Below are 111,543 nucleotides of genomic sequence, written 5' to 3' on the forward strand. Positions count from 1 at the left end.
ATCGGCAGTCACTTCACGGGAGGCGATGGTGCTGTTGTAGATCGCAACAATGGTTGGCAAATCGTCGAGCGTGGCGAGGCGATGGCGAAACTTCGGCATGCGTTAAAGCGTATGGGTGGCACGGGACGAGCGCAGCGCAGCGCCCAGGATTTCTTCGATACGCAGGCGGGTGCGGGTGCCGGTCTCGTCGTCCGGGAAGTGCACGCCGATACCCTGGGTCTTGTTGTTGGCCGCGCCGGGCGGCGTAATCCAGACCACCTTGCCGGCGATCGCGTACTTGTTCGGATCGTCCATCAGCGTCAACAGAAGGTAAATCTCGTCGCCAATCTTGTACGGCTTCTGGGTCGGCACGAACATGCCGCCATGCTTCAGAAAAGGCATGTAGGCCGCATACAGGGCCGCCTTTTCCTTGATTGCGAGGGACAACACCGTTGGCCGGTTGATGGCCGCGGTGGCTGGATCGTTAGGGCTTGCGCTCATTTTTTCCTTTCTTCAGCTACAGCAAGCAGTGTAGTCAAGAAGCATATCTTCAATAAACAATTTCGGCGACAGCGGATGGTCGGACGTGGCACGCCTTTCATTGGCGCCCTTGATCGCGCCCATCAGGCGGCTGATGTTCACCTTGTCCGCCAGTCCGGCCAGCTCGCGCTGGTACCGGGGATAATAACGGATGTTCCCTGCAAGTTTGTACGAAAACAGATCGTAAAGCCAGCGTTGTTGCCACGAAACCAAGGCAGTCAGTGGAATTTTTTGCAATCTATCGGCAGTTTTCAGCGCACCTTCGACGCTTGGACGAGCCAGGTACTGCAGCAAAGCGTCCAATTCCTCGCGATTGCCTGTTTCGGAGGCAGCCGCGGCGGCCAGCGGCGAACCGCCCTGTTCACGTAACCAGCTATCGGCGTCCGGCACGCCCTGTTGCTTGAGCCAGGCCAGCGCTTCATCGTGCGACGGCATCGGCATGGCAAATTTCCGGCAGCGCGACAGGATGGTCGGCAGCACGCGGTCCAGGCCGTTGGACGACAGCAGGAAGACCGTACCTGGCGGCGGCTCTTCCAGCGTTTTCAGCAAGGCATTCGAGGCCGGCATGTTGAGCGCCTCGGCCGGGTACAGCACCACCACCCGCAAGCCCTGGCGGTGGGTCGAGATGTTCATGAAGTCGGCCAGGGCGCGGATCTGCTCGATCTTGATCTCTTTGGACGGCGCTTTCTTAGCGGCTTTCTTGTCTTCGCCCTCCTCGCCTTCACCCTGCTCGTCTTCGAACATCTCCGGCCGCACGCGGCGGTAGTCCGGATGGCTGTGCTGCTGGAACCAGCCGCAGCTTGGGCATTCGCCGCAGGCATGGCCGTCCGGGCGGGCATTCTCGCACAACAGCGCCTGCGCGAACTGTTCAATGAAGTCGGCCTTGCCGATGCCGTTAGCGCCGTGGAACAGGATGGCATGCGGCATGCGCTGGCGCAGCTGCTGCAACTGCTGCCAGGCGCCCTGCTGCCATGGATAGACTTGCCCGCTCAAGCAAGCGCTCCCACGATCTGGGTCAGTTCCGCCTGGATGTCGGCAATGCTGCGGGTGGAATCGATCACACGGAAGCGCTGCGGAGCCTCGGCGGCGCGGCGCAGGTACTCGGCGCGGGTGGCCATGAAGAAGTCGGCTTTCTCGCGTTCGAAACGGTCCAGGTCGCGGGTGGCGTCCAGGCGAGCGCGTGCCACTTCCAGCGGCACGTCGAACAGGATGGTCAGGTCCGGCTCCAGGTTCGGATGCACCCAGTGCGCCAGGATTTCCAGTTTTTCGCGGCTCAGGCCGCGGCCGCCGCCCTGGTAGGCAAAGCTGGCATCCGTGAAGCGGTCGGAAATGACCCAGGCGCCACGCGCCAGGCCCGGTTCGATGACTTGCGCCAGGTGTTCGCGGCGGCTGGCGAAGACCAGCAGGGTTTCGGTTTCGACATGCATGGCTTCGTGCAGCCACAGTTCGCGCAGCTTTTCGCCCAGCGGGGTGCCGCCCGGTTCACGGGAACTGACGAGCTCCAAGCCGCGTGCCTTGACCAGTTCGCCAACGAACTGGATGTGGGTCGACTTGCCGGCGCCGTCGATGCCTTCGAAAGTGATGAATTTACCGCGTGTTGTCATTTATTGTTTTTGGTACTGGTTGACCGCCCGGTTGTGGTCGGTCAGGTTATCGGAGAACTGGCTGGTGCCATTGCCGCGCGCCACAAAGTACAGCGCAGCGGATTTGGCCGGCGCCAGCGCCGCCGTCAGCGAGCCGACGCCCGGCAGGGAAATCGGGGTCGGCGGCAGGCCGACCCGGGTATAGGTATTGTAGGGGGTGTCGGTTTCCAGGTCCTTCTTGCGGATATTGCCGTCAAACTTGGCGCCGATGCCGTAGATCACGGTCGGGTCGGTCTGCAGCAGCATGCCCAGCTTGAGGCGGTTCACGAACACCGCGGCAATCATATTGCGTTCCGACTTCTGGCCGGTTTCCTTTTCCACGATCGAGGCCATGGTCAGCGCCTCGTAAGGAGTCTTGTACGGCAGGCCGGGATCGCGCTTTTCCCAGGCGTCGCCCAGGCGCTTCATCAGCATGCTGTGCGCCTGGCGGAAAATCGCCAGCTCGCTGGAATTCTTGGCAAAAAGGTAAGTATCTGGAAAGAACAGGCCTTCCGGGTCCTTGAAATCGGGATTGATGCGCGCCATCAGTTCACGGTCGCTGAGCTCGGCGGTGTCGTGCTTCAGGCCGGTATGCGCCGCGATGGCCTGGCGCATCTGGCGGAAGGTCCAGCCTTCGATAATGGTCAGCGATTCCTGGGCGAACTCGCCGCGCACCAGTTGACCGATCAGTCGCATAGGCGTCGTGCCAGGTTTCAGTTCATACGTGCCAGCTTTGAGCTGGCCGCTCTTGCCGGTGACGCGTGCCAGCAGGTTGAACATCAGCGGCTGGATCGGCACGCCGGCATCGGCCATTTGCTGGCCGGCAGCGCTGGCGCCACTGCCTTTGCTGATCGTGAATTCAATGGCAGGTTCCTGGCCAATGACAGGCTGCCCTGCCCACCAGGCAAACCCGCCCACGGCTCCGGCTGCGGCCAATAAACCCAGTGCGATCGACTTCTTGATAAACGCCATTTCCAAATGCCCGTTCGGTAACTCAATCTTGACCCAGTTTCAGCCTGGACGACAGCGTTTTCCAAGCCCCCGGCGCAATTTGCGCGGGATCACTATAATGAAGGCCGTAATGATAATGCTTTCATCGCCAGAATATGGGAATTTATGAATAACTGGAATCAACTTTTGACTCAGGAACAAGAAACACTGAGCACGAGCCAGCTCGCGACCGGATTTGTCGCCGTGCTGACCGACCAGGGCCTGATCGCCTTCAGCGGCGAAGAATCGGCCAGTTTCCTGCATAAGCAGTTGACCAACGACGTCGAGCACCTGGGGCTGGGCGAGGTGCGCCTGGCCGGCTATTGCTCGCCCAAGGGCCGCATGCTGGCGTCCTTCCTGATGTGGCGGACCGAGGAGTCGATCTTCCTGCAATTGCCGCGCGCGATCCAGCCGGCGGTGCAGAAACGCTTGCAGATGTTCATCCTGCGCAGCAAGACCAAGCCGGCCGACGTGACCGAGCAGTATGTCACCCTGGCCGTCGGCGGCGGCGATGCCGAAGCCGTGCTGCAGACCTGGTTCGATGTGCTGCCGGCCAAGCCGTTCAGCAAGATCGACCACCCGCTGGGCAGCGTGCTGCGGGTGGCCGATGCCTTCGGTGCGCCGCGCTACCTGTGGCTGGCTTCGGCCGAGACCGCGACGATGGCAGCTTCCATGCTGAAGGACCGCTTGCTGGTCGGCGGAAACGAGGCCTGGCGCCTGTCCGAAATCCATGCCGGCGTGCCGCAGGTCGGTCCCGGCACCCAGGAACAGTTCGTGCCGCAGATGGTCAATTTCGAGCTGCTGGGCGGCGTGAACTTCAAGAAAGGCTGCTATCCCGGCCAGGAAATCGTGGCGCGCAGCCAATACCTGGGCAAGCTGAAACGTCGTACCGCACTGGCGTCCATCAGCGACGCGGCGGCAGCACCGGGCGCCGAAGTGTTCTCGCCGGCCGATCCGGAGCAACCATGCGGCATGGTGGTCAACACGGCGCGCAATGGCGCCGGCGGTGTCGACGCACTGGTGGAAATGAAGCTGGAAGCCCTGGAAATGGGCGAGGTGCGCTTCGGCTCGGCCAGCGGCCCGGCTTTGCAGTTCAAGCCCCTGCCCTACGCGCTGGATAAGCTCGACGTCTGATCATGGACCTCTACGTGTATTACAAGGTGCAGGCCGCCCATGCGGCTGGCCTGCAGGGGGCGGTTATCGCCATGCAGTCGGCGTTGTCGGCGGCGCATGGCGTGGTTGCGCAGCTCAAACGGCGCCCGGAGACTGCCGGTGGGGTGCAGACCTGGATGGAGGTGTATCCGGCGCTGGCCGGCGACGCATTTGTGGCCGAACTCGATGCCGCAGTGGCACAGGCCGGCCTGGCGCGCTGGATCAGCGGCCCGCGCCACGTTGAAGTCTTTGAGGATTTGCCGCCATGTGCCTGATTGTCTTTGCCTGGCAGGTCGTGCCCGGCGTGCCGCTGATTGCAGCCGCCAACCGCGATGAATTCTACGATCGCGACACCACGCCGGCTGCGCCGTGGCCGGATGCGCCGCATATTTACGCGGGACGCGACCTCAAGGCTGGCGGCAGCTGGATGGGCATCACTCGTCCCGCCGAGGATGGGGACGCAGCGCCGCAGCCGATGCCGCGTGCCGAATGCGGCGGCGCGCACGCGCCGCCAACCGGTGGCGCGGCGGCTGGCGCCGCTGCCGGCGGGCCGTCGCGTTTTGCCGCGATCACCAATGTACGCAACCCGCAGGAGCACAATCCGCTGGCGCCATCGCGCGGCCAGCTGGTGGCCGGCTTCCTGGCCGGCGTCATGACGGCACAGGAATATGTGGCGCAGATTGCCGCGGGCGCAGGAGCATATAACGGCTTCAACCTGGTCCTGTGCGACGGCAAGGAGCTGGTCTGGTACTCGAACAAGGGCAATGACGACCCGCGCAACGGCATGCCGCTGGAGCCGGGGATCTATGGATTGTCGAACGCCCTGCTCGACTCGGCGTGGCCGAAGGTCCTGAAGACCAAGGCGCAATTTGCCAGCCTGCTGTGCCTGGGCGCGCCGGAAGACGCCTACTTTGAAATGCTGTCCGACACCACCCGTGCGCCGGACCTGCGTTTGCCGGAAACCGGCGTGCCGCTGGAACTGGAGCGGCTGCTGTCGGCCGTGAAGATCGAGTCGCCGAACTACGGCACGCGCAGCTCTACCGTGGTCAAATTGTATTCAGACGCGCCGGCGCAACTGCACGAAGTGCAGATCCGTTAAGGAAGCTGCTCGCGCACGCAGGACGGTTTTTCCTTGCCCTGGCGGCTGCAGGAGATCAGGGTGCGGGTGCCGGTGTCGATAGCATAGAAATGGGTCGGGCCGTTGGCCGTGGCTGGCGCCGCGGCGGCGGCCGGCCAAGGCGTGCCGGCACCGCCGACCTGCGCCTGCGCGACCTGGATCGGGCTGATGGAACCGGCCAGGAAGCCCGCGCCAAACACTGCGCAAACGCCAAGCGCGATGATCGAACGTTTCATTGTCAACTCCTAAAATTCGTAGTGCATTTCGATGTGGGGAATGCCTGCTTCGTAGAAGACATCGCCGGCCATGGCGAAACCATGGGCCAGGTAGAACTCCGCCGCGTGGGTCTGGGCGCTGAGCACCACCTTCTGGTCGCCGCGCCCGCGGGCCTTCTCCATCAGGCCTTTCAGGATGGCGCCGCCGATACCCGCGCCGCGCGCGCTGCGCAGCACCGCCATGCGGCCGATATGGCCATCAGGCAGCAGGCGCCCGGTGCCCAGCGGCTTGCCGCCGGCATCGTAAGCCACGGCGTGCAGGCAGGCGGCATCCCTGTCGTCCATTTCCAGGTCGGCGGGAACGTTCTGTTCCTGCACGAAGACTTCCATGCGGATCGGTTTCGCGTCGGCCTGCATGGCGGCCCAATCGCCAAAGCGGAGTGTTGTCGTCATGCCGCGCATTCTCTCACAACATTGCGCGCAAGGCCTCACGCACCTGCGGCGTGGCCGCGTAAGGGTCGGCCGGATTGTCCTGGGCCACCATGTCGCGTGCCCGCTGCGCCACGCCGTCCAGCGCCTGCGGGTGGGTGAAGATGTAGAATTTGTTGCCGGCAATGGCGGCGAAGGTCAGTTCCGCCACGTCGCGCGCCGACACCTTGCCGGAGGTAACCGCCTTGCTCACCATGGCCTGCGCGGCCATCTGGCTGGCGGTCGGCTTGCCTTCCATCGGCGTGTCGCCTGGCCGGTTGCGGTGCGACTGGTGGATGCCGGTCGGGACGAAAAATGGGCACAGGACGGAGGCGCCGACCGGGGCGCCGACCAGCGACAGGTCGTGGTACAGGCTTTCGCTCAGTGCCACCACCGCATGCTTGGACACGTTGTAGACGCCCATCACCGGCGGGCAAAGCACGCCCGCCATGGACGAAGTATTCACGATGTGGCCCTCGTAATCCGGATCGCGCCTGGCGCATTCCAGCATCAGCGGAGTGAAGATGCGCACGCCGTGGATCACGCCCGACACGTTCACGCCCATCACCCAGTCCCAGTCAGCTTCGGTCGCTTCCCACAGCAGGCCGCCGAAACCGACGCCTGCATTATTGAAGACCAGGTGCACCGCGCCGAACTCGCGCATCGCCGCATCGGCCAGCGCCTGCACTTCGGCCGCTTTGCGCACGTCGCAGCGCAGTGCCAGGACCTGGGCGCCCTGGCCGCGCAATTCGGCGGCGGTGGCGTCGAGCGCGTCCTGCTGCACGTCCGCCAGTACCAGTTTCATGCCCAGCGCGTGGGCTTTGAGCGCGAATTCGCGGCCGAAGCCGCTCGCGCCACCGGTGATTACTGCAACTTTGCCCTGGAAGTTTTTCATGGAGTCAGTTTCACAAGTTGTTTGCCGAAGTTGTGGCCCTGCAGCAGGCCGATAAGGGCTTCCGGCGCCGACGCCAGGCCCTGGGAAATCGTTTCGCGGTATTTCAGCTTGCCCGCTGCGACCAGCCTGCCCATCTCGGACAAGCCTTGCGGCCACATATCCATATGCTCGGTGACGATGAAGCCGCGCAGCGTGATGCGGCTCAGCAGCAGCTTCTTGGCATTGCGGATCGGGATCTCGGCGCCGGTATAGCCGGCCAGCAGGCCGCACAGCGCGACGCGCGCAAAGGCATTGGTTCGGCCCAGCGCCGCGTCGAACACTTCGCCGCCCACGTTTTCGAAGATGGCGTCGATGCCGCCCGGCGTGGCGGCGGCCAGGTCGGCCTTCAGGTTGCCGGCCTTGTAATCGACGCAGGCATCGAACCCCAGCTCATTGACCACGTAGTCGCATTTCGCCTTGCCGCCGGCAATGCCGACCGCACGGCAGCCCGCCAGCTTGGCCAGTTGGCCGACGGCGCTGCCGACGGCGCCGCTGGCGGCGGACACCACCACGGTTTCACCCAGCTTGGGACGCAGGATTTCATGCATGCCATACCAGGCGGTCATGCCGGGCATGCCGACCGCGCCAAGGTGGGCGGAGGCCGGAATGGCGCCGGTGTCGACCTTGCGCAGGCCGCTGCCGTCGGAGACGCCCATTTCGGCCCAGCCGAACATGCCGGCCACGAATTCGCCCACCGCGAAGCCGGCGTTGCGCGACGCGATCACCTCGCCCACGGTGCCGCCGATCATGGTCTGCTCCAGCGGCTGCGGCGCGGCATAGCTTTTCGCCTCGCTCATGCGGCCGCGCATATACGGGTCCAGCGACAGGTAATGGTTGCGCACCAGGAGCTGGCCTTCCGCCAGCGTCGGCACGGCGACTTCCTCAAGCCGGAAATTTTCCGGCACGACAGCGCCGCGCGGGCGCGAGGCCAGCACGATGCGATGATACTTAGTCATTCAAACTCCTTAGACCGCCGAGACCCCGCCATCCACTGCCAGGACCTGGCCGGTAATGTGCCGGCCGGCGTCGGAGGCGAACAGCGCAACTGCGCCTTTCAGGTCCTCGTCGCCGCCCAGGCGCTGCAGCGGCGCGGCCGCCGCCAGCTTGTCCTCACCCATGGCCTTGATCACGCCTGCGCTCAGCTTCGACGGGAAGAAGCCCGGCGCCAGCGCATTGACGTTGATGCCGTACTCGCCCCACTCGCCGGCGAGGGTACGGGTGAAGTTGATCAAGGCCGCCTTGGACGTATTGTAAGCGACGGTCTTCATGGTGCCGGGGCCATTGCCGGCCAGGCCGGCAATCGATGCGATATTGATAATGCGCCCGCTGCGGCGCGGGATCATGGAGCGCTTGCCGACCGCTTGCGACAGCAGGAAGATGCTGCGCACGTTCAGGTTCATCACCTTGTCCCAGGCCTCCAGCGGATAGTCTTCGGCAGGCGCGCCCCAGGTGGCGCCGGCGTTGTTGACCAGGATGTCGATGTGGCCGCCCAGCGCCGCCAGCGCGGCATCGACCAGCGGGTCGACCGCAGCTTCCTTGCCCAGGTCGGCGGCAATGGCAAAGGCCTGCACGCCGTTTTGCGTCAGTAGCGCAACCGCTTCGTCCAGGTCGGCCTGCTTGCGCGAAGTGAGCACCACCCTGGCGCCCAGTTCGCCCAGCGCCAGGGCCATTTGCAGGCCCAGGCCGCGCGAGCCGCCGGTGACCAAAGCGGTTTTGCCTGTGAGGTCGAAGAGTTGCTGGGTAGTTCGCATGATCGAGTCCTTATATTGTGTAGTCCATGCACTGGCGCGCGTCGCGCACAGCGCTGAAGAATGGTTTAAGTGCCTGGTGCTGCGGGTGCGACTGGTAAGCGTCAAGCGCTTCTTTGCTGTCGAATTCGGAATACAGCACGACGTCGTAAGTGGCTTCCAGGCCGGGCGCGGCGAGTCCCACTTCCAGTTTCAGGATGCCTGGCACGATGCCGGCGCAGGCCAGCAGCTGTTGCTTCATCCTGGCGGCATTGGTGGCGCGGTCGGCGCCTTCAGCGTGCTCTTTCAGCTTCCACATGACGATGTGCTTGATCATTCGCTAGTCCTCAGAACCACGCGTCCTGCATGTCGAGCGTGGTGGTGTCGAGCGCGGCCAGCAAGTCCAGTTGCGGCTGGACCCTGGGCAGCTCCCATTGATAGAAATAGCGGCAGGCTTGCAGTTTGCCGCGCCGGAAGCTGTCCTCTTCCGGCAAGCTGGCCACGGCTACCATGGCTTGCTGCAGCCAGATCCAGGCAAGCACCACATGCCCCACCGCTTCCAGGTAGACCGTGGCGTTGGCCAGGGTCTGGTTCAGGTCGGGGGCAGCATACAGTGCCTGCGTGACTTCTTCAACCCGGCGCCAGGCCGCGTCCAGCGCATCGGCGTGGGCGGCGAGCTGGCGGGCATCGGCACTGCGGCCCGCGCTGCGCGCGCTGTGCACGGTGGCGCGGATTTCTTCGGCCATGGTCTTCAGCAGCGCACCGTCGTGAATGCTGGCCTTGCGGCCCAGCAGGTCCAGGCCGTGGATGCCGTGGGTGCCTTCGTGAATCTGGTTCAGGCGGTTATCGCGGTAGAACTGCTCGACGTTGTACTCGCGCGTGTAGCCGTAGCCGCCATGCACCTGGATCGCCAGGTTGTTCGCTTCCAGGCCCCATTGCGAAGGCCAGGATTTGGTGATCGGCGTCAGGAATTCCAGCAGGCGGCCGGCGCGCTGGCGCAATTCCGGCGTCTCGCCGGTGTGCTCGTCATCGACCAGGCGGGCACTGTACAGGCACAGGCCAAGCGCGCCTTCCACGTAGGCTTTTTGCGCCAGCAGCATGCGCCGCACGTCGGTATGGGCGATGATCGGCAATTGCGGCGAAGACGGGTCCTTGGCCGCTGGATGGCGGCCTTGCGGGCGTTCGCGCGCATAGTCCAGCGCGTGCAGGTAGCCGGTGTAGCCCAGCACCGCCGCTGCCAGGCCGACGCCGATGCGGGCCTCGTTCATCATATGGAACATATTGAACAGGCCCTGGCCTTCGCGTCCCACCAGGTAGCCAATGGCGCCGCTGCGCCCGCCCGGTTGCTGGCGCCCTTCGCCGAAATTGAGCAGACAGTTGGTGGTGCCGCGGTTGCCCATCTTGTGGTTCAGGCCCGCCAGCGCGATGTCGTTGCGCTCCCCACCGTCGAGGAACTTGGGGACGATGAACAGCGAAATGCCCTTCACGCCCGGCACCAGCTTGCCGTCCGGGCCGGGAATCTTGGCCAGCACCAGGTGGATGATGTTTTCGGCCAGTTCGTGCTCGCCGCCCGAGATCCACATCTTGTTGCCGGTCAGGCGGTACTGCGCGGCACTCTCGGGGTCGGGCTCGGCACGCGTCGTAATGTCGGACAGGCTGGAGCCGGCCTGCGGCTCGCTCAGGCACATGGTGCCGAACCAGCGCCCTTCCAGCATGGGCCGCACATAGTGTTCGACTTGCGCACTGGAGGCGCACTTGAGCAGCGTATTGGCATTGCCGATGGTGAGGAAGGCGTAGCTGGAAGTCGCCATATTGGCAGCCGTGAAGTAGGCGGTGACCGCCTTCTCCACTGTCAGCGGCAATTGCATCCCGCCCAGCGCGTAATCGTGGCCGGCAGCCATCAGGCCGGCGGCCGAGAACGCATCGAGCGCGCGCTTGACTTCAGGGATCACGCTGACGCGTTCGCCGTCGAACCGCGGCTCGTGCTGGTCGCTCAGTTTGTTGTGCGGGGCGAACAGCTCGCTTGCCATCCGTTCCGCCGTGTCGAGGGCGGCCGTGAAGGTCTCGCGGTTATGGTCGGCGAAGCGCGGGCGCCTGGCCAGCCCTTCTACGTCCAGCCAGTCGTACAGCATGAATTCGACATCGCGGCGATTCAGCAGCCGGGACGCCATCACACCACCTCGAACAGGCCTGCCGCACCCTGGCCGCCACCGATGCACATGGTGACCACCACATATTTCACACCGCGGCGCCTGCCTTCGATCAGCGCGTGGCCGACCATGCGCGCGCCGGAGACGCCGTAAGGATGGCCGACCGCAATGGCGCCGCCGTTGACGTTCAAGCGCTCCATCGGGATGCCCAGCTTGTCGGCGCAATACAGCACCTGCACCGCGAAAGCTTCATTCAATTCCCACAGGCCGATGTCTTCCACCTTCATGCCGGCGCGCGCCAGCAACTTTGGCACAGCGAACACCGGACCGATGCCCATTTCATCCGGTTCGCAACCTGCGACGGCAAAGCCGCGGAAAATGCCGAGCGGCTGCAAGCCTTTGGCGGCTGCCATGCGGTCGCTCATCACGATGGCGCAGGAAGCACCGTCGGAGAACTGGCTGGCATTGCCGGCGCTGATCACCCCGCCCGGAATCGCGGTGCGGATGCCGCGCACGGCTTCGATCGTCGTGTCGGCGCGAATGCCTTCGTCTGCCGCGACAGTCACTTCACGCGTGCCAAGCATGCCTGTCGATCTATCGGCCACACCCATGGTCACGGTCATCGGCACAATCTCGGCGTCGAAGCACCCTGCGGCCTGCGCGGCGGCAGCGCGTTGCTGGCTCTGCACGCCATATTCATCCTGCCGCTCTTTCGGGACGCCGTAACGCCTGGCCACGATTTCCGCGGTCTGCAGCATCGGCAGGTAGATCGCTGGCTTGTGCTCATTCAGCCACACGTCCTGGTACATGTGCAGGTTCATCTCCTGCTGCACGCAGGAGATCGATTCCACGCCGCCGGCGGCAAAGATCTCGCCTTCGCCCGCCAGCACGCGCTGAGCGGCGCTGGCGATGGTCTGCAGGCCGGAGGAGCAGAAACGGTTGACGGTCATGCCTGGCACGCTGACCGGGGCCCCGCCACGCAGGGCGATCTGGCGCGCGATATTGCCGCCGGTCGCGCCTTCGGGATTGGCACAGCCCATGATCACGTCTTCCAGCTCGCCCGCTTCGATGCCGGCGCGCTCCAGCGCCGCCTGCAGCACGTGGCCGCCCAGCGTGGCGCCATGGGTCATGTTGAAGGCGCCCTTCCATGACTTGGCCAAGCCGGTGCGGGCGGTTGAAACGATGACTGCGTCGGTCATGAAGGTCTCCTGAGTGATTTGTTTCGAACCAGCATAGCACAGCTTTAGCACGGTCGTTCGCTAAATTGTTTGCCGTGTAAGTTTTGTGTAAGTTTCAAGCAAGCATGACGTAAGGAACCGGGTCCAGACTCCATCCTGCCGTTGAAGCATTTGAAATACACACTACACAACTGGAGACAAGCAAAATGGCAATTAGTTCTAGCACCGCCGACGGGCGGAGCATCGGCAGCGGCAAATCCGCGCCGATGACCAAGGAAGAGAAGAAGGTCATCTTCGCCTCTTCGCTCGGTACCGTGTTTGAATGGTACGACTTTTATCTTTACGGTTCGCTGGCATCGATCATCGCCAAGCAGTTCTTCGTCGGCGACCCGACCACCTCCTTCATTTTCGCGCTGCTGGCCTTCGCTGCCGGCTTCATTGTGCGCCCCTTCGGCGCCATCGTGTTCGGCCGCCTGGGCGACATGATCGGCCGTAAATACACCTTCCTGGTCACCATCCTGATCATGGGTATGTCCACCTTCATCGTCGGCTTGCTGCCCAATTACGCCAGCATCGGCGTGGCGGCGCCGATCATCCTGGTGACGCTGCGCCTGCTGCAAGGCCTGGCGCTGGGCGGCGAGTACGGCGGTGCGGCAACCTATGTGGCCGAACATGCGCCGCACGGCAAGCGCGGCCTGTTCACCGCCTGGATCCAGACCACGGCAACGCTGGGCTTCTTCCTGTCGCTGCTGGTGATCCTGGCCTGCCGCAATTCGATGCCGCTGGAAGAGTTCGAATCCTGGGGCTGGCGCATTCCATTCCTGGTGTCGGTGGCACTGCTGGGCATCTCGGTGTGGATCCGCCTGTCGATGAACGAGTCCCCTGCTTTTGCCAAGATGAAGGCGGAAGGCAAGACTTCCAAGGCACCGCTGAGCGAAGCGTTCGGCCAGTGGAAAAACCTGAAGATCGTGATCTTCGCGCTGATCGGCCTGACCATGGGCCAGGCGGTGGTGTGGTACACCGGCCAGTTCTACGCGCTGTTCTTCATGATCCAGACGCTGAAGATGGACATCGCTACCGCCAACATCCTGATCGCCATTGCGCTGATCCTGGCGACGCCGTTCTTCATCTTCTTCGGCAGCCTGTCCGACAAGATCGGCCGCAAATGGATCATCCTGGGCGGCTGCCTGATTGCAGCGGCCACCTATTTCCCGCTGTTTGGCGCCCTGACCCACTACGGCAACCCGCAACTGGAAGCGGCCATCAAGAATTCGCCGGTGGTGGTGGTGGCTGATCCTGCGTCCTGCCACTTCCAGTTCAATGCCACCGGTGAGAAGAAATTCCCATCGTCCTGCGATATCGCCACGTCCATGCTGTCCAAGGCATCGGTGGCCTACACCCGCCAGGATGCGCCTGCCGGCAGCGTGGCCGTGATCAAGGTCGGCGACAAGGAAGTGCAGTCGTTCAACGCCACCATGACTGCCGATGGACTGAACTTCGACGCGGCCTCGAAAGACAAGGAAAAAGCCCTGAAGAAGGATGTTGGCGATACCGTCAAGGCGGCCGGCTATCCGGCCAAGGCCGACCCGGCGCAGATCAACAAGCCGATGATGGTGCTGATCCTGTGGGTGCTGGTGCTTTACGTGACCATGGTGTACGGCCCGATCGCGGCCATGCTGGTGGAACTGTTCCCGACCCGCATCCGCTACACCTCGATGTCGCTGCCATACCATATCGGTAACGGCTGGTTCGGCGGCCTGCTGCCAACCACCGCCTTCGCCCTGGTGGCGTTCAAGGGCGACATCTACTACGGCCTGTGGTATCCGATCGTGATCGCCCTGGCGACCCTGGTGATCGGCGCCCTGTTCATCCGCGAAACCAAGGATAACAACATCTACGCGCAAGACTAGGCGGCCCTGGCGCTGACAAAAGCCGCCCTGCCCGGGCGGCTTTTTTTCATTCAGCGCCGCTTGGCTGTGTGCTCCAGCGCGTAGGTGGCAGTGCGGTCGATGATGGTACCGCCCAATTCAGCGATCTGGCCGGCAAACGCTTCGTTGCCAATCGCTTCGCTCAGCGCGACAAACGCCAGGCCGCCGGCCATGGGCAGCGTGTAGTCCTCCAGTTCATCGGGGCGTGGCGGGCGCGGCGGGCGGGGGCCGTGGCCGGGCCAGTTCAGCGGCGGGCGCGGCACGGTGCCGCACCAGTCGTCGAGGATGGCTTTCAGGAAGCCTTTGGTGTCGCCGCCTTGCGTCAGGATGGTGGCGGCGGCATCGACCTGGCGCTGGGCCAGGCTGACTGCGGCCAATTGCGCCGCTTCCAGCCACGGTGCGGGTTCGGGTTCGGCAAACTGCGCTGCGTGCTGGTACTTCTTGCCGAGCGGACCGCCGCCGATGACTTCCCAGATTTTGGGGTTGATGCGGGCAATGATCTTGGCCAGCGTGGTACTGATGTGCAAAAGTTCTGACATGGCGTCTCCTCCAGAACAGTTGGGGGTATTGGAGACGCCGGAGCGGCGGCTCCAGCGAAAACTTTACGCTGAAAACCGCCTTGGATACTCACACTTTGTCACCGCGACATGCGCTCAGCGTGGCTTAGCCGATGATACGCAGGGAGAAATCGGTGGCCTTGATGTCTTTGGTCAGGGCGCCGATGGAGATGCGGTGCACGCCGGTTTCGGCGATGGCGCGCACGGTGTCGAAGTTGACGCCGCCGGACGCTTCCAGCAGCGCGCGGCCGCCATTCAGCTGCACGGCAGCGCGCATCATGTCGAGGTTGAAGTTGTCGAGCAGGATGGACACCGCGCCGGCGCTCAAGGCTTCCTCCAGCTGCTCCAGCGTTTCAACTTCGACCTGGATGCTGACCTTGGCGTCCAGGTGCTTGGCGGCAGCCAGTGCGGCCGTGATGCCGCCGGCGGCGGCGATATGGTTTTCCTTGATCAGGATGCCGTCGTACAGCGCCAGGCGCTGGTTCTGGCCGCCGCCCACGCGCACCGCGTACTTCTGCGCCAGGCGCATGCCAGGAATCGTCTTGCGGGTGTCCAGGATGGCAGCCGTGGTGCCGGCTACCACGTCGACGTAGCGGCGGGTGGCGGTGGCCACGCCGGACAGCAGCTGCATGAAGTTCAATGCCGAGCGCTCGGCGGTGAGGATGGCGCGGGCCGGGCCGACGATGGTACAGACCGGGGTGTCGGCGGCCATCAGATCGCCTTCCGCGTAATGCCAGTCGATGCCGATGGCGGCGTCCAGCGCCACCATGACGCCTTCAAACCACTGCGCGCCGCACAGCACGGCTTCTTCGCGCACGATCACGCGCGCGGTGGCGCGGCCGTCTTCGGGCACCAGCTTGCCGGTCAGGTCGCCAGTGCCGATATCTTCCATCAGGGCCGCCAGCAGGTTGCGCTCATAGGCGCCCGCCAGCGCATCGTCGAACGGTGCGAATTTATTTTTCAGGGTGCTCATGCAGGACCGATACCTTGGAACAGTTGCGCTTCTTGCGCCAGGTCCGCACCTGGAGCGACTTTGGCTTTCTTGGCGGCCGCGAAATCAAGCATGCGGTTGATCGAACGCTGGGCCAGCTTGCCGATTTCAGGATCAACGTGGATTTCGTTGTTCATGTTTTCCAGCACGTCGGCCAGGTTGCGCAAGCCGTTCATCGCCATCCACGGGCAGTGCGCGCAGCTCTTGCAGGTGGCGCTGTTGCCGGCGGTTGGGGCTTCGATGAAGGTCTTGCCCGGGGCAGCCATGCGCATCTTGTGCAGGATGCCATTGTCGGTGGCGACGATGAATTCGGTGTTGGGCAGGCTGACGGCGGCGGCGATCAGCTGCGAGGTCGAGCCGACCACGTCGGCCTGCTCGACCACGCCGGCCGGCGATTCCGGGTGCACCAGCACTTTGGCGTTCGGGTGCTCGGCCTTCAGCAGATCCAGCTCGACGCCCTTGAATTCGTCGTGCACCAGGCAGGAGCCCTGCCACAGCAGCATGTCGGCGCCGGTCTGCTTCTGAATGTAGCCGCCCAGGTGCTTGTCGGGCGCCCACAGGATTTTCTTGCCCTGCTCATGCAGGTGCTTGACGATGTCGAGGCCGATCGAAGACGTTACCATCCAGTCGGCGCGCGCTTTCACCGCGGCGGAAGTATTCGCGTAGACCACCACGGTGCGGTCCGGGTGCTGGTCGCAGAAGGCGATGAAGTCTTCCGGAGGACAGCCCAGGTCGAGCGAACAGGTGGCATCCAGGTCCGGCATCAGGACGGTCTTTTCCGGGCTCAGGATCTTGGACGTTTCGCCCATGAACTTGACGCCGGCCACCACCAGGGTCTTGGCCGGATGGTCGCGCCCGAAGCGCGCCATTTCCAGCGAATCGGAGACGCAGCCGCCAGTTTCCTCGGCCAGGTCCTGCAGGTCGGCGTCCACGTAGTAGTGCGCCACCAGCACGGCGTTACGCTCGCGCAGCAGGGTCTTGATGCGTTCCTTCAGCAGGATCTTCTCGTTGGCCGGCACCGGTGCCGGGGTGCGCGCCCACGCATGGGCCACGCAACTGCCGCCTTCGACTGGCTTCTCGAATTCGACAGTCTTGATGGGAGTTTCAATCATTACTCGATGCCTTGGCTCTTCAAGTATTCTTCATAGCCGCCGCGGAAGTCCACGACTTCGTTTTCCTTGATCTCGATGATGCGGGTGGCCAGCGAGGAAACGAACTCACGGTCGTGCGACACGAAGATCAGGGTGCCGGCGTACTTTTCCAGGGCGATGTTGAGCGACTCGATCGATTCCATGTCCATGTGGTTGGTCGGTTCGTCCAGCAGCAGGACATTGTGGCGGCCCAGCATCAGCTTGCCATACATCATACGGCCTTTTTCGCCACCCGACAGGACCTTGACCGATTTCTTGACTTCGTCGCCGCCGAACAGCAGGCGGCCCAGCGAGGAGCGCACGGCCTGGTCGTCGTCGCCTTCCTTGGTCCACTGGCCCATCCAGTCGGTCAGGTTGAGGTCGGTGGCGAATTCCTCGGTCGGATCTTGCGGCATGTAGCCGACGTTGGCGTTTTCCGCCCATTTCACCAGGCCGGTGTCACTGTCCAGGCCAGCGATCTCCTTGCCGCCGATGCAGCGCAGCATGGTGGTCTTGCCGGCGCCGTTGGCGCCGATGATGGCAATGCGCTCGCCCGCTTCGACCATCAGGTCGACGTTCTTGAACAGCGTGCGGTCGTAGGTCTTCGAGATGCCCTGGGTCTCCACGGCCAGGCGGTGCAGCTTCTTTTCGCCTTCGAAGCGCACGAACGGATAGGCACGCGACGATGGCTTGATGTCTTCGATCTTGATCTTGTCGATCTGCTTGGCGCGCGAGGTGGCCTGGCGTGCCTTGGATTTGTTGGCCGAGAAGCGGCGCACGAAGTCCTGCAGTTCGGCGACCTTTTCCTTGGCCTTGGCGTTGTTGGCCAGCTGCTGGTTGCGGGCCTGGGTCGAGGCCAGCATGTATTCGTCGTAGTTGCCTGGATAGATCTTCAGCGTGCCGTAGTCCATGTCGGCCACGTGGGTGCAGACCTGGTTCAGGAAGTGGCGATCGTGGGAGATGATGATCATCGTCGAATCGCGCTGGTTCAGCGTGTCTTCCAGCCAGCGGATGGTGTTGATGTCCAGGTTGTTGGTCGGTTCGTCCAGCAGCAGGATGTGCGGGTTGGAGAACAGGGCCTGCGCCAGCAGCACGCGCAGCTTCCAGCCTGGCGCCACGGCGCTCATCGGGCCCTGGTGCAGGCTGATGTCGATGCCGGCGCCCATCAGCAGTTCGCCGGCACGCGCTTCAGCGGTGTAGCCGTCGTATTCGGCGACCTTGCCTTCCAGTTCGGCCGCTTCCATGTAGTCGTCGTCGGTCGCTTCCGGATTGGCGTAGATGGCGTCGCGCTTGCTCATCGCTTCCCACATCTCGGTGTGGCCCATCATGACCACGTCCAGCACGCGCATTTCTTCGTAGGCGAACTGGTCCTGGCGCAGCTTGCCGAGGCGCTCGTTGGCATCCAGGCTCACGTTGCCGGCGGACGGTTCCAGGTCGCCACCCAGGATCTTCATGAAGGTCGACTTGCCGCAGCCGTTCGCTCCGATCAGGCCGTAGCGGTTACCGTCGCCAAACTTGACGGAAATGTTCTCGAACAGCGGCTTGGCGCCGAACTGCATGGTAATGTTAGCGGTAGAAAGCATGCTGGAATAAATGTGGGAAAAAGCGAATCGGGCATTATACCTCGCCGGCCGTGAGCCCGCCTAGCAGCCGCCAGAGGGAAACGGGCAGGAAAGTTATGAATATTGCCATAGCCATCGCCATCAATACGCTGCCCATGCTGGCATTGGTGCTGCTGGCCATGCTGGTCGAGCGGCGGCGCCCGGTCGATCCACCGCAATTTGCCGCCGCCCGGCTCAACCTGCCGTATTTGTTCGTTTTTTCCGCCAGCGGTCCGCTGACCTCCCTGGCGCTTGGCACGTTTACCGTTGCTGCCGTCAACGCTGCGGGCGGCGGGCTGATCCGGCTTTCGGCGTCGGGCTGGTGGTTGCTGCCCTCTTTCCTGGCTTACCTGTTCGTCCTCGACCTGCTCGAATACCTGTTTCATCGCGCCCAGCACCGCTTCGCCTGGATGTGGGCCATGCATTCATTGCATCACAGTGACCCGGCCATGAATGCTTCTACCGTCGAGCGGCATTTCTGGCTCGAACCGGCGCTCAAGGCGGTGAGCATTTACCTGCTTGCGGGTTTATTGTTTGCTACGCCTAATGTCATTCTCGGGATGTATGCGGTGCTTGGCTTCTATCATGTCGTCCCGCACATGAACTTGCGCCTTGGGTTCGGGCGCGGTTGGTGGCTGCTGAATTCTCCGCAATTCCATCGCATCCACCATTCGGCGCTGCCGCGGCATTACAACTGCAACTTTGCGTCGCTGTTTCCGGTGTATGACCTGCTCTTCCACACCTACCACGTCCCTCAACCCGGCGAATTTCCGCCCACGGGACTCGACCAGCAACCCACATCCTTGTGGCAAGCCCTGACCTGGCCGCTCCGCTATCGTCAACCCCGTGCGCAGTCGAAGACCCTTTCCGATTTGACCCAAAACTCTTAAACGCTCTTAATCGCACTTATTCTCTCTTATTCACTCTTGTTTTCTCTTATTTCGCCTAGATTTCGTGCGCAACGTCACTGCACGTTTCCATTCAACCTCGTTGGGCAAACGAATCCAAATAGTTTCCCATGCATTACGAAAAGATCCGCTGATTTGATTTACGAACTGAGCAGGCGAAACAGCTTTTCCTTCAAACAGCAACTCGCGCCCTCTTACATAAGCGAGGTAGCTGGTGCGTTTGTAAACGTTTCGAAGGATGGCGCCGTCTGGCAAAAAGACGTCCTTCCACTGATAGCCATCGAGCGTTGCCGGCGAGCGATTTGACTTCGCGTCCAGAAAGGCTGCCATCCAGGCTGCAATCGCCTCATCAACAATCTCATGCATTTCCTGCTTCAGACCTTGGGTGAACATGAAATTCCCTAACCCTTGGTAAGTTTCAAATGAAGCAGGCAAACTGAAAAGCATGTGGTCCATGACATCCCCCTCTTTCCAAAAGGCATGCCAACTTAGACTCGAATAAGAGTAAAAAAGTTCAAATAAGAGAAAACAAGAGTGAATAAGAGCGTTTAAGAGTTTTCGCGAAAATCGCGAACACCCCTCTATTGGCGCATCCAGTCCCGCAATTCGTAGTACCAATAGGTCAGTTGCGCTGCCAGCAGGCCGGCGGGGCCGCCGGTGGTGGGCAGCCCCCACGCCGCAAACTGGTCGACCTGACTGAGTTCGCCCATCAGCGCCGCCGACAGCACGTCGCCCGCCAACGAAGTGGGGCCGACGCCGTGGCCGCCGAATCCCATGCCGTACCAGACGCCGTTGGGCAAGCGCCCCAGTTGCGGCATCTTGTGGCGGCCATAGCTCATCAATCCGCTCCAGGCATAGTCAACCTTGGTGCCGGCGAGTTGCGGATAGACCTTCAGCATGTCGTCGTACAGCAAGCGCGCGACGTCTTCCGGGCTGCGCGACCGAATCGAGATGCGCCCGCCCCATAACAGCCGGCTGTCCTGCAATGGCCGATAGTAATCGAACGCGAAGCGCGTGTCGTAGATGGCAGCGTCGGTGGCCAGCGCCTGCGGCATGCGGCCGTCCAATGGCTCGGTTACCATCACATAGGTCGCGATGGGCAGGATGGCGCCGGCCAGCGCCGGGTACAGGCGCTCGATATAGCCGCCACAGCAGATCACCACCTCATCGCACAGCACTTCGCCGTCAGCCGTCGCGACACGCCACCTCGCGCTGCCGCCCCGCAACGTATCGCCGGACCGCTCGATCGACGCCGCGCGGCTGCCTTCATGGACCCGGACCCCGCCTGCTTGCAGTGCACTCGCCAATCCCTGGGCATATTTCAGCGGATGGAAGTGGAAAGCATTTTCCTCATACAGCGCTCCGAAATAGCGCTCGCTGCGAGCACGCTCGGCAAAATCGGCGGGCGAAATGCGCTCCCACTCCACGCCCAGGTGATCGCGCATGAACTGCTGCCGCTCATCCAGCACGCCCGGCTCATCGAACCAGTTGGCGAGATAAATGCCGCCATGGGTCGCATCGCAATCGATGCCGTAGCGCGCAATGCGGCGGCGGATCTGCTCCACCGCTCCAAGGGTAAGCTGGTACAGCCGCCGGCCCTGCTCCGCCCCTACGGTGGCCAGCAGCGCTTGTTCGTCCAGCGAATAGCCGCCAAAGACAAAGCCGCCGTTGCGGCCGGAGGCGCCGTGGCCGACCTGCTCGGCCTCCAGCACCACCACGTCGCGCTCACCGTGCTCCATCAGCGACATGGCAGTAGCAAGGCCTGCAAAGCCGGCGCCGATGACGCAAACGCGTGCCTCCTGGCGTCCAGCCAGGGCGGGAAAATTCACGCCGGGCGCGGTAGCGCGGTAATAATTCTCCGCGCCGTTCATGGCAAGGTGGGATAAGCGCTTACGGTAAGGTTGAAGCCCTCGGCATCGGAAACCAGCTGCGCCTGCGCGCCAAACGGCAAGGTGCAGCGCTCTTTCACGTGACCGAACGGCAGCCCGGTCAGCACCGGCACCGGCAGCGTCTCGCGGATGAACGCCAGCATCGTGTCGAAATCATAGCCGTTATCGTGGGCACCCAGCCGGTAGCCGGAAAAGTCCCCCAGCACGATGGCGCGCTGGCGCTCCAGCACCCCGGCGTAGTGCAGTTGCAGCAGCATGCGCTCAACGCGATACGGATGCTCCGCGATATCTTCCAGGAACAGGATGCCGCCATCGATCTGCGGCCAGAACCGGGTGCCGATCAGATGATTCACCATCGCCAGGTTGCCGCCCCACAGCGTGCCCTGCACGTCCACCAGCGGATTGCCGGCCGCCGTCCCGCGCACAGCATGGGTCGGCCCGCGCAAGCAATCCCAGAATTGTCGCAGCGTGTACTCGACCGGCTCCTCGCGGATAAAGTCGTCGCACATCATCGGCCCGGCAAAACTGATGCGGCCCGTGGCCTGGTACAAGCCCATATGGAAGGCCGTGATATCGCTATAGCCGCTGAACAGCTTCCCGCTGTCGGCCATTTTGCGAAAATCGATGCGCGGCATGATGCGGCTGATGCCATACTGCCCGCGCAGCATGATCACCACCTGGCAAGCAGGATCGGCTGCAGCGGCATCGAGCTGCGCCAGGCGGCCATCGTCGGTCCCTGCAAAGCGCAGGAATTTGCGTTCGGATTGGTAGTAGTTGTGGACGATGCAGCCCTGCGCTTCAAGGCGGGCAATTCCGCGTGCCAGCGCGGTGTCATCCAGGGCGTAGCCGCCGGGTGCGGCAATGGCAATTCCGATATTTTTCACCCGGCCATATTACCCCGCAGATGTTGTTCTAGCAAGGCGAGCAAGCGCCCCACCAGGGCCGGCGGCATATCGTGCCCCATGCCCTCGATCAGCTCCAGCCGCGCGCCCGGGATCTGGCGCGCGGTATCGATGCCGCAAGCGCAAGGCAGCAGCGGATCGGCATCACCGTGGATCACCAGCGCCGGGCAGCGGATCTTGTGCAGCAGCGCGCTGCGGTCGCCGCAGGCGGCAATGGCCAGCAGTTGCCGCGCCACGCCGTCGCCGTTGACGTTGCGCGCCACCGCCGCGCCGGCCATCTGGCGCAGCACCTCTTCCGGCATCGGAAAGCCCGGACTGCCGATGGTGCGGAAAGTGTCGACCATCTGCTCCACCACGCGCGCCCGGTGGTGGGCGCTGGGCGAGCGCCGCAGCAGGATGCGCCGCGCTGCCGGGGTCGGCCCCGGCAAGCCGGGCCGTCCGCTGCTCGACATGATCGATGTCAGGCTCAGGGTACGCGCCGGATAGTGCGCCGCCATGATCTGCGCCACCATGCCGCCCATCGATACCCCGACAATATGCGCGGCCGCCACGCCCAATGCATCGAGCAGGCCGACCGCGTCGCCAGCCATGTCGTGCAGGGTGTAGGGCGCGCGCTGGCGCCAGCCGCACAGGTGGCGCAGGTAGGCCAGCCACAGGTTCGGCGCGCCCAGGTGGTCGAAATGGGAAGACAGGCCGGCATCGCGGTTGTCGTAGCGGATCACGCGGTAGCCGCGCTGCACCAGCCCTTCCACGAACTCGCCAGGCCAGGAAATCAGTTGCAGGGCCAGCCCCATGTTCAACAGCACGGCCGCTCCGGCCAGGTCGCCGCTGGACTCGTAGGTAATCGTAATACCGTTTATATCAACGCTGGCCATGGCTCAGCATAGCACCGCGGCAGCAGCGCGTGGCGCGCGCTCAGGCGGCGTTGTTTTTGCGCAGCGCGCGGCGTTCGGCGAAGAAATCCTTCAGCATCTGGCCGCAGTCGTCAGCCAGCAGGCCGCCTGCCACCTCGGCGTGGTGGTTCAGTTGTTCGCTCTGGAAAACATTGACAACCGAGCCACAGGCGCCGGTCTTGGGGTCGCTGGCGCCATAGACAATGCGCGCCAGGCGGGCGTGCATCATGGCGCCGGAACACATCACGCAGGGCTCCAGCGTGACGTACAGCTCGCAGCCGGGCAAGCGGTAATTGCCCAGCGCCTCGGCGGCGGCGCGCAGGGCCATGATTTCGGCGTGGGCGGTCGGGTCGTGGCGGCCGATCGGCTGGTTGTAGCCGCGGCCGATCACCACGCCATCCTTGACCACCACGGCGCCTACCGGCACCTCGCCTTCGGCCCAGGCGCGACGCGCTTCCAGCAGCGCCTCGCGCATGTAGCGCTCATTCGACAATTTCAGCCCAGCAGTTCGGGGTTTCGTGCAGCACCAGCTTGTGCAGGTGCAGGCCGGTGCCGTAACGGTCCTTGAAGGCGGCCTTCAGGATGTCCCAGGCCACCGCCGCCAGGTTTTCCACCGTCGGGATGCGGTCGATCACCACCGTCTTGTGGTTCGGCAGTGAAGCGAGGAAATCCTTGACCGCCGCATCTTTCTCGTACACTAGGAAGGCGTGGTCCCAGACGTCGACCAGGTGTTCCCTGGCGATGGTCTTGACGTCGGAAAAGTCCATGATCATGCCGTTGTCGGAATTGCCTTCGGCGTCGATCACCTTGCCGGTCAGGGTGATTTCCAGGGTGTAGCGGTGGCCGTGCAGGTTGCGGCACTGGCTCTTGTGGTCCGGAATGCGATGGCCGGCATCGAATTCCAGCTTGCGGGTAATCGTTAACATCGGGTCAGCAGTACTTAAGGTATGTTCAACAGTTTATGGGTTTGCAGGCTCAGTTTCCATTTCGGATTGCGCTTGCAGGTCTCGATCGCCAGCGTGGTATTGAAGGCCGCCAGCGGGCCATCCATCGGCTGCACGAAGAAATTCTCGAAATCCAGGCCTTCGTAGGCGGCCAGGTCCTGGTCCTTCTGCGGGATCACGACCTTGATTTCATGGCCCTTGGCCACCACCAGCTGCGCCCCCATTTTCGGGCTGACGCAGATCCAGTCCACGCCGGCCGGCACCGCGATGGTGCCATTGGTTTCGATGGCAATGGTAAAGCCCAGCGCGTGCATCGCTGCGATCAGCGGCGCATCGAGTTGCAACAGCGGTTCGCCGCCGGTAAACACCACGTACTTGTGGCCATGGCCGGCCGGCCACAGACCGTCGATTTCCCCTGCCAGCGCCTGTGGCGTGGCGAATTTGCCACCGCGCTCGCCGTCGCTGCCGACAAAGTCGGTATCGCAGAACTGGCATACGGCGCTGGCGCGGTCCTGCTCGCGGCCGCTCCACAGGTTGCAGCCGGAAAATCGGCAAAACACGGCAGGCCGCCCGGCATGGGCGCCTTCGCCCTGCAGGGTGTAGAAAATTTCCTTGATGCTATAAGTCACGGGGACATCCGGTGGTCGGCAACCCTACATTATAGCGCGTTTCACGAAACGAAACGGCTTTGCGCTTCGTCAACATTTGCCTCTTGCGGCAGCGGCACAATCAAATTCCCGACGCAGTGAACAACAAACAGGGCCGCCGCCAAATGAATAGTCTGCTCAAGATCTCCCACCTGATGGAAGCACCCTCCCCCGACCAGCCGCAGGGTTTTGCGCTGAAGCTGATGGAGCTGCTGGTCATTCCCACTTTCGTGCTCGACGCCCAGGGCCGGGTCATCATCTGGAACCGCGCCTGCGAACGCCTGACCGGCGTGCCGGGGCACGAGCTGCTCGGCACCAGCGGGCACTGGTGCGCCTTCTATGCCAACCAGCGCCCGACCTTGGCCGACCTGGTGATCGCCGGCCGCACCGGCGAGATCCTCGACCTGTACGACGGCCAGTCGCGCGGCCCGGCCGGCAGCCAGGACAATCTGTGCGCGGAAAACTGGTGCGAAATGCCGCGCACCGCCGGCCGCCGCTACCTGGCCGCCGACGCCAGCCCGATCTACGACAGCGACGGCCAGCTGGTGGCCGTGGTGGAAACCCTGCGCGACCTGACCGAGGAAAAGCAGGCCCAGATCGCGCTCGAGCAGCTGGCCACGCGCGACGGCCTGACCGGGCTGGCCAACCGGCGCTGCTTCGACCACACCCTGCTGGCCGAATGGCAGCGCGCCCTGCGCCAGGCGCAACCGCTGTCGCTGCTGATGGTCGACGTCGACAACTTCAAGCAATACAACGACGCCTACGGCCACGTCGGCGGCGACGATTGCCTGAAGCGCATTGCCGCAGCCGTGGCCGGCGAGATGCGTGCCAATGACCTGGTGGCGCGCTATGGCGGCGAGGAATTTGCCGTGATCCTGCCCAACCAGTCGCTGAAAGGGGCCGCCATCGTGGCCGAACGGATCCGCTGCCGGGTCGAGGCGCTGCGCCTGCCCACTAGCGGCGCGGCCCAGCACTACGTCACGGTCAGCATCGGCGCCGCCACGGCCATCGCCTCCCACGAGCACCAGCCGGCGCAGCTGGTGGCCACGGCCGATGCGGCGCTGTACCGCGCCAAGCACATGGGGCGCAACCGGATCAGCCTGCCCGGCACCTAGCGCCGGCCGCGCCGCCCAGCGTGGCGCGGTTGCGCCCGCCGCGCTTGGCTTCGTACAGCGCCTTGTCGGCCGCCTCCAGCAACCTGGCCGGGCTGTCGTCGCTGTCCGGCGCCAGCGAGCACAGGCCGACGCTGATGGTGACCTGCGGCGCCACCGGCGAGGCGGCATGCGGCAGCCCCAGCCCCGCCACGTGCTCGCAGATCCAGCCGCCGTAGCGCTGCACGTCGTCTTCGCAGCTATTCGGCAGCAGCACCACGAATTCCTCGCCGCCGTAGCGCGCCACCAGTTCGCCCGGCCGGCGCGTGCACTGCGCCAGCGCCTGCGCCACTGCGCGCAGGCATTCGTCGCCCACCTGGTGGCCATAGTGGTCGTTATACAGCTTGAAGTGGTCGACATCGACCAGCGCCACCCCCAGCGCCGCACCCTGGCGCCGGTGCCGCGCCACTTCGAGCGCGAACCGCTCGTCGAAATAGCGCCGGTTGTGCAGGCCGGTCAGGCCATCCTGGTGCGCCAGCGTGTCCAGGCTGGCCAGCGCCGCCTGCAGGCGCAAATGGGTGCGCACGCGGGCCTGCACCACCGGCCCGCTCAAGGGCTTGGTGATGAAGTCCACCGCGCCGGCATCGAGGCAGGCGATCTCGCTTTCCACGCCGCTGCTGGCGGTCACGAAAATCACCGGGCAATGCCGCAGGTCGGGGTCGGCCATGATGCGTTCGCACACCGCAAAGCCGTCCATGCTCTTCATCTGCAGGTCGAGCAGGATCAGTTGCGGGCGCTGGGCGCGCGCGATTTCCAGCCCCGCCATGCCATTGGTGGCAAACAGCACCCGCGCCTGCTCGCGCAGCATCGCGCTCATCAGGCGGATGGTGTCGGGGTTGTCGTCGATGATCAGGATGGTGCTTTCCATGCTTCCTCACTCAAGACGTCGAGCGCGGTACCGAAGTCCAGCGCTTCGATGGCAGTTTCCAATTGGGCCGTGGCATCGTCGCCGCGCTGGCTGGCCAGTTGCGGGCGCAGCTGGCGGAACTGCACCAGGGCGTCCAGGTCCTGCCGCCGCAGCATGTCGGCCAGGGTCTGCATGGCCGCCTGCAAATCCTGCTGCACGCCGGCCGCCGGTGCCGGCTGTTCCAGCTGCAGCCAGCGCGCCGCGGCCTGCAGCGTGGCCGACAGCGCGTCTTGCACCAGCGCGAATTGTTGCTTGACGGCCGCGCCGTCGCCGCTGCGCAAGGCTTGCTCGGCCGCCAGCGTGGCTTCGGCAAAGTTGCGCGCACCCAGGCTGCCGACGCCGCCGCGCAAGGCGTGCAGCGCCGCCGCCGCGCCGCTGGCGTCGCCGTCCTGCCAGCGCGCCTGCGCCGCATCGAATTCCGCCTGCGACTGGCGCACCACGCGCGCCACCAGCGCCACGATGTTCTGGCGCTGCGGTCCCTGGCCGATCACCGCCAGCAGCTTGCGGATAGCGAACACGCCCGGCTGCAGGTCTGCCGCCCCGCCCGCCGCCGGCTGCGGCCGCGCGGCCGCGCCCAGGTGGGCCGCGATGCTGGCCAGCATTTGCGTATAGTCGACCGGCTTGGGGATGAAGCCATCCATCCCGCATTCCCGGCAGCGGGCCTGCTCGGTATCGAGCACGCCCGCGCTCATGGCCAGGATCGGCAGCCGCAGGCCCATTTGCTGGCGCAGGATGCGGGTCGCTTCAAAACCGTCCATCACCGGCATCTGCACGTCCATCAGCACCAGGTCATAGTCAGCCGGGCCGTCGCGCAGCAAGTCCACCGCCTGCCGGCCATGCTCGGCCACCGTCACCTGGGCCCCGGCCGGCTCCAGCACGCCGCGCGCCACCACCTGGTTGGTCGGGTTGTCTTCCACCAGCAGGATGCGCGCGCCGCGCAGCACGCTGGCGTAGGCCGCCTGCGCGGCCTCCGGCGCCAGCGCCAAGCTGCCCTGCTGGCGCAAGCCTTGCAGCAGCAGGCGCATGGCACCAGGCAGTACCGGCTTGGCCAGCGCCGCCGCTTCGCCCGGCAGCGAATGGCGGTCCAGGCTGCGGTTCAGCGCGACCAGGCGCAAGCCCTCGAATGCGGCCGTGCCCTGGGCGTCCAGCAGCACCGAATCGACCAGGGCGACGTCCCAGCTGGCGGCGTCCACGGCCGGCGCCGCCGCGTGCGCTTCCACCACGCAGCCCCAGCCCCGCAACTGCGCTTCCAGGTAGTGCAGCGTCGGCACATGGTCGTCGACCAGCAGCACGCGCATGCCGGCCAGCGCAGCGCTGTCGGCCTCGTCGCCGCGCTGGCGCCGCGCCACTTGCAGCGGCAGCGACACCACGAACTCGCTGCCGCGCCCCGCTTCGCTGCTGACCGTGATGGTGCCGCCCATCAGTTGCACCAGTTGCTGGGAAATCGACAGTCCGAGCCCGGTGCCGCCAAAGCGCCGCGAGGTCGAGGTGTCAGCCTGCTCGAAAGGATTGAACAGGCGCCCCAACTGCTCGCCGCTCATGCCGATGCCGCTGTCGCTCACCACCAGCTGCAGGATTTCCATCGAACTGCCCGGCGCGCTGCTGCCGATATGCACTCGCACCTCGCCTTCTGCGGTGAACTTGATGGCGTTGCCAACCAGGTTGAGCGCCACCTGGCGCAGACGCTGCAAATCGCCCACCAGGCTGGGCGGCATTTGCGGGTCCTGCGTGAGCAGCAGGTCGAGGCGCTTGCCGACGCTGGCCGACTGCATGGCAGCGGCCACCGCCTCGGCCAGCTCGTCGACCTGGAACGGTGCCGCTACCACGGTCAGCTTGCCCGCCTCGATCTTGGACAGGTCGAGAATGTCGTTGACCAGGGCCAGCAGCGCACTGCCGGAGGCGCGGATCAGGCGCACGTATTCCTGCTGTTCGGCGCTGAGCGGGGTGCGCTCCAGCAGTTGCCCGATGCCCAGCACCGCATTCATCGGGGTGCGGATCTCATGGCTCATATTGGCCAGGAAGGCGCTCTTGGCGCGACTGGCTTCCTGCTGCTGCAGCTCGGCCTTCTTGCGTGCCGTGATGTCCAGCGCCACGATGTGGAAGCCGCACACCTCGCCCTGCACATCGGTGTCGGGGATGTAATCGGTCATGAAGTGGCGCTGCCAGCCGGCGCGCTCGGTATCGGTCTCGAAGTGCACCCGTTCGCCGCGCAGCGCCGCCGCCACCTGCGGCGCGAGCTGGCGGTACAGTACCTCGCCCAGCACGTCCTGCATGCTGCGCCCGATCATGCCGGCCGGGTCGATGCCGAGCAGGGTCTGGTAGCTGCGGTTGGCAAAGCGGAATATCTCATCCTGGTCGACATAGCCGATGGCGGCCGGGTTATGGTCCGCCACCGTGCGCAGGAAGCGTTCCTTGTCGGCCAGCTCGAGCTGGACACTGGCCAGCGCCGAGAGCTGTTCTGCCGCCGCCTCTTCGCTGCGCCGGTTGTGCGTGGCATCGGTGACAAATACCACGTAGGCCTGCGCCCCGTCGAGCGCATGGCGCGCCAGCGTCAGCTCCGCGTCGAAGCGCGCACCGTCGCGGCGCCAGCCGGTCAGCGCCACCGGCTGCCCCACGCTGCCGTCGCCCAGGCTGGCCAGCAGGCCCGCACTGGCCTGCAGGAATTGCTCGACCGGCTTGCCCAGCACGTCGGCGCGCTGCCAGCCGAAGATGGCGCCGGCCCGTTCATTCCAGTCGCTGACCATGCCATCGCTGGTCAGGCCGATAAACGCTTCCTGGGTCGCCTCGAGCATGGCGCGCAGGCGCGCGGCATCGGCGTGCCCGGCCTCCAGCACCCGCGCCAGCTCGGCATCGCGCTCCTCAAGCTGCAGCAGCAACTGCCCTTTGTCGGCCGCCAGTTGCCGGGCCGCGCCCTGCTGGCGCTGCAGCACCGCGTTGCAGGCTTCGCGCAGGCTTTCCAGTTCGCTGAAGCCGCCCGCCAGCGGCGGCACCTCGCGCGCCTCGCCCTGCTCCACGGCGCGTAGCGCGGCCTGCGCCTGCTGCAACGGCTGCAGCAAGGCGCGCGCCGTGCGCCAGCCAAGCAAGGCAAACAGCACGGCCAGCGCCATGCCGACCAGCGCCACCCCGGCCTGCAGCCGGCGCACCGGCGCCAGCGCGCTGGCGGCATCCTGCCTGACCAGCACGGTCCAGCCCAGCCCCGGATAGCCGTCATACCCGCGGGTGCGGCCGTAGCCCACCAGGTAGTCGCGCCCATCGGCCCAGCGTTCTTCCACATAACCGGCATGCTGCAGCCGCGCCTGCGCCAGCGCTGCGCTTGGCAAGGGCTGTTCCAGCAAGCCGTCAGGACCAGCCAGCACCTTGCCGCCGCGCGACACCACCAGCACGTTTTCAGCCAGTAGTTCGCGCGCCCAGTTCCAGTGCAGCTGCACGCCCAGTACCCCGGCCGGGCGGCTGGCGCCGTCGTAATACGGGAACGCCAGGTCGATCACACGCAAGGCGCGGCTGCCGTTGGACGGCAGCAGGTGCCCCAGCAGCGGATCGGCATGCACGTCGTGCACGTAGACCCCGCTTGGCGCTTCGGCCCACCACGGCTGTTGCGCAACATTGGCACCTTCCAGCACGCCGCCGGTGGCGATGGTGACCTTGCCGGCCGCATCGGCCAGCCCGATCCAGGCATACAGGGGATAGGTGCGCTGCAGGTCGTCCAGCAGGTGGCGTCGTTGCGCCACAGTGTGCTCGGCACCGGATGCCCCGGCGCGGCGCGCCAGCAGCTGGACTTCGCGATAGCGCTCGAACATGGCAGCGTCGAGCTGGTCGGCGCTGTCGCCGGCCCGCTGGGCCAGTCCCTGGCCGATGCTGCGCTTCAGTTCCGCCGCAGTGCGCCAGCCCAGCAAGCCGGCGGCCAGCAGGGTCAGCAGCAAAACTGCCGTTACCAGCAGCCCGGCCAGCACCGTCCCCAGGCCCGCCGGGCCGATCCTGTGTCGCAGGGAAGCACGTTCGGGCAAGGCGTGGTCTGGCATGGCAGCTCCGGTTCTCCGAAGCCCCGAGTATAACCGACTCTCCAGCGAAAAGTTGCCAGAAAGTCTTGTTCAAACTGCCTTGCTTAATGCACTTTACGCCCCGAGCGCGACTTCTGGGCCTTGGTTTCGCCGTGTTCGCGGCGCTGCTTGTTCACGATGCGCGCCGCGACTTCTTCTTCGCGGCCGGGATAGCGGTGCTCCTGCTTGAACTCCTGCTTGAGTTCCTTGTACTCGCGTTCCCGTTTCTGGCTGGCTCCTCTTGGCATGACAGGCCTCCTTGTTTCAAATCCTGCCTACATGCTAGCCAAGGTTGGGCAGGCACAGCGCACGTAAAGCGCGCCCACTTTCACTACTTTATCGACATGCAAGTATTTATTCCAGGCAATAGGTATTTTCAAAATGACTGGAGAGGCTCCCATGCACGATCATTACAGCAAGGCCCACAAGCTGCTCATCCCAGTCTTGTGGCCACCACGCGGTGGGCATGATCGAACTGCATTTCGGCATTTTCGTGCTGCTGGCACTGCTGAAGGTCTACCAAGACTGGCGCGTGATCGTGGCAGCGGCCGCCTTTGCCGCGGTGCACCACCTGTCCTTCAATTTCCTGCAGCAGGCCGGCTTCGGCACCATTTCGCAGTCAGCTTCACGCGCCAGCGCATACAGACCGAGGCCGACCGCCGCACCCTGCAAGCCAGCTTCAACCGCATGCACCCGCACGCTTACCGAAGCCCACGCCGGGCTCGACGCCATCAGCGATGCGGCGCACGCCATCGCCAGCGGCAACCAGGAGCCGTCGGCGCGCATCGAACAACAAGCGGCCAAACTGCTGCGCACTGTGGGCACCGTACAACAACTGGCGCAGGCGGTGCGCCAGACGGCCGACGATGCGCACGCCGCCACTGAACTGGTGAGCCGCGCCTCGCAGGACGCGGTCCAGGGTGGCCCAGCGCAGCGCCACGGCCGCGCAGGAAATCCGGCAGATGATCGGCGATTCGGTCGCAAAAGCCGGACACGGCAACCAGCTGGCCGGCGCTACTGGGCAAGTGATGGAGCAACTGGTGGAATCGGTGCAGCAGGTGGCGGGACTGATGCAAGGCATCACGGCTGGCAGCCGGGCCCAGGCGGCCGGCATTGAACTGGTGACCAGCGCCGTCGGCGCAATGGACCAGGTGACGCAGCAGAACGCCGAACTGGTACAGCAGGCGGCCGGCGCCTCGGCCACCATGCTGGAACATGCGCGCCGCCTGGCTCAGCTCATGGGCAGCCAGGCCGACGGACAGCAGCAGCGCACGCTGGCGCTGCGCTGATCAGAACTGCTCGACCCAGGCCGCCAGCTGCGACGGGGTCAGCGCCGCGTCGGCCTGCACCAGGCGGCATTCGACGCCCAGCACATTGCTGGCCATTTGCAGTGATGCGCCGCGCTTGCCCATCCACAGCAGGCAGGCCAGCCAGAACGCGTGCTGCGACGATACCGGGGCGCTGGTTGGCGTTTCCAGGAATTCGGTGAGCTGGGACGCCTTCAGGAACAGGCCGTGGCTGGCGTCCACCGCGCGGAAGGTCGGTCCGAACGCTTCCGCCAGCAGCGCGAAGGCATGGGCCGGGTTGGCATCGGGATAGCGCTGCTCGAGGTCTTGCAGGTGGTCGCGCACGGCGCAGCCGAAGGCGGCGCTGCGGAAAGCCTCCGAGCTGATCAGGTCCGAGTGGTCCAGCATCAGCCAGTCCGGTTCCGGTGGCGTCATGCCGGCGCTCAGGGCACCGGCCAGGTAGCTTTCCACCGGCACGAACGAGGGCCCGGCCGACAGGCTGGCGGCCAGCGTGTACAGGGTACCGATGCGGCTGGCCACGGCCTGCTTCTGGCGTACCAGCAGCTTTTCGCGCAGCAGCTGCGAGTGCTCCTTTTGCAGCTTGGCCAGGGCCAGCGCCTGCTTCAGCTCCATGCGCAGCGCGGCGATATCCCAGGGCTTCTGAATGTAGCGGTGGATCTGGCCCTGGTTGACCGCGTCGACCGTGTGTTCCAGTTCCGAATAGGCGGTGGTCAGGATGCGCACGATATGCGGGTAGCGGTCCCACGCGTAGAACAGCAGCTCATTGCCGTAGGCCCCGGGCATGCGCTGGTCCGATACCAGCACCGCGATGTCGTCGGCGTGCTCGTCGAGCATGCGCTTGCCCTCCTCCACCGACTCGGCCACATAGACCGGCGCCAGCGAGCCCAGGGCGCGCTGGAAATATTTGAGGGCGGTCGCCTCGTCGTCGACGTAGAGGATCGCCGGCGCGGGTCGTGCCGATTCTTTTTCTATCATGCTGGTTCCTTCTCTAACTGCGGGAAATTCATGGTGACGGTGGTGCGGCAACCCTGTTCCGACTGCACCCGCAAGTGGCCGCCGAAAGATTGCATCACACGGTTGCAGAAGATCAGCCCCCAGCCGCTGCCGCCTTCGTCGCCATGCATGGACACCGGGTCCAGCAACAGGCGGTTCAGCAGCGCCGGCGCAATGCCGGGGCCATTGTCTTCCACGACAATATACGGGCGCTGTGCCACGCCCACGGTGATCCTGACGGCCGGATCGGGCTGACCTTGCAGCGCGCGCAGCGCATTGCTGAGCAGCGAAGACAGCACCAGCGCCACGCAGTTTGGCGAGGCGCGCACATTGAAGTCGGCCTGCACATCCACTTCGATCATCTCGCGCTGGCCGGGCGCCAGCGGATACACGCCCAGCAAGGCCGTGACCATCTGCTGCGCGCTGCCGCTGGCCAGGCGCGCGGCCGGCACCACGCTGGCGCGCTTGACCGATTCGACAAACGAAGCCAGCACCGACAGGCAGTAACGCGCGTTGTCGTTCATGTGCGCCGCGGCGTTGCCGATATCGGCGCGCAGCGGCAAGCCATTGTCTTCCACCTGGCCGTTGATGCGGCGCTGGATATTGCGCGCGAAATTGGCAATGGTGGCCAGTGGCGTATTCAGTTCGTGCGCCAGGAAAGCCACCGTTTCTTCGATGGCCAGCAGGCTTTGGCGGCGCATCGCGCGTTCACGCGCGCTTTCGCTGGCCAGGCGCAGCGCATCGCGCACGGTATGGGTATCCAGCGGCTTTTCCAGGATGCGGAAGATGTCGCCGCCGTTGATGGTCTCCAGCAGCACTTCCTTGTCGGCATAAGCCGTCACCAGGATGCGCACCAGATGCGGGTAATCGCGCTCGACCTGGCGCAGCAGCTCGCCGCCGACGCGGCCCGGCATGCGGTAATCGGTGACCAGCACGTCGATATCGCTGTCAGGCTTGGCCAGGATTTCCAGCGCCTCGTCCACGCTCGGGGCGGTCAATACGGTGAAATCGTTTTCCACCGCGCGCGCAAAATACTTGCGCGCCAGCTCCTCGTCGTCCACATACAGCACCGTCGGGGCCTGGCTGCGTTGGTTCATTTCTCACCTCCGGTCACGCGCGGCAAGTCAAACGTGAACCTGGTCCATTCGCCCGGCACGCTTTCCGCGGCCAGCAGACCGCCGTGGCGCTGGATCACGCTGTAGCAGATCGACAGGCCCAGCCCCAGGCCCTGCCCGACTTCGCGGGTGGTGAAGAATGGTTCGAAGACGCGCCCGATATTCTCCGGCGCGATGCCGGGGCCGTTGTCGCGCACCGTGATCTGCAGGCGGTCGCCGCGCGCTTCCGCGTAGATATCGATGCTTGGCCCCTGGGTGGCGCCTTTGCGCATGGCCAGCGCCGCATTACTCAACAGGTTGATCAGCACGCCGATGATGGCCGCCTCGTCGCCCCGCACCAGGGTGTCCGGCTGCAGGTGGCGATTGACCTTGATGCCCTTGATTTCGTGGCCTACCAGGCGCACCGACGATTCCAGTGCGCGCTCGAACAGGAATTGCGCGCTTTCATGGTCGCTGCCGGACTTGCGGTAGGCGAAAGTCTTCAGGTCCGATACGATGTACTGCACCCGCTGCATGCCCGATTTGGCATCGGTCAGGCATTCCAACAGCACTTCGCTGCTCTTGGCGCCCGGCTCCTCCATCGCGATGTCGATCGCCATCATGCAGAAGTTGACCGGGTTGTTCACCTCGTGCAGCAGGCCGGCCGCCAGGGTGCCCAGGGCTGCCATCTTTTCCTGCTGCAGCATCTGGCCCTTGATTTCAGCCAGGCTGCGGTTGTTCGCCTCGAGCTGGGCATTCTTGTCGGCCAGCTCCGCCTTGAGCTGGAACAGGTTGAAGCGGGCCTGTTCGTTGTAATAGGTGCAGACCGCGCTGGCGATGGCGCTGAAGGCCAGCAGCAGCGAATTGACGGCAAACGCGCCGCCCACCGGCGCCTGGCCGTCGTACACCCAGCAGGCCGCCGCGTACAGCAGGTAGGTCAACAGTCCAAGCGTCAGGTTCTGCCACATGCGGAAGGCAAACGCGATGGCCGAGGCGAACACGCCAAGGTTGAGGCCCGCGTAATAGATCGAGGACGCGCCTTCTGTCACGGCAATCATCCAGGCAATCATCACCTGCGGCAGCATCAGCCAGGTAAAGCTCATCGCCTCTACATGGCGCGCGCCCCAGGGCTGGCGCATCAGGCCGATAATGCCCAGGATGGCCAGCGACACCAGCACACGCGCCAGCGTAAATTCCCACAGGTGGTCGGGATACAGGCTGAAATCCAGGCCGATCCCCAGCAACACCAGGCCGATCGCCGTCCACGCGCCGCCGCGGCTGAAGCGCAGGCGGTAGGCGCGCAAGTCGGATTCATAGGCCGAATGCAGGTGCAGGTTCACGTAGGGCGCCGGTCCGGTCATGGCAGCGACGCTTCGGCAAACACATTGACGCCGGTCGCATCGACATAGGTGCTGCGTTCGCGCGACTGGTGCGGCAGCAGCTGCTCCATCTTGGCTTCGTCGCGGTAGATCAGGTACCACTCCAGCAGGTGTTCCATGCCGGGGCGTTCCGGGTTGCTGGAATGGACATTGGTCACCAGCAGGCGCCCGCCGCTCTTCATGCAGGAGGCAAAATAACTCAGCAGGCGGCTGCACACCTTGTCCGACAGGTAGTCGAACAGGCCGGCGCAATACACCACGTCGAAATCGGCGCCCACTTGCGGCCCGTCGATGCGGCGCTTCAGCAGGTTGTGCACGGAATCCTGCACGAAGCGGATGTCCGGCTGGCGCGCCAGGCCGGCGCTGATGCCGCTCAACTGTCCGCGCGTCCAGGCCAGCGTTTCCTCGCTGAAGTCGACCAGTTCAAACGACAGCCAGTGCGGCTCGTCGTATTCGCGCAGGAAGCGCTGGATTTCCTGCGCCGGGCCGCAGCCCACGTTCAGCACGCGGAACGGGCGCCCGACACGGCGCGCAGCGTCGGCATGGCGCTTCAGGAAGTCGACCAGGATGTCGATGCGGTTGCGGTGCGCCACCGCCACCGCGGTTTGCAGGAAGGCCGCATTGACGATCTGGAAGTAGGTGCTCGGCCCCTGGCGCGGGTCGCCCAGGATCTGGTTCACCATCTCATAGTCGCCGGCATAACCGAGCGGCTTGCTGAAGGTGCGGAATACGAAAGGCGCGCGCAGGATCAGCGGGTGCAGCGCACCCTGGGCAAAGGCGCGGTGGGCGGCGGCGGCATCCGGCTCGACCAGCCCCGCTTCCTTGTTCAAATCATCGAAATAGCGGCGCACCCGCATGATCAGGGGCCCGGCCAGCTCGGCAAACACATCGGCGCGCAGGCGGCCGCCTTCTTTCGGCAGCGAATCGGACAGGTCGACCTGCTCCACCCAGCGCGCCACTTCAGCCAGGTAGGCACGCGATTCGTTGACGGCAATCTGGTAGTCGCGGCGGATGCGGAAACGTTCATCCCAGTCCAGCACGAACTTGCTCGCTTCGCGGCCCACGGCGCCTGGCAGCATGACCACCTCGCTCAGCTCGCGCCATTCGTCGATCAGCGTCACCGACACCACGGCGGTCAGGCCCGTGTTGACCATGCTGATCACGACAGCCTTGCCGATATAGGCACTGGCAGTGCCCATGCGCACCGTCAGCTCGCTGAGTACTTCGCTGACCTGCACGATGGAATACGGGTTATACACTTCCATCACCAGCGACTTGCGCTGGAGCGTCACGATGGTGCCGCGGACCGCTTCACCTTGCGTGTTCAGGAAACTGACGACCGGATCGATTTGCGCCTGTGAATACACTTTTATTCGGAACTTAAATGGTTGCCGTGAATTAAATTGAGTGTACTGACTTGTAGCCCAAATCGCAACGTTTCCCTAGGAAGAATTGCCCGTCAAACAGTAGGGATTAATTAAATGACAAGCAAGCCCGGCGACCAAAAGTACGCTGCCGCACAGACGCGACCATTGCCCGATGCCAAACTGGCTGCAAGCCTTGGAGATCACGATGAAGCAGTCACGCAAGCAGAATCCCGCTGAACTGGAGCGGGCCGCTTTCCACGAACGATTTGCCCGCAGTTTCAGCGATCCGCGTTTCGACGGATTGCGCGAAGCGGTGGCGGCCCTGGAGGAGCTGGCCTGGCGCCAGTACTGCGAACGGCAGCGGCAGCCTTCGGCCCATTAGCCGTTCGACACCAGCAACTCCAGGCGGGCCGCCAGCCGGTCCGCCATCTGCGCCGGGGTAAAGCCGGCATAGCGGTTGGCCACCCCGCGCGCCGCCATCAGGGTGCGGCCATCCATCAGCAGGCTGCGCACCACGCTGCGCCAATCCACCGTGCCCGGCAGGCGGCCGCCGTTGACTGCCACGCCTGCCTGTTCCAGCCTGGCCGCCAGCAGGTAGCGCTCGAGCTGGGTCGGCAGCAGCAGCATCGGCACCGCCGCCAGCAGCGAATGCGCGATGGTGCCCTCGCCCGCCTGGCTGACGCAGATGCGCGATTCGGCCAGCGCCGCTGCCAGGTTGACCGGGCCGCGCGCATAGGCCAGGCTGGTGGCATGTACCGGCGGCACCGCACCGGCAGCTACTTCCGGTTGGTAGCACAGCACCCGGCAGCCTTCCATCACCAGGGCGTGCAGCACGGCGACATGGGCCGGATGCTCCTGCCGCAAGTAGACGAACACCTTATGCCCATGGCCCGGCGGCCATTGCGGCGCTTCGCCGGCCGCTGCCACGAACGCCGGGCCAAACCACTGCTCGCGTTCGGGCGGACGGCCGTAATGGTCGAGTTCGGGCCAGGCGCACAGGAAGTGCTGGCGCCCCAGCAGCGCGTCGGCCGCCTGGACATAAGGCACGCCGCCGTGGTGCACCAGCACCGTGTTCATTACTTTCAGGGTGTGCATTTCGGCGGCAGCCAGACGTTGCAGGTCCATCGCTTCCCAAGGGCGGAAGTTGGGCAGCGGCTGGCCGGACGGCGGCAAGGTAAAGCCGGCCCCGATCGCTGCCGCGGGGATGTCCAGCGTGCGCGCCGCCAGCAAGGCCGTGGGAGCGAACTCGGCCACGACCACGTCCGGCTTCAGCAACTGCAACGCGGAGCGCCAGCCGCGCACCAGCCCGTCCAGTCCCTGCGCCTCGCGGTAGCCGGAGGCGAGCATGATCTCGGCCAGGCTGGCCGCATGCTGGGCAGCCCCGTGCAGCCACAGCGGCGCCTGCAGCATCGTCACGTCGAGCCCGCCCAGCAGGCGGCGCGCCTGCGCCAGGTCGCGTACCGACAGGCTGACGGCATGGCGCCGTGCCAGCAGGGCTTGCGCAATGACCCGCAAGCGTCCTGCATGGGCGGGATCCCCGCCTAATTCCCAAGCCAGGTGGAAGTGAGCCATTATCGGTTCACCCAGCCAAGTGTCATTGCATTTTTCACATTATTTCCAAGAAAGGCCGTGCATTGGATTTTAGAACACACTCGCAAACAGGTGTGCAATACTAAGCCATGGCCCTCTCCCGATTGTTACCACAGAGCTTGCGCGCGCGCATGACTTGCGTGGTCATCTTGTTCGTGCTTGCGGCTACTACCATCGTGACCTGGCTGGCGCTGTCGATGTCCGAACGGGATATGAAAAGCGTGATCGGCCAGCAACAGTTCAGCCTGTTATCGGTGGCCGCCGCCCATATCGACGAGCAATTGGCCAGCAAGCGCCTGCTGCTGGCCTCCATCGCCGACGCCATTCCGTCCACCCAGCGCACGCCATCGGCAATCCGGGCCGCCATTGAGCGCCACGCTTCCGCTTCCGGCGAATTCGCCAACGTGGCGGCATTCGACAGCAACGGCAAATTCCTGGCCAGCCTGCGCGCGCCGCAGCAGGACAATCCCAGTGTGGCGGACCGCGCCTACTTCGAACAGACCCTGGCCCAAAAGCGCGCCATCATATCACCGCCCCTGCGCGGGCGCGTGTCCAGTTTGCCGGTAGTCGTGCTGACCCATCCCATTATCGATAGCGGCGGCGACGTGCAGGTGGTACTGGTGGGCAGCATCGACTTGCTGAACTCCGACTTCTTCCATCATTTCAACACCATGAAGCCGGGGAAGACAGGCTTCATGTTCATCATGACCACCGAGGGCCTGCTGGTCAACCACCCCAACAAGGCGAGGCTGCTGGAACACATCAACGCGCGGCCCGGCCTCAATCTTGGCACCCAGCGCGCCCTCGATGGTTTCGAAGGCTGGATGGAAGCCACCAACAAGGAAGGGGTGGAAGGCATCTATTCTTATAAGCGCTTGAATGCCACCAACTGGATCGTGGCCGCCCGCTATCCGACTGCCGAAGCGTTTGCGCCCATGATCAGCATGCGCCAGCAAGCCGTGCTGGCAGCCACCCTGTTTGCCGCGGTGGCCGGCGCATTGAGCTGGCTGATGATCAATCTGCTGCTGTCGCCGCTGCAAAAACTGCGCGCCAACCTGCATGCCATCCGCAACCGTGGCGGCGATATCAGCCTGCTGCGCAGCGGCAGCAAGGACGAAATCGGTGAACTCAGCGACGCCCTGTATGAGCTGACTGCCGAACGCGAGGCCGCGCGCGAGCGCCTGGCCGAAAGCGAAAAGCGGGCGCGCGTCATCGCCGACAACATCCCGGCGCTGGTGGCCTATATCGACCGCGACCTGCGCTACCGCTTCACCAACGAGCATTACCAGTTCCTGCTCGGCATCGACCCGCGCGCCATGGTCGGCCGGCGCTTTGACGAAGTGTTCGGCGCGGACGCCTTCGAACGCTGGAAGGATTGCTTCGACATCGTGCTGGCCGGGCGCCGCATCCACGTCGAACGCCCCGGCGAGGAACTGGAGCGCCACCTGCACCTGATGGCCGAACTGGTGCCGGACCTGGCGCCAGACGGCAGTGTGCTCGGCTTCTATATGATGTGCACCGACATCACCGAGCGCAAAACCGCGGAACTGGCGCAGGCCGCCAGCGAGAAGCGCCTGCGCCTGATTGCCGACCATTTGCCGGTCATGATCAGCGCCATCGACCGCGAGCATGTCCTGCAATTCGGCAATGCCACCTACCGCCGCTGGCTCGACACCGATCCGGACACGCTGCCTGGCCGCCCGATGTCCAGCGTGAGCGGCGAAGCCGCCTACCAGGAAGCCCGTCCCTGGCTGGACCGCGCCTTCGGCGGCGAAGTGACCGAATACGAATCGACCGCGCGCCTGCACGGCGAACCGCGCGTGCTGGAGACCATCTTCGTGCCGGACGTGCGCAAGGATGGCAGCGTGCCTTTTGTCTATGCGCTGACCACCGATGTCACGCGCAGCCGCGAGGTGGAAGCGGAGCTGCTGCGCCAGGCCAGGCGCGACCCGCTGACCGGCATCCCCAACCGGCGCCAGTTCGAGGATGTGCTGGACCAGGCGATCGAGCGCGTGCGCCGCCAGGACAGCCAGATGGCGCTGGCCTACCTCGACATCGATAATTTCAAGCACATCAACGACAGCCTGGGCCACGCCGGCGGCGACGAGGTGTTGAAGGAGTTTGCCTTGCGCCTGTCGGGCAGCGTGCGCACCACCGATACCGTGGCACGCCTGGCCGGCGACGAATTCGTGATCGTGTTCGAAAACATCCGGCATGCGGAAGAGGTGCGGCTGTTGGCGGAGAAGGTCATGGCTTCGGTCGCGCCCGACTTTACGGTGCTGGATGCGCCGCTGCGCGTGACCACCAGCATCGGCATTGCCCTCTACGCCGGCGGCACCGAGACGGCGGGCGGCCTGATCGGGCGGGCCGACATGGCGCTGTACGACACCAAACGGCGCGGCCGCAACGGCTTCACTATCGACAATGGCCGCGGCCTGCCGGAACCGGCGGCCACGCCGCCCTAAACTTCGCGCAGCAGTTCGATGAAGCGGCGGCCCGCCGGGCCTGGCGGCGTATCCTTGCGCCAGCTCGCATACATCGAGAAGGCGACGCCCAGGATGGGGCTGGCCTCCAGGGCCAACTCGACCAGCGTGCCGCGCGCCAGTTCCTCCTCCACCATATGGCGCGGCATGCCGCCCCAGCCCAAGCCCGCGCGCAGGAACGCATGCTTGGCGCCGAGGTCCGCCAGGCGCCAGCCCTGCTGGTTGACCACGCCGAACTGGCGCCCTGCGGTCAGGGTCGAGCGGTCGCTCAGGATCAATTGCACGTGGCGCGCCGCCTCGCTGCGCGCTATCGGCGCCGGCAGGGCCGCCAAAGGATGGCCAGCGGCGGCCACGGCCACCACCGGCACCTCAAACAGGAAATCGGTGTCGCACTCCGGCGGCACGTCGGGATAGGATCCCACCACAGCCAGCCGGCAGCGCCGCTCCAACAAGGGCTGCACCACGGCGCCCAACGCTTCGACGTCGAGCCGCAGCGGCGTGCCGGGGAATTCGTGGTGGAAGGCGCGTACCGCTTCCGTCAGGCGGGCGATCGGGAACATCACGTCGACCGCGACCGACAATTCGGCCTCCAGCCCTTCCGCCAGGGTGCGTGCCTTGGCCTTGAAGCCGTCCATGCTGCGGGCGGCGGCGCGCGCCGAATCGAGCAAGGCGCGGCCTTGTTCGGTCAGGCGCGGGTAGCGGCCACTGCGGTCGAACAGCGGAAAGCCGACTTGCATTTCGAGATTGGCGAGGGTCTGGCTGACCACCGATTGCGCGCGCCGCAGCTTGCGGCCCGCCGCCGAAAAGCTGCCCTCTTCCGCCGCCGCGATGAAAGTACGGAGCTGGTCCATCGACATTGCGTCGAGCATGTGCGATCCTGTGTTGTACCAATGGCGGCCGATTTTACACGACGGTGTAAGACTGGTCTGACACAGTGGCGCGCTTCCCTCTGCTTGGAAACACTGCCTTGCTTTTGGATACTGGTTGACATGATGACCACACTTCCACTCAGCCGTAGCCCTCAGGCCGCCGCCAGCGGCCCCTCGCAACAGCTGTATATGCTGCTGCGCGAGGCGCCTGATCGCGCCGCTGCCACCGCCTACCTGCAGCGGCGCCTGGCGGAAGCGGCGGCCCTGCCTTCCGCCTGGAGCGACGGGGTGCAGGGGCTGGAACAATGGCTGGAACTGCGCAGCCGCAACCGCGCGGAAGAATTCCGGCAATACCAGCAAGGGCGCCAGGAAGGCGCCCCGCGCCGCCACTTTGCCACACTGGCACAAGCCCGGCGCTTCCTGTCGGTACAGGCGCCAGTTTTGCTGGTCGAAGGCGCCTGGCTGCACTCAGTGCTCGATTATTGGCGCCATGCGGCCTATATGCCGCTGGTCAAGCTCTACCTTGATTACCTTGGTAAAGGCATCCCGGCGGCCAATCATGTTGCGCAGGTGCGACAGGTTCTTGCGGTGCAAGCCTGCAGCACCTGGCAAGACCTGGAAGACAGTGGCTTTGTGCAAGGCGCGATCCGCCTGGCCCTGGCCAGCACCGGCGAACGCTATTTGGCAGAAATACTTGGCTACCAGCTTGCCGTTGCCGACCAGCCGGCCGCACAACCCTCGCTCCTGCTTGAACTGGCCGAACTGGGCATCGCACTGCCGCCACCGCCGCCATCCGACACCGTCATCCTGAATGTGTTGCGCGCCCTGCTCGGCGACGCACCGGAAAACGCAGCGCAGTTCCTCCAGCAGGTGGAGCTGGGCTACGCCCTCGGCCGCATCGGCCTGCAAACCTTGCCCGCAACGCCCGAGGACGGCGCGCCGCAAGACCCGCCGGTGGCCAACGGGTCCGCCAACGCCGCCATTTTCGCGCCGCCCGTAACCATCGATGACAAAACGGCAGGCGCGCCGCCCGAACCGGAACAAGCGCGTCCCATCTTGCGCCACCGTTTCGACGGCGACGAACATGCCTGGGAAACCATTACCAGCGATCTCGGCTTGCTGGAAGCCCAGATCGCGGCATGCGGCGGAAAGGCGGAGGCGATGACCATGCTGGCCCGCCATATGGGGCCGTCCGTGCACCACCAGCCGCTTGGCCTGATGGCGGCACGCGTCTATTCCCAATTGTTCGCACTGGCCTGAGTTCGATCGGCTCGACTTCACGTTGTGGGCCGATTTCAGCACTCCATTGCGGATCAAGGCCAGGACCGCGCCTGGTGCTGCAATCCACCGAAGCTCTCCATAAAATGCGGGCAAATCGAATCGATGGGCGGCCCGCGGTCGCAGCGCGGGCCGCAAGCCAGTGCACGGCGCGCAGAACTTCAAGTCTGTTTCATGGGAGGATAGCGCGAGCGCATTAGGCTTGCTGTAGTGGTATGCTCCCCGGTAGTTCAAACCGGGGAGCAGTCGTGTCGATCGTAGAAAAATTATTCAAACTCAAGGAAGCCGGCAGCGATGTACGCACGGAGGTAGTGGCGGGTATCACCACCTTCCTGACCATGGCCTACATTATCTTCGTTAACCCCGCCATCCTTGGCGATGCCGGTTTGCCGAAAGAAGCAGTCTTCGTCGCCACCTGCCTCGCCGCTGCACTGGGCACGGCCATCATGGCCTTGTATGCCAACTACCCGATCGGCATGGCGCCAGGCATGGGCTTGAATGCCTACTTCGCCTACGCCGTAGTGCTTGGCATGGGCATCAAATGGCCGGTCGCGCTGGGTGCGGTCTTCATTTCCGGCTGCCTGTTCCTGCTTGTCAGCCTGCTTGGGCTGCGGGAAGCCATTGTCAACGGCATCCCGCGCTCGCTGCGTATCGCGATCACCGTCGGCCTTGGCCTGTTCCTCGGCCTGATCGCACTGAAAAGTGCCGGCATTGTCATGGCCAACCCAAACACCATGGTAACCGTAGGAGACCTGCATAAACCGCCTGCATTGCTTGCCGTCGTTGGCTTCCTGTTGATCGTTACGCTGGACCGCCTGAAAGTCAAAGGCGCAATCCTGATCGGCATCATGGCCGTGACCGTACTGAGCTTCTTCTTCGCCGGGAATCAATTCCATGGCGTGTTCTCCGCGCCGCCATCGCTGGACGCGACGCTCCTCAAGCTGGATGTGCCGGGCGCGCTGGGCGTAGGCGTGCTGAATGTGGTGCTGGTGTTCTTCCTGGTCGAACTGTTCGACGCCACTGGCACCCTGATGGGCGTCGCCAGCCGGGCCGGCCTGCTGGTGAGCGGCAAGATGGAGCGCCTGAACAAGGCCCTGCTGGCCGACAGCACCGCCATCGTGGCCGGTTCCATGCTTGGCACCTCAAGCACCACTGCCTACCTGGAAAGCGCTTCGGGCGTACAGGCCGGCGGGCGCACCGGCCTCACCGCGCTGGTGGTGGCGATTCTGTTCCTGGCCGCCCTTTTCATCGCGCCTTTGGCTGGCGTGGTGCCGCCATACGCCACGGCGCCAGCGCTGCTGTTCGTCGCCTGCCTGATGCTGCGCGACCTCGGCGACTTCGACTGGAATGAAACCACCGAATGCATTCCGGCCGCGATCACCGCCCTGCTGATTCCCTTCACTTACTCCATCGCACACGGCATCGCCTTTGGCTTCATCACCTACGCGGCGCTCAAGCTGCTGACCGGCCGTTTTCGCGAAGTGAAACCGATCGTCTGGGTGATCGCCATCGTCTTCAGCTTCAAGTACGCCTATATCGGCGCGTAAGCGCGCGACTGTACGCGAATCTTCAGCACGCCAATCAGGTTACACAGGCGCATCCGGGCCAGGACGAGGGCATCTTCGCCCTCGGCTGCCACATCCAGGTCCAGGTTCATGCCGTGCACGCCCGGGGCCATGCGCATTGCATGGAGCTGGACCCCGCCGCGGCGCAGGGTCGCCAGCACCGCTTCCGCAGCATCCATGGCGGAGCAACGGTCGAGGCGCAGGCGGAAAGTTCTTTGTTCGGTATTCATATGGAGATTATCCGGCTGGCTGGCCGGAATAGGCATCCAAAGTTTGCCTCTGTTTCCATGTAAAATAGAAGAATCTTCTTCGATTTCGCGAATGCATGGAACACCTTGATGAGATGGACCGCAAAATCCTGCGGGAACTTCGCCGGGATGGCCGTTTAAGCAATACCAAGCTGGCCGAAACCGTCGGTCTCTCGACCACCCCATGCTGGAACCGGGTCAAGGCCATGGAGGAGCGCGGCGTCATTGAAGGTTATACTGCGCTGCTCAACCAGCAGGCCCTCGGCTTGCCGGACACCGTCATCATCGAGGTCACGCTGGATCGCCACGACGACGACATGTTGCATAAATTCGGCCTGGCGCTGGCCGAACTTCCCGAAGTGATGGAAGCCTACCTGCTGACCGGCGAATACGATTACCTGATCAAGGTAGCCGTGGCGGGCACGGCCGGTTACGAGGAATTCCTGCGCCGCAAATTGTATAAACTGCCCGGCATTCGCCATAGCCGCTCAACCTTCGTGTTGCGCTGCCTGAAGCGGGCACATTCCGTAGAGCCCTGATAGAATTCAGTTATGAAATACCTGAAACCCCTGATTATTGCCTCCGCCCTGGCCGCAGGCAACGCCCTGGCAGCCGACAACGAAGTTGATCACACTGGTAACGTGATGCTTTCTGCCGAAATCGGCGCGATCACGACCAGCGGCAACACCGCCGGTACTTCCGTCACCGGCAGGTTCGAAATCCTGCAAGACACCCTCCGTTGGAGCAACGAGTACACCGGCAACGGCTACTTCAAGGAAGACCGCGCCCGCGTCAACGGCGAAGAGACCAAGCAACGCTCGGCCGAACGCTACCAGTTCGCTGCCAAGGCCGGCTACAAGCTGCTGGAAGAAAATTCCACGCTGTTTGCCCTGGCCGCTTTCTCGGAAGACCGATTCGGTGCATACACCCGCAGCGCCAGCCTCGGTGTCGGTCATGGCTTCCGCGTCTACCAGAGCGACGACAAGACCCTGGACATGGAAGCCGGCCCGGGCTTCTTCAAAGCGACACGCGCCAATGGGGAAGAAGATCGCGGCCTGGTACTGCGTGGCCGCGCAGCCTTCCGCTGGAAGCTCAGCGAAAACGCATCCTTTGCGCAAATGCTGACGGTGGAGCGCGCATCCTGGAACACGCACTCGACTTCCGAGACTTCACTCAGCGCCCGCATCAACGGTTCGATGCACATGAAGGCGGCCTTCAACGCCATCAACGACACCGTCGTGCCGATCGATAAGAAGAACACCGATACCCAGACTTCGGTGACCCTGGTCTATTCGTTCTAAAGCCAGCGCAGCAAAGCCAGCCCGGCCAACGCCTGTCCCACGGCGCACTGCCACAGCAGGATAGTATTATCCAGCGTGGCACGGCTGGCGGCCCGCAACCGCCCCCGCGCCGCCACATACATCGCTGCCGGCGCCAGCACCGCGACATGCAGCCCCTCGTAAGCCAGTAACGCCGCGACTGCCGCGCTCCACGCATCACGCGACGGTGCCAGTCCAGCATGCCGATGCGCACCGAGATCGGCCGCGAACGCCGCGAGCAGGCAGGCGCCGGCCGCCAATATCGGCCACCATTCCAATGGACGTTTTCCGCTCCACCAGGCCAAGGCCGCACTGGCTGCCAGCAGAGCCGCTTGCAGCCAGGGCCATGGGGCAGCGGGAAGATGCGCGCCCGGTGGTGGACAGATTTCCAGCCGCATCGACAAATGCACCAGCGTGAACGCCAACGAAGCAAAAATTGCGGCGTCGACCACCACCAGTACCCAGGTCGCCCACCACGAATGCGACGCCCGCCTTGGCGCCCCAATCGGGACAACGACGCCCTCCGCAACAGTGGCCAATGCTTGCGCACCTCTCGCCGCGGGTGGGGCGAGCGGCCGATCAGCATCCCACAGCCAGGCGACAAGCGTCGCTAACGCAAGGGCGCCGAACAGCCAAGCCGCGACGGCTTGCTGCACCGTCATCAACAGGAAGAACCCCGCCGTGCCAAGCGCGCAGAGGAACGGCAACCAGCTATCGCCCGGCAGCACCAGCAGATGCCTTGGCCTGGCATCGCGCCAGCCTGTTACGAGCGTCTCGCGCATTCCAGTGACGCTGCCTGGCAGCCAGTGCATACCCGTCTCCACTTCCTGCACGAGTAAAGGCTGCCGCCACAACGGTTCCGCTGAGCGAACTTCCGCTTGGCTGCGCGTTGCATATTCATCCTGCGGCAGCCATTCCAGTGAGCTCGCCCGCCAGGGGTTGCCGTGTGCTCGTTGCGGCCGCCGCAAGGTTCGCACCAGGTCGATCACAAACAGTGCCACCCCGCATGCAAGCAGCAACGCTCCCACCGTGCTCGCCATATTCAATCCTGCCCATCCCATTTCCGAGGCGTAGGTGTAGACCCGGCGCGGCATGCCAAGCAAGCCCGATACGTGCATCGGGAAGAACGCCACATTGGTACCCGCGAATACCAGGCCGAAAACCCAGCGGGCGCAGGCCTCGGACATGCGGTGCCCATTAAACAAGGGCATCCAGTAATAAGCGCCAGCAAACATCGGGAACACCAGCCCGCCTACCAGCACGTAGTGCAAGTGCGCAACGATGAAGTAGCTGTCATGCGCCTGCCAGTCGAACGGCACCGCCGCCACCATGACGCCGGTCAGTCCGCCCAGCACGAAGACCAGCAAGAAACCGAGAACGAAGAGCGTCGGCGCGTTCAATTCCACCCTGCCCCGCCAAAGCGTCGCAATCCAGGCAAAAACCTGGATAGCGGTGGGGATCGCGATAGCCATGCTGGCGATGGAAACCAATGTGGTTTCGAGTTGGCCAAGACCAGCGGTGAACATGTGATGCATCCATAAGGCGAAGCTCAGGCCACCCACTGCCGCCAGCGAGATGATCACTGCCCTGCGCGCGACCAACGGCGTTTGCACCAGCGCAGGCAACATCGATGACACCATGCCTGCCGCCGGCAGGAAGATGATGTACACCTCCGGATGCCCAAAGAACCAGAACAGGTGCTGCCACAACACCGGGTCTCCACCCCGCGCAGGGATGAAGAACGGCCAGTCGTAGGCGCGTTCCAGTTCCAGCAAGGCCGTGCCTGCGATGAGCGGCGGAAAAGCAAACACCACCATCGCCGCTACCACCAGCATCGACCAGGCGAAAACCGGGATTCGCACCAGCGTCATGCCTGGTGTGCGGGTGAAGAGTATGCCAATAGTCAACTCGATGGCTCCGGCAATCGCCGAGATTTCAATGAAGCCGATGCCAAGCAGCCAGAAATCCGCGTTCAGCCCTGGCGAATATTCCTTGCCGGTCAGCGGCGGGTACATGAACCAGCCGCCATCGGGAGCCAGGCCAAAAGCCAGCGTCACAATGAAGCCTGCGCCGCCGAATGCATAGGCCCAATAGGCGTAGGCTGACAGGCGCGGGAACGGCAAGTCCCGCGCGCCCAGCATCCCAGGCAGCAGGAAGACCGCGATGGCCTCCACCATCGGGATGGCGAAAAGGAACATCATTACCGTGCCGTGCATCGTGAAGAACTGGTTATAAGTTTCGGGCTGCAGCAAGTCATTGCCTGGAACAGCCAGTTGCAGCCGCATGGCAAGCGCCAGGGCACCTGCGAACAGGAAGAAGGCAAAAGCAGTCGCGAGGTACAGGCGGCCGATACGCGTGTTGTTGACGGCCGTCAGCGCGCGCCATCCGGTGGGCTTGCGCCATGCGCGTTCCAGTGCCTCGTACTCGCCAGGCGGGCGCGGAAGCTTGTTTGGCGTGCGGACGGACGAGGTCATTCCAGGGTCTCCAGCCAGCTTGCCAGGGCTTGCAGCTCGCCGGGAGGCAGGCTGCTGGCGGGCATGCGCGCGCCGGGTTTTGCGGCTTGGGGGTTGGCGATCCAGCCCATCAATGCGGCCCGGTTCATTGGCAACCCACCGGCCGCAATGTGGCTGCGGCTCGCAATGTGCGTGAGGTCTGGCCCCAGTGTGCCGCCCTCGCTGACGCCGCGCACCGCATGACAAGCATTGCAGCGCGCAGCAAGAAAGACTTCGCTTCCGCGGCGCGCAATGTCGTACCTCCCTGCATCGGCGAACACGCGCGCCGCTGCACCTAGTTCGGCTGGCGTGGCCTGGTGCTCCAGCCACGCATCGAATTCATGCGACGGGACTGCCACTACATCAAGCGCCATCGCGGCATGCTGGATACCGCAATATTCTGCGCATTGCCCCCGGTACCGGCCAGGCGCCCCGGCACGCAAGGTAAGCCCATGCACGCGCCCCGGCACCATATCGACCTTTCCCGCCAGCGCCGGCACCCAGAACGCATGCAGCACATCCGCCGAAGCCAGCGCAAGATATACCCGTTCCCCCGCTGGCAACCGCAGTTCATTCGCCAGCACCGCCTCGCGGCCCGTCGACGTGTTGCGGTAGCGAACCTCCCACCACCACATATGTGCGGTCACGGTCACCTGAATGCGGGTCCCTGAAAAAGGCCATGTCAGAAGCGAAGCCTGCCAGCCCGACCACCCCATGAGCGCTGCCAGCAATGGTAGCGGCAGAAACAGCCCGCCACCGACTACCAGCCTGCGTGACCACGATCTCCCGCGCTTGCGGAAGGCGCTCGCAAGAACGAGCAGCACCACAAGCAGGAATATGACTGCCCCCACAGCAAACAGCAGCCAGCTGAAACGGCTCAGGAGCACCGCGTCCGGCCCCGCAGGCGACAGGACCGATTGCAGGACCGGTGTCATTTGAGCGTGTAGAGATAAGCGGCCATGTGGCGCGCATCATCAGGGGAGACGCCCATGTCCGGCATCATGGTCGCGGCATCCATGCTCTGTGGCCTGGAGATCCAGCGCACCAGGTAATCCTGCTGGTTCGGCCAGCGTCCGGCGATATAACTGCGCAGGCCGAATTCCGCGAGCGAAGGCGCCGCCAGGCCGCGCGCTGCCTCCACATCCGGAATGCGGTGACAACTTCCGCACTGGAATTGCGCGAGCAAGGCCTTGCCCCGCTGCGGGTCGCCACCCTCGATAGCCGGTGCGTATGGTTTTCCCGGCTTGCAGGCGCACAAGACAAGCGGCAGCAAGAGCGTCAACAGGCCCGCGCATTGAACGCGCCCGTTTTTCCGCAAACGCATAGTGATTGCTTGCACGAATCGTCCCTGCCTTCCCGCTGCCGATCCCTATAATTCACTGAAGACATCATCGCCCTTTTCCCGATTGTGCGTCGCCTTATTGCTACTGCCGCTGTGAGCTTGTGCCTGGCCGCCCTGGCCGGAGTACTGGCGGCTACCGTGGTGCTGCAGGCTGGTTGGTACGATGCTTCTGCGGTGCGGCCGCATTTCCAGTTCGTGCACACGCTGATCGAGCGCGGCTTGCAGCAATCGGTGCGCTTCCATGCACGCAATATCGTTGTGCCGTTATCACCGGAAGGCGCGTCAGCCCGGGGGAGCGTCGTATTCCGCCGTCATTGCGAGCAGTGTCACGGTGGCCCGGGCGTGGCGATGGGCGTGATTGGCTTGAGCATGCAGCCAGTGCCCGGCCCGCTGGCCGACGCGGGGCGGCGCTGGAAAACGCGCGAGATGTACTGGATTACCGCCAACGGGATCAAGATGAGTGGAATGCCCGCCTGGCGTTTCCACTTGAGCGAGCAGGAGATCTGGGACGTGGTAGCCTTTCTCGGCGTGCTGCCCGCGATGACGCCATTGGAATATGCTGCCATCGAAAAGCCGGAAGCGGCGCCCCGGCCGCAGCCGGCTCCGGCGGCGGTAAGGGCTCCCGACCGCGAGCGCGGCAGGCTGGCGTTGACGCAGTTTGCCTGCCAATCCTGCCACCACATTCCCGGCGTAACAGGCCCGCTAAGCTTCGTCGGCCCAAACCTGGACGGACTGGCGCAGCGCAGCTTCATCGCCGGCAAGCTGCCGACAACGGAAGAAAACCTGGTGAAATGGATCCGCACCCCGCATCAGCTCAAGCCCGGCACGGCCATGCCGCAGCTTGGCGTTCCGGAGCGCGATGCCCACGACATGGCGGCCTACCTGCTGCAGGCCACCAGATAACTATTGGTCCAGCTCTTGCCGCGTCTGATACAGGCGCGCGTACATGCCGCCCTTTGCCAGCAGCGCTTCGTGGCTGCCCTGCTCCGCGATCGTTCCGGCCGACATCACCACAATGCGGTCCGCATTTTCAATGGTGGACAGTCGGTGCGCAATGACGACCGTAGTGCGCCCTTGCATCAGCTTTTCGAGCGCAGCCTGCACAGCGCGTTCCGACTCGGCATCCAGGGCGCTGGTCGCCTCGTCCAGGATCAGGATCGGCGCGTCCTTGTAAATTGCGCGTGCAATGGCAAGGCGCTGGCGTTGGCCGCCTGAAAGACGTGTGGCATTCTCGCCCACCTGCGTCTGGTAGCCCTGCGAAGTGCGCATAATGAAGTCGTGCGCATATGCCGCACGCGATGCCGCTTCAACCCGCGCCATGTCCGGCGCCGGGTCGCCGTAGGCAATATTGGCCGCCAGCGTGTCGTTGAACAGCACCACATCCTGGCTCACCAGGGCGATCTTGCTGCGCAGGTCCGGCAAACGGTACTCCCGCAAATCCACGCCATCCAGCAGGATACGGCCGCTGCACACGTCATAGAAACGCGGCAGCAGGCTGGCCAGCGTCGTCTTGCCACTTCCGGAACCGCCCACCAGCGCCACCATCTCGCCCGCTGCGATATCGAGCGACACCGAGCGCAGTGCCTGCGCAGCCTCTGGGTCATCCACGTCGTAACGGAAGCCCACGTCCTCCAGTTCAATGCGGCCCTTCACGTTGTCAGCGGCGCGAGTGCCGGTATCGGCTTCCATCGGCGCATCGATCAGGCCGAACACCGATTCAGCCGCGGCCAGGCCGCGCTGCAGCGGCTCATTCAGCTTGGTCAGGTTCTTGATCGGGCCTTGCAGGGACATCAGGCAAGTGATGAAGGCGACGAAAGCACCTGGCGTCAGTGCGCCGGCCTGCGCGCGCAGCAGCGCGTAATAGATCACCGCCGACAGCGTGGCGCCCACCATCAGCATGATCAGGCCCGAGTTCATGGCTGCCGTCGACGCGTGCTTGACGGCCAGTTGGCGGTTCAATTTCACCACGTCGTCGAAGCGCTTTTGTTCGTATGCGTGGCCGCCGAAAATCTTTACCACCCGCTGGCCGCCGATGCTTTCGTCCAGCACGCGGGTCAATTCGCCCATCGCATGCTGGGCGCTGGAACTGAGCCGGCGCATGCGGCGCGCGGCGATAGTGACCACCAGCGCCACCAGTGGCAGCAAAACCAGGCAAAACAGGGCCAGCTTCCAGTCGATATCAAAGAGCGAACCCAGGAAACCGATTACCGCCACGGTGTCGCGCACCGCGATGGTGAACACGCTTAACCCAGCCTGGGTCACCTGGGTGGCATCGAAGGCGATACGGGAAAGCGTGGTGCCGGTCGAGGACTGGTCGAAATAACGGTTCGGCAGTCGCAGGACGCGGGCGAACATCTGCTCGCGCACGTTTGCCTGCACGCGCTGGGTCAGCCAAGCGGAGCCGTAGTCGCCAGTAAAGGTGCTGACCATGCGCAGCAGCGCCAGGGCCATGATCAGGGCCGGAATCGCCCACAGCGCAGCGGCGCCGGGGTCGCTCGGCAAGATGCGGTCGAGCCAGCCGTGGATCGTCGCCAGCGCGCCACTCTGCGCGGCAGTGCTGCTCGCGGCGTTTGGCTGCACTGCATCGACCACGTTCTGGAGCTGGCGGATCAGCAGCACGTCGGTCAGCGACGCCACGCCCACACCGACCAGTGTCACCAGGGCGGCCCACTTATAGGGGAGGAATTCCTTGAGCAGGCGGACGTAGAGTTGGCGGCTTTGCACTATGGTGTTGAGAGTAATTGGCAAGCCCGAATTGTACCAAAGCAGGAATGCTGGAACCGTGGCAGAATGGCCTGCTCCTCAATGTTAAGGAAAAAACCACATGCGCAACGACACCCAATTCCATGCCCTGCACCAGGATGGCATCCTGCTGCTCGCCAATTGCTGGGACGGTGGTACCGCCCGCATCGCCGCCCTGGCTGGCGCCAAGGCGCTCGCCACCAGTAGCGCGGCCGTGGCCTGGGGCCATGGTTATGCCGACGGCTCGCAGTTGCCGACCGCCCTGCTGCTGGAAACCGTGCGCGACATCGTCCGCGCCAGCGCCCTGCCGCTGACGGTCGATATCGAGGACGGCTATTCTTCCGACCCGGAACTGGTCGGCCAATTCGTCGGCCAACTGGCGCAAGCTGGTGTGGTCGGCATCAATATTGAAGACGGCAACGCGCCGCCCGAACAGTTGGCGCGCAAGATCAGCGCGGCATTTGCTGCGGCCAAGGCAGCGGGCATCGACCTGTATATCAACGCCCGTTGCGACGTTTACCTGCGTGGCCTGGCTGAGCCGGGTGCGCGCGTGGCCGAAACGCTGCGCCGTGCCGCGATCTACCAGGAAGCCGGTGCCAGCGGCCTGTTCGCGCCAGGCGTGACGGATGAAGGCGAAATCGCGGCCCTTGCCAAGGGCACCACGATGCCGCTCAACGTGTTGGCGCGCCCGAACCTGGCCTCGCCAGGCCGCTTGGCCGAACTGGGCGTGCGGCGCCTGAGCGCCGGCTCCGCCCCGGCAGAGGCCATGATGGGCCGGCTGAGGTCATATATGGAACGCTTCCACCAGACCGGCGCCATCGACGATGAGCAGACCTTCAACTACGGCCCGCTCAACGCATTGATGTCTACTGCACGATAGTGGCTGGTTCGCTCCAGTAGAAGTACAGGTCCTTCGTCCGTCCAGGCTGCACTTGCACCTCGCGGCGCTGGACCTGCCCATCGGCCGCCGTCGCCGTCACGCGGTAACGGCCGGGCTCCAGGTTCACGAACATCAGCGGTCCCGCGTCGTGGGCGTTGACATTGGTATGCCCTTTAGCGTCGGAAATCTCGACCTGCACATCGGAACGGTACTCGCCCGTGCCACGGGTCGCGAAGGTCATGCGCACATTGTAATCGGGCTTGCTTGCCAGCATCTGGCCGCGCTCTTCAAGGCCCACGCCGCCGGTAACGAATTGCGGCTCATCGGCCGCTACTGCCGCGCCGAGGGCGCTGCAAGCCAGGGTGAAGGCGAAAGTTATGTTTCGTACAAACATGATGCACTCCTTTCCTTTTTCAGGCTTGCCGCCAGTATTGCCCTGTCGGGCCCGGCTCGCTATCAGCCATCGTGTCGTATCTGTGTCGGGGAAAGCCTACATAACCCTATTTCCTACGTTGCCAAACTGTTAGACTCTTGAACTTTGCTAGCAACAGTTTTAAGCAATGTTGCAAAAATAATCATAAAGCAAGGCACTAGGGGTAATCATGTCGAATTGCGGGGCGAATCTGCGCCCGACCATGCTGGCGGCTGCGGTCTCCAGCATTCTTTGCGCGCCGGTATTGGCGCAAAGCCAAACTGAAGAGCAACTGCCGGAAGTCCTCGTGACGGCCCAGCGCGTCGCCGCGCCGGAATCGCGCACGCCGGTCGCCATGTCGGTACTGACCGGCGAGCAGCTCGAAAAGCTTGGCATCGACAACGCCGCCGGCATCGGCAAGCGGCTGCCCAACGTGCACCTGGACGGTGCCCCTGATGGGCTGCGCATCACGATTCGCGGCGTATCCAATTCCGACGTCACCGAAAAAGGCGACCCTTCGGCAGCGTTCATGCAGGACGGGATCTATATCGCCCGCCCGCAAGCCCAGACCCTCAGCTTCCTCGACGTTGACCGCATTGAAGTGCTGCGCGGCCCGCAAGGCACCCTGTATGGCCGCAATACCACGGCTGGCGTGGTGAACCTCATCAGCAACACCCCGGTCCAGCAATGGGAGGGGGCGGCCAGCCTGGCGCTGGGCAATTTCAGTTCGCGTGTCGCCTCCGGCATGTTGAACGTGCCGGTCAACGACAAGCTCGCCCTGCGCGCGGCAGTCGCGCTCAACAAGCATGACAGCTACCTGCGCAACGGCCAGGGCACCGGCTATGAGCTGGGTCAGGACCGCGACGACCGTGCGGCACGCCTGTCGGCCAGGCTGGCGCTTGGCCCCTCAGCGTCGCTGCTGCTGCGCTATGAGCACGCCACGCAAAACGGCAATATCGACAATATCGTCCCCGACACCAATTTCTATAAAGGCGTCGAAGCGGGCAAGCCGGTGTGGCATGACGCGGGCACCGATGCGCAGCTGACCAATTCCTTCAAGCCATTCAATACCAGGCTTGAACAGGGCTACAACCATAAATCGACGGACAGCTTTGGCGCCGAGCTGTCCTGGAGTCTCGGTCCGGTTACGCTCGACTACCTTGGCTCGCACCGCAAGCACGAACACAACTTCCTGGCTAATTTCTATTACCGCGTGCAGCCAACGCTCGCGATCGGCGTGCACGAAAACTTCCGGGGCGACCAGCGCCAGGATTCGCACGAGCTGCGCCTGTCGACCAACGGCAGCGGGCCCCTCAAAGCGCAGGGCGGCCTGTATTACTTCCGCGAAGAGTCGCACCAGCTCTATGTATTCCGCGACCTGCAGCTGGTCAAGCTACCCCCGTACTACGTGTTCCCGCACGGCCCGACCATTTCCCGCAGCAAGGCGGCTTTCGGCCAGCTTACCTATAGCGTGACTCCAGCGCTGCGCGCCACGGCGGGCCTGCGGTATACGGATGACGACAAGTCGCGCGTCGGCTCGACCAACTTCCAGCAGGCGCTCCAGTTCAACGCCGCTACCGACTTCAAGATGCTGAACGATGCCACGCTGGCCACGCACAAGACCACCTGGAAGCTGGGCGCCGAGTATGACCTGGCTCCCGCGACAATGGTCTACGCCAGCATCGCTACCGGCTACAAATCCGGCGGCTTCAACGATGGCTGCCTGGCCGGTTCGAGCGCGTTGGGCATTCCCTGCCCCGCAGTGATAGCGGTGCCTGCCGAAACCCTGTTCTACCAGCCGGAAACGCTGAAATCCTGGGAGGCCGGCCTCAAGTCCCGTTTCTGGAACAAGCGCGCCAGCCTCAACCTCGCTGTCTTCAATTACGACTACACCAACCTGCAACTGTCCGGCGTTGCGATCGTGGCCGGGGCGCCGCGCTTCGTCACGCAGAACGCTGGCGCGGCCAGCGCCAAGGGCCTGGAGCTCGATGGCCAGGTCCGTGCGAGCTCCACCGACAGCCTCACTTACGCCCTGACGCTGCTGGATGCCCATTACGTAAGCTACCAGCCGAATGGCGTGGTGTCGTGGGCCGGAGAGCCGCTGGACCGCGCCCCGCACTCGGTGTTCAGCCTGGGCTGGGACCACAGCTTCCGCCTGCCGCATGCCGCACTGACTGCCGGCATCAATGCGCGGCGCAGCGCGGCCTATAACATCAGCGTACCCAGCCAGTTGCTGCAATACCGCGTTCCATCGCGCACCGCCAGCGACCTGACGTTGGCTTATCGCCCCGACGGCGCCAATTGGAGCCTAATGGCGCATGTAAAGAACCTGGAGGACAAGGTGCAGCCAGTCACCATCGACAGCTTCGGCATGGCTGCGCCGAGCGATCCAAGGACGTTCGATATCCGTTTCGACTACCACTTTTAATCCGGAGAAGTATGAAGTCGCTGCTGAACCACCTGCCCCGCATCACCCTCGTCCTCCTGGCTGGCTTCCTGGTTGCGCTGGCATCTCGCAGCTGGGGTGAGACGACCACGCTGCTGATCGTCAGTTCGATCCTGATGTTTGCCTGCTGCTGGGCCAGTGCCAGCCATTTCCTTGGCCACGCCCCGGCGCTGCGCTTCGTCATCATTGGCGTGGTGGTTGGCTGGTTCGCCGAGGAGATGGGCGCGCGTTATGGCTGGTTCTTTGGTTCCTACAACTACACGGACGTGCTGGGTCCGCGCATCGGCTCCGTGCCATTCATCATCCCGCTGATGTGGTTCGCCCTGTGCTACGTGGCCTACGTGATCTCCAACCTGATCGTCTGGCAGACCCCGACCGATGGCGTGCCATCGACGCTGATGACCTTCATCATGGCCTTCCTCGGCGCCATGCTCGTCACCGCCTATGACCTGGGCGCCGACCCATACATGGTGTTCACGCTCAAGGCCTGGATCATGACCAAGACCGACGGCGGCTGGTTTGGCGAGACACTGCAAGGCTTCGTTGGCTGGATGACCATCTCGTTCGCGATCATTTACGGCTTCCGCCTGACGCTGCGCAAAAAGCCGCCGGTTCCGAGCAGCCGGATCACGCCGCTCTACGCCCTGGTGCCGCTGCTGATTTATGGCGGCAGCATGGTGTTCCAGGCCCTGAAGGGCAATCCGATCGAAACGCGCACCATTGCACTGTTCGCCATGGGCATTCCGGTCCTGAGCGGCCTGTGCGGCTGGATGCGCTGGAAGGAAGCCCAATGAACGCTCCTCTAGCAGTCGGGCCGACGTTGCGCGCCGATCCACTTGCCGACAACACTATCGCAGCCATCCTGCACGGCCACGAAGGCAGCCAGTGGGATGCGATCGCAATCGTCAACCGGCTGCTCGGACAGTGGCAGACCAACGCCGTGATCGCGGGCTGGCGTGCGCCGGAAGGCACGCCGGCACCAATTGCCGCTGCCCTGGAAAGCTACCTTGCGGCGGGCTCCCGGCTGCCGGAGTGGGCCGATACGGCCAGGATCGCGCGCGCGGAAGAGCTGTTCTTCGACATGAGCATGCTGTCCTGCAGCCTGCTGTTCTGCGCCAGCCTGCCCGAATGCTATGTGGTGCCGGACCTGGCCGGGGTGCTGCACGTCGCTGGCCAGCTCGAAACCCATACCGACTACCGTGTGCGTTCCACGGCAGCCATGATCTTCCCGGTCATGATGCACGGCGGCCTTACCAGCCCGGAAGGCGGCGGCGTCGCGCAAATCCTCAAGGTACGCCTGATCCACGCCACCATCCGCCACCTGATCCTGCGCGGCAATCCTTCCGACGCGGTACAGGATGGCGGCACCGCCGTGGCGCCGATGGACGCGCCATGCCGCAATGTGCACGATACGTTGTATAACCATGGTTGGGACATGGCCGCCAAGGGCCTGCCGTGCAACCAGGAAGAACTGGCATATACCCTGCTCACCTTCCACTACATCTTCCTGCGCGGTCTGCGCAAGCTTGGCCTTGGCCTGCCGCAGCAGGATGAGCAAGCCTACCTGCACACCTGGAACGTGGTTGGACATATCCTCGGCATCGAATCGAGCCTGATGCCGCACACCATGGAGCAGGCCGAAACGAGTTTCAACGAGATCCAGGCGCGTGCCCGCCTTTCACCCTACCTGCCCGACCCGCGTCCGGAGCTTGGGGCGGCCTTGATGAAGGCGATGCAGAACCAGATCCCGCTGCGTATCCTGAAGCCCTTCCCGGTCTTGCTCACCCGCTACCTGTGCGGCAAATCCGCGCGCGTTGACCTGGCGCTCAACCAGCGTGTCAACCTGCTGTCGCGCGCACTGTTCATGACAGGCATGGTCGTGGTGCGGGGCTTTGATGCGCTGGTGCGCCTGGTTTTCCCCAATTTTTCCATCTGCCGCATGATTACCCGCATCTTCGGTTACCAGTTCACCGTGAAATTCCTGATGGACGAGACCCGCCCCCTGAAACTCCCTCCGGCAGTACTGAACCAGGTTGACCACGCGGTGCGCGGCTGGGGCAAGGATCCCAAGGCGCCGGCCTGGATGAACGCCCTGGAAGCGCGCCTCTCCGGCCGTGCCTCGGCCAAGTCTGCTGGAGACCAGCAGCCATGCTGAAGCGCTTTCTCCTTGCCCTGTTCCTGTCCCTGGCTGCGACCCTGTGCCTTGCCGGCGCCACGGCAGTTGCACCGGTCGAGCCATTGGTGCTCGATGAGCATGCCGGTTCCCATGACGCATGGCCCGCTGTCACGATCCTGAAAGACCCGGGCGGCACCCTGACCGCCGCCGAAGTCCTGGCAGCGGCGGCCGGATTCCATAAGCCGCAATCGGCTTATGCCACCCTGGGCGTCAACAAGGGTACCGTGGTCTGGGTCCGGATTCCCGTCTTCGTACCGGCCGACGCCACCGGCGAATGGACGCTGAACATCGATTATTCGCAGATCAACCGGGTCGACGTGTTCGCCGCCACCGACGGTGCACTGCACAGCCACACGGTGACCGGCAACCTGCAGCCGGTGGTTGCTCCCGGCGGCGGCGGCCGCACGCCGGCGGCGGCGCTGCGCCTGACACCCGGCGCCGATCATACGGTCCTGCTGCGCGTGGAAAACGTGGGCTCGATGATCCTGCCGATCCATTTCTCCAAGGCCGCGGTATACCACGCTTCCGCCCTTGCCGAGCAAATGCTGCAAGGGATGCTGATTGGCCTCAGCCTGTGCCTCCTGCTATACAGCCTGGCACAATGGGCCAACTTGCGCGAGCCGCTGTTCGGCAAATACGCGCTGCTGATCGCCGGCACCACCCTGTTCTCTTTCGAATTTTTCGGCCTTGGCAGCCAGTACATCTGGCGCGACAACGTCTGGATGACGCTGCACGCCGGCGGCCTGTTCGCGTTGATGGCCTCCTGCGGCGGCTACCTGTTCGTCGAACAATCGCTGGCGCGCCCCGGCGTCGATCGCACTTTCTCGACCCTGATGAAGGCCGGCGCTGCCCTCGCGGCCCTGTTTGCCGTTGCCTATTGCCTTGACGTGATCAGTGTCGAAGGCCTGGTCATCATTGTCAGCACCCTGGGCTTGCTGCCGATGCTGCTTGGCCTGCCGGGCGCCTACAAGCGTGCCCGCGCCGGCGACTCGGTCGGCATCTACTTCATGGTGGGCTGGGCGGTCAGCTTCCTGTCGTCCGTGGTCCTGAGCCAGGTCATCAGCGGCAAGCTGGCAGCCAACTTCTGGACCATGCACGCCCTTCAGTTCGGCAATGCCTTCGACATGCTGGTCTTCATGCGCATTCTCGGCCTGCGCACCAAGGCCATGCAGAACGCCATGCTGCGCGCCGAAGCGGCCACCCGCCTGAAGTCGGACTTCCTGGCCAATATGAGCCACGAGATCCGCACCCCGATGAACGCCATTATCGGCATGAGCCGCCTGGCGCTGATGACCGACCCGAGCCCGAAGCAGCGCAACTACCTCTCCAAGATCCTTGGCGCGGGAGAGCACCTGCTCGGCATCATCAATGACATCCTCGACTTCTCCAAGATCGAAGCCGGCAAGCTGGCGTTGGAAGCGGCGCCGTTCAGCCTGGATGAAATGCTGGACCACCTGTCCACCCTGACTGCCATCAAAACCGATGCGCGCAAAGTGGAACTGGTGTTCCGTGTCGAGCGCGGCGTACCGCAAAAGCTGGTCGGCGATCCGTTGCGCCTCGGCCAGGTGCTGATCAACCTCACCAATAATGCCGTCAAGTTCACCGAGCGCGGCGAAATAGTGGTGGCCGTCAAGGCCGTCGACCGCTCGCAGGACGGCGTGGTGCTGCAGTTCAGCGTCAGCGATACCGGCATCGGCATGAGCGAAGAACAGCTTGCGCGCCTGTTCCAGTCCTTCAACCAGGCCGACAGTTCGATCACCCGCAAATACGGCGGCACCGGCCTGGGCCTGAGCATTTCCCGCCAACTGGTGGAACTGATGGGCGGCAGCATCAAGGTCACCAGCACCCCGGGCGTAGGCAGCCGCTTCAGCTTCACCGTCAAGCTCGGCGTCAGCGACGCCAGCACCGAACCGGTGGCCTCGGCGACCGGCGGCCTGCAGCAGGCCCGCGTGCTGGTAGTGGACGACAGCGCCACGGCACGCGAAGCGCTGGTGGAAATGCTGGGCACCTTCGGCGTGGCCGCCCACAGCGCAAGCTCCGGCGAACAGTCGCTGAACATGCTGGTGCGCGGCGTCGAAACCGGCATGCCGTACCAGGTGGTGCTGATGGACTACATGATGCCGGGCTGGGACGGGGTTGAAACCATTCACCGCATCCATGCCGATCCCCGCTTCGCCGCGCCGCCGTCGATCCTGATGGTCAGCGCCTGTACCCGCGAAACGGTGTTGCAGGAAGAAGGCGAGTTGCCGCTGCAAGGCTTCCTGACCAAGCCAGTCGGTCCGGCATTGCTGTATCACAGCCTGCTGCAAGTGCTGCGGCCGGAAATCGCACAACCGGCCTCCCTGCAGGGTGAGCAGCGCGGCGTGCCGGCAGAGGAGCTGACCAGGCTGCACGGCGCCCGCGTCCTGCTGGTGGAGGACAATGCCAATAACCGCGAAGTCGCGGTCGACTTCCTGGAAACCGTGCGGGTGCACGTCGATGTCGCCGTGCATGGCGGCGAAGCGGTGCAGATGGTCCAGCAAGGCGATTACGACCTGGTGCTGATGGACGTGCAAATGCAGGTCGTGGACGGCCTGGCCGCAACCCGCCAGATTCGCGCCATCGAGGCCCTGCGTCACCTGCCGATCCTGGCAATGACGGCCCACGCCATGCCGGAAGACCAGGCCAAGAGCCTGGAAGCCGGCATGAACGACCACATCACCAAGCCGATCGACCCGGACGTGCTGTTCCGCGCGATGCTGAAATGGATCGATCCTTCGCGCCTGGTCGGCCGCATTATTCCAGGTGCGCCAGCCGCTGAGCCCTCTGCCGCCGCGGTTGCCGTGGCCTATCCGCCGTTGGCAGGCGTCGACTGGCAATACGCACTGGCGCGCGCCGAGCGCGATCCGGCCACCCTCGCCAAGCGCATGCGCAGCTTCTGCACCGAATACGGCGACGGCCCGGGCCAGCTGGCCGCAGCGCTGGCCGACGGCAACTGGGACCAGGTCGAGCGACTCGCGCACAACCTCAAGTCCAGCGCGACCTACCTCGGCGCCCTCGGGCTCGCCCAACTGGCCGACATCGTCGAAGCCGGCATCCGCGACGGCCGTCCTGAACGCTGCAGCAGGGAAGCAGCCGACATGGCCAAGGCGCTTGGCATCATCCTGGCCGGCTTCGCCAACGCCTTGCAGCCGTCGGCCGAGGCCGGCGGAAGTCAGGCCGCCGATTTCGGCCGCCTGCTGCGCGAACTGGACGCCTACCTGCGGGCCGACGATGCCCGCTCGGAGGATTTGTTGACTGAACTGAGCGCCCTGCTGGCCGGCTCCGGCCACGCTGCACTGCTGGCGCGCATCCAGCGTGCGGTCGACGAGATCGAATATCATGATGCCTTGCAGCCGCTGGCCGAACTCGCACAGGCACTCGGCATCGATATGGAAATGAGCGCATGAGCCAGGAGACACAAAAAGTTCTGATCGCAGATGACGACGGCATCAACCGCCAGGTCCTCGCGACCTTGCTGAAGCCGGAGTATGTAGTGCTGCTGGCCAAGACCGGTGAGCAAGCCATCGAGCGCGCACAACGCCACCTGCCGGACCTGCTGATGCTGGATGTGATGCTGCCCGATATGGACGGCTATGAAGTCCTGCGCCGCCTGCGCGCCGATCCAGCTACCGCCAACATCGAGGTCATCTTCATCACCGGCATGGGCCGGCCGGAAGACGAGGCCCGTGGCCTCAAGCTGGGCGCGGCCGACTACATTACCAAGCCCTTCAACGCCACGGTCGTGATGGCGCGCGTCGCCACCCACCTCGAAGTTGTGCGCCAGCGCCGCTTGCTCGAGCACCTGGCGCATATGGACGGCCTGACCGAGCTGGCCAATCGCCGCCGCTTCGATGAAGCCTACGAGAGCGAATGGCAGCGTGCCAACCGCCACGCGCACACCATTTCGGTGGCGCTGCTGGACATCGACTGCTTCAAGCAGTACAACGATCATTACGGCCACCCGGCCGGCGACCGTGCCCTGCGTGCGGTGGCGCGCGTGGCGCGCAACGCCATGCGCCGCCCGTGCGATGTGGCAGCCCGCTACGGCGGCGAAGAACTGGTAGTGCTGATGCCTGAAACGGATGCGGCGCAGGCACTCTATGTGGCAGAGGGAATCCGCGAAGCAGTCGCGCAGCTGCTGATCCCGCACGAACAGTCCGTTGCCAGCCCGGTGCTGACGGTCAGCATTGGCGGCGCCACCCTGCCGCCGGGCAGCCGGGAAACAGCTCCGGCCCTGTTCGAAGCCGCCGATGCGGCCTTGTACCGCGCCAAGGAGGCCGGCCGCAACCGCGTCAATTGGAGGATGTGATATGGCCAAGCGATTGATGATCGAAGGTCTGGTGCAAGGCGTCGGCTACCGTTACGCGCTTGCAGAACGCGCTACCGCGCTTGGCCTGGCAGGCTGGGTGCGCAATCGCGCGAATGGAGCGGTTGAGGCCAGCGTGCATGGACCGGCCGATGCGGTAAAGGCGATTATCGAATGGGCGCACAAGGGGCCCAGCGCCGCGTGCGTCAGCCGCGTCCAGGTTGCAGACGATACGGAGGCCGCGCCGCCTGGCGCCACCTTCGACATCCGTCCGACCGTTTAGCCGCGCAACGCTCAACCGCCGAATACCCTGAACAGCAGCCAGCCCGGCAAGGCAAGGTACAGCGCAGCGTGCCCAAGGCGCTCCAGCCCTTGCCGGATCGCGCTTGCAGCGCCGGGGCGCAACAGCGCTGCCAGCATGGTTGCCGATTCAATCACCGTCCGCAGCAGTGCAGCCCCCAGCACCACGCCGATCGTCCAGGCCGCCCACCACAATCCGAAGGCGCTCAGGTAGGCCGCCAACCCGAAGCTGTAGAATTCGCCAAATGCGCTGCCATATGCGATGTGCTGGTGCAAGTGGAAAGCGGGAAGCGCCAATGCCAGCGGCAGCAGGACGAACTTGGCCAGCGGATGATCGAGCCGCGTAACCGGCGCCACCAGCGCGCGCCAGCCAGGCACTTCCGCGGCTGGCGGGCCGCCAGCCGCCGCCAGCGCCGCCGCGAACCCTGACGGATCCGGCAGCGCCAGCCCGTAGTTCCAATTCGGCCCTGATCGCAGGCGCAATGCCACGCCGGGACCAGGTACAGGCAAACTCCACACCTCGACCGAAGCCAGTTCGCCCAGGGCCAGCACAAGCTGTTGGGAGCCTCGCGCCAGCACCAGCCGTCCTTCGCTTACCGACGCCTGCGCCGCAAATGCCATCAGCACGCACCAGGCCATGGCTTCGGGCAGCAGGAAAAACAGCGCAAAGACGCGCAACTGGGCCAGGGTATTGCTGCGCAGCGGCTCGTTGAGCAGCAGGGCAACGCACATGCCCAGCAACGCCGCACGCGAGAACACACGAAGCAAGCCCGTGACGAGGCGCGCCGCCGGCGGCAACACGGCCACCGGTAGCGGGAACGCAGGTTTCGACAAGCGCGCCCTGGCGCCTTCGCCCTGAGGCCGCCACGCCTGGCTCAGAGGCCTGACAGTCAGTACCAGAAGGACAGCGCAGCACGCCAACCCGACCCAATCGCCCCACAGCACCATCAGCGTCGGTGCGGGCGAACGCACCGGCAAATCGGCGATCACGAGCGCAGGCTCACCGACTTGGGTGCCGGCCAGGACCTCGCCGCTGGCATCGATCGCGGCGCTGAAACCGTTGGTCGTCACCCGGAACTGCGGCAGGCGCGTTTCAATGCTGCGGAACGCTGCCGCCGCCTGGTGCAGCCGTGCCCCCGGCCCATCGCCACTGAACCAGGAATCGTTCGACATTGTCAGGATCACTTGGCCGCCCAGCCGGGCGCCCGCGATGGCCAGGCCCGTGTCGGCATCGTCGCGGCAAATCAAGGGCAACACGGGGATCTCGCGGCCATCTGCCAGGCGCAAGGGAAATACCCGCGCGCCGGCGCCGCTCACCCAGTTACCCGCCCAAGGCAGCAGGCGCCGCATCGCCGGCCCGTCGATCCAGGCTGGCAGGTATTCGGTGAATGGGAACAGGTGCGATTTCCGGTAGAAGCCCAACAGTCCGCGACCAGGCTGCACAAAGGCCGCGGCATTGTATTCGCCGCGCTCGTCCCGGTCATACGTGCCGAACACCAGCGGTACGGAAGCGGCATTCACGTAATCCAGGATCTCCCGATCGAATTCGGCCCCGGCCGCGCTTTTCGGCTTGCCGAAGGTGGTCGGATATGCCGTTTCGGACCAAAGCAGCGCCTCCGCACGCTGGCCCGTGACAGCGTCATAACCCATTGCGAAATGCCGGTCCAGCACCTCGCGCACCACAGCGTAGCCCCCCTTCTCCCGCCGCTGCTGTTCGTAATCCGCCATATTCGCCTGAATCAGCGCCATGCGCAGCGGCTTGCCCGCAGGAGCGGCGCTGCCGGACAGCGCCAGCGCGCCATATGCCGCCAGGACCGCAGGAACCAGCGCCGCCATGGCCAGCGGCTTCGCCATGGCCTGCCAACCCTGGCCGTAGCGTGCGATAGCCGCAGCCACGCCTTCGTTGGACAGCAAGAGCAAGAGCGTCAAACCCGCCGTTCCGCCAACATCGGCCGCCTGCCGCAACAGGCGCGAAGGATACAGGCCATAAGCCAGCGTATCGCCAAGCAGCCGCGGCACCAGCCATTCCACCGCCACCCAGGCCGTTGCGGCGGCCAGCGCACACACGCCCCGACCGTACCAGCGGGCTGCCATAAAACGCACCAGCGCATAGGCAAGCAACTGCGGCTGGAACAAAGGCGCGGCAAACAGCAGCAAAGCGATGCCGGTCGCCTCCCCTGCTTGCGTGTAGCGCCCAAGGGCCCCGCCAAGCCAGGCAAAGCCGGCAGCCGTGTAGGCAAGCGTCATCGCCCAGGCGCACAACAGCGTTGAGCCAAGCGTCCGGCGTCCATCAAGCGCAAGCAGCCACGGAAAGAGCAGCACAAAGCCCAGCACCCAGGCCGCGCCGCCGCGCGCATACAGGGCAGTCATCGCAGCACTGGCGAGAATGCAGGCAAGTATTTTCATCGTCCGGAAGTGTCGATAGGGGGAGGAATCGCGATGCGCCGCAGCGGCAAGCCAGGCGGCGCCAGTTCAGGAGGAACGACACGATCTTTCGGCATTTCCAGCGGCCGGTTCGACGTATCGTAAAGCTGGAAATCCGGTGCAAACATCAATATCGGCTCAATGGCCTGGCCGTCATCGGTCACCTGGTGGTGCCGTACATAGCCGGGCGGCAGCGCGAAATCCTTGGGCACCGCCAGCCCCACCAGCGGCGGATTGGTGCCGGGCGGATTGAATGCGCCCAGGCCGGTGTGAATGCCCTGTTCGTGCAGGCGCTTGATCACCTCGTTCATGGTCGGCTTTTCGCCCCGCATGACATAGCTGCGCAAGTCGCGCGTCGGATCCGCGTCGCCTTCGGGCGCAGGCTGCATTGGATGCCTGGAATCCTTGCGCTGAACCGCTGACGCGGCAGTGGCGACCGAGGCTGGTCGTCCGGCAGCCGCCACGCTTGCCGGGGCCGGCGTTTGGCCCGCCCCGGCAGCCGCGTCATCGCGCGCAAAATACCAAACAAAGAAAGCCAGGCTGGCCGCGCCAACGGCCAGCAGCAGCGCCGCCGCCAGGTAACCCGGGCTGGGGCGCCAGGAACTCACGGCGTTGGCGAGTTGAAGACCGAAACCGCCCACCCCATGCGCTCATGCCCGAACTGGTTCCAGATCGGATTCTTGCCCGAACTGAAAGAGGTGTAGCGAGGCGCGCCGGTGCCCGTGGTGCCGCCGAACAGGCCTGCCGTGACAGTGCTGCCTGTGTAAGTCGGGTGCGTATCGTCCGACTGGATATAGTCGTAGCTGCTGCCGGCGGATACGAAGTGCGTGTTGGCGTCGCGGAGGGTCGCGCGCAAGGTCGACGTAATCCGGCTTACGTAGCTAGACTGGCTTTCGCCCGCCACATAGCGCAGCGCATCCGAATCGACAATCCCGTCGCCATTGCTGTCGTAATCCGCCCCCATGTACTGGGCAAAGTTGTCGGCGCACTGGAAGCCTTTCTGGCGGGCCGTATCGCACATCATGAAGTTCATGCGTGCCAGCGCCGGCAGGAATTTCTGCTGCATGTTGACGGTGGCTCCGGTGTTCGGGTCCTTGCAGGAACTCTGCACATTGTCGGCCGCATAGCCTGGATAATGCAGGTTCGAGATGACTTTCACCTTCACGCCCGAATAGGCGTTGGCATTGATGTAGTCCATGGCTGCTGCGACATAGGTCTTGCAGCTGTTTTCCGCAGCCGTCAGCACCGAATCGTCGCAGGTGCCGGTCTGGCCCTTGAAGGCGGAGCGGGCTTGCAGCCCGTCATTGCCGCACATCTCAAAGGTGACCACGCGCGTGTTGCTGGCTTGCATGTAGGATCGCTCGGCGACAATTTTGTTGTTGTACACGTCGGAAGCCACCGCGCCGGATTTGGCACGGCGCACGCTTTCAATGTCGGCATTCCATGCAGCCGACAGGTATTCCGCATCGACCGTCGGCGCCGAATACTTGGCCGCGCTGGTGATCGAACCGTTATACCCTGCATAAATCGAATCGCCATACGCCACGACGCGGTACTTGGTGGTGGTGCCGGCGCGGTCGATGGTCCAGGAAACGTTTTGGGTCAGGGTATTAGCTGCTGCCTGCCCCGCCAGAGTGAAGAGAACTACTGCGGCCAGAAGCGTACTGCGGATGCGAGTTTGCATAGAGTGTCTCCGATCATTGAAGTCATTATTCGAATCGACCAGCCAACAACTCATCTTAATGCCGTCCTGTGCGGCCACAAGCGCGTGGCTCGCCAGGACAAGCAAATGGCCCCGAAGGCCTTGGCGCCTGTCGCGCGCGGGCCACGAACGGTCGCCGATGCGGCATAATATGGCATGCTGAAACTGACCTTCCTTGGCACCTCATCCGGCGTGCCAACTATCCGGCGCAACGTCACGGCGCTGGCCTTGCACACAACAATGAACCGCGACTGGTGGCTGGTCGATTGTGGTGAAGCCACCCAGCACCAGCTCTTGCGCATTCCCCTTACCGTGCATGAACTGGCAGGCATCTGCATCACCCACATCCACGGCGACCATAGCTATGGCCTGCCAGGGCTGCTCGCCAGCGCCTCCATGAACGGCCGCAACAAGCCACTCATCCTGATCGCCCCGGCCTCCGTCAAGGCGTGGCTCGATGCCACGCTGCTGCACACGGAACTCTTCCTCACGTTCGACATCATCCATATCGACGTGGCCAGCCAGCAGTTGGTCCACCAGCAGGATGGACTGGCAATCGAACGCTTTCCACTGTCGCATCGTGCGCCAAGCTTCGGCTTTAAGTTTAGCTTCGAAAAGACGACATGGAAGATTGATAGTGACGCCCTGCGTGCACGCGGCGTGCCGCCCGGTCCGGCCTGGGGCCAGCTCCAGCACGGCAAGGACGTGCAACTTGAAGATGGCAGCGTGCTGGCCGCTGCTGAGTACCGCTCGGAGCACGCTGAACGCGCGATCGCCGTGATCGGCGGCGACAACGATACGCCGGCGCTGCTGGCCGAAGCCTGTGAAGATGCCGACCTGCTGGTCCATGAGGCCACGTACACCGAAGCCGTGCTGCAGAAAGTCGGTCCGGGCCCGCAACACAGCTCGGTACAGCGCACTGCCAGCTTCGCTGCCGCAGCCGCCCTGCCCAACCTGGTCCTGACCCATTTCAGCGCCCGCTACGACAGTCCGGAAGGCATGGCCGAGGTGGAAGCCGAAGCGCGCCGGCATTACAGCGGCACGCTGCACCTGGCCCAGGATTTCGATACCTATGAACTCAATGCCGGCACCCTGGCCAAACTGGCGCCGGCACCGCGCGCAAAGTGACCCCATGACTGCGATCACGGAATTCAGCACCCAATCCCCGGCCCCGGAATACGACCACCCGCGCGAGGAGCGACGCTTGCAGGGGAACCCGAAACGCACCACCTGGAATCATTTCACCAATGCCAGCGGCGAAGTCCACGCCGGCATCTGGGCCTGCGAAAAAGGTAGTTGGCGCATTGCCTTCGCTGACAATAAGGATGAGTACTTCTGCGTCCTGGAAGGCCGCTGCCGCGTGATCGACGAACAGGGCCACGCTGCCGAAGCCGGCCCCGGCGACGCGCTGGTGATCCCGGCCGGCTTCAAAGGGGTGTTCGAAGTCCTGGAGCCGGTGCGCAAGCACTACGTCATCGTCGAACGCAACATGCGCGACGCACCATAATGCTTTTTTGCTATCATTCCCTCCTTTTCCCAACAGGAGCATCGAATGAAGTTCAATTCCAAAGCATTGGCCCTGGCCGCCGGCCTGGCCACCATCTGCCTGACTAGCCACGCCGAAGTGATTCCCCTCAAGCTGGCGCCGGGACTGTGGGAAGAGACCCGCATTACCATGATCAATGGCCAGAACGTCGAAGAAGCAATGCGCAAAGGCCGCGAACGCATGATGGCGCGCCTGACGCCGGAGCAGCGCAAGCAGATGCAGGAACAAATGGGTCGCGGCAGCAGCGGCGGCGCAACGCAGACCTGCCTGACGCCCGCGCAAGTGGCCAAGGGTGTCGACACGGAAGAAATCAAGCGCAAGATGGAGCAGTCGTCGCAGGGCTGCAAGCTGGACATCATCACCGCCAACAGCTCCGGCGCCAAATTCAAGGCCGCCTGCATGGGACCGCAAGGCACCAACTACAACGGCAGCGGCGAGTACGTCGTCGCCAACAACAAGGAATGGCGCTTCAAGATGGTCGGTGACGGCAAGGTTACCGGCCCGAATGGCGCCCCTGTCCCGCAGGCGGGCGACTTCCACGCTACCCAGGAAGTGACCGCACGCTGGAAAGGCAGCGACTGCGGCAGCGTGGCGCCGCAGCAGGAAGGTTAAGGCTTGACCGCCACCAGGTTGATCAGGGTTTCCTCGCGCACTGCCGGTGGATTGATGCGCAGCACGCGCTCCATCAATCCCAGGTCTTCGCGGCTCCACCACAGGAAGGGGTAGGAAACCGCGCTGTCCGGGACGCTGAAACCGGCAGCGCGCACCATGGCCAGGTATTCCGGGGCGGTTTTCTGCACATCCATGGGATGGCGGAACAGCAGGCGGATGATCCAGGAGTGGATGTAACGCTTGGTCGACTCGGCAAACAGCAACACGCCGCCCGGTTTGAGGACGCGGAAGAACTCGCGGATCGCGTTTTCCTGGTCGACCAGGTGATGGAAGGTCTGGTGGCAGAACAGCAGGTCGACCGAATTGTCTTCCAGCTTGATGTTGGAGCTGGAGCAGCAGATGAACTCGGCCTGCACATTGTGCGCAGCCACTTCCCGGGCCGCGTGCTGCAGCATCTCAGGGTCGATGTCCATGCCGATCAGGCGCTGCGGCGCAAAGCGCTGGTGCAGCTTGGGCAATGAGCGGCCAAAACCGCAACCCACGTCCGCCACTACCCCATAACCCTCCGGCGCTTCCGGCATCATGCGCTGCAAGTCTTTCAGCGCGCGTTCCAGCACGTGCACTGTCCACGTTTCGGTTCGCAGGAACCATTTGCCAAATGCCGTCTCTTCAACGTGAATCTCACCGGACGGCTGCACGACATCTAAACTAGCGCTCATAACTTCTTTTTCTGTATAAGTTGATTCAAAGGGCTTGCAAGAAGCGGCCAGGCAAATCACGTACAATATCGGGCCAACCGATATTGCCGACCTATTGCCGTGTCCCTCCTGCGCTTGCTTCTTACTGCTTTAACAATACTTCTGCTTCCTGTCGAAGCGGGAGCGGCAGCGCAGGCCGACCAGGCCCCTGTGCGCTTCCTGCTCACGTTCGACGACGGCCCAGCCTGGGCCCCCTACTTCAATCCCACTGCGCGCATCCTCGATACCCTGGAAAAGAACCCTTACCAGGATGACATCAAGGCCGTGTTCTTCACCCAGACCCGTGCCTGGAGCGGCGGCGGCACCGAAAGGGGCCGCGCGCTGATCCGGCGCGAACATGCCGAAGGCCACGTGGTCGCGCTGCACTCCGCCACGACCTTCCATTCCAATCACCGCCTCATGAGCCGCGAAAAGCTCGATGAGACCTTGCAGGTCGGCGTCGCCGACCTGCTGGCCGAGACCGGCGTTGCGCCCAAACTGGTGCGCCCGCCGTTCTGGGCCTATGACGCCGATACGCTGGCAGCCTACCGCGCCCATGGCCTGCGCATGCTGCTGACCGACCTGAGTGCCAAGGACGGCGTCATTTACGTCTTCAACTTCAGCTTCCACAAGCGTTCCAACATGCTCAAGATGCTGGCGGAAACCCGCAAACGCTGGGCCGCCGGCGAGATGCCCGCGGTCGACGGCGCCACGCCTGTCGTCGTCACTTTCCACGACGTCAACAGCTATACCGCCCGCCACTTCGAGGAATACCTCGGGATCCTGCTCGATGTGGCACGCGAACTCGACATTCCGCTGGCCGACAAGCCTTTCTACGACAACCGTGACGAGCTTGAACGCGCAGCACTCGGCGCAACCGTCGACACGCCTGACGGCGCCCCGCCGCTGCCCGGCTTGTGGCACTGGCTCTGGCAGCAGTAATCAGGGCAGCGTGACCAGCACCGGCTGCGGCACGCTTTCCAGTTTCACTGCGCTGCACAACACCACCGACAATTCCTCGTGCGGCACGGCGACACAATAGCCGCCCACCGCCATTCCCAGCTTGATGCGCGCTTCCTTCTCGCTCCAGAGCCGGTAAAATCCCTCAACCCGGTCGGCGTCCTCCCAGCGCTGCATCTGCTGCCAGTGCGCCATTTCATCGGCGTCGAAGGCCTGCCTGGCCAGCGCAGCCAGGTCGCGCGACGGGTCGCGTACTTCAATGTCCAGCCCCACCGCATCCTCGCCGACGGCACAGGCCACCCAGCGTCCGCTGTGGGAAATGCTGAAGCCCGGCGCCGGGCCGCCCGGCACCGGCGTCAGCAGCCGCGGCGCCTGCCCATTGCGTTCTTCCAGCAGCACTTGCTGCGCCGGCACCCGCAGCAGGGGCGCCAGCGCCATGCGCAACAGCACGCGGCCGGCAACGAACTGGCGTCGGCGCTGCTCGCGCACAAAGCGGCCATGGCGCGCCAGTTCGCCCGGCGTCAGCCAGGCCAGGTAGCGCTGCAGGGCGGTATCACTCAGCGCGCCTGCATCGGCCAGCCAGATCAAAGTCCCGCGCGCCATGCGCCGCGCCTCCTTATTTGGCCAGCTTCACGAAATCGCCCTTCAGCGCAACGCCGGCCATCAGAGCACCGTCGGCGCACTCGAATTCGGTAGCGCTGGCGAATTCGACATTATTGAAGTTGCTGACGATGTTGATCACGGCATCCGCACCCAGGTCCTGCGCGCGCTTCTGCAGTTGCAGCATGGCGGACAGGAAGACGTAGTTGCATGCCCTTTCAGCCGACTTGCCAAAGCCGTTGGTGCGCTGGCTGGTTTTGTCGGTCATGATCTTGCTCGCAACGCGTGGCGTTGGCTGGCCGGCAAAGAAGAACTTCACCGAACCGCCCAGGCGCGCTTGCGCATCGTTGGCCACCATCGCGCCTTCGATCGGGAGCTTCAGTATGTCGTTGCCTGCCGAAGCGGCCGAAGAAGCCACGGCTGCGGCGGACATTACTACGACGGAAATCATCTTTTTCATCTAGTCTTCCTTGTTATTTGTAGCGTTTGAAAATCAGGGACGTATTGATTCCGCCAAAGGCGAAATTGTTCGACATCACGTAATCGCAGTGCAGTTCGCGGCCGCTGCCAGCGATGTAATCCAGTGCCGCGCACTCCGGATCGGTTTCTTCCAGGTTGATGGTCGGCGCGAACCAGCCTTCACGCATCATCTCGATGCTGATCCAGGCTTCCAGCGCGCCGCAGGCACCCAGTGTATGGCCCATATAGCTCTTCAGCGAGCTGATTGGCGTGGCGCCGCCGAACACCGTCAGCGTGGCGTGCGATTCGGCGATGTCGCCCTGCGCGGTCGCGGTGCCGTGGGCGTTGATATAGCCGATGTCCGAGGCTTGCAGGCCCGCGTCCTGCAGGGCCAGCTCCATGGCGCGCTGCATGGTGGCGGCGTTGGGCTGGGTCACGTGGCAGCCGTCGCTATTGGTGCCAAAGCCGACCAGCTCCGCATAGATGGTGGCGCCGCGCGCCTCGGCATGCTCCAGGTCTTCCAGGATCAGGCAGCCGGCGCCCTCGCCGATCACCAGGCCATCGCGAGTGCGGTCAAATGGGCGCGGCGTGGCTTGCGCCTCGTCGTTGCGCACGCTGGTGGCAAACAGGGTGTCGAACACCGCTGCTTCGGTCGCGCACAGTTCTTCCGCGCCGCCGGCCACCATGGCCAGCTGCTTGCCGCTCCTGATCGCCTCATACGCGTAGCCGATGCCCTGGCTGCCCGAAGTACAGGCGCTGGAGGTGGTGATCACGCGGCCGGTCAGGCCGAAGAACACGCCGATATTCACCGGCGCCGTGTGCGCCATCATCTTGATGTAGGTGGTGGCGTTGATGCCCTTGGTGGTGCGTTCTTCCATCATGCGGCCGAAATCGCCGATGGCGCTTGGCGTGCCGGCGGACGAACCGAAGGATACGCCCATATCCCCGCTCTTGACCAACGGATGATCGATCAGTCCCGCATCTTCCAGCGCCAGTTCGGTGGCGCGCGTTGCCATCAGCGCTACGCGGCCCATGCTGCGGGTGGTCTTGCGGTTGTAGCGGCCGGACAACTCGAACGGCGCCGCCGGCACGCCCAGCCGGGTATTCAGGCCGTCATAGTCTTCCCACGCCTCCATGCGCACCACGGCATTGCGGTACTGGCCAAGGCGTTCGCGAATTGCGGCCCAGTCGTTGCCCAGCGGGCTGATACCGGCCATGCCGGTAATGACGACGCGGCGGCTCATGCCAGGCCTCCATTGACGGAAATAACCTGGCGGGTGATGTAGCCCGCATCTTCGCCGACCAGGAAGCTGACCGCGGCGGCCACCTCTTCCGGTTTGCCTACGCGGCGTGCCGGAATCATCTTCAGCGCCTCTTCCATCGGCACGTCTTCGATCATGTCGGTTTCGATCAGGCCCGGCGCCACGCAGTTGACGGTGATGGAACGCTTGGCCAGTTCCAGCGCCAGCGCCTTGGTAGCGCCAATGATGCCCGCTTTGGCGGCGCTGTAATTGACCTGGCCGCGATTGCCGATCAGGCCCGAAACGGAAGCCAGCGTGACGATGCGGCCCGGCTTGCGGCGCTGTACCAGCGGCATGATCAGCGGATTGAGGACGTTGTAAAAGCCGTCCAGGTTGGTTTGCAGGACGATATCCCAGTCTTCCCCCGACATGGCCGGGAAGGCATTATCACGCGCCACCCCGGCGTTACAGACCACGCCGTAGTAGCAGCCGTGCTGCGCGATGTCGGCTTCCAGCGCGGCGGCAGTGGCGGCGCGGTCGCTGATGTCGAATTGCAGCACGCGGGCGGCGCGGCCCATCTGCACGATCTCCTGCGCCACCGCCTCGGCTTCCGCGCGCTGGCTGCGGCAATGCAGCACCACGTCGTAACCGTCGCGCGCCAGGCGCAGCGCAATCGCCTTGCCGATACCGCGCGACGATCCCGTCACCAGCACGCTCATGGACTTATTCTGATTCATCCTACGTTTCCATCTTTGAGAAATTGATTGACATTATCAGGCTGGAACACTGTCACCGTCGCGGCGGCGGCATTGGCCATGCCGCCCGTGATGTCGATGCGGCATTCGAAGGCACCCAGTCCGCTATCGGACTGCAGCACGCGGCGCACGTGCACCTGCAGCACGCTACCCAGCGAAAAATTCGGTACATTGGCTTCGTACTTGCGCGAGCCGAGCAGGAAGCCGACCTTGACTTCCTCGCCCCGCTGCAGCGCGAGCCAGCCAGCGTGCGCGGCGATCGCCTGCGCCATGTATTCGATGCCCACCCAGGAGCCGACACCGTCGGCGCCGGCCAGCATGCTGGCTTCATGAATCCGCACTTCGGCAGACAGGTGGTCGGCGTCAGCCGCCAGGGCACGGTCCAACAGCACCATCTGGCCCGAATGCGGAACCAGTTTGCGGATATCGGGCATGTTCATTCCGGCCTCCCCAGCAGCAGCACGGCGTTCGAACCGCCGAACGCAAAGGAGCTGCTCACCACGCGGCGCAAAGGCCGGCCCAGCGTGGCGCCTGGCGGCACCAGGTTCAGCGCCGGCAGCGCCGGATCGGCTGCGCCGTCCCACAGGTGCGGCGGCAGGCGTCCCTGTGCATTATCGTCCTGCATGGCGAGCCAGCACAGCGCCGCTTCAACGGCGGCCGCCGCGCCCAGCGTGTGGCCGGTAAACGGCTTGGTCGAGCTGACCGGCACTTCATTGCCGAACAGGGCCGCGATCACGCGCGATTCCATGGCATCGTTCTGCGGCGTCGCGGTGCCGTGCATATTGATGTAGTCGACCTGGTTCGCTGCCACGCTGGCACGGCGCAAGGCCTGCTCGAAAGCCAGCCGCGCTCCGGCACCTTCCGGGTCCGGCGCGGAAATATGGTGGCCGTCGGACGACTCGCCCCAGCCCATCAGTTCCACCGATCGCGGTCCGGAAGGCGTGGCTTCCATCAGGAACAAGGCTGCGCCCTCGCCGATATTGATGCCCTTGCGGTTCGCGCTCATCGGCTTGCACTGGCCAGCGCTGACCGATTCCAGCGAGGAGAAGCCGGCCACGGTAAACGCGCACAGCGAATCGGCGCCGCCGGTTACCACGGCATCGCACAGGCCCATGCGGATCATGCGTGCTGCGCTGGCCATCGCCTTGGCGGCCGAAGAGCAGGCGGTGGAATGCACGTAGGCGGGACCTTCCAGGCCCAGCTCCAGAGCCAGCAGCTCGGCCGGCGAACCCATTTCCTGCGTGCGATAGCTGAATTCTTCAGGCAATGCGCCATCTGCCACCTGGTGGGCCAGGGCCTGCTCCGTTTCACCGATGCCGGAAGTACTGGTGCCAACCACCACGCCGACGCGGCTTGCCCCGTGGCGCGCGACTGCTGCCTGCACCGCCGGCCGGATCTGCGCCAGCGCCGCCAGGACCAGCGCGTTATTGCGGCTGCGAAGGTGCGCCGGCAGGTGCGCCACCGGCGGCAGCTCGCCCGGAACGGCGCCCAGGGCCAGCTCCCGGCCTTTCGACCAGCGGCTGGTAGCGGCCACGCCAGGCTCGCCGGCATACAGCCGTGCCTTCACCTGCGCCTGGCCTTCGCCCAGCGCACAGATGATGCCGCACTCATTCAGGTAAATCTTCGACATTGCTCGCCCTCGTACTCAGTCCGCATTCGCCGCGAACTGGATCGTCAGCTTATAGTGGTAGCGCAGGTTTTCCAACACCACGGTACCATTCCAGCGCTGCGCGTCGCTGTAAGTAATTTGCATCACAGGCGCCTCGTCCAGGTACAGCGTCCGCAAGCGGCCTTGCTCGGCCACGCGCCAGCCGGCAGGCAAGGCGGCAGCCACGGCGTCGGCCGGCCACAGGGTAAGCTGGATATCTTCCAGCACGTCTTCGGCACGCACCTGGGCCGGCAACATGACGTGGCGCCACGAGCTTAATGCCTTGCCGTCGTAATGCAGCGACAGCACGCGCTGGCCAAATGCCAGCCCGACCACGTCCACCGCCTCCGGTTCCACCTGCAAGGCGACGTCCAGGTCGTCGGTGCGGCCATTGCGTTCCACCTTCAGGTGTTGTTGCACACTCAGCGAAGTGCCAAGCGCCGCCGGCGCCAGTTTCAAGCCGAGGCGGGCAGGCGGCTGCTGTGGCGTGGCGGCGCAAGCTGCCAGCAGCAGTGCGCAAGCGGCAACGGCCAGGCGCGGCATCGCATTAAACATTCTTGATTTCCTTCACAGTACCAAAACATGGGACCAACATCCACACCAGCGAGGTCCCCAGCAGCATCGTCAGGCCAAACGCCTGCAGTGCCGGCGTCGCACTGAGCCCCAGCAGGCCAAACGACAGGATCGTATTGGCCGCCGACATGCCCACCGCCAGCCACGGCGTGCGGTCGCTGCGGTCCGGGTGTTCCTGCATGAAGATGCCATAGTCGACACCGACGCCGAGCAGTAGCATCAGCGCCAGCACGTGGAATAATTGCAGGCTTTGCGAGGCAAAGCCCAGCATGGCCAGCGTGGCGATGCTGGCCAGTGCAGTTGGCGCCAACACGCGCCAGGTGCGGCCGCGATAGCGGTGGAACAGCATGCCGAACACGACAACGTAGGCGCCAAACACCACCCAACCCATGTAAGCGCGGTAGCGGCCCAGCACCGACGAAATCTCGGCGACCTTGTCGACCCATTGCACGCCCTGCACGCCATCGGCCGCCAGCATCACCTGCTTCGCGGCCTTGTTGTCCATGCCGCGCAAGGCCACGATGCTGGCATACACGCCCTTCTGCTCGCCGAGCCACAGATGGCGCCACGGTTCGCTGGCCGGGGAAGCCAGGAATTCGTCCAGCATCAGCGGCTGGCCTGCCGCCAGCAGCCCATTGCGGGTGGCGGCGATCCATTGCCGGTCTTCGCTCGCCTGGGCCGCCAGGCCTTGCAGCGGGCCGTCATCGGCCAGCAGTTTCTGTTCCACCAGCGCACGGCGCGCAGCTTGCGTGCGCGCCGACGGCACCCAGTTCGACATGGCCTGGTAGCCGCCCAGGCGCTGCGCGGCAATATGCCGGTCCAGGCGCGCTTTCAATTCTTCCTCGCGCTGCAGCACCTGTTCCGCCGAATCGCCGCGCACCAGGAAGTACTGCACCGGCGTTGGCGCGTCCAGCAGCTTGCCCAACTTGAGCTGGTCGGCCACCAGGTGCTTCGGTGGATTCTGCAGCAGGCGGATATCGTCGTTGGCGCCGAGGCGGCTGATACCCCAGGCAGCCAGCACGGCAAATACTGCTGCCGCCGCTAACGAGCTGCGGCTGGCGCGCCACAGCGGCCAGCGCTGCAAGGCCGCGCCGTAATGGCGGGCCAGCGCGCCGCTGCGCAAGGTGCGGCCGTTGATTAGCGCCGGGAACCAGCACACCACGGTAAACCAGGCAAACACCAGCCCGAGGGCTGAGAACACCGCCATCTGGCGCAAGCCGGGGAACGGCGTCAGCGCCAGGCCGGTGTATCCGATCACGGCGGCCAGTAATGTCAGGCCGAGGCCCGGCAGCAGGCGCTTGAGCAGCGCCGGGGAATCCAGTTTTTCATCGGCGGCCAGCCGGTTGCACAGGAAGTAGATGCCATAGTCCTGCGCCACGCCAATCAGGCTGGCGCCGAACACCAGCGTCAGCAGGTGGATGCGGCCGAACAGCAGCCAGCACACCGACAACGCACCAAGGCAGCCGATGCCGATCGACAGCAGGATCAGCACGATAGGCTTGAAGGAGCGGAACGAGAACCATGTCAGCAGGATGATGCCGGCCAGGGAGCCGATGCCGATGGTCGACATCTCGCCGCTGGCCTGGGCGCTGGCGTTCGCCGCATGCAGGATGACGCCTGCCTGGATCAACTCCACTTGCGGCGCGGCCTTGCGGGCCGCCGCAGCCGCCTGCTGCAGCAAAGGCAGCACGGTTTCCTGCGCAGTCATCGACAATGCCGGCACTTTCAGCGTCAGCGGCAGCAGCACGTACTGGCGCTGCGCATCGGCGACAAACAGGTGGCCGTCGCGCGGCCGCACCGGCGTTTCCTGCGCGCGCTCCTGCACCCAGCCGGCAAACAGGCCATATGGGTCGTCCTGCCAGGAGCCGAGTTTCGGTCCGCCGAAAGGCGCGTACAGCCTGGCCAGCGCCGACTCCAGCCAGAACTGCGACGGCTGCTCGCGCAGTTGCTGCTCCTGCTGCGCGGTCAGCAGCGCCAGTCGATGGCGCTGGAACAGGCCAAGCCAGTCGTTCTGGGTCTGTTCATTGATCGGGGTCGCTTCGAACAGATCCTTGCGCGTCTCGAGCACGGCCTGGTAGGCATCGGCGGCGCGGCGCGCATCATCCCATTCGGCGGCGCCGGCCAGCACCAGCACGCGCTGCTGCGCCGCATCGACCATATGGCCGAACGAAGCCTGCAGCACCGGGTCGCGCTCCTGCACCGGCAGCAGCGCCATGATGTCGGCATCCGGCACGATGCGCTGGACCAGCCACAGCGTGGCGTTATGGCCCAGCAGCAGGCAGGCCACCAGGGCCCACAGCCACGCGATTTTTCGGGTTTGCGTCAAAACAGCGCCGCCTCTTCCTTGCTCATCGCGGCTTCGCCGGTCTGGATGGCGGAGAACACGATGGTGGTGCGGTCGCCGCTGGCTTCGTTCATCACGATCTGCTTGACGTAGCTGCCGCCTTCCAGCTTGATGGTGCCGATGGCTTTTTCCAGCGCCGCCTGGCGCGGCTTGAGCGCCACGTTCCAGCTATTGGCGTCCACGCTGCCCTCGCCTTCAAACAGCGTATCGAGCTGGCCCAGGTCGCCTGACAGCAGCGAGAACAGCACATTGTTAATCATGCGCACGGTCGGCTCGGTCTTCGCATCCAGTCGCATGGCCACGCGCTCGCCCTGGTAGTTGACGATTTCTTCACGGGTCAGGCGCAGCGTGTTCGGGAACGGCTTCAGGGTGCGCCACAGCACGCCCTTGCCGGCGATGACGCAGAAACGGCCTTCCGATGCCAGCGGTTTTTTCATGCCTGCCAGTTGCTTGGTCTGGTCGAAACGGCCGCACATCACAGCAGGCTTGGCCAGCATTGCCTGGATTTTCGCGCTTGGCACGGCGGCCTGCGCGCTGCCCGCAGCGGCCAGCGCCAGGGCGATTGCAAAGATTTTTTTCATGCTGGTTCAATCCCCAGTTTTTCAAACAGTACCGGCGGCGAGGCGAAGCACATTTCCCTGGTCGCGATGTCGACGGCCACCATGGTGGTGCTGGCGCGGTTCAGGCGCTGGCCGGTTTCCGCGTCGCAGATCAGGTAGTCGATCTTCATGCGGTTTTCCCACTCGACCAGGTCGGCGCGCAGCTTCAGCTTCTGGCCGAAGACCGCCGGGTTGACGTAGCGCAGCTGCATGTCGATCACCGGCCAGGCGTAGCCCGACTCCTTCATCTGCGGGTAGTTGTAATCGATCTTGTCGAGCAAGGCACAGCGCACGATTTCCAGGTACTTGACGTAATTGCCGTGCCAGACGATTTCCATCGGATCCAGGTCGAAAAACTGCACCTGGATCTCCACTTCGGCGAACCAGCGGCTCTGCTTGTGCTTACGCATACAGCTTCCATGCCTTGCTGCGGATGCGCTCCAGCATCAGGCGCAGGTCGGGCTCCAGGCGGCGGTCTTCTTCAACCGGCGCGACGTCGGCGGCCAGCGCTTGCTGCATCGCGGCCAGCGGGCTTTCCGGCAGCACGCCCTGGTGGTCGCGGCAGCGCAGCCACACACCCTGGCGCACGGTGAGCAGCAAGGCTGCCACCACTTGCTCGGTCAGGTCCAATACGCGCAGGCAGTCGCGCGCGGCAATGGTGCCCATGCTGACCTTGTCCTGGTTGTGGCATTCGGTCGAACGCGAGAATACCGACGCCGGCATGGTGGCCTTCAGCGCTTCCGCCGTCCACGCCGAGGCGCTGATCTGCAGTGCTTTCAGGCCATGGTTGATCGGGGCGCGCGCGCCTACCGCGCCGGACAGGTTGGCCGGCAGGCCGTGGTTGTAGCGGGCGTCGACCAGCAGCGCCATCTGGCGGTCCAGCAGGTCGGCCAGGTTGGCCACTGCATTCTTCATGCCGTCCATGGCGAAAGCGATATGGCCGCCGTAGAAATGGCCCCCGTGCAGGATGCGTTCGTTCTCGACGTCCACCAGCGGGTTGTCGTTGGCGCTATTCAGCTCGTTTTCGATCAATTGGCGGAACATCGGCATGGTGTCGGCCAGGACCCCGATCACGTGCGGCGCGCAGCGGATCGAGTAGCGGTCCTGCAAGCGCTTGCCGTTGCGTTCCCACTGGTCGGTCGGCAGGTCGATGCGCAGCCAGGCGGCCACCTGCTGCATGCCCGGATGCGGCTTGGCCGAGAACAGCACCTCGTCGAAATGGTGGGCGTTGCCGTCCATCGCAAACGACGCCATGGCGGTGATGCGGGTGCACAGTTTGGCCAGGTAGTCGGCGCGGTCGTAGGCCAGGCAAGCCAGCGCAGTCATGACGGCGGTGCCGTTCATGATGGCCAGGCCTTCCTTCGGGCGCAGGCGCAGCGGGGTGATGCCGGCTTCCTGCAGCGCCTGGGCGGCAGGCACCTGCTCGCCGTTGCGCCACACTTCGCGCTCGCCGCACAATACGGCGGCCAGGTAGGACAGCGGCGTCAGGTCGCCCGAGGCGCCGACCGAACCTTCGGAAGGGATCAGCGGCAGCAGGCCGGCATCCAGCAGGCGGGTAATCTGCAGCAGCAGTTCAACGCTGACGCCGGAGAAGCCTTTGCTCAGCGAAGCCAGGCGCGAGGCCAGGATGGCGCGCGACTGCGCCGGCGTGAAGTACTCGCCCAGGCCCACGCCGTGATAGGTGTACAGGTGATGCGGCAGGTCCGGCACCAGCTCCGGCGGCACCGTGACGGTGCATGAATCGCCATAGCCGGTGGTCACGCCATAGATGGTGCCGTCCTCGCGCAGCAGGCGGTCAAGGAAGTTGGCGCCGCGCTCAATGGCGGAGCGGAATTCAGGATCGTCCGACAGCACGGCGGCCGCGCGGCCGTGCGCGATATCGACGATGTCTTCAATCGACAGGTTGTCCCGGTCAAAGCGCACGGTGCGCTGTGGGTTGTTCAGTTGGGCGATGTCAGCGAGATGCATCGTTGTGTTCCAGTTCAGGTAAATGCCAGAAATCGTAGAAATTGAACCACTGCAGCGGCGCGCGCAGGGTGTGGTGTTCGAGCCGGCGGGCGTAATCGGCGGCCAGCACTTGTAGTGCGGCTTCGCGCCCCTGGCGCGGGATGCGCACCTGGTCGCGGAAGTGCTCGAAATGCACTTCCGAACGGCTGCCCCGGCGCACCGAGAACAACAGGTAGACCGGGCATTGAAGGATGCTGGCCAGCATATGCGGGCCAATCGGGAACGCGGCCGGGGCGCCGATAAAGTCAGCCACCGCCACGCGAGGATTCAGGGATACCGGAATGCGGTCGCCGGCGATCACCACGAACTCGCCGCGCGCCACACGCTCCGACAGCATCATCGCGGTGGCGGGCGACATCTCGGTCACCTGCAGCAGGTTAAGCTGGCTCTCCGGATTCAGGCGCCCCAGCATGGCGTTGAAGGCTTGCGCATGCTTGGTGTGGACCAGCACCGTCAGCTTGATGTCGTGGCGCTGGCGCGACAGCACGCGGCACAGCTCAAGGTTGCCGAGGTGGGCGCACACCAGCAAGCCGCCGCGTCCCGCCGCCACCGCATCGGTAATCAGTTCGCCGCCATGCAGCTCGACCGAATTGAAGTCGAACAGACCGCCCCACAGCAGCATTTTGTCGAGAATGCTTTCGCCAAAGGCGCTGAAATGGCGCATCACGCCTGCCGGCTCGGTGGAAGTATGGCCTGCGACGCGCTGCAGGTACTCCCGCGAAGCGCGGCGCGGCAGCGGCTTGGCCATCACGTACCACGCCAGCACCGGATACAGGACCAGGCGGAACGGCCAGCGGCCGAACACGCGGAAAATCCAGAACATCAGGCGCATGCCGGCCACGAAGCTTACTTCGTTGATCGATGCCCAGTGCAAGCCGCGCGCGCTCATTGTGCCCGCCATTTCCGCGCCAGCAGTTTTGGGATGCGCGGCAGCATGCCGAAGAACAGCACCGTGTGCATGCGGGTGATCAGCACGTTGTCGCGCCAGACGCGGAAATGCGATACGCCGTCCACCGGATAAGAGACGCGGGTTGCCACGTTCACCACCCTGAGGCCGGCCCAGAACAGGCGCACGATGATGTCGGTGTCGAAATTCATGCGCGAACCGATGGCCTGGCGCGCAGCGAGCGCATTGACCGCCGCCACCGGATAAACCCGGAAGCCGCACATGGAATCCTTGATCTCGAACGACAGCGTATTGATCCAGACCCAGATATGGGTGGCGTAGCGGCCATACAGGCGCGCCTTGGGCACCGATTCGTCGTAGATCGGGTAGCCCGATACCACGGCAGCAGGATGGGCCGCGGCCTGCTCCAGGAATTTCGGCACATCGGCCGTCTGGTGCTGGCCGTCCGCATCGATCTGCACTGCGTGGCTGTAGCCGAGTTGCCCTGCGCGGCGGAAGCCGGACAGCACCGCCACGCCCTTGCCCTGGTTGCGCGGCAGGCGTTCCAGCGCGACGCGTTCGCCGTGCTGCGACGCCAGCGCATCCAGTACGGCGGCGCAGGAAGCGCAACTGCCGTCGTCGACCAGGATCACGGGCACCTCGTGGCGCAGCAAGCCTTCCAGCACAGTGCCGATGGCATGTTCGTGGTTATACACCGGCACCACGATGCAGGGTTTGAAATCAGGCATGGCTGCCTCCCAGCATAATGCGGCCACTCGAATGCTGGCCCATCGTGGAACTGTAGCTGAAACGCAGGCTGTGCTTGGCCGCGTCATATGCCAGTTCCAGGTGCACCGGCTTTTCCGGCGAGATCACCTGCTGGAACTTGAGCTGGTTCAAGCCCTTGAATTGGGGCGGCAGCGGGAAATACTGGCGGCCATAGTGGATGGCCCACTCCACCTGCACCACGCCGGGCAGGATAGGCGCCACATCAAAGTGTCCATCGAAATACAGCAGCCGGGCCGGCGCTGTGATCTCCAGCAGCACGCGCCCTGCTTCGCTTTCCAGTTCGCGTACCAGTGGAAAACGCGGACGCTCGTCGCCCGGCAATGCGAGCAAGGCGGCCAGCGTGAGCTTGCCCTGCGCATTGACCGGCATCTGGTCCAGGTAGCGCCAGCGGCGCGGCAAGGCAACCGCATCCACTACGCCGGCCAATACCGCGCGCAGGCGTGCATTCAGCGCCTGTTTGCCCTGCTGGTCCAGCAAGGCACGGCCCTCTGCGCTTGGCACCACGAAAGCGGCCAGGCGCTGGCGCTCGCCCGGCACGGGATCGCACAGCGCCACGCGCGCTTCGGCAGCCAGCCCGCATGCCAGCAGCGCTGCTTCCATCGCGTCCAGGGAAACGCGCTTCTCTTCAATCTTGACGATGCGGTCGCTGCGGCCTAGCAGACGGAAGCCGCCATCAGTAGCCGCCACACGGTCCGCCAGCGCAAGCCAGTTGTCGTCGGCAAGGTGCGGCGAACGGACTGCCAGGGTGGCGTCTTCCTCATGGACGCGCCACGCCACAGTCGGAAACGGAAGCCACGCGTCGTCGCCAATATCGCGGCGCTGGCGCCAGGCCACGCCGCCGGTTTCGGAACTGCCGTAGACTTCGACCGGCACCTGTCCAAGCAAGGCGCCTGTCGCCAGCGCAGCATCGGCCACCAGCGGGCCGCCCGACGAGAACACGCCGCGCAGCATGGCTGCCGCAGCGCTCCAGTCCAGGTGCACAGGCAGGCGTTTAAGGTGCGCCGGGCTGGCCACCAGCAGGCATGGCCCCGCTGCCATGGCCGGCAGCAGTTCTTCAGGATAGACGATGCTGGCGGCGTGAACTGCGCGCCCGCAAGCCAGCGGCCACAGGACTTTGAACAGCAAGCCGTAGATATGCTGGTGCGACACCGTCGCCAGCACCGCGGCATTGCCGGCGCGCGCGCCGAACAGTTCCTCCAGTGTCGCAACTTCGCTCGCAATCTGCGAGAGCTTTTTTGGAATAGCTTGCGCCGCGCCGGTGCTGCCGGAGGTGAACACGACCAAAGCCGGCATATCCGGGTCGAGCGCGGCAAAGGCCGCTTCCTTGGCCATGGCGCCGGCCGCTGCGGCTTGCAGCGGCGCCAGGCTGGCTGGAAACTCGCCGAGGAAACCATCCACCGCACCGCGCAGTGCTGCGCAACTGGCCGGCAGCGTATCCGCGCTCAGCCAGATGGTCTTGCCCGCGTGCCAGGCGCCCAGCAGCGCCGCGGCAAATTCAATACTATCTTCGAGGAACAGCGCAAAGTTGCTGCCAGCCTGCGCGCGCAGCAAGGCGTGCCAGTCGCGCACACGGGCCAGCAACTGCGCATTGTCGACGCCCTGCCCCGCGCGCCAGCCGGCCAATGCATCGGCCGGGCGCGCCGCAATGGCGGCGTACAGATTTTCGATACGGTCAGACATTATGCAAGCGCTTGAAACGCAGGCGCACCAGATACTCTGCGCCAAACAACAGCGCCATCAGCGCATAGGAAATCACACCGGTGTACAGCGACCACACGGCTTCCGGCGCCCACAGCGCGGTGCCGAAAGCAATCGCGCCGTTGATCACAAAGAACCCGCACCAGACCTGGGTCACCTTGCGCATATAGGCCTGGGCCACCGCCGGGAAATCCTCGCCGCGCAGGCGTGCCATGCGCTCGACGGCCGACATCGGCGTGGTGAGGCTGTAGGCGAAAGCGGCCAGCAGCGCGGCGCTTACCAGCACCGGGTACAGTTTCAACGGCAGCAGCATATTGCTCCAGATGGCCGCCGCCACCAGTACCAGTGCACCCGCTACCGACCAGCGCGCAACGCCGTTCAGCTTCAGCGCCGGCAGCCGCGAGAGGGCCGCCACCAGCAGCAAGCCGGCCAGCCAGCGCGGCTCGATGCGGCCGTGGCCAAACCAGATCGCCAATGGATACAGCAGGGTAATCGCTGCCGCCAGAACACTCATCCTCATCGTACTTACGCAACCTGCTCCGTCTTGCCGGCCAGCGCCTCCACCACGTCACCGATGGTACGGATGGTCTTGAACACTTCCGGTTGCAGGCGTTGGCCGGTGAGCTGTTTCAGCTTCACGGCCAGGTCGACCGCATCAATGCTGTCGATATCCAGGTCTGCGTACAGGTTGGATTCCGCGGTCAGTTCCGACTTGTCCAGTTCAAACATGTCAGCGAGCAGGTCGACCACCCAGGCTTGCAACTGGTCTTTGCTCATTTCTTTCAAATCAATCATCTTTCACCCCTACGTTGTTTTATTTCTGTCTGTGGCTTTCAATCATCGCCGCCAGCGCCTGCACCGAGGCGAAATGGCGGCGGGTCTCCTCCGAATCGGCGGAGAGCGAAATGCCGTATTTCTTCTGCAAGGCGACGCCCAGTTCCAGCGCGTCGATCGAATCCAGGCCCAGGCCTTCGATGAACAGCGGCGCGGCGCTATCAATATCATCCGGTGTGATGTCTTCCAGTTGGAGGGCATCGATGATCAGTTGTTTCACTTCGAGTTCAAGCATTGCTTTGGCACTTTCCGGCAAAATAATTTTGTAAGAAGTCGGTCAATTGGCGCGCTGCCATCACATCGCTGGCGCCCTCCGTAAATCGCGCAACCGCCAAATCATCCTGCACGTCGATCTGGATCAGGAAGCGGCGCGACGGCACGCGCCACCACTTTTCGCCCTTGTGCAGCGTGGGCGGGTCGCATTGCAGCAGTATCGGGGTTATGTCGCGCCCGCCGCGCACGGCAATATTGGCGGCGCCGCGCTTCATGCTGATCACGCCATCCTTCGGCGTGCGCGTCCCTTCCGGGAAAATAATCAGGTTGTTGCCGCGTTCCAGCGAAGCGATGCATTCGTCCACCAGCTCCGCGCCGCCTTCGTTATTGATATAACCCGCCCCCCGCACCGGGCCGCGCGTGAACGGGTTGTTCCACAGCGCGCCTTTGACGATGCAATCGGCGTTCTTCACAAAAGCCATCAGGAACACGGTATCGAGCAGCGTCGGGTGGTTGGCCAGGATCAGCATGCCGCCGCGCTCCAGCTTTTCCAGCCCGCGCACTTCATAGCGCAGCACACCGATCGCCCGCATCATGTCGATGTAGACGCGGAACGCGCCGCGGATCACTGTGCGCGCTGCATTGACGCGGCGCTGCCGGTCCCGTATCGCCAGGTTCATCACCGGGAACACGAAAAGCCCCAGCACGATCCCGCCGACGCCAAAGACCACGAAGCTCAGCCCCGTGACAAAAATCCGCCAATACCGATCAAGCATCACGGCTCCAGATCCAGCGCAAGCGGCCGTCGCAGCGTTCCAGCTTGCGCGCACCGCTGGCGTGGAAAGCCGCCACTTCAAGGCTGCCCGGCATATTTGCCGCAGGCGCCTCTGCGCACTGCTCCCATTCGAGCCGGATCGCATCGTCGCCGGCCGGCGCAATCAGCCATGCCCATGCGTGCGGCTGCTCTTCGCATTCTTCGAACGGCGTAAACAATTCCGGCAGCGGGCAATCGCAGGCCACCAGCAAAACCATCGGTGCCCCATCAGCCAGCAAGCCGCAAGCTTCGATCAGCGCGTGTTCGACCGAGGCGCTGCCCGAGGCCAGCGCAGTGTAATTGGCGCGATCGCTGCGCGCGATGCTGAACAAGCCCGGGATCGCGTTGTGCACCGCCATGCCGAACGCCATTGGCGACAGCGGCTCGCCGCGCGCCAGGTCGGACAGCAATTCAACCGCACGCCCCACGTCGCCATGGCGCGAACAGAAAACGGTTGCAACATCGCTGCGCCCGCCCAGGCAGTCGTAAGCCACTTCCAGCGCCATTTTGCCGAGGAAGCCGGCACGGCGGCGCAGCATGGCCGGCATGGCCTTGACGCCAGGCTCCTCGCCCGCGCGGATCGCAAACGGTGCTTGCGCCCAGGCCTGCCAGGCTTCAGGCGTGATTACGCCCGGCGCCCATGCGGAATGCCTGAGGATTGAAAAACTAATGCCCTGGGTGCGCACTTTGGTGAACTATCGGAAATCTGGAGGAAGCCGGCGATTATAAACGAACAGGCCCCCGCCGGGATATAAACCTTATCCCCGCAGCAACATTTTTTTGCATATTGGCACCGAAAAGCATCAGAACGTCGTTTAAATTCTCTCCAAAACTCACATTTCCCATCTCTTCTTGTCATCATTGCTCGTGATAAACTCCGGGCGAGCTATTTTCAGGAAAGATTTGAATGGCAGTAATGTCGTGGTTTGGCTGGTCTGTGCTGTGGACGCTCCCCCTGGTCTGGCGCCTCGTGAAGGTGTTCCTGCTAAAGAGAACCACCTTGCTTGGACAGGGCTTCATTCGCCTGGTACTGGGCACCCTGCTGATGTTGCTGGCGAATTCCACTGCAGCGGCAATGGGCGGCCGCTCCGGCATTTTCGTGATCCTGGCGATCGGCGCCGTGGCCATCCCATGGATATTCGGCTACCGTGCACTTGAATTCCTGGCCTGGTGCGGCCGGGCCACCCGCCTCATCAAACGGCCCGCCGCGCCAGAGCGGCGAGCGCCAGCCCGCAGCGCGCCCCACGCTGCCGCCCCTGCCAACCCGGCACGCAGCGGTGAGCGCTTCGTGGACAAGCGGCCTGCATGGGAAACTCCTCCTGACGCCGCGCCGGCAAGATTCTTTGGCGCGGATGCCGTGGAAAAGGCGCGCGCCCCGGCGGCACGCCCAAGCGCCGAGTGGGCCGAAGTCGAAAGTTTGCGCGCTACTCCGGCCATGCTGGCCCGCGCCAAAGCCAAGGAGGAAGCCGACGCCCAGGCCCGCCATGCGCAAACAGTCAGGATTGTGAAGTCGCCCCAACCTGCCGCCGAGCCGGTACGGGCCGTGTACGTCCCTGCACCCCAGGCAGCGGCACCAGCCTTCGTTCCGGCGCCCCAAGCGGCTGTGGTGGAAGTGCAGGTCATCCACACCGCGGTTGAAGTGCGCACGATTACCAGCTCCTTGCCTGAACCAGCTTGGATCAACGAAACACCAAGCGTGCCGCTGCCGCCCCTCCCGCTTGCGAAAGCTCCGGTTGAAGTGGAATACACGCCATTTACGCCGGCCCCGAGCCCTGTGCCAACGCTCGAGTGGCAAGAAACCGCGCCGCCTGTCCATATCGAGACGCGGCCAGTCGCCGCTGCCGCCCCGATTTCCGCTGCCCCGCCTCCGGTCGCTCCGGTCGCACCAGCCGTTCCTGTTGCGCCGGTGGCAGAGCCGATCACGCTTCTTGCCCAGCCTGAGGCCGATGTCGAACTGCCCGGCCTGGATTTGCTGGACGCGTATTCGGAAGCGAAGTTCGAGGTCTCCGGCGCCGAACTCGAAGAAACCGGCCGCCTGATCGAGCAGCGCCTGAAGGAATTCAAGGTCCCGGTGACCGTGCTTGGCGCGTCCGCCGGCCCGGTGATCACCCGTTTCGAAATCGAGCCAGCGATTGGCGTGCGAGGCGCTCAGATCGTGGCGCTGGTCAAGGACTTGTCGCGTGCGCTCGCAGTCACTTCAGTGCGAGTGGTCGAAACCATCCCAGGCAAGACCTGCATGGGACTCGAACTACCGAATACCCGGCGCCACATGATCCAGCTTTCCGAAATACTGGCATCGGACGCTTACCGCGCCTCGCGCTCGCAACTGACGCTGGCAATGGGCAAGGACATTACCGGTGCCCCGGTCGTGACCGACCTGGCACGTGCGCCCCACATGCTGGTGGCCGGTACCACTGGCTCCGGCAAGTCGGTGGCAATCAATGCCATGATCGTATCGTTGCTGTACAAGGCCACGCCGACCGACGTGCGCCTGATCATGATCGATCCGAAGATGCTGGAACTGTCCGTCTACGACGGCATTCCGCATTTGCTGGCGCCTGTGGTCACCGACATGAAGCTGGCTGCCAACGCGCTCACGTGGTGCGTGGCCGAGATGGAAAAGCGCTACCGCCTGATGTCCGCCCTCGGCGTGCGCAACCTGGCCGGTTTCAACCAGAAGATCCGCGACGGCAAGGCGGCCGAGAAGTACATCACGAATCCGTTCTCGCTGACCCCGGACGCGCCGGAGCCACTGTCCACGCTGCCGACCATCGTCGTCGTCATCGACGAATTGGCTGACCTGATGATGGTGGCCGGCAAAAAGATCGAGGAGCTGATTGCCCGCCTGGCCCAGAAAGCCCGCGCCGCCGGCATTCACTTGATCCTGGCGACCCAGCGTCCTTCGGTGGACGTGATTACGGGCCTGATCAAGGCGAATATCCCGACCCGCGTCGCGTTCCAGGTTTCTTCCAAAATCGACTCGCGCACCGTGCTTGACCAGATGGGCGCGGAAACCCTGCTGGGCCACGGCGACATGCTGTTCCTGCCGCCCGGCAGCGGCTACCCGCAGCGCGTGCACGGAGCTTTCGTATCCGATGAAGAAGTGCACCGCGTGGTCGATTACCTGAAACAGTTTGGCGAGCCGGAATATGAAGAAGCGATCCTGGCCGGCACCCCGACCGAAGAGCCGGCGCCAGACCTGCTGGGCGACGTCAGCGCGGGCGAAACCGATCCGCTGTACGACGAAGCGGTAGCCTTCGTCATCCGTACCCGCCGCGCGTCGATCTCATCTATCCAGCGCCAATTGCGGATCGGTTACAACCGCGCCGCCCGCATGGTGGAAGACATGGAAGCTGCCGGCATCCTGTCATCGATGTCGACCAATGGCAGCCGCGAAATCCTGGTCCCTGTCGCATCGGATTGAGCGTCGTGTCAACGGTGCGTCCCCGATATCAGGCGGGGACTAAGATCGAGGCATCAAGGTTTTGCTGACTTCAAGGAGGCGGTATGGAGCGATTCCTGATCGTCTATCGTGGCGCGCCGGATGGCACGGCCGAGGCACGCCAGCACGTTCCGCAGCGCTGGGCCAGCTGGTTCGACTCACTCGGCGCGCGCCTGCTGGACCGCGGCAGCCTGAGTCACGCCAGCGTTGACATCGACACCCGGCTGGCCGGCCCCAAATCGTCCAGCAGCTCGCTCGCCGGCTACTCCGTGCTGGCAGCGACGGACTTCAACGAAGCCGTCGCCCTGGCCGAACAGTGCCCGATTTTCGACGAACACGGATCGCTCGAAATCGCTCACCTGGCCAGGCTGGCGACTTCGGAATCGGTCAACGCCGCACCGTAGATGCGCAAATCGTCCATCGACCCTTTATAGGGCGCATCCCACCAGTTGACGCCCAGCGCAAAGACTGCATTGGCCGTGGTGAACACGTTCGGGAAATTCACACCGCTGAAGCGCTTCGCCCCGTTGACGTACACGTTGAGCGTACCATTCTTGACCGTGAACGCCACGTGCGACCACTGCCCGCTTGGGATGTTCATGCCCAGTCCCGCGTCATACCATGCCGTTCCCGACCACAGCATGCTGGCGCCGCCGACAAAGTCATGTCCCTTTGGCAGGAAACTGATCCAGGAATCGCCAGTGCGCGCGCCAAAGAAAGTGGTCGAGAAGGCAGTCAGCTGTGCAGGCTTGAGCCACATCGCGACCGTATAACTGTTGCTCGAGATCAGCCCATCCGGCAGCCTCACACCTGTCGCGCCGTTGAAGACGGCCGCACTGCCCTTCACGCCCGCTTCATAAGACATGCTGCCACCGGCAACATCGATCTTGCTGCCGACAACCATGCCGGCCCCGTAAGCGCCGGTGGAATCGGCGAGACTGCCGTCAAACGTATAGTGTGCAACCATGCCGCCCAGCTTGCGGACTGTGACGACAAAGGTCTTGACGGCCCGCGCATGCCCCTTGGTGATGGTAGCGGTCAGCGTAACGCTCACGTCGTTGGCTGGACTGGTTACCTGCCCGGTATTGCTTAACACCGAGGGATTGGACGACGCCCACGAGATCACTGAATCACGCGCCGCACTGGTCGGCAGCACGATATCGCCGGTCACCGCATTGGTATTGCCCAGGCTGAGTTCACTATAGACTGCCTGTACTACCTGCATGTCGCTGCGAAGCGGAAGCCGGCTGCCCATGACCGAGATCCCGTCACGCGAGGTCGCGGTGAACGTCATCACATAGCTCCTGGACGTTTCATCCCACTGGTTCAGGAACACGCCCTTGAAGGGCGGCGAACCGGCCAGGTTGATCTCGGCCTGGTTATTCCCCACCAGCGCCCAGGTTCCGGATGCCGCCCCGCCGATCGTACCGTTCGCATTCAGGGTGAGCAGCTTCGACTTCTTGATGGCAGCCGAAATATCCTTGCCATGATTGACGAACATGTAGTCGCCGAACACGAAACCGCGCGGCACCGCGGCCAGCGTTTCGTTCGTATTGCGATACGGCGCCACCACCGGCCATCCGTCCGCATTCATGAACATCTGGTGCACGCGCACCTCATGCTGCTCGCCGCGCTCAGGGAAGCGGCTGTGGAAAATCAGGAAATGCCTGCGCGTAGCCGGATCGTAATACGCCGAATTGTGGCCTGCCGAGACGTAGCCGGTTCCAATCCCGGTTCCCGCCTCGCCGATCTTGCGCTCGAACAGGAAATTGCCCATGATTTTCACGCCATAAGGCGCAATCGACGCGTCGTCAAACAGCGGCTTCGCCGGATCCGCCTTGACGTTCGCCATGTTCACGCCCTGCGCATCGACATACGGGCCATCGGGCGATGTGGATCGCGCCACCCGCATGTTATAGCCACCCGCGGCATCCAGACCGCCAAAGGAAGTGAACAGATAGTAGTACTGTGTGACGGGGCTGTACATCACATACGCGCCCTCGATCCGGCTATGGTTGCCGCCCATCAGGCGCTTGCCATAGCCCTGCCCCGGCAGAGGCATGCCGTTCACAGGATTCATCTGCATGATGAAAATGCCGCCTGAGTATGAGCCATAGACCATCCACAAGCGCCCGCCATTATCGAAAAACACGTTCGGATCGACGGTATTCGGATGTTTCAAGGCGTCGTAGATGGTGCCGTCGTAGCTGGCTTGCCCCCACATACCCGACTTCAGGATGATGCCCTTGTTCACGTAAGGGCCCTCGATGTTGTCGGCAACCGCAATACCGAGCGCCGAGCGCGGCGAATCGCCCTTGCAGGCGTTGTAATACATGTAGTACTTGCCATCGGCGAGACGGATCACGTCCGGTGCCCACAAGGTATTGGTTTGCGCCCAGTTGAACGTTTCGGCCAGTTCCGTAAAGACGTTGCTTGAACCGTTCAGGAACAATTTATTGGTCGCGCTGACGGAAGTTGTAATCTGGTTCCAGTTCATCAGGTCCGTCGATTTGGCCGACGCCAGGTGGGATCCGAATACATAGAAAGTGCCGCCCGTCCTGATCACGGAAGGATCGTGCACCGAGGCGTTCTGGAAGGTCAGCGGCGCATAGGGTGCTTCGGCCGTGGCATTGAGGGACAGCATGGAGGAGGCCAATACAGCAGCAGCCCCACATCGCGAGAAGGGTTTGGTCACGTTCGTCTCCAATTATGTTTTTACGCAAGTTAGCGCGCTGAAATTGGAGTGTCCAATGACCTTTTCTGTCCTTGCGATAGCGAAACCGGCATCAAGGGCGGCAAATCAACCCAGATGAGAGCGGAGGAATGTACACCCTTCGTCCAGCGCCAAAGCGCCTTCCGGGAAGTGCTCCGCATCCTTATAAAATTGGATGAAGCCATGTTGCTGGCCTTCATAAACCCTGGCCACGGCATCGACGCCAGCCTCCTTCAGGGCCTTTGCATAAGCCACACCCTCGTCGCGAAGCGGATCGTGTTCGCCGACCTGCACCAAAGCAGCGGGAAGCCCCTCATGCCGAGCTCCAAGCGGTGCAGCCAGCGGGATGTCAGGATCGATCCCCTGCGGCACATAGGCAGCGATCACTTTGGCATTCATGGCGCGGGTAGGGAAATTCTTTTCGCCGAATTCACGCCACGAGGCGCTCTCCATCCTGTTGTCCAGCGGTGGATACATCAGCCACTGCGCGGCGATCCCCGGGCCATGCCGATCGCGGGCCAGGATGGACGCCGCGGCCGCCAGATTGCCGCCGGCGCTATCGCCACAGACTGCGATCTGTCGAGGGTCGCCTCCGATCAGCGCACCTGCGTTTGCCATCCATTCCAACACTGCATAGACATCATCCAGGCCGGCTGGAAACGGATGTTCAGGCGCCAGGCGATAATCAACAGCGAAGACAAGCGCGCCGGTTTTATTTGCAATTGCGCGCGCCAGGACGTCATGGGTATCGAGATCGCCAGCGACAAAGCCGCCGCCGTGGACAAAGAGAATCATTGCCAGCGCAGCCAGGCCAGTCGTTTTCGGAACATAAAGACGGGTTGGGATGAAGCGATCCGGCTCTTTCGCCACAATGTGCAGCAATCGCACTTCCGCAACGGGATCAGGTGACCCGGCAGCCGGAGTCTTCGCCCGGTAATTCCCGCGCATTTCCTCGGCAAACTTTGCAAGCTCAGCATCAGGTAGGACTAGCCTTTGCATGGATCGCTCCCCGGCAGATGTCATGAAACTGTAACTTTGCTTCGCTATGATCCGATATTTTGCATGATCAAGCGAACTTACAACGTACTGTTCCTCAGCACACAAAACACTGCCCGCAGCATCATGGCCGAGGCGATGTTGAATGCCGTCAGCGGTGGCCGTTTCCAGGCATTCAGTGCTGGCACCCAGCCTGCCGGCAAGCTGAATCTCTTCGCCGTGGAACAGATCAGGGCCCTTGACGACACACTGGCTGGCTTGCGCAGCAAATCCCTGGAAGAATTTTCTGCGCCCGGATCACCGGAAATGGATTTCCTCATCACCGTATCCGATATGGCATCCGGCGAAGCGTGCCCGAACTGGCCCGGCCAACCCGCCACGGCGCACTGGAACTTCCGCGATCCTGCCGCGGCCCAGGGATCGATGGAGGAGATCCGCCAGGAGTTTTTTACAGTCTGCCGCGAGATCAAGACCCGCCTGGAAATCTTCCGCAACCTGCCAGAGGAGGCCCTTGACAAAATGGCATTGCAACGCAAAATAGCGAGAATTGCTGGCGTCCAGCTATAACCTTTGCTTAAAGACCAATCGATGCTCTTTCAATTACGTGCCCTCGCCGCTTCCGTCTCGCTGCTCTGCTTGGGAGCTGCCCAAGCCGGCGGTCTCGAATTCCGTTTCAATGACGCGCCGGCACGCCTGTACAGCGCTGCCGTTAAAAAAGGCGAGATCGATGCTGCCACTGCCGAATCGATTCGCCGCCTGCCCGAAACAGCGGCGATGGTGCGCAAAATGAGGTTGAAAGATGCTGATGCGTTCATCGAGTATTTGCGCGGCATGGGCCGCGATGCCAGGCAAGTCGAACTCGCGTCCCAGTTGCAGGCTGAATTCGCGAACGAAAAGGACGGGAAGTTTGCCGTGGCGGCCGCCGAGACCACGCGACAGCTGAAGGCCTACCTGCCGCCTGAGTTCTCGGCCAAGCTGACCGTGCACTTCCTCTTTGGCGGTAACGCTATGGGCTTTGCATTTGACGACATGCACGACGACGTTTACGTCAACCTGGCTCGCTTCACGCAGGCAACGGCTGAAGAGCTGGCCGAGGTGGTATCCCACGAGCTGTTCCACGCGGTGCAGTCGCATGTGATGACGGCCCCGCCGCGGCCGCCTGCCGGCATGGCCCAAGCAGCCACGGGCAAGGTCTGGATGAACCGCTTGCTGTACGACCTGGTGCAGGAGGCGACCGCCGAACTGTTTTCGCATCCGATTGCCGACCGCCCTGTCACGCCGTTTTCCAAGCGCGGCAAGGAACGCATCGCACGCAATCTCGGCCGCATCAAGAACATCGCGGCCCTGATGGAAACCAGCAGCTTGCGCCTGCTTCTGGCTCCGCCGCGCGACGAGGACCACTACGACCGCGTTTACGGCATTCTTTTCTACGGCGATTTCGACGACATGGGTTACGACATGGGCTGGGTGATGGCCAATGCGATCGAGCGCAAGGACGGCAAACAAGCCATCTACCGCTTGCTGCAAGGCGAGCCGAAACAATTCGTCCTGCGCTACCAGCAAATCGCAGAAAGCGATCCTGCCCTGTTCCGGTTTAACGAAGACTTCCTGGCCGCTGTACGGGCCCTCTAGCATTCACTCGGTATTGGTAGGCGCAGCAGTCGCTTCGCTGCTGGGCTGCTGCACGCTTGCCCGGGACGTGTCCCGGCCCGAACTACATTCATCGTCCAGCGGCAGCACAATCGGCACGCGCAGGCAGATGCTCTGCGTAGGCAGCACTTCGCACCAGTCCCGGATCAGGTCGCGATAAGCGGTGCCGACGGCGCGTATATTGCGATTCAGGTCGAACAGGCCGAGTGGATTGACCGTGCCGCGGTTCTCACGCAGGGCGACATCCCAATCGACCTGGTCGATCAGCGAATACCAGGTGAACCCGACGATGGGCACGCCATTATTGCGCACCCTCAGCACATTCGCCCATTCCTTGCGCAACCAGCGCACCGCTTCGTCGCCGCCCGGACCTTCCATCAGGTTGGTCTCGGTATGCATGACCGGCAGCCGGTAGCGGTTGTAGTACTGGTGGGTAATTACCGCATAGCCAAAGATCTCGCCCGATGCGCGTGTTGCGCCATCCGCACTGACGTGGTGCTCGTTGGTCATATAGTAGTCATTGCCCATGATGCACTGGTGCTTCAGGTTGTTGTCGAGGAAAAAATGGTACTCCTCGCGCGTCATGCCGTTATCCAGCAAGTACTCATACAACTCGGAATCGACCCGGCGGCCATAATTCAGGTCCAGCGACAGGAAACGACGGGCGTTACGAAATTCCGATTGGGCAATAGCGGCCGGATTCTCGGGGTGGAAATATTCGCTTGATTCACTCTGCACGAACAAGGCGTCGGGCCTTACCTTGAGGATTTCGCGCATCGCCAGGATATTGGCCTTGACGATATTCTTGATGGCAGTGACAAACGCAAAGTCCGAAGCCAGCTGCTCGTTCCACCAGCCATACATGGCCGAAAACAAGGCGCAGATCTGCATCTCATTGACCGGCGTAAAGACCTGCACCCAAGGATAACGTTCGGCAAAGGCGCGCGCGTACTTCGCAAACTCGGCAGGAAAGTCGGGATTCTGGAAATTGCCGATCCAGTCCGGCACGCCGAAATGGCACAGGTCGGCCATCACAACGATGTTCCTTCGCCTCAATTCACGAAAAGTCTCGTCGGCAAATGACCAGTCATATTTGCCAGGCCCTGTCCAGGCCAGGTGCAGCGGCGCGCCATAGCGCAAGGCGCGTATGCCGAGCCGCTCGACCAGGTCAAAGTCGGTGCGCCAGTACTTGTAATGGCCGCACTTGTCCATTTCATCCATCCGCAGGCGGCCATTCTGGATGGTCGGAATGCTGTTCTCGATCCCGGTTGCAAAAATGAATCCGTTATACATGGCGGCACCTGAAAACGATATCGCCAAACGATACCGCTTTCCCGCCAGCCGCCTCGCTCGCTTGCCGCCCGGAAGGCCTGCGCTTTAGAAAGCGCTCTTGACCACGCCACCGTCGACGCGCAGCGCTGCGCCGGTAGTGGCGGAAGAGCGCGGGCTCGCCACATAAGCCACCAGCGAAGCCACCTCCTGCGGGCTGGCGAAACGCTTGATCAACGAGGTCGGCCGCACATGATCGAAGAACTCCGCTTCAACCTGCTCGAAGCTCTTTTCGGCCGAGCGCGCCATGCCTTCGACAAAGTCGCCAACGCCGCGCGATTTTGTTGGCCCTGGCAAGATGCTGTTGACGGTGATGCCCGTTCCTGCCACCGATTCGGCCAGTCCGCGCGACACTGCAAGCTGGGCGGTTTTGGTCATGCCATAGTGGATCATCTCGGTCGGGATCTGCACCCCGCTTTCGCTGGAGATGAAAATAATGCGCCCCCAGTTGGCCCGCTTCATCGCCGGCAGCACCAGGCGCGAAAGGCGCACGCCACTCAGCACATTCACGTCGAAGAAGCGCAGCCAGTCTGCGTCGGGAATGTCCTCAAAGGCTTTGGCCTCAAAGATGCCGAGGTTGTTGACCAGGATGCTGATACCCTCGTGGCGCCGCACTACTTCCTGCGCGGCATCGGCTTGGGAGAGATCGCCGGCAAAGCCCAGGACCGTACCGTGCGTTTCCGTCCGTATGCGTTCCATCGCTTCATCAACCCCAGCCTGCGTCCTGCCGTTGACGATGACGCTCGCGCCTTCCTGCGCCAGCAGGTGTGCGATGGCATAACCGATGCCCGCCGTACTACCGCTTACCAAAGCCAACTTGCCCTTGAGTTGCAGATCCATAGTGATCCTCCTTTAGTTTTCCCAATAGTCACGGCGCAACGCGATCAGCACCTCACGAATGCAGTCGCAAGCGGCGAGACTCTTCAGGATATAGCGGCGCACTCCAGACTTCAATGCACTTAATAGACGACGCTGAAGCGCTGGCGCGTATGGGATGGCTGCTCCAGTTCATCCAGCATCGCCACGGCATAGTCCTGCACCGAAATGCGGCTCTCGCCCTGTGCATCCTTCAAAAGCTGGTCGCCGCCAATGCGGAACTTGCCTGTGCGCTGGCCCGGTTCGATCAAGGCCGCTGGGCTCAGGAAAGTCCAATCCAGTTCGTGCTCCTTGCGCAGTTTCTCCAGTGTGTCGCGCGCACCCAGTGCGGACGCTTTCCACTGCTCAGGAAACTGCGGAGTATCGACAGCCTGCACGCCGGGCGCCACTTCCAGGCTGCCCGCGCCGCCAACCGCCAGCAGGCGCGGCACGCCGGCCTGCCTGGTCGCGCCGATGATGGCATCCACACCGCGGCCATAGTATTCACGAACGTCTTGCTGGGCATGGCCGCTGAACGCGCTGATGACAGCCTCGTGGCCGGCAAGCTGGCTGGCCAGTGTGTGCTGGTCCATCACATCGGTGCCGACCACTGTCAGGCCCGGCTGGGGCGCCAGGCGTTCCGGGCGGCTGACCAGGGCGGTGACCTGGTGGCCACGCGAAAGTGCCTCAGCCAGCAGGCCATTACCGATAAACCCAGTAGCACCGATTAATGCGATTTTCATGGAGAACTCCTGATTGATTGACGATGAATTCAGTATGCAGGCTTTACGATCCCGCGATAAGCAGGCAAACTCGACAATCACTATGAAGCCACACTTAACAATCGACCGTCTGAAACGCATGGCCATCTTTTCCCGCGTGGTGGAAAGCGGCTCCATGAGCGCAGCCGCCCGCGAACTGGCAATGACCACCTCTGCGGTCAGCCAGCAAATCCGGCAACTGGAAGCGGAGACCGGCCTGGCCCTGCTGCACCGCTCGACCCGCAGCCTGAGTACTACCGTGGCCGGCCAGACCTACTATGAGGATTGCGCCATCATGCTGCACGCGGCCCAGGCGGCCGAGCAGCGCCTGTCCGACTTGCGCGATGAGCCCCGTGGCGAACTGCGGGTGGCCTTTCCGGTTGGCTTCAGCGCGCACCTGGCAGCGGCCCTGGCGCCTCTGCTGCGCGCCCATCCGCTGCTCTCGCTGCGCCTGTTCGCCGAAGACCGCCGTGTCGACCTGATTGCCGAACGCATTGACCTGGCCATTCGCGTCGGCGCATTGGCCGATTCCACGCTGGTGGCGCGCCGCCTGACCGAGTGGCGCCATGTGCTGCTCGCGGCGAGCGCGTTCGCGCAGGAGCATGGCTTGCCGCAGTCGCCAGGGGAGTTGGCCAGGTTCCCGGTGCTCAACCTGAGCGTCGTGAACCAGGCTGAATTCATCGAGTTGTATCGAGCGGGCGAGCCAGCCCATCGCGTCCGCGTCAACGGGCCTGTAGCGGGGAACAGCTTTATTGCGCTCCAGCACATCATGCTGCAGGGTGCCGGCATCATGCGCATGCCAGGGCCGGATGCCACGCCCCTGATCGAAGCAGGATTGGCCGTGCCGGTGCTGCCGGAATGGTCGATGGCGCCAGTGGGCGTCTATGCGGTGACGGTGCAGCGCGACTCGCAGCCCGCCAAGGTAAGGCTGGCCATTGCTGCTCTACGGGAGTACCTGGAAAAGATGCCGTCTTAGTGCGGACCAAATGGTGTATGCTGCCGGCATGACTCAAGACACCGATATCCAGCTCAGCGGGCCCTTCAAGGCCGTCGACGGCGGCGGCCGCACCGTCGACATCAAATCCGTCCGTATCTTCGATGAAGGCTACGGCGTCATCGACCTGTACGTCGATCTGGCAGCCCCGGCCACCGACGGCTTGCACAAGGATCAGAAACTGATCGCAGAAATTGGCGCACGCCTGCGCGCCATGGGTTACAGCGGCCCCGACCTGACACCGGGCGATCCGGTGATCCAGGAAAAGCGCCTGATCGTGCTCGATACGCCCGACGAATTCCTGCCCTTCGCAGTGCGCAAGGGCTTCAAGGATCTCACCTCGGAGTTCGACGAGTAAGCCTGCCGCTTAGTCCCAGGCCCGGGCCTGCGAACGGTAGGCCGTCCACGTGAAGCCAACGCCGATCGACAGTCCACTATTCTTACGGAACAGGGGGCTTTCGCGGTTGGCCGCGTGGGTGTAATTGTCGTAGCGGGTGAAACCGAATACGCGCCAGTCGCGCGTCAACTCGTGCGACAGGCTGGCACCGAAGCGCGTCATCATCAAACCGGCTTTCGCTTCATAGGCGGGCCGCGACGCCGTCACGTATTGCGGTGCCACTTCGTAAAAGTACTGGTTCAGGCGAGCATTGCCAAACACCATGCCGATATTGGCATCGGCCTGCCATTGCTGGTTGCTGCCGCTGGTTTCGAACACGAGGCGCGGCTCAAACACCAGGCCCTGGCGGCGAAATCCATTGCCGACTTCGAGTGGCGTGCGGAGCGGCAGCTCCAGCCTTACGCGATTGGGGGCCGATGGCTCCGACAGCAGGACTTTCAGGCGCGGGCCAAATTCCAGCAGCGAATTCAAGTCCGGCATGCCGGTGCGCGCTGGCACATCGTCGGAGCGGGCCGGCAGCGACATTTGAAATCCGAGATCCAGGTCCACGCGATCAGTGTCGAACAAGCGCGCGCTCACGCCGGACCGATCCGCGCGCAGCACCTTGCCGCGATAGATCAGCATCGGCAGCACCAGGCCGCGGGTCGAGCGGTCGGCGGAACCGGGATATGCGGGTGTCGAGGCGGCGCCGCCAAACAGGCCGAACTCCCACAACGGCAAGTCGGGATCCGGTGTTGGCGCTGCGCTGGCCGGCAAAGCCAGTGCCAGCATGGCGATGCCAGTCCACATTCGCTGCTTCATATTCAATGCTCCAGAATTAGACGGTCAAAAGGCGTTGATGATACATCCAATCACGAACGCTATCCATGCCATAATTTCATTTTTTATAAGAATTGGATGCCATGAAGCTCGCCGCTACTTTGCCCTTGCTGCTCCTGCTTGCAGCCTGTAACCAGGAAAGCGCCACGCCGAACAAGGATCAGGCGGCAGCGCCGTCCAACAGCAAGACCATGAGCTGTGTGGCAGGCGGCCTCAAACTCTCCGGCATGGGCGAACCGGAAGTCGGTGTTGGCAGCTTCGGAATCCAGGGCGATATCATTACCGGTTTTGGGCTAAGCCTGAACGTCGAACATGCAGGCAAGGCCTACGAAATATCCAGCTCCCTGATGTCCTTGCCGATACAGGCCGGCACCTATCACTTTCCGGCGCTGACTGAGCCCGGGATGACGCTCGCTTCTTATAAGATCAGGACCAAGGACCGCGATTTGCTCAGGGACTACAACGGCGGCAACTATAGCCAGCAGTTCTCTCCGATCGAAAACGATCCGGAGGCGAAGCTCAAGATCCAGGTGGACAAAATGATTGTGTCCGATGCGCCACTGCCTGGCTTCAAGCGGGTCCACGCGGTGGGCCAGTTCGCTTTCAACGCAGCCGCCCTGCCCGCCTCGTCCCCAAGCGATGCTTGCGTCAGCAATGGCATTGCGCGCTCACTGGCGGGCGTTAAGGCCGGCAAGCAATTGCTGCCGATGTTTGATGCGGCAGTCTGCGGGGCTGAAAAGACGAACGTCCAGTGCAATTTCGAGGTCGTAATTGACCTTGTCCAGCTCAAGTAGCCAGGCTACTACGGGAACGTGCGCCCGTGAGACGCACGTTCCTTTCCAGGCTTCTTAAAACTTACTTCATTCCGTCAAGGGCCGGGCCGATCTGCGACACCAGCAGCGCCCTTTGCTTGGCACGCACGCGAATGCCGTTGCCGATACGCTTGGCGTCGACCAGCGCATCAGCCGAGAAGTGCTCCTGCACATAGGCTTCCATCTTTTCCGCGTCGGCCGCATTGACCGAACTGGCGACGATGGCGGGATACATGCGGTTGCCCGCTACCGAGTCCTGGTTCTTCAGCAGTGCCTCGCGGTGCTCCACTGCAAAAGCCCAGGCCTGGTCGACGTGTTCCGCCGAAGCCACGCTCGGCACCACCATGCTGGTGAGCTGGATCGGCAGTTCGGGCGACAGCGCGATCTGCAGTGTGCGCTCAGACAGCTTGGGGTCGATCGCCGAGGCCAGGGATCGTGCGAAGCGATTGCGTTCTTCAACCGACTGCGCCTTCAACGCCAGGCCCTTGAGCGCGTCATAGGTCGCCTCGTCCGCATAGCGGCCCACTACCGACATCACGAAGCTCAGAGAAGACGGCGGCAGGCTGGCTGGATCCGCCAGGTAGCGCTGGAAGCGCGCGCGGGCTTCGGCAATCACCTTCTCGTCGCCAGTGCGGGCCAGCACGCCGGCCAGCGCCGTGCGCAGTTGGCGATCCTCGACCGATTCCCCCGGCTTTTCTTCCCAACCCAGCGACTGGAACTTCGGCAGCACCAGCGTGGCAATGTAGCGGCCAAGCTTGGCGCGCTCCGGCGTGCCTTGCGCCAGGTTGTACAGGTTGCCCAGGTTGTTCAGCATTGCCCCCCAGACGGCCAGGCGCTGTTCATCCTTGAACTGGCTGGCCAGCGCCAGGTAGCGCGACAGGGGAATTCGTTCGCTCACCACCATGGCCCAGGCATCGCCCAGCAGCTTGACGCGGCTCGCATCCGGCAGCCTGGTGGCCATTGAGGCAAGTGCGTTGAAACTGGCGTCGTCATACTGCACGCGGTAGTAGCCGACACTTTCCGGGTCGATGATCAATTGGCCATCGCAGCCGGCACGGGTCAGCGTGGTGCTGGCGCCTGACAGCATGGTGTACTCCACCTTGCCGCCAACCGTCCCGATAGCGACGGGAATGTGCCACTGCCGTTGTGGCACAGGACTGCCATCCAGCACGAACGGCTGCTGGGTCAAGGTGACCTTGCGCTGGCCCCGTTCGCAGCTTTGCGCGACTTTCACCACAGGCACGCCGGCCTGGGTAGTCCAGTCGGAGGCCAGCGAGGCTACCGGCTTGCCCGAAGCCTTCTCCAGCGCAGCCCACAGGTCCGCGGTAGTGGTATTGGAGTACTTGTGCTTGGCCATATAGGCCTGGATACCTTTGCGGAATGCGTCCTCGCCCAGATATGCCTCCAGCATATGCAGGAAGGCCTGGCCCTTTCCGTAGGTGATGGCATCGAACACGCTGTTGGCCTGTTCTTCGTTTTCCACCTTGGTCTGGATCGGGTGCGTAGTGGCGCGCGAGTCGAGGTTCATCACACCCTCGCGTTCCACCATCGCTTCCAGCTGCACGCGCCACTCAGGATGGAATTTGGCCGTGGCCTTGGTGCCCATCCAGGACGCAAAGCCTTCGTTGAGCCAGAGGTTGTCCCACCAGGCCATGGTGACCAGGTTGCCGAACCACTGGTGGGCCATCTCGTGAGCGGTGACGGCGAACACGGTTTGTTTGGTGCTTTCCGGGTTCTTCTTCGCGTCGTACAACAGGGTCGCCTCGTTGTAGACAATGCCGCCCCAGTTTTCCATGGCGCCGTTCATGCCCGGAATAGCGATCTGGTCCAGCTTGGCCAGCGGGTATGGCTGGCCGAAGTAGTTGTTGTAGTAGCGCAGCAGGTCTTTGGAAGAGTCGAGCGCAAACTGGGTCGAGCCTTCCTTGCCGACAGTGGAGACAATCCCGATTTCGACGCCATCCTGCATGCCCGCATTGCGCGCCATCTCGCCGGCGACCAATACGAACAGGTAGCTCGGCATCTTTGGCGTCACACCGAAGGACACGCGCTGCAGGCCATTCGGCAGATTCTCCTGCTTTTCAGCCGGCGTATTCGAGAAAGCCTTGAAGCTGGCCGGGACGTCCACCGTCAGCTTGAACCTGGCGCGGAAGGACGGCTCGTCCCAGGTAGGCAGCAGGCGGCGCGCGTCGGTGGGTTCCATGGTCGTGGCCAGCAGGGACTTGTCGTCCGCACCGTTCTTGTACTTCAGGTAGAACAGGCCGCGCGGTTCGCGGTTGACCACGCCGCGGAACTTGAGTGCGAGGGTGTACTTACCCGGAGCCAGCGGCTTGCCCAGCTTGAAACTGAGGGTCTGCGCCTGCTTGTCCAGCACTGGCTCCAGCCTGGTTTCAGCCAGGTCCTTGCCGCTCAGGGTCGCCGCGTCGATTTCCATGTTCAGGGCGTTGAGCATGATGCTCGAGGTGGACTTCTTCACCTCGATTTCCACCGTTTCAGAGCCGCTGAAAGTATTGTTCGCCACATCCGGCACCAGGTGCGCCGTATATTGGAGCGGGATCACGTCCTTCGGCAGCTTGCCGGGGGTGGCGGCAAAGTTGAATGGCGTTTCGGCCTGGGCGCCCACGGCAGCCAGCGACAAGGCAAGTGCGGTCAGGGGAAGTCTCATGGATTCTCTCTTTTGGAATGGCTCGGATTGGCCAGCATGCATTGTAAGAATGCAGTGGCATCCCCGGCTTCGAATTGCGACAGACGGTTGAAATTCAGCTGCAAATTGCCAGAAATGCCACCCGAGCCGTTTTGAGCTGGAGTGCGATGTAGCGGTCACCGCGTAACAATTGCTTACCGGCGAAACAATTTTAGCGTCACCGTGTTTTCTTTCCAGGCCGTTCTAGAAGCAAGCGCCAATGACGGCGATATCAGGAGAAAAGAAAATGCAAAACAGCGCACGCACCAAAATTCATCCCATGATGGCCGTTGCAGCCGCTTCGGTAGCGATAGTAAGTCTGGTTGGAGCCGCTTCAATTGCCGGCCTGCTGCCGAACTCGCATGCGAACACGATGCCAAGCGAAGCCGGCGCACCGGTAGCTACGGTTGCGGCGCCCGCGGCTGTCGTAGCACCAGCGCCCGAACCGGCGGTACGCAAAGTAGTCGTGGAGCACAGGACCGTGACACATCATGCGTACCAGCCCCCTTCGCAAGCCACGCCAGGGCAATCGCAAGCGTCCCTGCAGTCCGCGCCAGCGGCTCCAGCACCTGCGCCAGCACCAGCGCCGCAGAACAGCGCCCTTGGCATCGGCATAGGCGCGGTGGTGGGCGGCTTGATTGGCAATCAGATCGGCGGGGGCACCGGCCGCAAGCTGGCCACCGTCGTCGGCGCAGTGGGTGGCGGCTATGTTGGCAACGAGATCGCCAAGCGCAACCAGCAGCCACCGCAACAGTAAAGCGATGCGGCTCGTTCAGGTCCATCCCTTCTGACGAGCCGCGTCTGCCTGGCGGCGCTTCTCGATTTTCGCCCGGTTATCGTGATCCAGCTTCACGTAGTCCGGATGCCTCGCGAAGTAAGGGCCCCAGCCAGCCATCTTCGTGCGTGAACGCCATTGTCCACGCGAGATTTGACGGGAATACGTAGAAGTCGGATAGCGAAGACGACTCTGGAAGCAGGTCGGTCACGAAGGCCTGCTTGCGATCGTTCGACAGAACCACGAACTCCACACCTGCCTGCTGCCTGTATTGCCCGACTGCCTCATCGCCCGAAATGGCGGGATAGCAATCAGCGCTGAATGCATGCCAAAGATATGCCTTGGTATTCACGCCTTGCGCCATTTTACCGAAGACCGCAAGCCAGTCTTCGGCAAGCCGACTCGCCTCCGCCTTGGTGAGCTGGCGCAGAACGCTGCCAGGAGCAACAAGTGCATGGTGTTCGCGACGCGGCATCTGCAACAGTCTCCAGTGGCTCAAATATGCAACGCATGCCCCAAGGCACGCAGCGCCGCTTCCTGAATTGCCTCGCCCAGGGTTGGGTGTGCGTGAATCGTGCCTGCCACATCCTCCAGCGTTGCACCCATTTCGATTGACTGGGCAAACGCGGCGGACAACTCGGACACTGCCTTGCCGACCGCCTGCCAGCCCACAATCAGATGGTTGTCGCGGCGCGCCACCACCTGCACAAAACCGTCCTTCGATTCAAGCGACATGGCGCGTCCGTTGGCAGCGAACGGGAACATCGCCTCGATGCAGTCGATGCCCTGGGCACGCGCCTGCTGGGGAGTAGCGCCCACCACCACCACTTCCGGATCGGTAAAACATACCGCGGCAATGGCCGCCGGACTGAAATGACGGCGTTTTCCGCTGATGATCTCGGCAACCATCTCGCCCTGCGCCATGGCGCGATGGGCCAGCATCGGTTCGCCAGTCACGTCACCGATGGCCCACACATCGCGCATCGAGGTGCGGCATTGGTCGTCGACCTTGATGAAGTGGCCATCCATGTCGATGCGCAGTTTCTCCAGGCCGAAGCCGCGGGTGTTCGGGCGCCGTCCAACCGCGACCAGCACCTGGTCCGCCGCCAGCACCGCTTCTTCGCCGGCAGCATTGCGGATGCGTACCGCGCCGCCCGCCTGGTCCAGGCCAAGCACGGAGCAGCCTAGATGGGTTTCGACGTCGAGCCCCTTGAGCGCAATAGACACCGGACGGGTCAACTCCGCGTCGTAGGCAGGCAGGATGCGCTCCTGTGCCTCCACCACGTGAACCTGCGCCCCCAGCTTGGCATAAGTAATGCCCAACTCAAGGCCGATATACCCCGCCCCCACCACCACCAGCTTGCCAGGCACGGTCTTGGGCGAAAGCGCTTCCGTTGCACTGATCACCTTGCCGCCGAACGGCATGAACGGTAATTCGGTAGCATGCGAACCGGTCGCCAGCAGCAGGTGCTCGCAGCCGATACGTTGCGGGCTCTCGCCGTCGCGAATTACTTCAACGGTCTTGCCATCGACAATATTGGCCCAGCCCTTGACGACACGCACGCCGCTTTTCTTCAGCAATGCCGCCACCCCGCCGGTCAGGCGTCCGACAATGCCGTCTTTCCACAGCACGGTCTGGCCGATGTCGATGCGCGGTGCCTGCACTGATATGCCTAGTGCCGAGCCACTGGCGAAATGGCTGGCTTTTTCAAATTCTTCCGCCGCATGGATCAAGGCTTTGGAGGGAATGCACCCGACATTGAGACAGGTGCCACCCAGTTCAGCGGCTTCGACCAGCGTAGTGGGAATGCCAAGCTGTCCGGCACGGATGGCCGCGATATAGCCGCCAGGGCCGCCGCCGATCACCAGCAGCGTAGTGGTATGTTGGTTCATCAATTACTCCACAAAGAGCATCGCTGGGCATTCCAGCAAGGCGCGGATGGCTTGCACGAACTGGGCCGCGTGCATGCCGTCAACCACACGGTGGTCGAACGAAGACGACAGGTTCATCATCTTGCGCACCACCAGCCCGCCCTGGCGCACCATCGGGCGCTCCACGATCTTGTTGACGCCGATGATGGCGACTTCGGGATGGTTGATCACAGGCGTCGTGACAATGCCGCCGAGCGCGCCCAGGCTGGAGATGGTGATCGTCGAGCCGGACAATTCATCGCGCGTCGCCTTGCCAGTGCGCGCCGCATCGGCAAGGCGCCCGATCTCGGTGGCGCAGGACCACAAGTCGCGCGCCTCAGCGTGGCGCATGACCGACACCATCAGGCCGGCGTCGGTCTGCGTAGCGACGCCAAGATGCACGGCGCCGTACTGCGTAACCACACCGGCATCGTCATCGAAGCGCGCGTTCATTTGGGGGAACTGGCGCAGCGCCACCACCAGGGCCCGCGCCAGTAGCGGCAACACCGTCAGCTTGCCGCGCTCCTTGCCCCACTGCTCGTTCATCCGCGCGCGCAGGCTCTCCAACTCGGTGACATCGATTTCCTCAACGTAGGAGAAGTGCGGGATGCGGCGCTTGGACTCCTGCATTTTCTGGGCAATCTTGCGGCGCAGTCCGATCAGCGGAATTGCCTGCTCCCCGTGGTTCTCGCGGTACCCGCCGAGGACCGCGGAAGGTGCGCCCTGCACACCTCGCGCGGCGTAAGAATCCAGATCGCTGTGCAAGATGCGGCCTGCGGGGCCGCTGCCATGGACGAACTGCAGCTCAACACCCATGTCCCATGCGCGTTTGCGCACAGCCGGCGAAGCCAGTGGACGTTCGCCAGGTTCGCGCGCAACACGGCTTGAAGCCGTCGTTGCCGCCGCAGGCTTGGCAGGCGAAACGACGGGAGGTGGCGCCGCTGCAGGCACCGCGGCTTGAGCCACAGGTGGCGCCGCAGGAGCCGCCGGCGGGGGCGTCGGCATGGCAGGTGCGGCAGCGGCACCCGGTTGCGGCTTCAGGTTGCCCGCTCCTTCAACTTCAATATGAATCAGGTCTGCCCCCACGGCCATCACCTGCCCCGCCGGGCAACCGAGCATGGCCACGGTGCCATGCACCGGCGATGGAATCTCAATGGTGGCCTTGTCGGTCATGACGTCCGCCAGGATCATGTCTTCAGTGACTGCATCGCCCACCTTGACATGCCACATGACCAGTTCAACTTCCGCAATGCCCTCGCCAATGTCAGGCATCTTGATGACGTGAATACCCATCTTTATGCCTCCACCGCACGTTTGAAGGCCGCGCCAACGCGCGCAGGCCCAGGGAAGTACGCCCATTCCTGCGCATGCGGGTATGGCGTATCCCAACCCGTCACGCGTTCAATTGGCGCCTCCAGATGGTAGAAGCAGTGTTCCTGCACCAGCGACACCAGTTCGGCGCCGAACCCGCAGGTCCGCGTTGCCTCGTGCACCACCACGCAACGGCCGGTTTTCGTGACCGACTCGACGATCGTCTCCAGGTCCAGCGGCCAGAGGCTGCGCAAATCGATGATTTCGGCGTCGATGCCGGTCTCGCGTGCGGCCGCCTCGCATACCCACACCATGGTGCCGTAAGCGAGCACGGTGAGCTGCTTGCCTGGCCGGAAGACCGCCGCCTTGTCGAGGGGGACGGTGTAATAACCTTCCGGCACTTCGCCTAACGGATTCTGCGACCAGGGCACCACCGGCTTATCGTGGTGGCCATCGAACGGCCCGTTATACAGGCGTTTCGGCTCAAGGAAGATCACCGGGTCGTCGTTTTCGATCGAAGAAATCAGCAAGCCTTTCGCATCGTAGGGATTCGACGGCATCACCGTGCGCAAGCCGCAGACGTGGGCAAAAACTGCCTCCGGGCTTTGGCTGTGGGTCTGGCCGCCATAAATGCCGCCGCCGCAAGGGGTCCGGATGGTGATCGGTGCGCTGAAGTCGCCGGCCGAACGGAAGCGCAAGCGCGCCGCCTCGGACACGATCTGGTCATAGGCCGGATAAATGTAGTCGGCAAACTGGATCTCAATGCACGGCCGCAGGCCATAGGCCCCCATGCCGATGGCCACGCCAACGATGCCGCCTTCCGAGATCGGCGTATCGAATACGCGCGACCTGCCATATTTCTTCTGCAGGCCTTCGGTACAGCGGAACACGCCGCCGAAGTAGCCTACGTCCTGGCCGAAGACCACGACGTTCTCATCCTTCTCCATCATCACATCCATCGCCGAACGCAGCGCCTGGATCATGGTCATGGAAGTTTTCACCGTATTTTCCGCCATTTCAGATCCCCAGTTGCTGACGTTGCACGCGCAAATGTTCCGGCAATTCCTTGTAGATGCCGTCAAACATTTCCGCGGGACTGAAAGTGTGGCCGCTGGCCATGGTGCCGTATTGCTCGGCCTCCTTCTGCGCGGCCAGGACTTCCGCCTCCAACAGCTTCTGGGTTTCCTCGTGCTCCTGTTCGGACCACGCGCCGGCTTTGATCAGGTACTGTTTCAGGCGCGCGATCGGATCGCCGAGCGGGAAATGCGACCAGTCGTCGCCTGGACGGTACTTCGACGGATCATCCGACGTCGAATGCGGGCCTGCGCGGTAGGTCACCCATTCGATCAGGCATGGCCCGAGATTGCGGCGCGCACGCTCCGCAGCCCAGCGCGAGGCGGCGTACACCGCCAGGAAGTCGTTGCCATCGACCCGCAGCGATGCGATACCGCAGCCGACGCCACGCGCGGCAAACGTGGTGTCCTCTCCACCGGCGATCGCCTGGAAGGTCGAGATGGCCCACTGGTTATTGACCACATTCAGGATCACCGGTGCACGGTACACGTGGGCGAACGTCAGGGCGGTATCGAAGTCCGCTTCCGCCGTGGCGCCGTCGCCGATCCATGCCGAGGCGATCTTGGTATCGCCCTTGATCGCGGAAGCCATGCCCCAGCCGACCGCCTGGATGTATTGCGTCGCCAGGTTGCCGGAGATGGAGAAGAAGCCAGCCTTTTTCACTGAATACATCACAGGTAACTGGCGGCCCTTGAGCGGATCGCGTTCATTCGACATCAATTGGCAGATCATGTCGACCATCGGATAGTCGCGCACGACAAGTATGCTTTGCTGGCGATAGGTCGGAAAGCACATATCGTCCACATTCAGCGCGAGTGCTTGCGCGGTGCCAATCGCCTCCTCGCCAAGGCTCTGCATGTAAAACGACATCTTCTTCTGGCGCTGCGCCATCAGCATGCGGCTATCGAAGATACGGGTCTTCATCATGGCGCGCATGCCTTTGCGCAATACTTCGATATCAATTTCGGGTACCCACGGCCCGACGGCGTTACCTTCGGCATCGATCACGCTGATCAGGGAGTACGCAAGATCCCGCGTATCCATGGGCGCCACGTCGACTTCGGGACGGCGCACGGCACCGGCCGGCGACAGGCGGAGATAGGAAAAATCAGTTGCACAACCTGGACGCCCCGTAGGTTCGGGCACGTGCAGGCGAAGTGGTTCGCCCTTGCTCATTCAGATTCCTTCACGTGCGATGGTAACGCACTTGGAGTGGTCAATCCCGGCTGGCCGATAGCGGGTAGCGGCGGCTTGCCTGGACTGTGGAACCGCCCGTTGCGAATCGCAAATCGGGCACGAAAAACATTTCCTTGAAAGCAACGCTAGCGTAGCACGCTTTTTTGTTCTCATGAAGGGGGACACATGTTCAGAAATTAAAGTTTCGTAAATGACTTGCCGATAAGCGGGCATGAACTTCATATCCAGCCTCTCCAACTGGCAACCCGCTACCCGCTACGCCGCCCCCGCGCCGGCCCGGACTATCAATCCGATTGTGGCCAAGCTCGACGCAGCAGCGGCGGCGTCTTCGCCTTCAACCATCGTCACCCTGAGCCCGCAAGCGCTTGCGGCTGCCGCTGCCCCGGTTTCGACCAGCCTACGCTACCAGGACCTTGGCGCCGAAATGCTCAAGCAGCTCGGCTCCGGATCGATCCTTCCGGTCGACCATGCCAAACTGCCCGATTCGATCGATAACAAGTTCACGCTGATCATCACCACACAAGGTGGCGCCCAGGTCGACCTGACGTTAGCCGATGTGGACGGAGAGATGATCTACCAGGTCAGCTCGAGCGCCGAGCTGGATAACGACGAGCGCAAGGCCCTGTCCGATTTGGCAGCCGGCTTCCAGGCCGCCATTGACGGAATGACTGGATCGAACCCGCAAATCCGGCTAAGCGGCCTGACGCAGTTCGACAGCAAGTTTGTGAAGTCCATCGACTTCCGCGCAGAAGTGGCCGGCCCGGAATCCGCACCGCAGACCCTGGATCTCCATATTGACGACTCGGTACGCAAAGTGAGCATTGGCGGCCCTGACGGGCAGGCAGAAGTGAACGTGGACACCGGCAGCCTGGAGCATCTTGGCACCAGGAAGCAGCAGGCCAAGGCGATCAACAATTACCTGGCCCAATTCGATCAGGCTGTCTCGCGCGGACACGGCGACAAGAAGTTGATGTCCATGTTCAAAGACGCCTTCTCCGATATGCACCGAACCGCCATCGCCGACGACCCTGACGACTTCCTGCGTACTTCATCGAAGTGGCAACTGAATGCCGACGACCGCTCCACACTGACCGGCCTTTCCGATTTCAGCGCTTCCGTCACCCAGACGCCAAAATCCAGCAATCCGCGCAAGGCGTGGGAACAGGACACGTTCTCCTTCGATGTGTCGCAGACGACCAGGGTGGGCGGCACAAGTCATG

General features: G+C 63.6%; 108 protein-coding genes and 1 pseudogene (2 of these 109 only partly in view). 34 read left to right on the forward strand and 75 right to left on the reverse strand.

What is annotated here, in order from left to right; translation table 11 throughout:
- The 5 genes in view from ASD58_RS23645 to mltG are tightly spaced (at most 12 nt apart) and all read right to left on the reverse strand, a layout consistent with a single transcriptional unit that may run on beyond the window.
- Window positions 1-99, reverse strand: the 5' portion of a protein-coding gene (locus ASD58_RS23645) for a GNAT family N-acetyltransferase (protein ID WP_057263732.1). The gene continues 408 nt to the left of window position 1, outside the view; only the first 99 of its 507 coding nucleotides appear in the window; it begins with the start codon at window positions 97-99; its stop codon lies beyond the left edge, outside the window.
- A 3-nt stretch (window positions 100-102) separates the two neighbouring features.
- Window positions 103-480: a PilZ domain-containing protein gene (locus tag ASD58_RS23650; RefSeq protein ID WP_057263734.1), complete on the reverse strand. Its 378-nt coding sequence runs from the start codon at window positions 478-480 to the stop codon at window positions 103-105.
- A 12-nt stretch (window positions 481-492) separates the two neighbouring features.
- Window positions 493-1,512 (reverse strand): DNA polymerase III subunit delta', encoded by a 1,020-nt coding sequence (locus tag ASD58_RS23655; RefSeq protein ID WP_057263736.1) that lies wholly within the window; start codon window positions 1,510-1,512, stop codon window positions 493-495.
- Entirely contained in the window at window positions 1,509-2,123 is a 615-nt protein-coding gene (gene tmk / locus ASD58_RS23660) for a dTMP kinase (protein ID WP_057263738.1), read from the reverse strand. The genes ASD58_RS23655 and tmk overlap by 4 nt, the downstream gene beginning before the upstream one ends.
- Complete coding sequence (mltG, locus tag ASD58_RS23665; protein WP_057263739.1) at window positions 2,124-3,113, reverse strand: endolytic transglycosylase MltG; 990 nt, start codon at window positions 3,111-3,113, stop codon at window positions 2,124-2,126. It abuts the gene before it with no gap.
- A gap of 144 nt (window positions 3,114-3,257) precedes the next feature.
- On the opposite strand from mltG, the gene ASD58_RS23670 reads away from it, so the two are divergent.
- Genes ASD58_RS23670 through ASD58_RS23680 form a run of 3 tightly spaced genes read left to right on the forward strand, consistent with a single transcriptional unit; the run spans window position 3,258 to window position 5,382 of the window.
- A complete protein-coding gene (locus ASD58_RS23670) occupies window positions 3,258-4,265 on the forward strand; it encodes a folate-binding protein YgfZ (RefSeq protein ID WP_057263741.1) in 1,008 nt (335 codons plus the stop codon).
- Between the two features lie 2 nt (window positions 4,266-4,267).
- The gene (locus tag ASD58_RS23675) at window positions 4,268-4,558 is read left to right on the forward strand and encodes a DUF4936 family protein (RefSeq protein WP_057263743.1); all 291 of its coding nucleotides are present in this window, start codon (window positions 4,268-4,270) and stop codon (window positions 4,556-4,558) included.
- A complete protein-coding gene (locus ASD58_RS23680; protein WP_057263745.1) occupies window positions 4,549-5,382 on the forward strand; it encodes an NRDE family protein in 834 nt (277 codons plus the stop codon). The genes ASD58_RS23675 and ASD58_RS23680 overlap by 10 nt, the downstream gene beginning before the upstream one ends.
- On the opposite strand, the gene ASD58_RS23685 is transcribed toward ASD58_RS23680, so the two are convergent.
- From ASD58_RS23685 to ASD58_RS23720, 8 genes are read right to left on the reverse strand one after another with little or no spacing between them, the layout of a single operon-like run.
- Complete coding sequence (locus ASD58_RS23685) at window positions 5,379-5,636, reverse strand: hypothetical protein (RefSeq protein ID WP_057263747.1); 258 nt, start codon at window positions 5,634-5,636, stop codon at window positions 5,379-5,381. The two genes, ASD58_RS23680 and ASD58_RS23685, sit on opposite strands and share 4 nt — an antisense overlap.
- A gap of 9 nt (window positions 5,637-5,645) precedes the next feature.
- Window positions 5,646-6,068: a GNAT family N-acetyltransferase gene (locus ASD58_RS23690; protein ID WP_057264130.1), complete on the reverse strand. Its 423-nt coding sequence runs from the start codon at window positions 6,066-6,068 to the stop codon at window positions 5,646-5,648.
- A gap of 13 nt (window positions 6,069-6,081) precedes the next feature.
- Window positions 6,082-6,978, reverse strand: coding sequence for an SDR family oxidoreductase (locus tag ASD58_RS23695; RefSeq protein WP_057263749.1), 897 nt, complete (start codon window positions 6,976-6,978; stop codon window positions 6,082-6,084).
- On the reverse strand, window positions 6,975-7,973 hold the full coding sequence (locus ASD58_RS23700) for an NADP-dependent oxidoreductase (RefSeq protein WP_057263751.1): 999 nt from the start codon (window positions 7,971-7,973) through the stop codon (window positions 6,975-6,977). Before ASD58_RS23700 ends, ASD58_RS23695 begins: the two co-directional genes overlap by 4 nt.
- A 9-nt stretch (window positions 7,974-7,982) precedes the next feature.
- Window positions 7,983-8,768, reverse strand: a complete 786-nt coding sequence (locus tag ASD58_RS23705) for an SDR family oxidoreductase (protein ID WP_057263754.1) — start codon at window positions 8,766-8,768, stop codon at window positions 7,983-7,985.
- 10 nt (window positions 8,769-8,778) lie between these two features.
- Window positions 8,779-9,081 (reverse strand): Dabb family protein, encoded by a 303-nt coding sequence (locus ASD58_RS23710; RefSeq protein WP_057263756.1) that lies wholly within the window; start codon window positions 9,079-9,081, stop codon window positions 8,779-8,781.
- Between the two features lie 10 nt (window positions 9,082-9,091).
- A complete protein-coding gene (locus ASD58_RS23715; protein WP_057263758.1) occupies window positions 9,092-10,915 on the reverse strand; it encodes an acyl-CoA dehydrogenase in 1,824 nt (607 codons plus the stop codon).
- Window positions 10,915-12,093: an acetyl-CoA C-acyltransferase gene (locus tag ASD58_RS23720; protein WP_057263760.1), complete on the reverse strand. Its 1,179-nt coding sequence runs from the start codon at window positions 12,091-12,093 to the stop codon at window positions 10,915-10,917. The genes ASD58_RS23715 and ASD58_RS23720 overlap by 1 nt, the downstream gene beginning before the upstream one ends.
- 185 nt (window positions 12,094-12,278) lie before the next feature.
- Between ASD58_RS23720 and ASD58_RS23725 the strand changes: the two genes are divergently transcribed.
- Entirely contained in the window at window positions 12,279-13,982 is a 1,704-nt protein-coding gene (locus ASD58_RS23725) for an MFS transporter (RefSeq protein WP_057263762.1), read from the forward strand.
- A gap of 50 nt (window positions 13,983-14,032) precedes the next feature.
- On the opposite strand, the gene ASD58_RS23730 is transcribed toward ASD58_RS23725, so the two are convergent.
- The 4 genes from ASD58_RS23730 to ASD58_RS23745 all read right to left on the reverse strand — a co-directional run bounded on the left by ASD58_RS23730 (window position 14,033) and on the right by ASD58_RS23745 (window position 18,261).
- Entirely contained in the window at window positions 14,033-14,539 is a 507-nt protein-coding gene (locus ASD58_RS23730) for a hypothetical protein (protein WP_057263764.1), read from the reverse strand.
- A gap of 124 nt (window positions 14,540-14,663) precedes the next feature.
- The gene (gene nadC, locus ASD58_RS23735; RefSeq protein ID WP_057263766.1) at window positions 14,664-15,530 is read right to left on the reverse strand and encodes a carboxylating nicotinate-nucleotide diphosphorylase; all 867 of its coding nucleotides are present in this window, start codon (window positions 15,528-15,530) and stop codon (window positions 14,664-14,666) included.
- Window positions 15,527-16,657 carry a quinolinate synthase NadA gene (gene nadA / locus ASD58_RS23740; protein ID WP_156401475.1) on the reverse strand — a complete coding sequence of 377 codons (1,131 nt, stop codon included), beginning with the start codon at window positions 16,655-16,657 and terminating at the stop codon, window positions 15,527-15,529. The genes nadC and nadA overlap by 4 nt, the downstream gene beginning before the upstream one ends.
- A gap of 2 nt (window positions 16,658-16,659) precedes the next feature.
- On the reverse strand, window positions 16,660-18,261 hold the full coding sequence (locus ASD58_RS23745) for an ABC-F family ATPase (RefSeq protein WP_057263770.1): 1,602 nt from the start codon (window positions 18,259-18,261) through the stop codon (window positions 16,660-16,662).
- A 95-nt stretch (window positions 18,262-18,356) separates the two neighbouring features.
- On the opposite strand from ASD58_RS23745, the gene ASD58_RS23750 reads away from it, so the two are divergent.
- On the forward strand, window positions 18,357-19,169 hold the full coding sequence (locus ASD58_RS23750; RefSeq protein ID WP_057263773.1) for a sterol desaturase family protein: 813 nt from the start codon (window positions 18,357-18,359) through the stop codon (window positions 19,167-19,169).
- A gap of 30 nt (window positions 19,170-19,199) precedes the next feature.
- Here ASD58_RS23750 and ASD58_RS23755 read toward each other — a convergent pair whose 3' ends face one another.
- From ASD58_RS23755 to queE, 7 genes are all read right to left on the reverse strand, one after another.
- Window positions 19,200-19,643, reverse strand: coding sequence for a hypothetical protein (locus ASD58_RS23755; RefSeq protein WP_057263774.1), 444 nt, complete (start codon window positions 19,641-19,643; stop codon window positions 19,200-19,202).
- A gap of 125 nt (window positions 19,644-19,768) precedes the next feature.
- The gene (locus tag ASD58_RS23760) at window positions 19,769-21,058 is read right to left on the reverse strand and encodes an FAD-binding oxidoreductase (RefSeq protein ID WP_057263776.1); all 1,290 of its coding nucleotides are present in this window, start codon (window positions 21,056-21,058) and stop codon (window positions 19,769-19,771) included.
- Entirely contained in the window at window positions 21,055-21,960 is a 906-nt protein-coding gene (ldcA, locus tag ASD58_RS23765) for a muramoyltetrapeptide carboxypeptidase (RefSeq protein WP_057263778.1), read from the reverse strand. Before ldcA ends, ASD58_RS23760 begins: the two co-directional genes overlap by 4 nt.
- Window positions 21,957-22,853: an alpha/beta fold hydrolase gene (locus tag ASD58_RS23770; RefSeq protein ID WP_057263779.1), complete on the reverse strand. Its 897-nt coding sequence runs from the start codon at window positions 22,851-22,853 to the stop codon at window positions 21,957-21,959. The genes ldcA and ASD58_RS23770 overlap by 4 nt, the downstream gene beginning before the upstream one ends.
- Before the next feature lie 40 nt (window positions 22,854-22,893).
- On the reverse strand, window positions 22,894-23,346 hold the full coding sequence (gene tadA / locus ASD58_RS23775) for a tRNA adenosine(34) deaminase TadA (RefSeq protein ID WP_057263781.1): 453 nt from the start codon (window positions 23,344-23,346) through the stop codon (window positions 22,894-22,896).
- Window positions 23,347-23,353: 7 nt separating this feature from the next.
- The gene (gene queD / locus ASD58_RS23780; RefSeq protein WP_057263783.1) at window positions 23,354-23,797 is read right to left on the reverse strand and encodes a 6-carboxytetrahydropterin synthase QueD; all 444 of its coding nucleotides are present in this window, start codon (window positions 23,795-23,797) and stop codon (window positions 23,354-23,356) included.
- Between the two features lie 14 nt (window positions 23,798-23,811).
- Complete coding sequence (gene queE, locus ASD58_RS23785; RefSeq protein ID WP_057263785.1) at window positions 23,812-24,444, reverse strand: 7-carboxy-7-deazaguanine synthase; 633 nt, start codon at window positions 24,442-24,444, stop codon at window positions 23,812-23,814.
- 143 nt (window positions 24,445-24,587) lie between these two features.
- Between queE and ASD58_RS23790 the strand changes: the two genes are divergently transcribed.
- Window positions 24,588-25,577, forward strand: coding sequence for a sensor domain-containing diguanylate cyclase (locus tag ASD58_RS23790; RefSeq protein WP_082565661.1), 990 nt, complete (start codon window positions 24,588-24,590; stop codon window positions 25,575-25,577).
- Here the strand turns inward: ASD58_RS23790 and ASD58_RS23795 are convergent.
- The 4 genes from ASD58_RS23795 to ASD58_RS32665 all read right to left on the reverse strand — a co-directional run bounded on the left by ASD58_RS23795 (window position 25,558) and on the right by ASD58_RS32665 (window position 31,373).
- Window positions 25,558-26,481 carry a diguanylate cyclase domain-containing protein gene (locus tag ASD58_RS23795; protein ID WP_057263787.1) on the reverse strand — a complete coding sequence of 308 codons (924 nt, stop codon included), beginning with the start codon at window positions 26,479-26,481 and terminating at the stop codon, window positions 25,558-25,560. The two genes, ASD58_RS23790 and ASD58_RS23795, sit on opposite strands and share 20 nt — an antisense overlap.
- The gene (locus tag ASD58_RS23800) at window positions 26,463-30,539 is read right to left on the reverse strand and encodes an ATP-binding protein (RefSeq protein WP_057263789.1); all 4,077 of its coding nucleotides are present in this window, start codon (window positions 30,537-30,539) and stop codon (window positions 26,463-26,465) included. Before ASD58_RS23800 ends, ASD58_RS23795 begins: the two co-directional genes overlap by 19 nt.
- An 83-nt stretch (window positions 30,540-30,622) precedes the next feature.
- On the reverse strand, window positions 30,623-30,805 hold the full coding sequence (locus ASD58_RS23805) for a hypothetical protein (protein ID WP_057263791.1): 183 nt from the start codon (window positions 30,803-30,805) through the stop codon (window positions 30,623-30,625).
- Between the two features lie 268 nt (window positions 30,806-31,073).
- On the reverse strand, window positions 31,074-31,373 hold the full coding sequence (locus ASD58_RS32665) for a hypothetical protein (protein ID WP_304438522.1): 300 nt from the start codon (window positions 31,371-31,373) through the stop codon (window positions 31,074-31,076).
- 146 nt (window positions 31,374-31,519) lie between these two features.
- Here ASD58_RS32665 and ASD58_RS23815 point away from each other — a divergent pair, with 146 nt between their 5' ends.
- Window positions 31,520-31,846, forward strand: coding sequence for a hypothetical protein (locus tag ASD58_RS23815; protein ID WP_082565641.1), 327 nt, complete (start codon window positions 31,520-31,522; stop codon window positions 31,844-31,846).
- Here ASD58_RS23815 and ASD58_RS23820 read toward each other — a convergent pair whose 3' ends face one another.
- The 4 genes from ASD58_RS23820 to ASD58_RS23835 are packed head-to-tail and all read right to left on the reverse strand — an operon-like array spanning window position 31,847 to window position 36,697.
- Window positions 31,847-32,839: a response regulator gene (locus tag ASD58_RS23820; RefSeq protein WP_057263797.1), complete on the reverse strand. Its 993-nt coding sequence runs from the start codon at window positions 32,837-32,839 to the stop codon at window positions 31,847-31,849.
- Window positions 32,836-33,954: a hybrid sensor histidine kinase/response regulator gene (locus tag ASD58_RS23825; protein ID WP_057263799.1), complete on the reverse strand. Its 1,119-nt coding sequence runs from the start codon at window positions 33,952-33,954 to the stop codon at window positions 32,836-32,838. Before ASD58_RS23825 ends, ASD58_RS23820 begins: the two co-directional genes overlap by 4 nt.
- Window positions 33,951-35,312: a sensor histidine kinase gene (locus tag ASD58_RS23830; RefSeq protein ID WP_057263801.1), complete on the reverse strand. Its 1,362-nt coding sequence runs from the start codon at window positions 35,310-35,312 to the stop codon at window positions 33,951-33,953. Before ASD58_RS23830 ends, ASD58_RS23825 begins: the two co-directional genes overlap by 4 nt.
- Complete coding sequence (locus ASD58_RS23835; protein WP_057263803.1) at window positions 35,309-36,697, reverse strand: class I SAM-dependent methyltransferase; 1,389 nt, start codon at window positions 36,695-36,697, stop codon at window positions 35,309-35,311. The genes ASD58_RS23830 and ASD58_RS23835 overlap by 4 nt, the downstream gene beginning before the upstream one ends.
- A gap of 205 nt (window positions 36,698-36,902) precedes the next feature.
- Here ASD58_RS23835 and ASD58_RS23840 point away from each other — a divergent pair, with 205 nt between their 5' ends.
- Window positions 36,903-37,079: a hypothetical protein gene (locus ASD58_RS23840; protein WP_156401454.1), complete on the forward strand. Its 177-nt coding sequence runs from the start codon at window positions 36,903-36,905 to the stop codon at window positions 37,077-37,079.
- Here ASD58_RS23840 and ASD58_RS23845 read toward each other — a convergent pair.
- Entirely contained in the window at window positions 37,076-38,269 is a 1,194-nt protein-coding gene (locus ASD58_RS23845; protein ID WP_156401455.1) for a glycosyltransferase, read from the reverse strand. The two genes, ASD58_RS23840 and ASD58_RS23845, sit on opposite strands and share 4 nt — an antisense overlap.
- Before the next feature lie 149 nt (window positions 38,270-38,418).
- On the opposite strand from ASD58_RS23845, the gene ASD58_RS23850 reads away from it, so the two are divergent.
- Complete coding sequence (locus ASD58_RS23850; RefSeq protein ID WP_057263810.1) at window positions 38,419-40,752, forward strand: diguanylate cyclase domain-containing protein; 2,334 nt, start codon at window positions 38,419-38,421, stop codon at window positions 40,750-40,752.
- On the opposite strand, the gene ASD58_RS23855 is transcribed toward ASD58_RS23850, so the two are convergent.
- A complete protein-coding gene (locus tag ASD58_RS23855; protein WP_057263812.1) occupies window positions 40,749-41,639 on the reverse strand; it encodes a LysR family transcriptional regulator in 891 nt (296 codons plus the stop codon). The two genes, ASD58_RS23850 and ASD58_RS23855, sit on opposite strands and share 4 nt — an antisense overlap.
- Window positions 41,640-41,759: 120 nt before the next feature.
- Between ASD58_RS23855 and ASD58_RS23860 the strand changes: the two genes are divergently transcribed.
- Both ASD58_RS23860 and ASD58_RS23865 read left to right on the forward strand, forming a co-directional pair.
- A complete protein-coding gene (locus ASD58_RS23860; RefSeq protein ID WP_057263814.1) occupies window positions 41,760-42,899 on the forward strand; it encodes a hypothetical protein in 1,140 nt (379 codons plus the stop codon).
- Between the two features lie 266 nt (window positions 42,900-43,165).
- Window positions 43,166-44,464 (forward strand): NCS2 family permease, encoded by a 1,299-nt coding sequence (locus ASD58_RS23865; RefSeq protein WP_229210082.1) that lies wholly within the window; start codon window positions 43,166-43,168, stop codon window positions 44,462-44,464.
- On the opposite strand, the gene ASD58_RS23870 is transcribed toward ASD58_RS23865, so the two are convergent.
- Entirely contained in the window at window positions 44,449-44,712 is a 264-nt protein-coding gene (locus ASD58_RS23870) for a hypothetical protein (protein WP_156401456.1), read from the reverse strand. The genes ASD58_RS23865 and ASD58_RS23870 overlap by 16 nt on opposite strands.
- Before the next feature lie 95 nt (window positions 44,713-44,807).
- Between ASD58_RS23870 and ASD58_RS23875 the strand changes: the two genes are divergently transcribed.
- A complete protein-coding gene (locus ASD58_RS23875; RefSeq protein ID WP_055923646.1) occupies window positions 44,808-45,269 on the forward strand; it encodes an Lrp/AsnC family transcriptional regulator in 462 nt (153 codons plus the stop codon).
- Window positions 45,270-45,281: 12 nt separating this feature from the next.
- On the forward strand, window positions 45,282-46,031 hold the full coding sequence (locus tag ASD58_RS23880) for a YdiY family protein (RefSeq protein ID WP_057263821.1): 750 nt from the start codon (window positions 45,282-45,284) through the stop codon (window positions 46,029-46,031).
- On the opposite strand, the gene ASD58_RS23885 is transcribed toward ASD58_RS23880, so the two are convergent.
- The 3 genes from ASD58_RS23885 to ASD58_RS23895 all read right to left on the reverse strand — a co-directional run bounded on the left by ASD58_RS23885 (window position 46,028) and on the right by ASD58_RS23895 (window position 49,865).
- Window positions 46,028-48,523, reverse strand: coding sequence for a cbb3-type cytochrome c oxidase subunit I (locus tag ASD58_RS23885; RefSeq protein WP_057263823.1), 2,496 nt, complete (start codon window positions 48,521-48,523; stop codon window positions 46,028-46,030). The two genes, ASD58_RS23880 and ASD58_RS23885, sit on opposite strands and share 4 nt — an antisense overlap.
- Complete coding sequence (locus ASD58_RS23890; RefSeq protein WP_229210083.1) at window positions 48,520-49,188, reverse strand: c-type cytochrome; 669 nt, start codon at window positions 49,186-49,188, stop codon at window positions 48,520-48,522. Before ASD58_RS23890 ends, ASD58_RS23885 begins: the two co-directional genes overlap by 4 nt.
- Before the next feature lie 284 nt (window positions 49,189-49,472).
- The gene (locus tag ASD58_RS23895) at window positions 49,473-49,865 is read right to left on the reverse strand and encodes a cytochrome c family protein (protein WP_057263827.1); all 393 of its coding nucleotides are present in this window, start codon (window positions 49,863-49,865) and stop codon (window positions 49,473-49,475) included.
- 111 nt (window positions 49,866-49,976) lie between these two features.
- Between ASD58_RS23895 and ASD58_RS23900 the strand changes: the two genes are divergently transcribed.
- Entirely contained in the window at window positions 49,977-50,786 is an 810-nt protein-coding gene (locus ASD58_RS23900) for a c-type cytochrome (protein ID WP_057263829.1), read from the forward strand.
- On the opposite strand, the gene msbA is transcribed toward ASD58_RS23900, so the two are convergent.
- Entirely contained in the window at window positions 50,787-52,607 is a 1,821-nt protein-coding gene (msbA, locus tag ASD58_RS23905; protein WP_057263830.1) for a lipid A export permease/ATP-binding protein MsbA, read from the reverse strand.
- Window positions 52,608-52,707: 100 nt separating this feature from the next.
- On the opposite strand from msbA, the gene ASD58_RS23910 reads away from it, so the two are divergent.
- Window positions 52,708-53,505 carry an isocitrate lyase/phosphoenolpyruvate mutase family protein gene (locus ASD58_RS23910; protein ID WP_057263833.1) on the forward strand — a complete coding sequence of 266 codons (798 nt, stop codon included), beginning with the start codon at window positions 52,708-52,710 and terminating at the stop codon, window positions 53,503-53,505.
- On the opposite strand, the gene ASD58_RS23915 is transcribed toward ASD58_RS23910, so the two are convergent.
- On the reverse strand, window positions 53,492-53,899 hold the full coding sequence (locus ASD58_RS23915) for a hypothetical protein (RefSeq protein WP_057263835.1): 408 nt from the start codon (window positions 53,897-53,899) through the stop codon (window positions 53,492-53,494). The two genes, ASD58_RS23910 and ASD58_RS23915, sit on opposite strands and share 14 nt — an antisense overlap.
- Before the next feature lie 208 nt (window positions 53,900-54,107).
- On the opposite strand from ASD58_RS23915, the gene ASD58_RS23920 reads away from it, so the two are divergent.
- The 6 genes from ASD58_RS23920 to ASD58_RS23945 are packed head-to-tail and all read left to right on the forward strand — an operon-like array spanning window position 54,108 to window position 63,149.
- Window positions 54,108-56,345, forward strand: coding sequence for a TonB-dependent receptor (locus tag ASD58_RS23920; protein ID WP_082565643.1), 2,238 nt, complete (start codon window positions 54,108-54,110; stop codon window positions 56,343-56,345).
- Window positions 56,346-56,356: 11 nt separating this feature from the next.
- On the forward strand, window positions 56,357-57,157 hold the full coding sequence (locus ASD58_RS23925) for a carotenoid biosynthesis protein (RefSeq protein ID WP_057263837.1): 801 nt from the start codon (window positions 56,357-56,359) through the stop codon (window positions 57,155-57,157).
- The gene (locus tag ASD58_RS23930) at window positions 57,154-58,518 is read left to right on the forward strand and encodes an oxygenase MpaB family protein (RefSeq protein ID WP_057263839.1); all 1,365 of its coding nucleotides are present in this window, start codon (window positions 57,154-57,156) and stop codon (window positions 58,516-58,518) included. The genes ASD58_RS23925 and ASD58_RS23930 overlap by 4 nt, the downstream gene beginning before the upstream one ends.
- Window positions 58,512-61,967, forward strand: coding sequence for a hybrid sensor histidine kinase/response regulator (locus ASD58_RS23935; RefSeq protein WP_057263841.1), 3,456 nt, complete (start codon window positions 58,512-58,514; stop codon window positions 61,965-61,967). The genes ASD58_RS23930 and ASD58_RS23935 overlap by 7 nt, the downstream gene beginning before the upstream one ends.
- A complete protein-coding gene (locus ASD58_RS23940; protein ID WP_057263843.1) occupies window positions 61,964-62,869 on the forward strand; it encodes a diguanylate cyclase in 906 nt (301 codons plus the stop codon). The genes ASD58_RS23935 and ASD58_RS23940 overlap by 4 nt, the downstream gene beginning before the upstream one ends.
- Window position 62,870: 1 nt before the next feature.
- Entirely contained in the window at window positions 62,871-63,149 is a 279-nt protein-coding gene (locus ASD58_RS23945) for an acylphosphatase (protein ID WP_057263845.1), read from the forward strand.
- An 11-nt stretch (window positions 63,150-63,160) separates the two neighbouring features.
- Here ASD58_RS23945 and lnt read toward each other — a convergent pair whose 3' ends face one another.
- The 3 genes from lnt to ASD58_RS23960 are packed head-to-tail and all read right to left on the reverse strand — an operon-like array spanning window position 63,161 to window position 67,274.
- Complete coding sequence (lnt, locus tag ASD58_RS23950) at window positions 63,161-65,536, reverse strand: apolipoprotein N-acyltransferase (RefSeq protein ID WP_229210084.1); 2,376 nt, start codon at window positions 65,534-65,536, stop codon at window positions 63,161-63,163.
- Between the two features lie 32 nt (window positions 65,537-65,568).
- On the reverse strand, window positions 65,569-66,198 hold the full coding sequence (locus tag ASD58_RS23955; protein ID WP_057263846.1) for a hypothetical protein: 630 nt from the start codon (window positions 66,196-66,198) through the stop codon (window positions 65,569-65,571).
- On the reverse strand, window positions 66,195-67,274 hold the full coding sequence (locus tag ASD58_RS23960) for an SGNH/GDSL hydrolase family protein (protein WP_057263848.1): 1,080 nt from the start codon (window positions 67,272-67,274) through the stop codon (window positions 66,195-66,197). The genes ASD58_RS23955 and ASD58_RS23960 overlap by 4 nt, the downstream gene beginning before the upstream one ends.
- A gap of 174 nt (window positions 67,275-67,448) precedes the next feature.
- On the opposite strand from ASD58_RS23960, the gene ASD58_RS23965 reads away from it, so the two are divergent.
- From ASD58_RS23965 to ASD58_RS23975, 3 genes are read left to right on the forward strand one after another with little or no spacing between them, the layout of a single operon-like run.
- A complete protein-coding gene (locus tag ASD58_RS23965; RefSeq protein WP_057263850.1) occupies window positions 67,449-68,420 on the forward strand; it encodes a ribonuclease Z in 972 nt (323 codons plus the stop codon).
- A gap of 4 nt (window positions 68,421-68,424) precedes the next feature.
- On the forward strand, window positions 68,425-68,799 hold the full coding sequence (locus ASD58_RS23970; RefSeq protein ID WP_057263852.1) for a cupin domain-containing protein: 375 nt from the start codon (window positions 68,425-68,427) through the stop codon (window positions 68,797-68,799).
- A gap of 45 nt (window positions 68,800-68,844) precedes the next feature.
- Complete coding sequence (locus ASD58_RS23975; RefSeq protein WP_057263854.1) at window positions 68,845-69,450, forward strand: DUF3617 family protein; 606 nt, start codon at window positions 68,845-68,847, stop codon at window positions 69,448-69,450.
- Here the strand turns inward: ASD58_RS23975 and ASD58_RS23980 are convergent.
- Window positions 69,447-70,169, reverse strand: coding sequence for a class I SAM-dependent methyltransferase (locus tag ASD58_RS23980; RefSeq protein ID WP_057263856.1), 723 nt, complete (start codon window positions 70,167-70,169; stop codon window positions 69,447-69,449). The genes ASD58_RS23975 and ASD58_RS23980 overlap by 4 nt on opposite strands.
- 189 nt (window positions 70,170-70,358) lie before the next feature.
- Between ASD58_RS23980 and ASD58_RS23985 the strand changes: the two genes are divergently transcribed.
- A complete protein-coding gene (locus ASD58_RS23985) occupies window positions 70,359-71,129 on the forward strand; it encodes a polysaccharide deacetylase family protein (protein ID WP_229210085.1) in 771 nt (256 codons plus the stop codon).
- On the opposite strand, the gene ASD58_RS23990 is transcribed toward ASD58_RS23985, so the two are convergent.
- Genes ASD58_RS23990 through ASD58_RS24080 form a run of 19 tightly spaced genes read right to left on the reverse strand, consistent with a single transcriptional unit; the run spans window position 71,130 to window position 87,293 of the window.
- Window positions 71,130-71,750, reverse strand: a complete 621-nt coding sequence (locus tag ASD58_RS23990) for a 4'-phosphopantetheinyl transferase superfamily protein (RefSeq protein ID WP_057263860.1) — start codon at window positions 71,748-71,750, stop codon at window positions 71,130-71,132.
- A gap of 13 nt (window positions 71,751-71,763) precedes the next feature.
- The gene (locus ASD58_RS23995) at window positions 71,764-72,207 is read right to left on the reverse strand and encodes a hypothetical protein (RefSeq protein WP_057263862.1); all 444 of its coding nucleotides are present in this window, start codon (window positions 72,205-72,207) and stop codon (window positions 71,764-71,766) included.
- 13 nt (window positions 72,208-72,220) lie between these two features.
- The gene (locus ASD58_RS24000; RefSeq protein WP_057263864.1) at window positions 72,221-73,450 is read right to left on the reverse strand and encodes a beta-ketoacyl-ACP synthase; all 1,230 of its coding nucleotides are present in this window, start codon (window positions 73,448-73,450) and stop codon (window positions 72,221-72,223) included.
- Complete coding sequence (fabG, locus tag ASD58_RS24005) at window positions 73,447-74,184, reverse strand: 3-oxoacyl-ACP reductase FabG (protein ID WP_057263866.1); 738 nt, start codon at window positions 74,182-74,184, stop codon at window positions 73,447-73,449. The genes ASD58_RS24000 and fabG overlap by 4 nt, the downstream gene beginning before the upstream one ends.
- Window positions 74,181-74,642, reverse strand: a complete 462-nt coding sequence (locus ASD58_RS24010) for a hotdog family protein (RefSeq protein ID WP_057263868.1) — start codon at window positions 74,640-74,642, stop codon at window positions 74,181-74,183. The genes fabG and ASD58_RS24010 overlap by 4 nt, the downstream gene beginning before the upstream one ends.
- Window positions 74,639-75,832, reverse strand: a complete 1,194-nt coding sequence (locus ASD58_RS24015) for a beta-ketoacyl-ACP synthase (RefSeq protein WP_057263870.1) — start codon at window positions 75,830-75,832, stop codon at window positions 74,639-74,641. Before ASD58_RS24015 ends, ASD58_RS24010 begins: the two co-directional genes overlap by 4 nt.
- Before the next feature lie 15 nt (window positions 75,833-75,847).
- Window positions 75,848-76,405 carry a DUF3261 domain-containing protein gene (locus tag ASD58_RS24020; RefSeq protein ID WP_057263872.1) on the reverse strand — a complete coding sequence of 186 codons (558 nt, stop codon included), beginning with the start codon at window positions 76,403-76,405 and terminating at the stop codon, window positions 75,848-75,850.
- Window positions 76,398-78,749: an MMPL family transporter gene (locus ASD58_RS24025; RefSeq protein WP_057263874.1), complete on the reverse strand. Its 2,352-nt coding sequence runs from the start codon at window positions 78,747-78,749 to the stop codon at window positions 76,398-76,400. Before ASD58_RS24025 ends, ASD58_RS24020 begins: the two co-directional genes overlap by 8 nt.
- Window positions 78,746-79,348, reverse strand: a complete 603-nt coding sequence (locus tag ASD58_RS24030; RefSeq protein WP_057263876.1) for an outer membrane lipoprotein carrier protein LolA — start codon at window positions 79,346-79,348, stop codon at window positions 78,746-78,748. The genes ASD58_RS24025 and ASD58_RS24030 overlap by 4 nt, the downstream gene beginning before the upstream one ends.
- Window positions 79,345-79,776: a thioesterase family protein gene (locus ASD58_RS24035; RefSeq protein ID WP_057263878.1), complete on the reverse strand. Its 432-nt coding sequence runs from the start codon at window positions 79,774-79,776 to the stop codon at window positions 79,345-79,347. Before ASD58_RS24035 ends, ASD58_RS24030 begins: the two co-directional genes overlap by 4 nt.
- Window positions 79,769-81,334 (reverse strand): histidine ammonia-lyase, encoded by a 1,566-nt coding sequence (gene hutH, locus ASD58_RS24040; protein ID WP_057263880.1) that lies wholly within the window; start codon window positions 81,332-81,334, stop codon window positions 79,769-79,771. Before hutH ends, ASD58_RS24035 begins: the two co-directional genes overlap by 8 nt.
- Window positions 81,321-82,274, reverse strand: coding sequence for an acyltransferase (locus ASD58_RS24045; protein WP_057263882.1), 954 nt, complete (start codon window positions 82,272-82,274; stop codon window positions 81,321-81,323). The genes hutH and ASD58_RS24045 overlap by 14 nt, the downstream gene beginning before the upstream one ends.
- A complete protein-coding gene (locus tag ASD58_RS24050) occupies window positions 82,259-83,008 on the reverse strand; it encodes a glycosyltransferase family 2 protein (protein ID WP_057263884.1) in 750 nt (249 codons plus the stop codon). The genes ASD58_RS24045 and ASD58_RS24050 overlap by 16 nt, the downstream gene beginning before the upstream one ends.
- The gene (locus tag ASD58_RS24055; protein WP_057263886.1) at window positions 83,001-84,728 is read right to left on the reverse strand and encodes an AMP-binding protein; all 1,728 of its coding nucleotides are present in this window, start codon (window positions 84,726-84,728) and stop codon (window positions 83,001-83,003) included. Before ASD58_RS24055 ends, ASD58_RS24050 begins: the two co-directional genes overlap by 8 nt.
- A complete protein-coding gene (locus ASD58_RS24060) occupies window positions 84,721-85,266 on the reverse strand; it encodes a hypothetical protein (protein ID WP_057263887.1) in 546 nt (181 codons plus the stop codon). The genes ASD58_RS24055 and ASD58_RS24060 overlap by 8 nt, the downstream gene beginning before the upstream one ends.
- Window positions 85,267-85,271: 5 nt before the next feature.
- Window positions 85,272-85,523 carry an acyl carrier protein gene (locus ASD58_RS24065; protein ID WP_057263890.1) on the reverse strand — a complete coding sequence of 84 codons (252 nt, stop codon included), beginning with the start codon at window positions 85,521-85,523 and terminating at the stop codon, window positions 85,272-85,274.
- 37 nt (window positions 85,524-85,560) lie between these two features.
- Window positions 85,561-85,815, reverse strand: coding sequence for a phosphopantetheine-binding protein (locus ASD58_RS24070; protein ID WP_057263891.1), 255 nt, complete (start codon window positions 85,813-85,815; stop codon window positions 85,561-85,563).
- Window positions 85,808-86,569 carry a 1-acyl-sn-glycerol-3-phosphate acyltransferase gene (locus ASD58_RS24075; RefSeq protein ID WP_057263893.1) on the reverse strand — a complete coding sequence of 254 codons (762 nt, stop codon included), beginning with the start codon at window positions 86,567-86,569 and terminating at the stop codon, window positions 85,808-85,810. Before ASD58_RS24075 ends, ASD58_RS24070 begins: the two co-directional genes overlap by 8 nt.
- Window positions 86,562-87,293, reverse strand: coding sequence for a beta-ketoacyl synthase chain length factor (locus ASD58_RS24080; protein ID WP_057263895.1), 732 nt, complete (start codon window positions 87,291-87,293; stop codon window positions 86,562-86,564). The genes ASD58_RS24075 and ASD58_RS24080 overlap by 8 nt, the downstream gene beginning before the upstream one ends.
- A gap of 1,259 nt (window positions 87,294-88,552) precedes the next feature.
- On the opposite strand from ASD58_RS24080, the pseudogene ASD58_RS32960 reads away from it, so the two are divergent.
- A pseudogene (locus tag ASD58_RS32960) lies at window positions 88,553-90,031 on the forward strand (DNA translocase FtsK); the annotation flags it as partial.
- An 83-nt stretch (window positions 90,032-90,114) separates the two neighbouring features.
- A complete protein-coding gene (locus ASD58_RS24090; RefSeq protein WP_057263899.1) occupies window positions 90,115-90,453 on the forward strand; it encodes a hypothetical protein in 339 nt (112 codons plus the stop codon).
- Here the strand turns inward: ASD58_RS24090 and ASD58_RS32670 are convergent.
- Both ASD58_RS32670 and ASD58_RS24100 read right to left on the reverse strand, forming a co-directional pair.
- The gene (locus ASD58_RS32670; RefSeq protein WP_057263900.1) at window positions 90,405-92,693 is read right to left on the reverse strand and encodes a family 43 glycosylhydrolase; all 2,289 of its coding nucleotides are present in this window, start codon (window positions 92,691-92,693) and stop codon (window positions 90,405-90,407) included. The two genes, ASD58_RS24090 and ASD58_RS32670, sit on opposite strands and share 49 nt — an antisense overlap.
- 156 nt (window positions 92,694-92,849) lie before the next feature.
- A complete protein-coding gene (locus tag ASD58_RS24100) occupies window positions 92,850-93,761 on the reverse strand; it encodes an alpha/beta hydrolase (protein WP_229210087.1) in 912 nt (303 codons plus the stop codon).
- A gap of 63 nt (window positions 93,762-93,824) precedes the next feature.
- Between ASD58_RS24100 and ASD58_RS24105 the strand changes: the two genes are divergently transcribed.
- Complete coding sequence (locus ASD58_RS24105; RefSeq protein ID WP_057263904.1) at window positions 93,825-94,325, forward strand: arsenate reductase ArsC; 501 nt, start codon at window positions 93,825-93,827, stop codon at window positions 94,323-94,325.
- A gap of 21 nt (window positions 94,326-94,346) precedes the next feature.
- Window positions 94,347-95,390, forward strand: coding sequence for a DUF5700 domain-containing putative Zn-dependent protease (locus tag ASD58_RS24110; protein ID WP_057263906.1), 1,044 nt, complete (start codon window positions 94,347-94,349; stop codon window positions 95,388-95,390).
- A 3-nt stretch (window positions 95,391-95,393) separates the two neighbouring features.
- Here the strand turns inward: ASD58_RS24110 and ASD58_RS24115 are convergent, their stop codons facing one another.
- The 3 genes from ASD58_RS24115 to ASD58_RS24125 all read right to left on the reverse strand — a co-directional run bounded on the left by ASD58_RS24115 (window position 95,394) and on the right by ASD58_RS24125 (window position 98,335).
- Entirely contained in the window at window positions 95,394-96,701 is a 1,308-nt protein-coding gene (locus tag ASD58_RS24115) for a family 1 glycosylhydrolase (RefSeq protein WP_057263907.1), read from the reverse strand.
- Between the two features lie 84 nt (window positions 96,702-96,785).
- On the reverse strand, window positions 96,786-97,577 hold the full coding sequence (locus ASD58_RS24120; RefSeq protein ID WP_057263909.1) for an SDR family NAD(P)-dependent oxidoreductase: 792 nt from the start codon (window positions 97,575-97,577) through the stop codon (window positions 96,786-96,788).
- Window positions 97,578-97,696: 119 nt separating this feature from the next.
- Window positions 97,697-98,335 carry an NAD(P)-dependent oxidoreductase gene (locus ASD58_RS24125; protein WP_057263911.1) on the reverse strand — a complete coding sequence of 213 codons (639 nt, stop codon included), beginning with the start codon at window positions 98,333-98,335 and terminating at the stop codon, window positions 97,697-97,699.
- Between the two features lie 118 nt (window positions 98,336-98,453).
- Here ASD58_RS24125 and ASD58_RS24130 point away from each other — a divergent pair, with 118 nt between their 5' ends.
- Entirely contained in the window at window positions 98,454-99,329 is an 876-nt protein-coding gene (locus ASD58_RS24130; RefSeq protein WP_162253054.1) for a LysR substrate-binding domain-containing protein, read from the forward strand.
- 28 nt (window positions 99,330-99,357) lie between these two features.
- Complete coding sequence (locus tag ASD58_RS24135; protein WP_057264140.1) at window positions 99,358-99,705, forward strand: hypothetical protein; 348 nt, start codon at window positions 99,358-99,360, stop codon at window positions 99,703-99,705.
- Window positions 99,706-99,714: 9 nt separating this feature from the next.
- Here ASD58_RS24135 and ASD58_RS24140 read toward each other — a convergent pair whose 3' ends face one another.
- The gene (locus ASD58_RS24140) at window positions 99,715-100,545 is read right to left on the reverse strand and encodes a MipA/OmpV family protein (RefSeq protein ID WP_057263914.1); all 831 of its coding nucleotides are present in this window, start codon (window positions 100,543-100,545) and stop codon (window positions 99,715-99,717) included.
- 101 nt (window positions 100,546-100,646) lie between these two features.
- On the opposite strand from ASD58_RS24140, the gene ASD58_RS24145 reads away from it, so the two are divergent.
- Complete coding sequence (locus tag ASD58_RS24145; protein WP_057263915.1) at window positions 100,647-101,357, forward strand: hypothetical protein; 711 nt, start codon at window positions 100,647-100,649, stop codon at window positions 101,355-101,357.
- Between the two features lie 61 nt (window positions 101,358-101,418).
- Here the strand turns inward: ASD58_RS24145 and ASD58_RS24150 are convergent, their stop codons facing one another.
- Window positions 101,419-104,037 carry a M1 family metallopeptidase gene (locus ASD58_RS24150; RefSeq protein WP_162253055.1) on the reverse strand — a complete coding sequence of 873 codons (2,619 nt, stop codon included), beginning with the start codon at window positions 104,035-104,037 and terminating at the stop codon, window positions 101,419-101,421.
- A gap of 265 nt (window positions 104,038-104,302) precedes the next feature.
- Between ASD58_RS24150 and ASD58_RS32965 the strand changes: the two genes are divergently transcribed.
- Window positions 104,303-104,812, forward strand: coding sequence for a glycine zipper 2TM domain-containing protein (locus ASD58_RS32965; protein ID WP_057263919.1), 510 nt, complete (start codon window positions 104,303-104,305; stop codon window positions 104,810-104,812).
- Window positions 104,813-104,888: 76 nt separating this feature from the next.
- On the opposite strand, the gene ASD58_RS24160 is transcribed toward ASD58_RS32965, so the two are convergent.
- From ASD58_RS24160 to ASD58_RS24180, 5 genes are read right to left on the reverse strand one after another with little or no spacing between them, the layout of a single operon-like run.
- Window positions 104,889-105,305: a DUF4275 family protein gene (locus ASD58_RS24160; protein ID WP_057263921.1), complete on the reverse strand. Its 417-nt coding sequence runs from the start codon at window positions 105,303-105,305 to the stop codon at window positions 104,889-104,891.
- A 20-nt stretch (window positions 105,306-105,325) separates the two neighbouring features.
- Window positions 105,326-106,726, reverse strand: a complete 1,401-nt coding sequence (gene lpdA / locus ASD58_RS24165) for a dihydrolipoyl dehydrogenase (protein WP_200951674.1) — start codon at window positions 106,724-106,726, stop codon at window positions 105,326-105,328.
- Window positions 106,727-108,034, reverse strand: coding sequence for a dihydrolipoamide acetyltransferase family protein (locus ASD58_RS24170; RefSeq protein ID WP_057263926.1), 1,308 nt, complete (start codon window positions 108,032-108,034; stop codon window positions 106,727-106,729).
- A gap of 2 nt (window positions 108,035-108,036) precedes the next feature.
- Complete coding sequence (locus tag ASD58_RS24175) at window positions 108,037-109,041, reverse strand: alpha-ketoacid dehydrogenase subunit beta (protein ID WP_057264142.1); 1,005 nt, start codon at window positions 109,039-109,041, stop codon at window positions 108,037-108,039.
- A gap of 28 nt (window positions 109,042-109,069) precedes the next feature.
- Window positions 109,070-110,302 carry a 3-methyl-2-oxobutanoate dehydrogenase (2-methylpropanoyl-transferring) subunit alpha gene (locus tag ASD58_RS24180; RefSeq protein ID WP_057263928.1) on the reverse strand — a complete coding sequence of 411 codons (1,233 nt, stop codon included), beginning with the start codon at window positions 110,300-110,302 and terminating at the stop codon, window positions 109,070-109,072.
- Window positions 110,303-110,534: 232 nt separating this feature from the next.
- On the opposite strand from ASD58_RS24180, the gene ASD58_RS24185 reads away from it, so the two are divergent.
- A protein-coding gene (locus ASD58_RS24185; protein WP_057263930.1) for a hypothetical protein crosses the window boundary here: on the forward strand, window positions 110,535-111,543 show its 5' portion. Its footprint extends 407 nt past the window's final position; 1,009 of the gene's 1,416 nt are visible here — the first part of the coding sequence; it begins with the start codon at window positions 110,535-110,537; its stop codon lies off the right edge, out of view.

Source organism: Duganella sp. Root1480D1 (assembly GCF_001427305.1).
Taxonomy (GTDB): Bacteria; Pseudomonadota; Gammaproteobacteria; order Burkholderiales; family Burkholderiaceae_D; genus Rugamonas.

What these genes read in the sequence shown, in the direction of transcription:
- ASD58_RS23650 (WP_057263734.1), bottom strand. Translation starts at nt 480, where the DNA reads ATGAGCGCAAGCCCTAACGATCCAGCCACCGCGGCCATCAACCGGCCA.
- tmk (WP_057263738.1), bottom strand. Translation starts at nt 2,123, where the DNA reads ATGACAACACGCGGTAAATTCATCACTTTCGAAGGCATCGACGGCGCC.
- mltG (WP_057263739.1), bottom strand. Translation starts at nt 3,113, where the DNA reads ATGGCGTTTATCAAGAAGTCGATCGCACTGGGTTTATTGGCCGCAGCC.
- ASD58_RS23670 (WP_057263741.1), top strand. Translation starts at nt 3,258, where the DNA reads ATGAATAACTGGAATCAACTTTTGACTCAGGAACAAGAAACACTGAGC.
- ASD58_RS23675 (WP_057263743.1), top strand. Translation starts at nt 4,268, where the DNA reads ATGGACCTCTACGTGTATTACAAGGTGCAGGCCGCCCATGCGGCTGGC.
- ASD58_RS23680 (WP_057263745.1), top strand. Translation starts at nt 4,549, where the DNA reads ATGTGCCTGATTGTCTTTGCCTGGCAGGTCGTGCCCGGCGTGCCGCTG.
- ASD58_RS23685 (WP_057263747.1), bottom strand. Translation starts at nt 5,636, where the DNA reads ATGAAACGTTCGATCATCGCGCTTGGCGTTTGCGCAGTGTTTGGCGCG.
- ASD58_RS23690 (WP_057264130.1), bottom strand. Translation starts at nt 6,068, where the DNA reads ATGACGACAACACTCCGCTTTGGCGATTGGGCCGCCATGCAGGCCGAC.
- ASD58_RS23695 (WP_057263749.1), bottom strand. Translation starts at nt 6,978, where the DNA reads ATGAAAAACTTCCAGGGCAAAGTTGCAGTAATCACCGGTGGCGCGAGC.
- ASD58_RS23700 (WP_057263751.1), bottom strand. Translation starts at nt 7,973, where the DNA reads ATGACTAAGTATCATCGCATCGTGCTGGCCTCGCGCCCGCGCGGCGCT.
- ASD58_RS23705 (WP_057263754.1), bottom strand. Translation starts at nt 8,768, where the DNA reads ATGCGAACTACCCAGCAACTCTTCGACCTCACAGGCAAAACCGCTTTG.
- ASD58_RS23710 (WP_057263756.1), bottom strand. Translation starts at nt 9,081, where the DNA reads ATGATCAAGCACATCGTCATGTGGAAGCTGAAAGAGCACGCTGAAGGC.
- ASD58_RS23715 (WP_057263758.1), bottom strand. Translation starts at nt 10,915, where the DNA reads ATGGCGTCCCGGCTGCTGAATCGCCGCGATGTCGAATTCATGCTGTAC.
- ASD58_RS23720 (WP_057263760.1), bottom strand. Translation starts at nt 12,093, where the DNA reads ATGACCGACGCAGTCATCGTTTCAACCGCCCGCACCGGCTTGGCCAAG.
- ASD58_RS23725 (WP_057263762.1), top strand. Translation starts at nt 12,279, where the DNA reads ATGGCAATTAGTTCTAGCACCGCCGACGGGCGGAGCATCGGCAGCGGC.
- ASD58_RS23730 (WP_057263764.1), bottom strand. Translation starts at nt 14,539, where the DNA reads ATGTCAGAACTTTTGCACATCAGTACCACGCTGGCCAAGATCATTGCC.
- nadC (WP_057263766.1), bottom strand. Translation starts at nt 15,530, where the DNA reads ATGAGCACCCTGAAAAATAAATTCGCACCGTTCGACGATGCGCTGGCG.
- ASD58_RS23745 (WP_057263770.1), bottom strand. Translation starts at nt 18,261, where the DNA reads ATGCTTTCTACCGCTAACATTACCATGCAGTTCGGCGCCAAGCCGCTG.
- ASD58_RS23750 (WP_057263773.1), top strand. Translation starts at nt 18,357, where the DNA reads ATGAATATTGCCATAGCCATCGCCATCAATACGCTGCCCATGCTGGCA.
- ASD58_RS23755 (WP_057263774.1), bottom strand. Translation starts at nt 19,643, where the DNA reads ATGGACCACATGCTTTTCAGTTTGCCTGCTTCATTTGAAACTTACCAA.
- ASD58_RS23760 (WP_057263776.1), bottom strand. Translation starts at nt 21,058, where the DNA reads ATGAACGGCGCGGAGAATTATTACCGCGCTACCGCGCCCGGCGTGAAT.
- ASD58_RS23770 (WP_057263779.1), bottom strand. Translation starts at nt 22,853, where the DNA reads ATGGCCAGCGTTGATATAAACGGTATTACGATTACCTACGAGTCCAGC.
- tadA (WP_057263781.1), bottom strand. Translation starts at nt 23,346, where the DNA reads ATGCGCGAGGCGCTGCTGGAAGCGCGTCGCGCCTGGGCCGAAGGCGAG.
- queD (WP_057263783.1), bottom strand. Translation starts at nt 23,797, where the DNA reads ATGTTAACGATTACCCGCAAGCTGGAATTCGATGCCGGCCATCGCATT.
- ASD58_RS23790 (WP_082565661.1), top strand. Translation starts at nt 24,588, where the DNA reads ATGAATAGTCTGCTCAAGATCTCCCACCTGATGGAAGCACCCTCCCCC.
- ASD58_RS23795 (WP_057263787.1), bottom strand. Translation starts at nt 26,481, where the DNA reads ATGGAAAGCACCATCCTGATCATCGACGACAACCCCGACACCATCCGC.
- ASD58_RS23800 (WP_057263789.1), bottom strand. Translation starts at nt 30,539, where the DNA reads ATGCCAGACCACGCCTTGCCCGAACGTGCTTCCCTGCGACACAGGATC.
- ASD58_RS23805 (WP_057263791.1), bottom strand. Translation starts at nt 30,805, where the DNA reads ATGCCAAGAGGAGCCAGCCAGAAACGGGAACGCGAGTACAAGGAACTC.
- ASD58_RS23815 (WP_082565641.1), top strand. Translation starts at nt 31,520, where the DNA reads ATGATCGGCGATTCGGTCGCAAAAGCCGGACACGGCAACCAGCTGGCC.
- ASD58_RS23820 (WP_057263797.1), bottom strand. Translation starts at nt 32,839, where the DNA reads ATGATAGAAAAAGAATCGGCACGACCCGCGCCGGCGATCCTCTACGTC.
- ASD58_RS23825 (WP_057263799.1), bottom strand. Translation starts at nt 33,954, where the DNA reads ATGAACCAACGCAGCCAGGCCCCGACGGTGCTGTATGTGGACGACGAG.
- ASD58_RS23830 (WP_057263801.1), bottom strand. Translation starts at nt 35,312, where the DNA reads ATGACCGGACCGGCGCCCTACGTGAACCTGCACCTGCATTCGGCCTAT.
- ASD58_RS23840 (WP_156401454.1), top strand. Translation starts at nt 36,903, where the DNA reads ATGAAGCAGTCACGCAAGCAGAATCCCGCTGAACTGGAGCGGGCCGCT.
- ASD58_RS23845 (WP_156401455.1), bottom strand. Translation starts at nt 38,269, where the DNA reads ATGGCTCACTTCCACCTGGCTTGGGAATTAGGCGGGGATCCCGCCCAT.
- ASD58_RS23850 (WP_057263810.1), top strand. Translation starts at nt 38,419, where the DNA reads ATGACTTGCGTGGTCATCTTGTTCGTGCTTGCGGCTACTACCATCGTG.
- ASD58_RS23855 (WP_057263812.1), bottom strand. Translation starts at nt 41,639, where the DNA reads ATGCTCGACGCAATGTCGATGGACCAGCTCCGTACTTTCATCGCGGCG.
- ASD58_RS23860 (WP_057263814.1), top strand. Translation starts at nt 41,760, where the DNA reads ATGATGACCACACTTCCACTCAGCCGTAGCCCTCAGGCCGCCGCCAGC.
- ASD58_RS23870 (WP_156401456.1), bottom strand. Translation starts at nt 44,712, where the DNA reads ATGAATACCGAACAAAGAACTTTCCGCCTGCGCCTCGACCGTTGCTCC.
- ASD58_RS23875 (WP_055923646.1), top strand. Translation starts at nt 44,808, where the DNA reads ATGGAACACCTTGATGAGATGGACCGCAAAATCCTGCGGGAACTTCGC.
- ASD58_RS23880 (WP_057263821.1), top strand. Translation starts at nt 45,282, where the DNA reads ATGAAATACCTGAAACCCCTGATTATTGCCTCCGCCCTGGCCGCAGGC.
- ASD58_RS23885 (WP_057263823.1), bottom strand. Translation starts at nt 48,523, where the DNA reads ATGACCTCGTCCGTCCGCACGCCAAACAAGCTTCCGCGCCCGCCTGGC.
- ASD58_RS23895 (WP_057263827.1), bottom strand. Translation starts at nt 49,865, where the DNA reads ATGCGTTTGCGGAAAAACGGGCGCGTTCAATGCGCGGGCCTGTTGACG.
- ASD58_RS23910 (WP_057263833.1), top strand. Translation starts at nt 52,708, where the DNA reads ATGCGCAACGACACCCAATTCCATGCCCTGCACCAGGATGGCATCCTG.
- ASD58_RS23915 (WP_057263835.1), bottom strand. Translation starts at nt 53,899, where the DNA reads ATGTTTGTACGAAACATAACTTTCGCCTTCACCCTGGCTTGCAGCGCC.
- ASD58_RS23920 (WP_082565643.1), top strand. Translation starts at nt 54,108, where the DNA reads ATGTCGAATTGCGGGGCGAATCTGCGCCCGACCATGCTGGCGGCTGCG.
- ASD58_RS23925 (WP_057263837.1), top strand. Translation starts at nt 56,357, where the DNA reads ATGAAGTCGCTGCTGAACCACCTGCCCCGCATCACCCTCGTCCTCCTG.
- ASD58_RS23930 (WP_057263839.1), top strand. Translation starts at nt 57,154, where the DNA reads ATGAACGCTCCTCTAGCAGTCGGGCCGACGTTGCGCGCCGATCCACTT.
- ASD58_RS23935 (WP_057263841.1), top strand. Translation starts at nt 58,512, where the DNA reads ATGCTGAAGCGCTTTCTCCTTGCCCTGTTCCTGTCCCTGGCTGCGACC.
- ASD58_RS23940 (WP_057263843.1), top strand. Translation starts at nt 61,964, where the DNA reads ATGAGCCAGGAGACACAAAAAGTTCTGATCGCAGATGACGACGGCATC.
- ASD58_RS23945 (WP_057263845.1), top strand. Translation starts at nt 62,871, where the DNA reads ATGGCCAAGCGATTGATGATCGAAGGTCTGGTGCAAGGCGTCGGCTAC.
- lnt (WP_229210084.1), bottom strand. Translation starts at nt 65,536, where the DNA reads ATGACTGCCCTGTATGCGCGCGGCGGCGCGGCCTGGGTGCTGGGCTTT.
- ASD58_RS23960 (WP_057263848.1), bottom strand. Translation starts at nt 67,274, where the DNA reads ATGCAAACTCGCATCCGCAGTACGCTTCTGGCCGCAGTAGTTCTCTTC.
- ASD58_RS23965 (WP_057263850.1), top strand. Translation starts at nt 67,449, where the DNA reads ATGCTGAAACTGACCTTCCTTGGCACCTCATCCGGCGTGCCAACTATC.
- ASD58_RS23970 (WP_057263852.1), top strand. Translation starts at nt 68,425, where the DNA reads ATGACTGCGATCACGGAATTCAGCACCCAATCCCCGGCCCCGGAATAC.
- ASD58_RS23975 (WP_057263854.1), top strand. Translation starts at nt 68,845, where the DNA reads ATGAAGTTCAATTCCAAAGCATTGGCCCTGGCCGCCGGCCTGGCCACC.
- ASD58_RS23980 (WP_057263856.1), bottom strand. Translation starts at nt 70,169, where the DNA reads ATGAGCGCTAGTTTAGATGTCGTGCAGCCGTCCGGTGAGATTCACGTT.
- ASD58_RS23990 (WP_057263860.1), bottom strand. Translation starts at nt 71,750, where the DNA reads ATGGCGCGCGGGACTTTGATCTGGCTGGCCGATGCAGGCGCGCTGAGT.
- ASD58_RS23995 (WP_057263862.1), bottom strand. Translation starts at nt 72,207, where the DNA reads ATGAAAAAGATGATTTCCGTCGTAGTAATGTCCGCCGCAGCCGTGGCT.
- ASD58_RS24000 (WP_057263864.1), bottom strand. Translation starts at nt 73,450, where the DNA reads ATGAGCCGCCGCGTCGTCATTACCGGCATGGCCGGTATCAGCCCGCTG.
- fabG (WP_057263866.1), bottom strand. Translation starts at nt 74,184, where the DNA reads ATGAATCAGAATAAGTCCATGAGCGTGCTGGTGACGGGATCGTCGCGC.
- ASD58_RS24010 (WP_057263868.1), bottom strand. Translation starts at nt 74,642, where the DNA reads ATGAACATGCCCGATATCCGCAAACTGGTTCCGCATTCGGGCCAGATG.
- ASD58_RS24015 (WP_057263870.1), bottom strand. Translation starts at nt 75,832, where the DNA reads ATGTCGAAGATTTACCTGAATGAGTGCGGCATCATCTGTGCGCTGGGC.
- ASD58_RS24020 (WP_057263872.1), bottom strand. Translation starts at nt 76,405, where the DNA reads ATGTTTAATGCGATGCCGCGCCTGGCCGTTGCCGCTTGCGCACTGCTG.
- ASD58_RS24030 (WP_057263876.1), bottom strand. Translation starts at nt 79,348, where the DNA reads ATGAAAAAAATCTTTGCAATCGCCCTGGCGCTGGCCGCTGCGGGCAGC.
- ASD58_RS24035 (WP_057263878.1), bottom strand. Translation starts at nt 79,776, where the DNA reads ATGCGTAAGCACAAGCAGAGCCGCTGGTTCGCCGAAGTGGAGATCCAG.
- hutH (WP_057263880.1), bottom strand. Translation starts at nt 81,334, where the DNA reads ATGCATCTCGCTGACATCGCCCAACTGAACAACCCACAGCGCACCGTG.
- ASD58_RS24045 (WP_057263882.1), bottom strand. Translation starts at nt 82,274, where the DNA reads ATGGCGGGCACAATGAGCGCGCGCGGCTTGCACTGGGCATCGATCAAC.
- ASD58_RS24050 (WP_057263884.1), bottom strand. Translation starts at nt 83,008, where the DNA reads ATGCCTGATTTCAAACCCTGCATCGTGGTGCCGGTGTATAACCACGAA.
- ASD58_RS24055 (WP_057263886.1), bottom strand. Translation starts at nt 84,728, where the DNA reads ATGTCTGACCGTATCGAAAATCTGTACGCCGCCATTGCGGCGCGCCCG.
- ASD58_RS24060 (WP_057263887.1), bottom strand. Translation starts at nt 85,266, where the DNA reads ATGAGGATGAGTGTTCTGGCGGCAGCGATTACCCTGCTGTATCCATTG.
- ASD58_RS24065 (WP_057263890.1), bottom strand. Translation starts at nt 85,523, where the DNA reads ATGAGCAAAGACCAGTTGCAAGCCTGGGTGGTCGACCTGCTCGCTGAC.
- ASD58_RS24070 (WP_057263891.1), bottom strand. Translation starts at nt 85,815, where the DNA reads ATGCTTGAACTCGAAGTGAAACAACTGATCATCGATGCCCTCCAACTG.
- ASD58_RS24075 (WP_057263893.1), bottom strand. Translation starts at nt 86,569, where the DNA reads ATGCTTGATCGGTATTGGCGGATTTTTGTCACGGGGCTGAGCTTCGTG.
- ASD58_RS24090 (WP_057263899.1), top strand. Translation starts at nt 90,115, where the DNA reads ATGGAGCGATTCCTGATCGTCTATCGTGGCGCGCCGGATGGCACGGCC.
- ASD58_RS32670 (WP_057263900.1), bottom strand. Translation starts at nt 92,693, where the DNA reads ATGCTGTCCCTCAATGCCACGGCCGAAGCACCCTATGCGCCGCTGACC.
- ASD58_RS24100 (WP_229210087.1), bottom strand. Translation starts at nt 93,761, where the DNA reads ATGCAAAGGCTAGTCCTACCTGATGCTGAGCTTGCAAAGTTTGCCGAG.
- ASD58_RS24105 (WP_057263904.1), top strand. Translation starts at nt 93,825, where the DNA reads ATGATCAAGCGAACTTACAACGTACTGTTCCTCAGCACACAAAACACT.
- ASD58_RS24110 (WP_057263906.1), top strand. Translation starts at nt 94,347, where the DNA reads ATGCTCTTTCAATTACGTGCCCTCGCCGCTTCCGTCTCGCTGCTCTGC.
- ASD58_RS24115 (WP_057263907.1), bottom strand. Translation starts at nt 96,701, where the DNA reads ATGTATAACGGATTCATTTTTGCAACCGGGATCGAGAACAGCATTCCG.
- ASD58_RS24120 (WP_057263909.1), bottom strand. Translation starts at nt 97,577, where the DNA reads ATGGATCTGCAACTCAAGGGCAAGTTGGCTTTGGTAAGCGGTAGTACG.
- ASD58_RS24125 (WP_057263911.1), bottom strand. Translation starts at nt 98,335, where the DNA reads ATGAAAATCGCATTAATCGGTGCTACTGGGTTTATCGGTAATGGCCTG.
- ASD58_RS24130 (WP_162253054.1), top strand. Translation starts at nt 98,454, where the DNA reads ATGGCCATCTTTTCCCGCGTGGTGGAAAGCGGCTCCATGAGCGCAGCC.
- ASD58_RS24135 (WP_057264140.1), top strand. Translation starts at nt 99,358, where the DNA reads ATGACTCAAGACACCGATATCCAGCTCAGCGGGCCCTTCAAGGCCGTC.
- ASD58_RS24140 (WP_057263914.1), bottom strand. Translation starts at nt 100,545, where the DNA reads ATGAAGCAGCGAATGTGGACTGGCATCGCCATGCTGGCACTGGCTTTG.
- ASD58_RS24145 (WP_057263915.1), top strand. Translation starts at nt 100,647, where the DNA reads ATGAAGCTCGCCGCTACTTTGCCCTTGCTGCTCCTGCTTGCAGCCTGT.
- ASD58_RS24150 (WP_162253055.1), bottom strand. Translation starts at nt 104,037, where the DNA reads ATGAGACTTCCCCTGACCGCACTTGCCTTGTCGCTGGCTGCCGTGGGC.
- ASD58_RS32965 (WP_057263919.1), top strand. Translation starts at nt 104,303, where the DNA reads ATGCAAAACAGCGCACGCACCAAAATTCATCCCATGATGGCCGTTGCA.
- ASD58_RS24160 (WP_057263921.1), bottom strand. Translation starts at nt 105,305, where the DNA reads ATGCCGCGTCGCGAACACCATGCACTTGTTGCTCCTGGCAGCGTTCTG.
- ASD58_RS24170 (WP_057263926.1), bottom strand. Translation starts at nt 108,034, where the DNA reads ATGGGTATTCACGTCATCAAGATGCCTGACATTGGCGAGGGCATTGCG.
- ASD58_RS24175 (WP_057264142.1), bottom strand. Translation starts at nt 109,041, where the DNA reads ATGACCATGATCCAGGCGCTGCGTTCGGCGATGGATGTGATGATGGAG.
- ASD58_RS24180 (WP_057263928.1), bottom strand. Translation starts at nt 110,302, where the DNA reads ATGAGCAAGGGCGAACCACTTCGCCTGCACGTGCCCGAACCTACGGGG.